Origin of the sequence: Pseudomonas sp. NyZ201, assembly GCF_049860765.1 — a bacterium.
Taxonomy (GTDB): Bacteria; Pseudomonadota; Gammaproteobacteria; order Pseudomonadales; family Pseudomonadaceae; genus Aquipseudomonas; species Aquipseudomonas bharatica.
Map to the genome: position 1 here is coordinate 2023886 of NZ_CP187557.1, position 114239 is coordinate 2138124.

Annotated in this window: 93 protein-coding genes (2 of these 93 running past the window's edge); 50 read left to right on the forward strand and 43 right to left on the reverse strand. The window is 64.9% G+C overall.

The window, feature by feature from the left end; genetic code table 11:
- The 4 genes from ACPFMA_RS09080 to ACPFMA_RS09095 form a co-directional block, all read right to left on the reverse strand.
- Positions 1–768, reverse strand: partial view of an OprD family porin gene (locus tag ACPFMA_RS09080; protein ID WP_425930017.1) — the 5' portion only. The gene continues 477 nt to the left of window position 1, outside the view; 768 of the gene's 1245 nt are visible here — the first part of the coding sequence; it begins with the start codon at positions 766–768; its stop codon lies beyond the left edge, outside the window.
- Between the two features lie 29 nt (positions 769–797).
- Positions 798–2456, reverse strand: a complete 1659-nt coding sequence (locus ACPFMA_RS09085) for a cation acetate symporter (protein WP_425930018.1) — start codon at positions 2454–2456, stop codon at positions 798–800.
- A complete protein-coding gene (locus ACPFMA_RS09090; protein ID WP_009405693.1) occupies positions 2453–2779 on the reverse strand; it encodes a DUF485 domain-containing protein in 327 nt (108 codons plus the stop codon). The genes ACPFMA_RS09085 and ACPFMA_RS09090 overlap by 4 nt, the downstream gene beginning before the upstream one ends.
- A gap of 490 nt (positions 2780–3269) precedes the next feature.
- On the reverse strand, positions 3270–4184 hold the full coding sequence (locus tag ACPFMA_RS09095; protein WP_425930019.1) for a LysR family transcriptional regulator: 915 nt from the start codon (positions 4182–4184) through the stop codon (positions 3270–3272).
- Between the two features lie 128 nt (positions 4185–4312).
- Here ACPFMA_RS09095 and lysA point away from each other — a divergent pair, with 128 nt between their 5' ends.
- Positions 4313–5530, forward strand: coding sequence for a diaminopimelate decarboxylase (gene lysA / locus ACPFMA_RS09100; RefSeq protein WP_425930020.1), 1218 nt, complete (start codon positions 4313–4315; stop codon positions 5528–5530).
- A gap of 113 nt (positions 5531–5643) precedes the next feature.
- Here lysA and ACPFMA_RS09105 read toward each other — a convergent pair whose 3' ends face one another.
- Positions 5644–6162, reverse strand: coding sequence for a cysteine hydrolase family protein (locus ACPFMA_RS09105; protein ID WP_425930021.1), 519 nt, complete (start codon positions 6160–6162; stop codon positions 5644–5646).
- A gap of 297 nt (positions 6163–6459) precedes the next feature.
- Between ACPFMA_RS09105 and ACPFMA_RS09110 the strand changes: the two genes are divergently transcribed.
- The gene (locus ACPFMA_RS09110) at positions 6460–6858 is read left to right on the forward strand and encodes a hypothetical protein (RefSeq protein ID WP_425930022.1); all 399 of its coding nucleotides are present in this window, start codon (positions 6460–6462) and stop codon (positions 6856–6858) included.
- 42 nt (positions 6859–6900) lie between these two features.
- Here the strand turns inward: ACPFMA_RS09110 and ACPFMA_RS09115 are convergent, their stop codons facing one another.
- Positions 6901–7767 carry a LysR substrate-binding domain-containing protein gene (locus ACPFMA_RS09115; protein ID WP_425930023.1) on the reverse strand — a complete coding sequence of 289 codons (867 nt, stop codon included), beginning with the start codon at positions 7765–7767 and terminating at the stop codon, positions 6901–6903.
- A 133-nt stretch (positions 7768–7900) separates the two neighbouring features.
- Here ACPFMA_RS09115 and ACPFMA_RS09120 point away from each other — a divergent pair, with 133 nt between their 5' ends.
- From ACPFMA_RS09120 to ACPFMA_RS09135, 4 genes are all read left to right on the forward strand, one after another.
- A complete protein-coding gene (locus ACPFMA_RS09120) occupies positions 7901–8515 on the forward strand; it encodes a DUF998 domain-containing protein (protein WP_425930024.1) in 615 nt (204 codons plus the stop codon).
- Between the two features lie 77 nt (positions 8516–8592).
- Positions 8593–9741, forward strand: coding sequence for a DUF1624 domain-containing protein (locus ACPFMA_RS09125; RefSeq protein ID WP_425930025.1), 1149 nt, complete (start codon positions 8593–8595; stop codon positions 9739–9741).
- A gap of 446 nt (positions 9742–10187) precedes the next feature.
- On the forward strand, positions 10188–10478 hold the full coding sequence (locus ACPFMA_RS09130; protein ID WP_425930026.1) for a hypothetical protein: 291 nt from the start codon (positions 10188–10190) through the stop codon (positions 10476–10478).
- Positions 10479–10737: 259 nt separating this feature from the next.
- The gene (locus tag ACPFMA_RS09135) at positions 10738–11583 is read left to right on the forward strand and encodes a hypothetical protein (protein WP_425930027.1); all 846 of its coding nucleotides are present in this window, start codon (positions 10738–10740) and stop codon (positions 11581–11583) included.
- Between the two features lie 308 nt (positions 11584–11891).
- On the opposite strand, the gene ACPFMA_RS09140 is transcribed toward ACPFMA_RS09135, so the two are convergent.
- The gene (locus ACPFMA_RS09140) at positions 11892–12677 is read right to left on the reverse strand and encodes a sulfite exporter TauE/SafE family protein (protein ID WP_425930028.1); all 786 of its coding nucleotides are present in this window, start codon (positions 12675–12677) and stop codon (positions 11892–11894) included.
- A gap of 390 nt (positions 12678–13067) precedes the next feature.
- On the opposite strand from ACPFMA_RS09140, the gene kdpF reads away from it, so the two are divergent.
- Genes kdpF through ACPFMA_RS09170 form a run of 6 tightly spaced genes read left to right on the forward strand, consistent with a single transcriptional unit; the run spans position 13068 to position 20863 of the window.
- Complete coding sequence (gene kdpF / locus ACPFMA_RS09145; RefSeq protein WP_037058438.1) at positions 13068–13157, forward strand: K(+)-transporting ATPase subunit F; 90 nt, start codon at positions 13068–13070, stop codon at positions 13155–13157.
- Positions 13158–13166: 9 nt separating this feature from the next.
- Positions 13167–14876, forward strand: a complete 1710-nt coding sequence (kdpA, locus tag ACPFMA_RS09150) for a potassium-transporting ATPase subunit KdpA (RefSeq protein ID WP_420059257.1) — start codon at positions 13167–13169, stop codon at positions 14874–14876.
- Positions 14873–16927 (forward strand): potassium-transporting ATPase subunit KdpB, encoded by a 2055-nt coding sequence (gene kdpB / locus ACPFMA_RS09155; protein WP_420059258.1) that lies wholly within the window; start codon positions 14873–14875, stop codon positions 16925–16927. The genes kdpA and kdpB overlap by 4 nt, the downstream gene beginning before the upstream one ends.
- Before the next feature lie 16 nt (positions 16928–16943).
- Complete coding sequence (gene kdpC, locus ACPFMA_RS09160; protein ID WP_425930029.1) at positions 16944–17504, forward strand: potassium-transporting ATPase subunit KdpC; 561 nt, start codon at positions 16944–16946, stop codon at positions 17502–17504.
- A 15-nt stretch (positions 17505–17519) separates the two neighbouring features.
- On the forward strand, positions 17520–20174 hold the full coding sequence (locus ACPFMA_RS09165; protein ID WP_425930030.1) for a DUF4118 domain-containing protein: 2655 nt from the start codon (positions 17520–17522) through the stop codon (positions 20172–20174).
- Complete coding sequence (locus ACPFMA_RS09170) at positions 20171–20863, forward strand: response regulator (RefSeq protein ID WP_425930031.1); 693 nt, start codon at positions 20171–20173, stop codon at positions 20861–20863. The genes ACPFMA_RS09165 and ACPFMA_RS09170 overlap by 4 nt, the downstream gene beginning before the upstream one ends.
- Positions 20864–20984: 121 nt before the next feature.
- On the opposite strand, the gene ACPFMA_RS09175 is transcribed toward ACPFMA_RS09170, so the two are convergent.
- Positions 20985–22037 (reverse strand): patatin-like phospholipase family protein, encoded by a 1053-nt coding sequence (locus ACPFMA_RS09175; RefSeq protein WP_425930032.1) that lies wholly within the window; start codon positions 22035–22037, stop codon positions 20985–20987.
- A gap of 154 nt (positions 22038–22191) precedes the next feature.
- Between ACPFMA_RS09175 and ACPFMA_RS09180 the strand changes: the two genes are divergently transcribed.
- From ACPFMA_RS09180 to ACPFMA_RS09190, 3 genes are all read left to right on the forward strand, one after another.
- On the forward strand, positions 22192–22470 hold the full coding sequence (locus tag ACPFMA_RS09180) for a hypothetical protein (protein ID WP_009394459.1): 279 nt from the start codon (positions 22192–22194) through the stop codon (positions 22468–22470).
- Between the two features lie 15 nt (positions 22471–22485).
- The gene (locus tag ACPFMA_RS09185) at positions 22486–23253 is read left to right on the forward strand and encodes a CHAD domain-containing protein (protein ID WP_425930033.1); all 768 of its coding nucleotides are present in this window, start codon (positions 22486–22488) and stop codon (positions 23251–23253) included.
- A gap of 85 nt (positions 23254–23338) precedes the next feature.
- The gene (locus tag ACPFMA_RS09190; RefSeq protein ID WP_425930034.1) at positions 23339–24136 is read left to right on the forward strand and encodes an acyl-CoA thioesterase; all 798 of its coding nucleotides are present in this window, start codon (positions 23339–23341) and stop codon (positions 24134–24136) included.
- Between the two features lie 3 nt (positions 24137–24139).
- Here ACPFMA_RS09190 and ACPFMA_RS09195 read toward each other — a convergent pair whose 3' ends face one another.
- From ACPFMA_RS09195 to ACPFMA_RS09205, 3 genes are all read right to left on the reverse strand, one after another.
- Complete coding sequence (locus tag ACPFMA_RS09195; RefSeq protein WP_420059263.1) at positions 24140–24343, reverse strand: hypothetical protein; 204 nt, start codon at positions 24341–24343, stop codon at positions 24140–24142.
- Between the two features lie 195 nt (positions 24344–24538).
- Positions 24539–26017 (reverse strand): methyl-accepting chemotaxis protein, encoded by a 1479-nt coding sequence (locus tag ACPFMA_RS09200; protein WP_425930035.1) that lies wholly within the window; start codon positions 26015–26017, stop codon positions 24539–24541.
- Between the two features lie 95 nt (positions 26018–26112).
- Positions 26113–26919 carry a TatD family hydrolase gene (locus ACPFMA_RS09205; protein ID WP_425930036.1) on the reverse strand — a complete coding sequence of 269 codons (807 nt, stop codon included), beginning with the start codon at positions 26917–26919 and terminating at the stop codon, positions 26113–26115.
- A gap of 164 nt (positions 26920–27083) precedes the next feature.
- Between ACPFMA_RS09205 and ACPFMA_RS09210 the strand changes: the two genes are divergently transcribed.
- The 3 genes from ACPFMA_RS09210 (at position 27084) to ACPFMA_RS09220 (ending at position 29577) form a co-directional block, all read left to right on the forward strand.
- The gene (locus tag ACPFMA_RS09210) at positions 27084–28511 is read left to right on the forward strand and encodes a transglycosylase SLT domain-containing protein (protein ID WP_425930037.1); all 1428 of its coding nucleotides are present in this window, start codon (positions 27084–27086) and stop codon (positions 28509–28511) included.
- A 106-nt stretch (positions 28512–28617) separates the two neighbouring features.
- Entirely contained in the window at positions 28618–29052 is a 435-nt protein-coding gene (locus tag ACPFMA_RS09215; protein WP_064303974.1) for a DoxX family protein, read from the forward strand.
- A gap of 216 nt (positions 29053–29268) precedes the next feature.
- The gene (locus ACPFMA_RS09220; protein ID WP_064303975.1) at positions 29269–29577 is read left to right on the forward strand and encodes a hypothetical protein; all 309 of its coding nucleotides are present in this window, start codon (positions 29269–29271) and stop codon (positions 29575–29577) included.
- Positions 29578–29687: 110 nt separating this feature from the next.
- Here ACPFMA_RS09220 and greB read toward each other — a convergent pair whose 3' ends face one another.
- From greB to ACPFMA_RS09235, 3 genes are all read right to left on the reverse strand, one after another.
- The gene (greB, locus tag ACPFMA_RS09225; RefSeq protein ID WP_009394475.1) at positions 29688–30161 is read right to left on the reverse strand and encodes a transcription elongation factor GreB; all 474 of its coding nucleotides are present in this window, start codon (positions 30159–30161) and stop codon (positions 29688–29690) included.
- Positions 30162–30244: 83 nt separating this feature from the next.
- Positions 30245–32752 (reverse strand): ABC transporter permease, encoded by a 2508-nt coding sequence (locus ACPFMA_RS09230; protein ID WP_425930038.1) that lies wholly within the window; start codon positions 32750–32752, stop codon positions 30245–30247.
- A complete protein-coding gene (locus ACPFMA_RS09235; protein WP_009394479.1) occupies positions 32753–33436 on the reverse strand; it encodes an ABC transporter ATP-binding protein in 684 nt (227 codons plus the stop codon).
- A 10-nt stretch (positions 33437–33446) separates the two neighbouring features.
- On the opposite strand from ACPFMA_RS09235, the gene ACPFMA_RS09240 reads away from it, so the two are divergent.
- From ACPFMA_RS09240 to ACPFMA_RS09250, 3 genes are all read left to right on the forward strand, one after another.
- Complete coding sequence (locus ACPFMA_RS09240) at positions 33447–34052, forward strand: arylesterase (RefSeq protein WP_425930587.1); 606 nt, start codon at positions 33447–33449, stop codon at positions 34050–34052.
- A gap of 56 nt (positions 34053–34108) precedes the next feature.
- On the forward strand, positions 34109–34390 hold the full coding sequence (locus ACPFMA_RS09245; RefSeq protein WP_064303979.1) for a hypothetical protein: 282 nt from the start codon (positions 34109–34111) through the stop codon (positions 34388–34390).
- A gap of 96 nt (positions 34391–34486) precedes the next feature.
- Positions 34487–35464 carry a L,D-transpeptidase family protein gene (locus ACPFMA_RS09250; RefSeq protein WP_064303980.1) on the forward strand — a complete coding sequence of 326 codons (978 nt, stop codon included), beginning with the start codon at positions 34487–34489 and terminating at the stop codon, positions 35462–35464.
- A 126-nt stretch (positions 35465–35590) separates the two neighbouring features.
- On the opposite strand, the gene oprI is transcribed toward ACPFMA_RS09250, so the two are convergent.
- Positions 35591–35842, reverse strand: coding sequence for an outer membrane lipoprotei OprI (gene oprI / locus ACPFMA_RS09255; protein WP_037058464.1), 252 nt, complete (start codon positions 35840–35842; stop codon positions 35591–35593).
- A 507-nt stretch (positions 35843–36349) separates the two neighbouring features.
- Here oprI and ACPFMA_RS09260 point away from each other — a divergent pair.
- Positions 36350–36631 (forward strand): GNAT family N-acetyltransferase, encoded by a 282-nt coding sequence (locus tag ACPFMA_RS09260; RefSeq protein WP_009394487.1) that lies wholly within the window; start codon positions 36350–36352, stop codon positions 36629–36631.
- Positions 36632–36692: 61 nt separating this feature from the next.
- On the opposite strand, the gene ACPFMA_RS09265 is transcribed toward ACPFMA_RS09260, so the two are convergent.
- Positions 36693–37766, reverse strand: a complete 1074-nt coding sequence (locus ACPFMA_RS09265; RefSeq protein ID WP_009394489.1) for a 3-deoxy-7-phosphoheptulonate synthase — start codon at positions 37764–37766, stop codon at positions 36693–36695.
- A 339-nt stretch (positions 37767–38105) separates the two neighbouring features.
- On the opposite strand from ACPFMA_RS09265, the gene ACPFMA_RS09270 reads away from it, so the two are divergent.
- The 3 genes from ACPFMA_RS09270 (at position 38106) to cysB (ending at position 40692) form a co-directional block, all read left to right on the forward strand.
- On the forward strand, positions 38106–39014 hold the full coding sequence (locus ACPFMA_RS09270) for a 5'-nucleotidase (protein WP_009394491.1): 909 nt from the start codon (positions 38106–38108) through the stop codon (positions 39012–39014).
- Between the two features lie 83 nt (positions 39015–39097).
- Positions 39098–39595 carry a universal stress protein gene (locus ACPFMA_RS09275; RefSeq protein WP_009394494.1) on the forward strand — a complete coding sequence of 166 codons (498 nt, stop codon included), beginning with the start codon at positions 39098–39100 and terminating at the stop codon, positions 39593–39595.
- Between the two features lie 122 nt (positions 39596–39717).
- On the forward strand, positions 39718–40692 hold the full coding sequence (gene cysB, locus ACPFMA_RS09280) for an HTH-type transcriptional regulator CysB (protein WP_009394496.1): 975 nt from the start codon (positions 39718–39720) through the stop codon (positions 40690–40692).
- A 67-nt stretch (positions 40693–40759) separates the two neighbouring features.
- Here cysB and ACPFMA_RS09285 read toward each other — a convergent pair whose 3' ends face one another.
- Entirely contained in the window at positions 40760–41494 is a 735-nt protein-coding gene (locus ACPFMA_RS09285) for a phosphoadenylyl-sulfate reductase (protein WP_425930039.1), read from the reverse strand.
- 136 nt (positions 41495–41630) lie between these two features.
- Between ACPFMA_RS09285 and thrH the strand changes: the two genes are divergently transcribed.
- Positions 41631–42248: a bifunctional phosphoserine phosphatase/homoserine phosphotransferase ThrH gene (thrH, locus tag ACPFMA_RS09290; RefSeq protein WP_064303981.1), complete on the forward strand. Its 618-nt coding sequence runs from the start codon at positions 41631–41633 to the stop codon at positions 42246–42248.
- A gap of 105 nt (positions 42249–42353) precedes the next feature.
- Here the strand turns inward: thrH and pabB are convergent, their stop codons facing one another.
- From pabB to ACPFMA_RS09310, 4 genes are all read right to left on the reverse strand, one after another.
- A complete protein-coding gene (gene pabB / locus ACPFMA_RS09295; protein WP_425930040.1) occupies positions 42354–43700 on the reverse strand; it encodes an aminodeoxychorismate synthase component I in 1347 nt (448 codons plus the stop codon).
- Between the two features lie 100 nt (positions 43701–43800).
- Positions 43801–44784 (reverse strand): alpha-L-glutamate ligase-like protein, encoded by a 984-nt coding sequence (locus ACPFMA_RS09300; protein WP_009394503.1) that lies wholly within the window; start codon positions 44782–44784, stop codon positions 43801–43803.
- Positions 44784–46316, reverse strand: a complete 1533-nt coding sequence (locus tag ACPFMA_RS09305; protein WP_064303984.1) for an inactive transglutaminase family protein — start codon at positions 46314–46316, stop codon at positions 44784–44786. The genes ACPFMA_RS09300 and ACPFMA_RS09305 overlap by 1 nt, the downstream gene beginning before the upstream one ends.
- Before the next feature lie 5 nt (positions 46317–46321).
- The gene (locus ACPFMA_RS09310) at positions 46322–46858 is read right to left on the reverse strand and encodes an ATP-dependent zinc protease family protein (RefSeq protein WP_009394507.1); all 537 of its coding nucleotides are present in this window, start codon (positions 46856–46858) and stop codon (positions 46322–46324) included.
- A 291-nt stretch (positions 46859–47149) separates the two neighbouring features.
- Between ACPFMA_RS09310 and ACPFMA_RS09315 the strand changes: the two genes are divergently transcribed.
- The 5 genes from ACPFMA_RS09315 to prpF all read left to right on the forward strand — a co-directional run bounded on the left by ACPFMA_RS09315 (position 47150) and on the right by prpF (position 54013).
- Positions 47150–47860, forward strand: coding sequence for a GntR family transcriptional regulator (locus tag ACPFMA_RS09315; protein ID WP_425930041.1), 711 nt, complete (start codon positions 47150–47152; stop codon positions 47858–47860).
- A complete protein-coding gene (prpB, locus tag ACPFMA_RS09320) occupies positions 47857–48747 on the forward strand; it encodes a methylisocitrate lyase (protein WP_009394514.1) in 891 nt (296 codons plus the stop codon). Before ACPFMA_RS09315 ends, prpB begins: the two co-directional genes overlap by 4 nt.
- Before the next feature lie 60 nt (positions 48748–48807).
- Entirely contained in the window at positions 48808–49935 is a 1128-nt protein-coding gene (gene prpC / locus ACPFMA_RS09325) for a bifunctional 2-methylcitrate synthase/citrate synthase (RefSeq protein WP_009394516.1), read from the forward strand.
- 150 nt (positions 49936–50085) lie between these two features.
- Positions 50086–52671: a Fe/S-dependent 2-methylisocitrate dehydratase AcnD gene (gene acnD, locus ACPFMA_RS09330; RefSeq protein ID WP_425930042.1), complete on the forward strand. Its 2586-nt coding sequence runs from the start codon at positions 50086–50088 to the stop codon at positions 52669–52671.
- Positions 52672–52822: 151 nt separating this feature from the next.
- Complete coding sequence (gene prpF, locus ACPFMA_RS09335; protein WP_425930043.1) at positions 52823–54013, forward strand: 2-methylaconitate cis-trans isomerase PrpF; 1191 nt, start codon at positions 52823–52825, stop codon at positions 54011–54013.
- 228 nt (positions 54014–54241) lie between these two features.
- Here the strand turns inward: prpF and acnB are convergent, their stop codons facing one another.
- Positions 54242–56842, reverse strand: a complete 2601-nt coding sequence (gene acnB, locus ACPFMA_RS09340; protein ID WP_009394520.1) for a bifunctional aconitate hydratase 2/2-methylisocitrate dehydratase — start codon at positions 56840–56842, stop codon at positions 54242–54244.
- Positions 56843–57246: 404 nt separating this feature from the next.
- Between acnB and ACPFMA_RS09345 the strand changes: the two genes are divergently transcribed.
- The gene (locus ACPFMA_RS09345) at positions 57247–57714 is read left to right on the forward strand and encodes a DUF1289 domain-containing protein (protein WP_009394521.1); all 468 of its coding nucleotides are present in this window, start codon (positions 57247–57249) and stop codon (positions 57712–57714) included.
- A gap of 129 nt (positions 57715–57843) precedes the next feature.
- Here ACPFMA_RS09345 and ACPFMA_RS09350 read toward each other — a convergent pair whose 3' ends face one another.
- A complete protein-coding gene (locus ACPFMA_RS09350; protein ID WP_064304324.1) occupies positions 57844–58707 on the reverse strand; it encodes a universal stress protein in 864 nt (287 codons plus the stop codon).
- Between the two features lie 154 nt (positions 58708–58861).
- Between ACPFMA_RS09350 and ACPFMA_RS09355 the strand changes: the two genes are divergently transcribed.
- From ACPFMA_RS09355 to ACPFMA_RS09375, 5 genes are all read left to right on the forward strand, one after another.
- A complete protein-coding gene (locus tag ACPFMA_RS09355) occupies positions 58862–59467 on the forward strand; it encodes a tRNA-(ms[2]io[6]A)-hydroxylase (protein WP_420059405.1) in 606 nt (201 codons plus the stop codon).
- Positions 59468–59720: 253 nt separating this feature from the next.
- Entirely contained in the window at positions 59721–60194 is a 474-nt protein-coding gene (locus ACPFMA_RS09360) for a MarR family winged helix-turn-helix transcriptional regulator (protein ID WP_420059404.1), read from the forward strand.
- Entirely contained in the window at positions 60191–61663 is a 1473-nt protein-coding gene (locus ACPFMA_RS09365) for an efflux transporter outer membrane subunit (RefSeq protein WP_425930044.1), read from the forward strand. Before ACPFMA_RS09360 ends, ACPFMA_RS09365 begins: the two co-directional genes overlap by 4 nt.
- A 10-nt stretch (positions 61664–61673) precedes the next feature.
- Positions 61674–62867 carry an HlyD family efflux transporter periplasmic adaptor subunit gene (locus ACPFMA_RS09370; RefSeq protein WP_009394541.1) on the forward strand — a complete coding sequence of 398 codons (1194 nt, stop codon included), beginning with the start codon at positions 61674–61676 and terminating at the stop codon, positions 62865–62867.
- The gene (locus ACPFMA_RS09375; protein WP_425930045.1) at positions 62864–64393 is read left to right on the forward strand and encodes a DHA2 family efflux MFS transporter permease subunit; all 1530 of its coding nucleotides are present in this window, start codon (positions 62864–62866) and stop codon (positions 64391–64393) included. Before ACPFMA_RS09370 ends, ACPFMA_RS09375 begins: the two co-directional genes overlap by 4 nt.
- Before the next feature lie 225 nt (positions 64394–64618).
- On the opposite strand, the gene ACPFMA_RS09380 is transcribed toward ACPFMA_RS09375, so the two are convergent.
- Both ACPFMA_RS09380 and ACPFMA_RS09385 read right to left on the reverse strand, forming a co-directional pair.
- The gene (locus tag ACPFMA_RS09380; RefSeq protein WP_064304321.1) at positions 64619–65344 is read right to left on the reverse strand and encodes a UDP-2,3-diacylglucosamine diphosphatase; all 726 of its coding nucleotides are present in this window, start codon (positions 65342–65344) and stop codon (positions 64619–64621) included.
- Complete coding sequence (locus tag ACPFMA_RS09385; protein ID WP_420059400.1) at positions 65341–65841, reverse strand: peptidylprolyl isomerase; 501 nt, start codon at positions 65839–65841, stop codon at positions 65341–65343. Before ACPFMA_RS09385 ends, ACPFMA_RS09380 begins: the two co-directional genes overlap by 4 nt.
- Positions 65842–66078: 237 nt before the next feature.
- Between ACPFMA_RS09385 and ACPFMA_RS09390 the strand changes: the two genes are divergently transcribed.
- Both ACPFMA_RS09390 and cysS read left to right on the forward strand, forming a co-directional pair.
- Positions 66079–67776 carry a glutamine--tRNA ligase/YqeY domain fusion protein gene (locus tag ACPFMA_RS09390; RefSeq protein WP_420059399.1) on the forward strand — a complete coding sequence of 566 codons (1698 nt, stop codon included), beginning with the start codon at positions 66079–66081 and terminating at the stop codon, positions 67774–67776.
- A gap of 9 nt (positions 67777–67785) precedes the next feature.
- Positions 67786–69168: a cysteine--tRNA ligase gene (gene cysS / locus ACPFMA_RS09395; protein WP_009394548.1), complete on the forward strand. Its 1383-nt coding sequence runs from the start codon at positions 67786–67788 to the stop codon at positions 69166–69168.
- Positions 69169–69280: 112 nt separating this feature from the next.
- Here cysS and ACPFMA_RS09400 read toward each other — a convergent pair whose 3' ends face one another.
- From ACPFMA_RS09400 to ACPFMA_RS09410, 3 genes are all read right to left on the reverse strand, one after another.
- Positions 69281–70663 carry a sensor histidine kinase gene (locus tag ACPFMA_RS09400; RefSeq protein WP_425930046.1) on the reverse strand — a complete coding sequence of 461 codons (1383 nt, stop codon included), beginning with the start codon at positions 70661–70663 and terminating at the stop codon, positions 69281–69283.
- The gene (locus ACPFMA_RS09405) at positions 70641–71321 is read right to left on the reverse strand and encodes a response regulator transcription factor (protein ID WP_009394551.1); all 681 of its coding nucleotides are present in this window, start codon (positions 71319–71321) and stop codon (positions 70641–70643) included. The genes ACPFMA_RS09400 and ACPFMA_RS09405 overlap by 23 nt, the downstream gene beginning before the upstream one ends.
- 152 nt (positions 71322–71473) lie before the next feature.
- Entirely contained in the window at positions 71474–72493 is a 1020-nt protein-coding gene (locus ACPFMA_RS09410) for a branched-chain amino acid aminotransferase (RefSeq protein WP_425930047.1), read from the reverse strand.
- 313 nt (positions 72494–72806) lie between these two features.
- Here ACPFMA_RS09410 and ACPFMA_RS09415 point away from each other — a divergent pair, with 313 nt between their 5' ends.
- The 4 genes from ACPFMA_RS09415 (at position 72807) to ACPFMA_RS09430 (ending at position 95012) form a co-directional block, all read left to right on the forward strand.
- Positions 72807–78233 carry a dermonecrotic toxin domain-containing protein gene (locus tag ACPFMA_RS09415; RefSeq protein ID WP_425930048.1) on the forward strand — a complete coding sequence of 1809 codons (5427 nt, stop codon included), beginning with the start codon at positions 72807–72809 and terminating at the stop codon, positions 78231–78233.
- Between the two features lie 156 nt (positions 78234–78389).
- The gene (locus tag ACPFMA_RS09420; protein WP_425930049.1) at positions 78390–83771 is read left to right on the forward strand and encodes a dermonecrotic toxin domain-containing protein; all 5382 of its coding nucleotides are present in this window, start codon (positions 78390–78392) and stop codon (positions 83769–83771) included.
- Between the two features lie 157 nt (positions 83772–83928).
- Positions 83929–89349 carry an NEL-type E3 ubiquitin ligase domain-containing protein gene (locus tag ACPFMA_RS09425; RefSeq protein WP_425930050.1) on the forward strand — a complete coding sequence of 1807 codons (5421 nt, stop codon included), beginning with the start codon at positions 83929–83931 and terminating at the stop codon, positions 89347–89349.
- A gap of 146 nt (positions 89350–89495) precedes the next feature.
- Entirely contained in the window at positions 89496–95012 is a 5517-nt protein-coding gene (locus tag ACPFMA_RS09430) for an NEL-type E3 ubiquitin ligase domain-containing protein (RefSeq protein WP_425930051.1), read from the forward strand.
- Positions 95013–95030: 18 nt separating this feature from the next.
- On the opposite strand, the gene ACPFMA_RS09435 is transcribed toward ACPFMA_RS09430, so the two are convergent.
- Entirely contained in the window at positions 95031–96035 is a 1005-nt protein-coding gene (locus ACPFMA_RS09435) for an ABC transporter substrate-binding protein (protein ID WP_425930052.1), read from the reverse strand.
- A 123-nt stretch (positions 96036–96158) separates the two neighbouring features.
- On the opposite strand from ACPFMA_RS09435, the gene ACPFMA_RS09440 reads away from it, so the two are divergent.
- Positions 96159–96710, forward strand: coding sequence for a hydrolase (locus ACPFMA_RS09440; protein ID WP_425930053.1), 552 nt, complete (start codon positions 96159–96161; stop codon positions 96708–96710).
- On the forward strand, positions 96707–97792 hold the full coding sequence (locus tag ACPFMA_RS09445; RefSeq protein ID WP_425930588.1) for a DUF1615 domain-containing protein: 1086 nt from the start codon (positions 96707–96709) through the stop codon (positions 97790–97792). Before ACPFMA_RS09440 ends, ACPFMA_RS09445 begins: the two co-directional genes overlap by 4 nt.
- 85 nt (positions 97793–97877) lie before the next feature.
- Here the strand turns inward: ACPFMA_RS09445 and ACPFMA_RS09450 are convergent, their stop codons facing one another.
- The 11 genes from ACPFMA_RS09450 to pvdM form a co-directional block, all read right to left on the reverse strand.
- Positions 97878–98813, reverse strand: coding sequence for a metal ABC transporter solute-binding protein, Zn/Mn family (locus ACPFMA_RS09450; protein ID WP_425930054.1), 936 nt, complete (start codon positions 98811–98813; stop codon positions 97878–97880).
- On the reverse strand, positions 98810–99709 hold the full coding sequence (locus tag ACPFMA_RS09455; protein WP_425930055.1) for a metal ABC transporter permease: 900 nt from the start codon (positions 99707–99709) through the stop codon (positions 98810–98812). The genes ACPFMA_RS09450 and ACPFMA_RS09455 overlap by 4 nt, the downstream gene beginning before the upstream one ends.
- On the reverse strand, positions 99709–100458 hold the full coding sequence (locus ACPFMA_RS09460; RefSeq protein ID WP_425930056.1) for a metal ABC transporter ATP-binding protein: 750 nt from the start codon (positions 100456–100458) through the stop codon (positions 99709–99711). The genes ACPFMA_RS09455 and ACPFMA_RS09460 overlap by 1 nt, the downstream gene beginning before the upstream one ends.
- Positions 100455–101369, reverse strand: a complete 915-nt coding sequence (locus ACPFMA_RS09465; protein ID WP_425930057.1) for a metal ABC transporter substrate-binding protein — start codon at positions 101367–101369, stop codon at positions 100455–100457. The genes ACPFMA_RS09460 and ACPFMA_RS09465 overlap by 4 nt, the downstream gene beginning before the upstream one ends.
- Positions 101370–101385: 16 nt before the next feature.
- On the reverse strand, positions 101386–101952 hold the full coding sequence (locus tag ACPFMA_RS09470) for a DUF6162 family protein (RefSeq protein ID WP_425930058.1): 567 nt from the start codon (positions 101950–101952) through the stop codon (positions 101386–101388).
- The gene (locus ACPFMA_RS09475; RefSeq protein ID WP_425930059.1) at positions 101949–102272 is read right to left on the reverse strand and encodes a hypothetical protein; all 324 of its coding nucleotides are present in this window, start codon (positions 102270–102272) and stop codon (positions 101949–101951) included. The genes ACPFMA_RS09470 and ACPFMA_RS09475 overlap by 4 nt, the downstream gene beginning before the upstream one ends.
- Positions 102269–102814 carry a thiamine pyrophosphate-binding protein gene (locus ACPFMA_RS09480; RefSeq protein WP_420058947.1) on the reverse strand — a complete coding sequence of 182 codons (546 nt, stop codon included), beginning with the start codon at positions 102812–102814 and terminating at the stop codon, positions 102269–102271. Before ACPFMA_RS09480 ends, ACPFMA_RS09475 begins: the two co-directional genes overlap by 4 nt.
- Positions 102811–104013 (reverse strand): PepSY-associated TM helix domain-containing protein, encoded by a 1203-nt coding sequence (locus ACPFMA_RS09485; protein ID WP_425930060.1) that lies wholly within the window; start codon positions 104011–104013, stop codon positions 102811–102813. The genes ACPFMA_RS09480 and ACPFMA_RS09485 overlap by 4 nt, the downstream gene beginning before the upstream one ends.
- 287 nt (positions 104014–104300) lie before the next feature.
- Positions 104301–105161, reverse strand: a complete 861-nt coding sequence (locus ACPFMA_RS09490; protein ID WP_064304840.1) for a formylglycine-generating enzyme family protein — start codon at positions 105159–105161, stop codon at positions 104301–104303.
- A gap of 14 nt (positions 105162–105175) precedes the next feature.
- Positions 105176–106462 carry an aminotransferase class V-fold PLP-dependent enzyme gene (locus tag ACPFMA_RS09495; protein ID WP_425930061.1) on the reverse strand — a complete coding sequence of 429 codons (1287 nt, stop codon included), beginning with the start codon at positions 106460–106462 and terminating at the stop codon, positions 105176–105178.
- Positions 106463–106479: 17 nt separating this feature from the next.
- Positions 106480–107832 carry a pyoverdine-tailoring dipeptidase-like protein PvdM gene (gene pvdM, locus ACPFMA_RS09500; RefSeq protein ID WP_064304842.1) on the reverse strand — a complete coding sequence of 451 codons (1353 nt, stop codon included), beginning with the start codon at positions 107830–107832 and terminating at the stop codon, positions 106480–106482.
- 139 nt (positions 107833–107971) lie between these two features.
- Between pvdM and ACPFMA_RS09505 the strand changes: the two genes are divergently transcribed.
- Complete coding sequence (locus tag ACPFMA_RS09505) at positions 107972–108421, forward strand: hypothetical protein (RefSeq protein WP_064304843.1); 450 nt, start codon at positions 107972–107974, stop codon at positions 108419–108421.
- A 117-nt stretch (positions 108422–108538) separates the two neighbouring features.
- Here the strand turns inward: ACPFMA_RS09505 and pbpG are convergent, their stop codons facing one another.
- A complete protein-coding gene (gene pbpG / locus ACPFMA_RS09510) occupies positions 108539–109465 on the reverse strand; it encodes a D-alanyl-D-alanine endopeptidase (protein WP_037058468.1) in 927 nt (308 codons plus the stop codon).
- Positions 109466–109733: 268 nt separating this feature from the next.
- On the opposite strand from pbpG, the gene ACPFMA_RS09515 reads away from it, so the two are divergent.
- From ACPFMA_RS09515 to ACPFMA_RS09525, 3 genes are read left to right on the forward strand one after another with little or no spacing between them, the layout of a single operon-like run.
- Complete coding sequence (locus ACPFMA_RS09515) at positions 109734–111065, forward strand: iron-containing redox enzyme family protein (protein WP_425930062.1); 1332 nt, start codon at positions 109734–109736, stop codon at positions 111063–111065.
- Positions 111049–112002 carry a class I SAM-dependent methyltransferase gene (locus tag ACPFMA_RS09520; protein WP_279898398.1) on the forward strand — a complete coding sequence of 318 codons (954 nt, stop codon included), beginning with the start codon at positions 111049–111051 and terminating at the stop codon, positions 112000–112002. The genes ACPFMA_RS09515 and ACPFMA_RS09520 overlap by 17 nt, the downstream gene beginning before the upstream one ends.
- A 3-nt stretch (positions 112003–112005) precedes the next feature.
- Positions 112006–113115 (forward strand): carboxylate-amine ligase, encoded by a 1110-nt coding sequence (locus tag ACPFMA_RS09525; RefSeq protein ID WP_425930063.1) that lies wholly within the window; start codon positions 112006–112008, stop codon positions 113113–113115.
- Positions 113116–113188: 73 nt separating this feature from the next.
- Here the strand turns inward: ACPFMA_RS09525 and ACPFMA_RS09530 are convergent, their stop codons facing one another.
- Together ACPFMA_RS09530 and ACPFMA_RS09535 are read right to left on the reverse strand one after the other, a co-directional pair.
- Entirely contained in the window at positions 113189–113371 is a 183-nt protein-coding gene (locus ACPFMA_RS09530) for a hypothetical protein (protein WP_064303857.1), read from the reverse strand.
- 95 nt (positions 113372–113466) lie between these two features.
- Positions 113467–113826: a hypothetical protein gene (locus ACPFMA_RS09535; protein WP_009394608.1), complete on the reverse strand. Its 360-nt coding sequence runs from the start codon at positions 113824–113826 to the stop codon at positions 113467–113469.
- A gap of 173 nt (positions 113827–113999) precedes the next feature.
- On the opposite strand from ACPFMA_RS09535, the gene ACPFMA_RS09540 reads away from it, so the two are divergent.
- Positions 114000–114239: the beginning of a shikimate 5-dehydrogenase gene (locus ACPFMA_RS09540; RefSeq protein WP_064303856.1), read on the forward strand. The gene runs 573 nt beyond the window's last position; the window shows 240 of its 813 coding nt (coding positions 1–240); its start codon is at positions 114000–114002; the stop codon falls past the right edge of the window.

Consider the following 114239-nt stretch of genomic DNA (forward strand, 5'->3'; position numbering starts at 1 on the left):
GGCAAAGCGCAGGTCGCTCTTCAACGTCTGCCCGCCGCCCAGCGCCCAGGTGTGGCCGAGGCCGAGCATGTGCTGGCGATACAGGTGCTCGAGTTCGCCGTAGCTGTAGCTGGTGCTCAGGCTGTCGGTCCACTTGTAGTTGAGGTGGCCGAAGTTGAAGCGGTCGCTGGCATTGGAGCCGGTAACGATGCCCTTCGCCGCTCCGGTGGTGAGGCTGATGTCCTCGTAGTCCTGGGAGTCGCGCTGGTTGACCTGGCGCAACTGGCCGAGGTCGAGGCTCAGGTTGCTGATTTCCTGAACCGTGAGCTGCCCACCTTCGAACACCTGTGGCAGCAGGCGCGAATCGTTGGGCATCAGTACCGGCAACTTGGGAATCAACGTACCGAGTTTGAGCACGCTGTTGGACGCGCGGACCTTGGCGGTCAGGCCGAGGTCGCCATAGCTGTCCTGGGCACGCCTGGGCGCTTCGCGGTCACGTTGCAGCAGGCCGCTGCCGGCGCGGTCCGGGCTGGAGTCGAGCTTGAGGCCGAGCAGGCCGATGGCATCGACGCCGAAACCCAGGGTGCCCTCGGTAAAGCCGGATTCGTAGCGCAGCAGGAAGCCCTGGGCCCATTCGTCGATCTTCGACTGCGCGGCGCCGTCCTGGCGGAAGTCGCGATTGAAGTAGAAGTTGCGCATTTCCAGGCTGGCCTTGCTGTCGTCGACAAAGGCGGCCTGGGCCTGGCAGCAGAGGAGGGCGAGGGCCAGCGGGGTAAGGGTGCGGTACATGCTTGGGATCTCTTGTTGTTGTTATGGAATCAATGACTGGACGCGGCAGCGGCACCGAGGCCGGTCTGGGCGCGGACGAACTGGTCGTCGAAGGCCTCGCGTTCACGGGCCGCGCGAGCGCTGTTGTCGAGCAGCGAGACGACTACGGTGACCAGGAACGCCAGCGGCATGGCGAACAGCGCCGGATGGTCGTAGGGGTAGATGGCCTGGGCGTTGCCCAGCACGGCGACCCACACCGCCGGCGACAGGATCACCAGCACCAGCGCGCTGACCAGCCCGGTAAAGCCACCGGCCAGGGCGCCGCGGGTGGTCAGGCCTTTCCAGTACATGGCCATGATCAGCACGGGAAAGTTGGTCGAGGCGGCGATGCCGAAGGTCAGGCCGACAAGGAAGGCGATGTTCTGGTTCTCGAACAGCAGGCCCAGGCAGATCGCGACCAGGCCAAGGCCTACGGTGGCGAAGCGGGTCACGCGCATTTCCTGTTGCTCGGTCGCGCGGCCTTTCTTCAGCACCGTGGCGTACAGGTCATGGGAAATCGCCGAGGCCCCGGCCAGGGCCAGTCCGGAGACCACCGCCAGGATGGTGGCGAACGCCACTGCCGAGAGGAAACCGAGGAACAGGTTGCCGCCCACCGCCTTGGCCAGGTGCATGGCGACCATGTTGCCGCCGCCGATCAGCGCCGCCTTCACATCGCCACCGACGAAGAACTGCGGGTCGGTGCCGACGATGACGATGGCGGCATAGCCGAGGACCATCACCACCAGGAAGAAGAAACCGATGAAACCGGTCGCGTAGAACACCGATTTGCGCGCTTCCTTGGCGTTGGGCACGGTGAAGAAGCGCATCAGGATATGCGGCAGCCCGGCGATGCCGAACACCAGGCCGAGGGACAGCGAGGCGGCGTTGATCGGATCAGCCAGCATCGAGCCGGGGCCCATGATGTTCCAGCCCGTGGCATGGGCCTGGACCGCGCGGGCAGCCAGGGTTTCGAAGCTGAAGCCGAATTCGGCCATCGCCAGCAGCGCCAGGGTGGTGCCGCCGACAAGCAGCAGCACGGCCTTGATGATCTGCACCCAGGTGGTGGCGATCATCCCGCCGAAGATCACGTAGACCAGCATCAGCACGCCCACCACCATCACCGCCGTGCGGTAGTCGAGGCCGAACAGCAGCTTGATCAATTGCCCCGCACCGACCATCTGCACCACCAGGTAGCAGCACACCACCGTCAGCGAGCCGAAGGCGGCGAAGGTGCGGATGCGGGTCTGGTCGAGGCGGTAGGAGACGATGTCGGCGAAGGTGAAGCGCCCGAGGTTGCGCAAGCGCTCGGCCATCAGGAAGGTGATGATCGGCCAGCCGACGAAGAATGCCACGGTGTAGATGAAACCGTCGTACCCCTTGGCGAAGACCAGGCTGGACAGGCCCAGCAGCGTGGCGGCGGACATATAGTCACCGGCAATCGCCAGGCCGTTCTGGAAACCGCTGATACCGCCGCCGGCGGTGTAGAAGTCCGAGGTCGACCGGGTTTGCCGCGCGGCCCACCAGGTGATCGCCAGGGTACCCAGGACGAAGACGAAGAACATGCCGATGGCATGCAGGTTGACCGGCTGTTTTTCCGCGACCATCGGCGCGGCGAGGGCGAGCGTCGGGGCCAGCAGGAGGGCGCCGAGGCAGAGCAGGTAGCGGCTCATTTCAGTTCCTCCAGCAGTTGGCTGCTCATGGCGTCGAAGCGGGTATTGGCGCTGCGCACGTACCAGCCGGTGAGCAGCCAGGACAGCACGATCAGCGCTGCCGCCAGCGGAATGCCGAGGGTCAGTTGGCGGCCCTCGGCCAAGGGTGCATGCAGCCAGTGCGGCTGGAAGGCCACCACCGCCATGAACAGGTAGTAGGCGCCCAGTACGGCGGCGCTGAGGGACCAGGACAGGCGCGAGCGCTCGCGTACCAGTCGCTGGAATTTCGGATTGGCGCGAATCCGCGCGCAGCGTTGGGCATGGGACAGATCGGTGCTGCTCATGGGTGGTGCTCCTTGGTTTTTCTTATGGTTGTGGTCCGGCACTTTTTTCGGCGTGCAGGTGGTCGTGGCGGCGGGCAGGGCCCGTCACCGGATTCGCGGATGAAATGCGGCTGGCGCGTCTAGGCGCCGGGGATAGGTGTTCGGAAGAGGGAGGGAGGACGGCTGGCGATGGAATGAGGAATCGACATGTGTGGCACCCGGCGGCTGATTGTTAGCTCTTGATGGTTGCTGCCTCCCTGTCGAGGGGAGGCTCCGGGGGAGTTATATAACAGCCCGGAGTTTTTATGGAAGTAATACCTGCTATATATAGTATTTACACTATATTTAATTTGGATTTTATTGGGGTTTTTAGCCAAAGTGAGGCTGCTTAATGGATTAGTTACCAGATGGTCGGTTGCTGCTGATGGCCCTATCGCTGGCAAGCCAGCTCCCACAGTGTCCGCGGCGCTGCCGAACCTTGTGGGAGCTGGCGATGAGGCCAACACGGCCCTCAGCCAACCTCCGCCAACCGCGCCATCACGATTCCAGCTTCTTCCCGCAACGCCGCGCAAAACGCCTCCACAAACCCCGAAGACGCCCGGAACTCCGGCCGCACCAGCATCACCCGATACGGGATCGACACCTCCAGCCGTCGCACCTGCAAGCCTCGTCCGGCCTCGCGCAGCGCGCTCAGCGGATTGATGATCGCCACCCCCAGCCCCTCGCGGACCATGGCGCACACCGACGCGGCATTGGTCGTCTCGATCACCGTATGCCGCTCGACCCCGGCCTGGCGGAACTGCTCGTCCAGTTGCTGACGATAGATATCCCGCCCGGCCAGGTTGATAAAGGCCACGCCCTGGAAGTCCGTCACTGCCAGGCGCTGGCGCTCCAGCAACCCATGGCCGTCGGGCAGCACGCAGAGCATATCGGCGCTGAACAGCAATTCACCCCGGGTTCCACGCGGCACCTGCTCACCCTCGGTCAACCCAAGGTCATGGCGCTGGGCGCTGAGGGATTCCTCCAGCAATGGCGACTCCTGGGCGCTGATGCACAGCCCGACGCCGGCATGTTCGCGCTGGAACTGCTTGCACACCCGGGGCAGCAGGGTCTGGGAAAACAGCGGCAGGCAGGTCAGGTCCAGTTGCCCGTGCTCGAAGCGACGCATCGACTCCACGATGCTGTTGATCCGCTCCAGCCCGACATAGGAGCGTTCCACTTCCTCCAGCAGCATCAGCGCCTGGGCGGTAGGCAGCAGGCGCCCGCCCTGGCGGTCGAACAACTTCAGGCCGCTGAGGTTCTCCAGCCGCGCCAGCTCTCGGCTAACGGTCGGCTGCGAGGTAAACAGCAGGCGCGCGGCTCCGGTGACACTGCCGGCCAGCATGATGGCGCGGAAGACTTCGATATGGCGGACGGAAAGGGGCATGGCGGTGAGTCTGTTCGAAGAAGAGGTGCATATCAGAACTGAATGCTATGACAAAGAATAGATATTTTTCTGAATGGCTGCCGTTCGGCATCATGGCGATCTTTCCAATCCGCAGGATGTTTCCCGCCATGACCACGCCATCCGCCCTGGCCGCCGCCGCCCAGCAATTCCCCACGCCGTTCTGGACCTACGACGCCGCCGTGATCCGCGAGCGCATCGCGCGCCTGGACTGCTTCGATGTGGTCCGCTTCGCCCAGAAGGCCTGCTCCAACCTGCATATCCTGCGCCTGATGCGCGAGCATGGCGTGCGCGTCGATGCGGTGTCCCTCGGCGAGCTGGAGCGTGCACTGTTGGCCGGCTACAGCCCGGAAGGCGACCCGGCGGGCGTGGTCCTGACCTGCGACCTGCTGGACCAGCCGACCCTGGCCCGTGTCGTCGAGCTCAAGGTCGAGGTCAACTGCGGTTCCATCGACATGCTCCGCCAGTTGGGCGAGCGCTCGCCGGGCCACCGCGTCTGGCTGCGCATCAACCCGGGCTTTGGCTATGGTCATAGCCGCAAGACCAACACTGGCGGGGAAAACAGCAAGCACGGTATCTGGCATGACGAAGTGGGTGACGCCCTGGCGGTGATCCGCCAATGCGGCCTGCACCTGGTCGGTATCCACATGCACATCGGTTCTGGCGTGGACTATGGCCACCTGGCCCAGGTCGGCGGGGCGATGGTCGCCACCATCAAGTCGCTGGACCACGATATCGAGGCGTTCTCCATCGGTGGTGGCCTGTCCACGCCGTACCGCGACGGCGATGTGGCGGTGGATGTGCAGCGCTACGCCAGCACCTGGCAGCAGGCGCGGGAAGAGATCGAGGCGTTCCTTGCTCATCCGGTGCGCATGGAGATCGAACCGGGGCGTTTCCTGGTGGCCGAGTCGGGTCGCCTGGTGACCGAGGTGCGGGCGGTGAAGCGGGCGGGCAGCCGCCAGTTCGTGTTGGTGGATGCCGGTTTCAACGACCTGATGCGTCCGGCCATGTATGGCGCTTACCACCATATGAGCGTGCTGGACGCCGCGGGCCGTGCCGAAGTGGAATGCGTGGTGGGTGGGCCGTTGTGCGAATCCGGCGATGTCTTCACCCAGGACGACCAGGGCCTGGTCCCGCGCCTGCTGCCGCAGCCGCAGGTGGGTGATCTGCTGGTGATGCATGACACCGGGGCCTATGGCGCGTCGATGTCGTCCAACTACAACAGCCGGCCGCTGCTGGCCGAGGTGCTGCTGGATGGCGCCGAGGTGAAGCTGATTCGCCGGGCGCAGCCGCTGGCTGATCTGCTGGCGCTGGAGCAGGGTTTGTAATTCAGGATCTTCATTGCTGCTGATGGCCCTATCGCTGGCAAGCCAGCTCCCACAGGTTCGCGGCGCGTGGGGCTTTCCTGCGATGAGGCCATCAGCTGCACGGCAAGGTCAGATCAGAACTCGATCTCCTGAGCGTTCATCACCCGACAAAACGCCCCCGCCAACGTCCCGTTGTGATGCGCCACGATCGCCTCGGCGCTCAACCCCGGCGTATCCGAACAGCTATGCCCATCCGCCACCAGCACTGCCGGGAACCCCAGGTCTCCCGCCGCACGGCAGGTGCTGTCCACGCAGTACTGCGTCTTCATCCCGGCGATCACCACGCCCGTGACGCCATATTCCCTGAGGGCTTCCACCAACCCGGTACCGACAAAGGCATTCGGCCGCCGCTTCTCGAATACCCGTTCGCTACCATTCAGCTGCAGCTCCGCAATCAACCGGGTCAGCGGCGCATCCGGCGTCAGCGGCGAGCCCTCCGGCCCCACATGCCGCGCCAGGAACACCGGCGCTCCGACGGCATGGGCCTTGTCCAGCAGTGTATTCACCGCCTCCAGCATGGCCTCGCCACGCCACGGCTTTTCCGCGCCGTGGAACAGGCCGACCTGCAGATCGAGAATCAAGAGTGCGTGCATGGGTGTCGCTCCTTGTGATGTGCCAGCGACACGGCGCCCCAACGAAAAAGGCCCCGTCCATCGCTGGCGGGGCCTTTCGGGTCTGGCTTCAGCAGCTCAGCGACACCCGCAGCCCCCGCCGGTGGCGGTGGTCGTGGTGGTGGTCGAGGTGCTGTGGAAGGCGTTCATGGCCCTGACAGTAGCGTTGTTGGCGGGGTAATGGCAACCGCTGGACCAGGCCCTACCTGATATTTCTGTCAGGTGTGGGGAAAATCTGCGGGTCATAGACGGGGCGCCCTGCAACCAGGAGCCAGGCCCATGCACCTCGAATTCCTTGCACGGCAGTCAGGTGTAGACGTTGCCAGCGTCCCCGAACACAAGCGGATCGGCAGGACGGATGTGCTGCGTATCGATCCGCACCGGGTGCCGGCACAGCGCCGCACCCTTCGGGCCAGGGCCGAGGGCATCTTCAAGGCCGCCATCACTGCCGATGACCTGTATCGGGATTTTCCCGTCAAGTTCATCGACGCCTTCATCACCGACAAGTTCGAAGACGACCTCGAGACGCCCGTCGACAATACCCGGCATCTGGCGGGCGTCTTCCGCGACGTGCATTTCGATGTGCCGAACCTGCACCTGTTCTTCCCGCAGGCGCCGAATCGTCCCTTCGTGGTCGATATCGCCAATGGTCACTATGGGATCACCGGTACCTGGTAGGCACGTGCCAGCGCAGCGATCCGGGTGGCAGCGCCCGGACCGCTAGCGATCGCTGATTTCGTCGAACAGCCACTCGCGGAAGTTCTCCAGCGCCGCCGATGTCTCCCCCGGCCGGCTGACCAGCACATACCGTTCGCTCAGCGGCGCCCCTTGCGGCCATGGCGCGGCGAGGCGGCCGTCGCGCAGGTCGTCCTCGACATAGAGCCGCGGCACCAGCGCCATGCCCATGCCGGCGCGGGCCGCGTCGATCAGCAGGGAGAAGCGGTCGTAGCGCGGGCCGCCGTCGATGTTCGGCAGGTCGATACCGCTCTGCCGCGCGTACTCGCTCCATTGCTCGCCACTCTCGTGCTTGTGCAGCAGCGGCACTTCGCCCGGTGTCCGTGCGGCCAGATCGGGGTGACAGACCGCCAGCAGCGGCGCCTGGAGCAACGGCTGCACGCGCAGGCCGCTCCATGTCGGGTGCTCGATATTGATCGCCGCCTGCAGCTCGCTGTCGGCCAGGGCGAAGGGTTCGGTGCGTTCGCGCAGGTTGACGCGGATCTGTGGATAGCGCTGCTGGAAACGCCCCATCCGCGGGATCAGCCAGCGGCTGGCGAAGGTCGGGATCACGCCGATTTCCAGGGTGGCGTCGTTGCGCGCTTCGGCGATCAGCTGGCGGGTCTTGCGCTCGATCAGGTTGAGGGCCTCGCGCATGTCGGCGGCGTAGCGCGCACCGGGTTCGCTCAGTTCGACCCGGTTGCCGACACGATGGAACAGGCGCACGCCGAGCTGGCTTTCCAGCTTGGCGATCTGTCGGCTGATGGCACCTTCGGTCAGCGCCAGTTCCTGCGCCGCGCGGGCGAAACTCTGGTGCCGGGCGGCGGCCTCGAGGGCGAGTAGAGCAGTGGTGCCGGGGAGACGTCGTGTCACGTGGAGCAATCCTTGCCACAAAAGGGGCGACAGGATGACGCAGTGGCAAGCTGCCTTGCAAAAAAATCGGTAACCCTTGCGGGACGCCGGTTACTAGCATGTCGGATCGAACAACAACGGAGTGACGAGACACATGAGGACGATCGATCGGGTGTTGCTGGGGGCCGGGTTGCTGATTCCGTTCTGGCTGTTTTTCGGAGTGCTGCTGACTGCCAGCCAGTTTCCGGGCTACAGCCATGTCGATCTGGCCATGAGTCAGTTGGGGGCGGTGGGTGCGCCGACTCATGATGTTTCGCCCTGGGTGAACAACCTGCCGCTGGGGGTGTTGTTCGTGCTATGCGGTGCCGGACTGTTCCGGCGCTTTCAGTATTCACGGCTGGCCTGGATCGCAGCGCTGCTGGTTGTGGTCCATGGCCTGGCCAGCATGAGTGCCGGCTATTTCCCCTGCGATCAAGGCTGTGTGCCGGCCGAGCCTTCGTTCTCCCAGCGCATGCATAACCTGTCCGGGCTGGTGATGTTCCTCTCTCTGACCTTGGCCAGTGCGTTGTGGATTTTCCTGGGCAGGCGCTTGCTTGGTTCGCCGGGTTTTTCCCGCTTCTCGTTGCTGTGCACCGTGATGGCTCTGGTCACTGTCGGGCTGATGGCCGCAGCGATGGAGAGCGGGTATGGCTTTGGCCTGTACCAGCGCCTCAACTATGGCATCGCGGTGATCTGGCTGGCGGTATTGGCGTGGGTGAGTTTGCGCTGACGTTGCGGCTGGCGAAACCGGAGGGCGACGTGCCATCATGTAATAACATTGCATCCGTCAACGAGTATCGATTACGCATGTCTGCCACACCTTCAACCCGTCTCCACTCGATCGACGCCCTGCGCGGCCTGGTCATTCTCTTCATGCTGCTGGATCACGTGCGCGAGACCTTCTACCTGCACCTGCAGGTCAGCGATCCAATGGACGTGAGCCAGACCGACCCGGCGCTATTCTTCAGCCGCACCCTGGCGCACCTGTGTGCGCCGGTGTTCATTCTGCTGACCGGCCTGTCGGCGTTTCTCTACGGCGAAAAACAGCAGGGCAAGGCGGCGGTGTCCAGCTTCCTGTTCAAACGCGGGCTGTTCTTGGTGGTGCTGGAGTTCACCCTGGTCAACTTCGCCTGGACCTTCCAGTTGCCGCCGAGCGTCATCTACCTCCAGGTGATCTGGGCCATCGGCCTGAGCATGCTGGCCCTCAGCGCGTTGATCTGGCTGCCGCGGGCGCTGCTGATCGGGTTGGGTGTGGTGCTGGTGGCGGGGCATAACCTGCTCGATGGCGTGCATTTCCCGGTCGGGTCGGCGATGCATGTGCCTTGGGCGGTGCTGCATGACCGGGGCTGGATCGAGGTATCCGAGGGGTTGCGCTTGCGTACTTCGTATCCGGTCCTGCCTTGGATTGGCGTGATCGCGCTGGGGTATGCCATGGGGCCGTGGTTCGGCAGGGGCAGCGATGCCGGGCACCGGCGCCGGGGGTTGCTGGTGACGGCGGGATCGGCGTTGGGCCTGTTCTTCGTGCTGCGCCTACTCAATGGCTACGGCGAGAAACCCTGGGCTGTCGGCGAGACGACGGTGCAGACGCTGATGAGCTTCTTCAACATCACCAAGTACCCGCCGTCGTTGCTGTTCCTGGCCTTGACCCTGGGGATCGGGCTGTTGCTGCTGGTGGCTTTCGAGCGGCGCAACGAGGGCCGGGCGGTGGGCTGGCTGGCGGTGTTCGGGGCGGCGCCGATGTTCTTCTATCTGTTGCACCTGTATGTGTTGAAGGTGCTGTATGTGCTGACTGTGGGCGTGTTCGGGACCAACCAGGGGCCGTATTTCGGCTTCGATTCCGTCGCAGCGGTGTGGCTCGGGGCGGTGCTGCTGGCGCTGGGGTTGTATCTGCCGGTGCGCTGGTTTGCCCGGTTGAAGGCGCGGCGGCGGGATATTGCTTGGTTGAAGTATTTGTAGTTGGCAACACGGACCCTGTGGGAGCGGGTTTACCCGCGATTGCGGTAGTGAAGTCACCATAGTAATCGCGGGTGAACCCGCTCCCACAGGGTTAGCGGTGCTCGTGAGGCCTGTATAGGTGTTGCATATCGCTACGAATTCCCTCGATTTCCGACTTTTCTGTAGGCAATTTCCCAATCATACTTCCGCGCCTCGTTTGACGTTGCACTCCTGGAAATGGCTGCCTAGTCTTCGCCGGTCGCTGCTGCTTGGCGATCAGGTTTGGTCACCTGCTTGGTAACTTATGAAGCGCGGCTGCTGTTCCGTTCGTTATGGCGGCTGTGTGCGGGGCGCCCTTGTGCGCGCCGGGTTTTCCTAAGTTCCCCGGTTGACCAACCTGCACACAGTCGCCACCCATCGTTTGGTCACGATGCTGGCGGTTCCGCCGAACTTTAGGATCATCGCCAATGAAAAAAGCCGTCCCCGATCCACCCCGCACCGCCCACACTCACTTCGCCACCTGCAACGGCACCCATCCGCCGCTGTTCAGCGTCTGCGAAGGCGCCAGCATGGAAGATGTCCTCGTGCACCTGACCATGTCCCTGTCCTCGGCCTATGAAACCAACTACCAGGTCTGCGAATCGGCGAGCAAGCCGATGCAGAGTCTGGCCTGGGCGACCCAGCATTCGCTGGAGATCTGCCAGGCGTTGGTGGAGTCGTTGCTCAAGACGGCAGAGCGGAAGCAGGAAGAGGCTTGAGCCTTTCGAGGCCATCTCACTTGATGGCCTCGTCACTCACTACTTGCTCAGAGACTTCTCACCTGACAGTCGGAGTCATCCGGCTGACTTACCCACTACATCCAGCAAGCATTTGCGTCCCTAGGAAATGAAGGACGCAGATACATGACAGTCGGAAACAAGGCGCTGTTCGTGGCACTCGCCGTGATCACTCGCATCTCTCCCGATCCCCGACATGTCGGGGGCGACAAACTACCCTGGTCGGGCAAGCGTGTTGGAGATGATTGATAGTGAAGACGATACGTTTGCAGTCGAGTGGCTTCTGGCGCTGGCGAAGGATGACGGCTTGTTCTTCAATCCCAGATCAGAGGATACGAACATCAAGGTGATCATGGAGCGCTTCATGCCAGGGTCAACCCTCGAGGGTATCTATGATCTTGACGACAGACCAGATACCCACCGATTTGACTTTGCTTACACGACTTCTCAACGAGACATATTTTTTAACGTCTATATGAATGCCATGGAGACCTGGCTTGATGTTTCGGAAAGCAGCCCAGGCCTCGGTGGATCTGCTATCTATGCGGGCGTAGCTACCTTTGCGTTCAATACGCGCCGCACCTTTGTCGGCGATCCTGGCGGACTGTCCGACCTGGCGCTGCGTCGACGACTTGACAGCATGCTATGCTCGGCAATCAAGCACGGCAGCACAGATCATATAGCTCCCCATCCTGATCAGATCAGCGGCAACGAGAGCTTAGGCGTTCCTCCTCTGACCTGGGTCAGGGGAAAGACGCCCGTCAATATCCAGCGCATGATTGAAACCGTAATCGTATCCCTAGAAAACGTTGTGCCGGAGGTGGCCCATGCCCATTACGACTTCCAAGCAAGAACCTTCTGCAATTCTGAAGGCAGACAGCTATTGGAGCCAGTTCTGGGAAGCTGGGGTCATAAGCTTGCAAGAGGCGGAAAGGCGAGCGCTGGGGTCACTACGTTTAAGAGATGCATACTGCTCCGATCCCTTATACGCCAGGAAAGCTGCACGCGATCCTTGCTTCTGGAGCAAGTTCTATGCGACTCGCGTCAATTCGTAGACCATGGCCAGCTCTTGGGCATCTTCTACTGATTGTGCAGTCACCCGTGTAGCTTGGAGATTGCCCAGCAGAATCCCGGGCCCTTCGTTGGTAAAGAGAAAGGTTACGGCTGATGGCGCGTGAGCGGTGCAGGTACAACGATCAATCGGAGGTTCCCGGATGGTTAAGGTTGTGCAAAAGCAGTTCGGGCGCCGATCTGATCCTTGAAAAGCCCCAAGCTCCTCCGCTCGCACGGAGACCATTTCCATAGCATGACGCGGACCCTGTAGGAGCTGGCAAGCCAGCTCCTACAGGGTCCGCGTCGCGCATTGGATTTACGTGTGCTCCACTGGCGTGTCGATCAGAACGCCAACTTGTAACCAATCAAGAACAACATCCCCGCCAGGCACGGTCGCAACACCGAGTCCGAAATCTTCCCGGTCAGATGGCTGCCGATATAGATCCCCGGCAGCGACCCCAGCAGCAGATACCCCAGCAGCGACCAGTCCATGTTGCCCATGCTCGCATGCCCCAACCCGGCGACCAGGGTCAGCGGTACGGCGTGGGCGATCTCGGTGCCGACCAGGCGACGGGTGACCAGGAACGGGTACAGCAGGAACAGCGCCACCGTCCCCAGGGCGCCGGCGCCGATGGAGGTCAGCGACACCATCACGCCCAGCACTACACCCGTGATCACGGTCAGGGTGTTGAGGCTGCGCCCGCTCAGGTGATAGCGGTCGCCGGCATGCTTGTTGGCAAAGGCCTGGAGCCGGGATTTGAAGAGGATCGCCAGCGCCGTGAGGATCAGCACCACCGCCAGGCCCTGCTTGATGATGGCGTTGAGCGCGGCGGTGTCGGTGTTCAAGGTGCTGAGGAACCACAGGGTCGCCGCTGCCGCAGGCACGCTGCCCAGGGCCAGCCAGCCGGTGATGGCCCAGTCGATGTTTTTCTGCTTGCCATGGACCCAGACGCCACTGGCCTTGGTGATGGCGGCGTAGAGCAGGTCGGTGCCGACCGCCGTAGCAGGGTTGATGCCGAACCAGAGGAGGATCGGGGTCATCAGCGAACCGCCGCCGACGCCGGTCATGCCGACGATGAAACCTACAACCAGACCTGCAATGGTGAAACCAAACGAACCAACATCCATACGTTACCTGACACGCTCTAGATCGACGGGGCGGGCGCAGCATAACGGATGTTTTTATGCCCAAATATATTTGTATCGAATTAGCTTATAACCGATATCGATTCGTTCTATGCAATCTAGGCTGGGTTGGTATGTGTCTGGTGCAAGCAAGGGCAAGTCAGCTCCAGGGCTTTTGATGGATATGCAGACCCTGTGGGAGCGGGTTCACCCGCGATTACGTCAGTGAGTCCACTACCGCAATCGCGGGTGAACCCGCTCCCACAGGGTCCGCGTAAACCGAACTTTTTTACGAAATCTTTATGCACTGCCCCCTACACCCGTCTCGTCCCTTTACGCCCCTGCGCCAGAGAATTTCCCTACGCGGCAGCCGCCGCCGAACGGAGATTTCTCATGAGCATTCTGGACGGGGTGTCACTGCTGCTGGCAGTGGCGTTGTTGGTGTACCTGATGGTCGCGCTGCTGCGCGCCGACCGCGGCTAGGGAGCGGCCATGCACAGTTACGATTACGCATTGCTCCTGGCCTTCTTCGCCCTGGTGCTGCTGCCGGCACCCTGGCTCGGGCGTTTCTACTACAAGGTGATGGAGGGCCAGCGCACCTGGCTGAGCCCGGTGCTCGGCCCGGTAGAGCGAGGCTGTTACCGGATCGCCGGGGTCGATGCCCGGCAGGAACAGAACTGGAAGCAGTACGCCCTGGCCTTGCTGGTCTTCAACCTGGCCGGCTTCCTGTTGCTCTTCGCCGTGCTGCGCCTGCAGGCCTACCTGCCGCTGAACCCGCAACACCTGCCCGGCCAGGAATGGTCGCTGGCGTTCAATACCGCGGTCAGCTTCATGACCAACACCAACTGGCAGTCCTATAGCGGCGAAGCCTCGCTCAGTTACCTGAGCCAGATGCTCGGCCTGACCGTGCAGAACTTCGTCAGCGCCGCCACCGGCCTGGCCGTGCTGGTCGCGCTGTGCCGCGGTATCGCCCGGCGCAGCGCCGGCACCCTGGGCAACTTCTGGGTGGACATGACCCGCGCCACCCTCTATGGCCTGCTGCCGCTGTGCCTGGTGCTGGCGCTGATCCTGGTGTGGCAGGGCGTGCCGCAGACCTTCAGCGATTACGTGCATGCCGTCACCCTGCAAGGCGCCGACCAGGTCATTCCCCTCGGCCCGGCCGCCAGCCAGATCGCCATCAAGCAACTGGGCACCAACGGCGGCGGTTTCTTCGGCGTCAACTCGGCCCATCCGTTCGAGAACCCGACGGCCTGGTCGAACCTGTTCGAAGTGGTGTCGATCATCCTGATCCCGGTGGCCCTGGTCTTCACCTTCGGCCATTACGTCAAGGACATGCGCCAAAGCCGGGCGATCATCGCCGGCATGCTCGCCCTGTTCCTGGTCGGCGGCGCCACTGCGCTGTGGGCCGAGTACCAGCCCAACCCGGCGCTGAGCAATCCGCAGGTCGAGCAAAGCGCGCCACTGGAAGGCAAGGAAAGCCGTTTTGGCACCACCGGCAGCGTGCTCTGGACGGTGACCACCACCGCCGCGTCCAACGGCTCGGTCAATGCCATGCACGACAGCCTCAACCCGCTGACCGGCATGGTCGCGCTGGTCAACATGATGGTCGGCGAGGTGATTTTCGGCGGCGTCGGTGCCGGGCTCTACGGCATGCTGCTGAACGTGCTGATCGCGGTGTTCCTCGCCGGCCTGATGATCGGCCGCACCCCCGAATACCTCGGCAAGAAGCTCCAGGCGCGGGAGGTGCAACTGCTGGTGGCAACCCTGCTGGTGATGCCGGTCGGCGTGCTGATCCTCGGCGCCCTGGCCACCGCGTTGCCCGGGCCGGCCGCGAGTATCAGCAACCCCGGCGCCCATGGGTTCAGCCAGTTGCTCTATGCCTACACCTCGGCCAGCGCCAACAACGGTTCGGCCTTCGCCGGCCTGGGCGCCAACACCACCTTCCATAACCTGATGATCGGCCTTGGCATGTTGATCGGGCGCTTCGGCTACATCCTCCCGGTCCTTGCCCTGGCCGGCAGCCTGGCGCTGAAGAAGACCGCACCGGTAGGGCAAGCCAGCTTCCCCACCCACGGTCCGCTGTTCGTCACCCTGCTGGTGGTCACCATCCTGCTGGTCGGTGGCCTGACCTTCCTCCCGGCGCTGGCCCTGGGCCCGATCGCCGAACACCTGAGCCTGGCCTTGCAAGGAGTCACCCCATGAACATGCCGCTTCGCGATGTGAAAACGGCACCAGCCAGCACCGCACAAACGTCCTTCGCCGCCCTGTGGCGGCCGGCGCTGGTGCAGGCGTTCGTCAAGCTCGATCCGCGTCAGCTCAAGCGCGCCCCGGTGATGCTGGTGGTGGAACTGACCGCGATCTTCACCACGCTGCTGTGCCTGCTGCCCGATAACCAGGTGCCGACCGGCGTGGCGCTGCAGATCGCCCTGTGGCTGTGGTTCACCGTGCTCTTCGCCAACTTCGCCGAAGCCCTGGCCGAGGGCCGTGGCAAGGCCCGTGCCGATAGCCTCAAGGCCGGCAGTCAAGGCCTGAGCGCACGCCGGCGCACGGCGGCGGGCAGCTTCGAAGTGGTTGCCGCTACCGCCCTGCGCAAGGGCGATGTGGTGCGGGTCGAAGCCGGCGAGATGATCCCCGGCGATGGCGAGGTGATCGAAGGTATCGCCGCGGTCAACGAGGCGGCGATTACCGGTGAATCCGCGCCGGTGATCCGCGAGTCCGGTGGCGATCGCTCGGCGGTGACCGGCAGCACGCGGCTGGTCTCCGACTGGCTGCTGGTACGCATCAGCAGCAACCCCGGCGAATCCACCCTGGACCGCATGATCGCCCTGGTGGAAGGCGCCAAGCGCCAGAAAACCCCCAACGAGATCGCCCTGGATATCCTGCTGATCGGCCTGACCCTGATCTTCCTGATCGTGGTGGTGACCCTGCAGCCGTTCGCCCATTTCGCGGGTGGTGCAATCCCTACGGTGTTCCTCGTGGCGCTGCTGGTGACGCTGATCCCCACCACCATCGGCGGCCTGCTCTCGGCCATCGGCATCGCCGGCATGGACCGCCTGGTGCGCCTCAACGTGATCGCTCGTTCCGGCCGCGCCGTGGAAGCGGCGGGCGATGTGCACGTGCTGATGCTCGACAAGACCGGCACCATCACCTTCGGCAACCGCCGTTGCAGCGCGGTGTTCGCCGCACCGGGCATTACCGCCAAGGAGCTGGGCGAGGGCGCCTTGTACGCTTCACTGGCCGACGACACCGCCGAAGGCAAGTCCATCGTCGAATACCTGCGCCAGTTGCATGACTTCGTCGAGCCGGTCGCCGGGCAGTTCCAGCCAGTGGCCTTCAGTGCCGAAACCCGCCTCTCGGGTATCGACCTCGGGCCTCGTCGTTACCGCAAGGGTGCGGTGGATTCGGTGCTGGCCTTCGTCGGCATGCAGCGCCTCGACCTGCCGCCGGCCCTGGCCCGGGAAGTGGACAAGATCGCCCAGAGCGGCGGCACGCCGTTGCTGGTCTGCGTGGACAAGCGCCTGCTCGGTGTGATCCATCTCAAGGACGTGGTCAAGCCGGGGATCCGCGAGCGCTTCGCCGAACTGCGCAAGCTGGGCATCCGCACCGTGATGGTCACAGGCGACAACCCGCTGACCGCCGCCGCCATCGCTGCCGAGGCCGGTGTGGATGATGTGCTTGCCGAAGCCACGCCAGAGAAGAAGCTGGCGCGGATCCGCCAGGAACAGGACGAAGGCCGCCTGGTCGCCATGTGCGGGGACGGTGCCAACGACGCTCCGGCCCTGGCCCAGGCGGACGTCGGCATGGCCATGAACGACGGCACCCAGGCGGCCCGCGAGGCGGCCAACATGGTCGACCTCGACAGCGACCCGACCAAGCTGCTGGACGTGGTGCAGGTGGGCAAGGAACTGCTGGTGACCCGCGGTGCGCTGACCACCTTTTCCATCGCCAACGACGTGGCCAAGTATTTCGCCATCCTGCCGGCGCTGTTCGCCGCGATCTATCCGCAGCTTGGCGTGCTCAACCTGATGCAACTGGCCAGCCCGCAGAGCGCCATTGTCTCGGCGATCGTGTTCAACGCGCTGATCATCGTCGTGCTGATTCCCCTGGCGCTGCGCGGGGTACGGGTCAAGGCCGCCAGCGCCGCCCACCTGCTGCGCCGCAACCTGCTGATCTACGGGCTGGGCGGGCTGCTGGTGCCCTTCGCCGGGATCAAGCTGATCGACCTGCTGCTCAACGCCCTGCAACTGGTGTGAATTCGAGGACATGAACATGACGACCCATCTTCGCCCGGCCCTGGGCCTGCTGTTGCTGATGACCCTGGTGACCGGCGTGGTCTATCCGCTGGCGGTCACCGGCATCGCCCAGGTGGCCTTCCCCGAACAGGCCAATGGCAGCCTGCTGCGCGACGACCAGGGCCAGGTGCGCGGTTCGCGCCTGCTGGCCCAGCCGTTCAGCGGCGAGGCCTGGTTCCAGGCGCGGCCGTCGGCGGCGGACTACGCCACCGTGTCCAGCGGCGCGAGCAACCTGGCGCCGAGCAACCCGGCCCTGGCCAAGCGTATCGGCGACAGCGCCGGCATGCTGTTCAGCGCGGCGCAGGGGCCGGTGCCGCAGGCCCTGCTGACCACGTCCGGCAGCGGCCTCGACCCGCATCTGCCGCCCGAGGCGGTGGCCTATCAACTGGCCCGCGTGGCAGCGGCCCGACAAATCCCGCAACAGGCATTGCAAGGACTGGTGGAGCAAGCCACCCTGCAACCTCTGGTCGGCCCGCCAGTGGTGAATATCCTCGCCCTGAACGCCGCCCTCGACCGCCTTGCGCCACTGCCGAAATAAGGACCTGATCCGACCATGAGTGATTCCCAGCGCGCCGATGCGTTGTTGGCCGAGCTGCCGCGCCAGGGGCGCGGCCGGCTCAAGGTGTTTCTCGGGGCGGCGCCGGGCGTGGGCAAGACCTACGCCATGCTCCAGGCCGCCCACGCCCGTCTGCGCCACGGCGTGCGGGTGCTGGCCGGGGTGGTGGAAACCCATGGGCGCAGCGAGACCGAGGCGTTGCTCGGGGGTATCGCCCAGCAGCCGTTGTTGCGCTCGGAGTACCGTGGCGTGACGCTCGAGGAAATGGACCTGGATGGCCTGCTCAAGGCTGCGCCCGAGCTGGCGCTGGTGGATGAACTGGCCCACAGCAATGCCCCCGGCAGCCGCCATGCCAAGCGCTGGCAGGACGTGCAGGAGCTGCTGGCGGCCGGGATCGACGTGTACACCACGGTCAACGTCCAGCATCTGGAAAGCCTCAACGACCATGTGCGCGGCATCACCGGCGTACAGGTACGCGAGACCCTGCCGGACTGGGTGTTGCAGGAAGCCTTCGAACTGGTGCTGATCGACTTGCCGCCGCGGGAGCTGCTGGAGCGCCTGCGCGACGGCAAGGTCTATGTGCCGGAGCAGGCCCGGGCGGCGATCGACGCCTTTTTCACCCAGACCAACCTCACCGCCCTGCGCGAGCTGGCGATGCAGACGGCGGCGGCCCAGGTGGATGCCGACCTGGCCCACGGCTATCGCCGTCTCGGCCAGGACGCCCCGGCCCTGCGCGGGCGCCTGCTGGTCGGCGTGGATGGCGATACCCAGGCCGAACGCCTGGTGCGCCATGCCAGCCGCGTGGCGCAGCGCCGCCATCTGCCGTGGAGCCTGGTGCATGTGGACAACGGCACGCTGCGCGACGAGACGGCCCGGCAGCGCCTGCAGGCGGCACAGCAACTGGCCGAGCGCCTGGGCGGCGAGGTGGTGCTGCTGCGTGCCGGGGAAGTGGCGCGCACGCTGATCCAGCATGCTGCCGAGCGCCGTGCCAGCCTGGTGCTGGTCGGGCAGTCGCGCGATCGCCTGCGCCGGCGCCTGTTCGGCGCCGGGGTCGCCACCCGCCTGCTGCGCGAATCCCATGGCCTGGAGATCAATGTCCTCGACCGTGACGAGCAGCCCGAGCCGGTGCGTGCGGTGCGTGCCGCTGACTGGGCCTGGCGCCACTACGCGCTGGCCGTGGCCGCGACCTTGCTTGCCAGCGGCCTGGCCTGGGCCGTAGCACGGGTCATGGACTTGCCGAACATCTCCCTGGTGTTCCTCGCCGCCGTGCTGCTGGTGGCGGTGCGCAGCAGCATCGGCCCGGCGCTGGCCTGCGCGGTGCTGTCGTTCCTCGCCTATGACTTTCTGTTCATTCCGCCGAACTTCTCCTTCGCCATCCAGCGTGAAGAGGATGTGCTGACCTCGCTGTTCTTCCTGTTGATGGCGGTGCTTACCGGCAATCTCGCCGCGCGGCAGCGTCGGCAATTGAAGGCCTTGCGCGAGACCCAGGAGCAGACCGGGCAACTGCTCGATCTGACCCGTCGGCTCACCGCCGCCACCGACCGCCAGGCGGTGTTCAGCGCCGCCGGCCAGCATCTGGAAAACTGGCCGCAGGTGCAGGCTTGTCTGCTTGAGCGCGATGCCGAAGGGCGCCTGCAGGTGGCCTTTGGTGGTGAACTGCAGTTCAGCGACAACGAACGTGCTGCCGCCGAATGGGCCTGGCAACACGAGCAGGAAGCGGGGCAGGGCAGCGACACCCTGCCCAACGGACGCTGGTGGTGGTGGCCGTTGTCGGTGGATGAAGGCCCGCTGGCCTTGCTGGGCGTGCGGGCCCGGGACGACGGGCAATTGCCGGCCCAGCGCCGGCGTTTGCTCAAGTCCCTGAGCCAGCCGCTGGCCCAGGCCCTGGCCCGGGCGAAACTGGCCGAGCAATTGGAGTCGGCGCGCCTGCACGGCGAAACCGAACAATTGCGCAGCGCCTTGCTCGCCTCGGTGTCCCACGACCTGCGCACCCCGCTCACCGCCATGCGCGGCAGCATCGACAGCCTGTTGGCCCTGGGCGATGCGATCCCGGCCGAGGATCGCCGTGAACTGTTGGAAGGCACCCGCGATGAAGCCGAGCGCCTGGACCGCTATATCCAGAACCTGCTGGACATGACCCGCCTTGGCCACGGCGGCCTCAAGCTGGCGCGGGACTGGGTGGCCCCGGCCGATATCGTCGGCAGCGCGCTGAACCGCTTGCGGGTGGTGCTGGCGCCCTTGCAGTTGCGCACCGAGGTGCCCGCCGAATTGCCGCTGCTGTATGTGCATGCCGCGCTGATCGAACAGGCGCTGATCAACGTGCTGGAGAACGCAGCGCGCTTCTCGCCGGCCGAGGGGCACCTGGAATTGCGCGTGACGGTCGAGGACGAGCAACTGTGCTTCGCCGTGGCGGACGAGGGGCCCGGCATCGCCGAGGCGGACCGCGAGCGCATCTTCGATATGTTCTACACCGCCGCCCGGGGTGATCGCGGCGGGCAGGGCACGGGGCTGGGCCTGGCGATCTGTCGCGGCATGGTTGGTGCCCATGGCGGGCATATTCGCGTCGAAGACGGCCTGGCTGGCCGCGGCACCTGCATCACTCTATGCTTGCCGCTTCCGGCCCAACCCCCACTGGACAGCGAAACCCCATGAGCCAGACCGCGACCGTGCTGGTCATCGACGACGAGCCGCAGATCCGCAAGTTCCTGCGCATCAGCCTGGCGTCCCAGGGCTACAAGGTGCTGGAGGCGGGCACCGGCGCCGAGGGCCTGCGCCATGCCGCCTTGTCGCGGCCGGACCTGATGGTGCTCGACCTGGGCCTGCCGGACATGGATGGCCAGCAGGTACTGCGCGAGCTGCGCGAATGGAGCGCGGTGCCGGTGATGGTCTTGTCGGTGCGCGCCAGCGAAGCGCAGAAGGTCCAGGCGCTGGATGGCGGGGCCAACGACTACGTGACCAAGCCGTTCGGCATCCAGGAGTTCCTGGCGCGGGTGCGCGCGTTGTTGCGCCAGGTGCCGCACGCCACTGCGCCAGAGGCCGCGTTGAGCCTCGGGCCGTTGACGGTGGACCTGGCCTACCGCCGGGTGACCCTGGACGGCGTGGAAGTGGCGCTGACCCGCAAGGAGTACGCGCTGCTGGCGCAACTGGCGCGGCATCCGGGGCGGGTGATCACCCAGCAGCAGTTGCTCAAGGACATCTGGGGGCCGACCCATGTGGAGGACAGTCACTACCTGCGCATCGTGGTGGCGCATGTGCGGCAGAAACTCGGCGACGACCCGACAGCGCCGAGGTTCATCATCACCGAGCCGGGGGTGGGGTATCGGTTGATCGGGCAGGACTGATCAAGGATCAAGAGCGTTACACGGCCCCTGTGGGAGCGGGTTCACCCGCGATGGCGGTAGTGAGCCCACCGACGCAATCGCGGGTGAACCCGCTCCCACAGGGGCCGCGTCGCTCAGGCACTTAGCGTTTTTCAGCCTCATGGTTATCCAGCGTATCCCGCGCAATCTCCCGGCCCAAGGCGATCAGTTCCGGCGCCTTGTAGAACTCGAAGAACCGGCACACCCGCTTCGGCACGTTGACCAGCACATCCGGCGGATACCCGGCGATCTTGTATTGCGCTAGCGACGTCTGCATCACCTCGAAACTCTGGTTGATCAAGTCCAGCAATGACGCCGGCCCCACGTTGTCGACGATGAACGAGCCGGTCGCCGACTTTGGCGCACCGTCGCTTTCCGGCGCCGCCGAAGGTTGCTGGGCCCTGTGGCTGGCAGCGTCGGCCAGCCACGGATTGGGCACCTCCACGGCCTCGGCTGCCAGTTCCTGTTCCAGTTCCTTCTCCAGCCCCAGCAACGCCTCCGCCTGCTTGCGCCGGAACGGCAGGTGCGAGCCCAGCGAGCTGATCAGGCTGTCGAAACGCAGCTTGAACGCCGCCGGCCGTTCTATCACCGGCAAGGTGTACTGCTTCTGGTTGGTGGCGTTGAGGTTGACGGCGATGATCAGGTCGCAATGGCTGGACACCACCGGGATGATCGGCAGCGGATTGAGAATGCCGCCATCGACCAGCGTGCGGTTGCCCTGGACCACCGGGGTGAACAGGCTGGGGATCGCCGCCGAGGCGCGCATGGCCTGGTGCAGGCAGCCTTCCTGGAACCAGATTTCCTGCTGGTTGGTGAGGTCGGTGGCCACCGCCGTGTAGGGAATGCGCAACTGCTCGATGTTGATCTCGCCGACGATCTTGCGGATCTGCCCGAAGACCTTTTCCCCGCGGATCGCGCCAAGGCGGAAACTCACATCCACCAGGCGCAGGACATCCAGGTAATCGAGGCTTTCGATCCAGTTGCGGTATTCCTCCAGCTTGCCGGCGGCGTAGATCCCGCCGATCACCGCGCCCATGGAGCAGCCGGCGATGCAGGCGATCTCGTAGCCGCGCCGTTCGAGTTCTTCGATCACGCCGATATGCGCATACCCCCGGGCACCGCCCGAGCCCAATACCAATGCCACGCGCTTCTTCATGCTGCGTCCCCCGTCATGTACGGTAACAATGCGCCTGTTCAACGCTTCGCTTCAATCACCGGCAGCGCTGGTCTACGCTGGTGATGGCACTTTTCCGTGGCAAAGCCGTCGAACAGGCCAACCTGATTGATCATTTCCCTTGAGGTAACACCCGATGAAAGCCTGGATAACCCTGCCCCTGATCGTTCTGGCCCTGGCTGGCTGCGCGGGCAAGACGGCCTATCGCGACAGTTGCGGCTCCCAGCTCGACGCCGCCTGGAAGGAACTGGACCTGGCCAAGGCCGAAGGCTTCGCCGGCACCGTCAGCTATTCCAAGGCCCTGTCGCTGCTGACCGGGGCCAAGACCCAGCAACAGTTCGAAGCCTTCGAGGGGTGCACCAAAAAGGCGGAAAAGGCTCGTTTCTATATTCGTGAGTCCCGTGCAGGACGCTGAGTCGTGAGGCAGGTCATGTCGAAGATGTTCGATCACGTTGTTGCCGAGGTCCTGGGCTTGCAGGTGCGCTTGATGGCGTGTCAGGCGCGTCTTGCCGAGAATACCGACAGCGAGGCGCTCCATGACCTGCGCACCACGGTGCGGCGCTTGCGCAGCCTGCTGCGGCCCCTGCGCGGGCTGCCCGGGGTCGATCATCTGGAAAACGCGGCCAAGGCCATCGGCGATATGACCACGCCGCTGCGCGACCGCGAGGTGCTGGCCGAACAGCTGTTCCAGCTCTACATGGGTGCGGCTGCGCAGCGCCGGCTCGCCGGGGAGGGCGAGGTGTTCGCCTCGGTGGCAGCCAGCCCGCAGATGTACAAGCTGCTGGCCGTGCTCGACGCTTTCCCCGGTTTCCTGCGGGCGATCGAGCGGCAGAGACTGGTGCCGGACCTTGGCAAGCGCATCGAGAAGCGCCTGGACAAGCAATGGAAGAAAATCGTCGAAGCCGTGCACGAGCCGGACCATGACCGGCATCGCCTGCGCCTGCTGATCAAGCGTGCGCGCTACGGCGCCGAGGCGTATCCGAAGCTGAGCCGGATCGGCAAGGCGATGCGCAGCGAACTCAAGAACGCCCAGGACGACCTCGGCCATTGGCACGACCTCCTGCAGTGGCTGACCCAGGCCGAGAAGCAGGCCGACCTGGCGCCCCTGGTTGCGCAGTGGCAGGAACAACGACTGGAGGCCGAGCGCAAGGCCGACAAGACCGTGGCGCGCCTGCTCAAGCATATCGACGAGCGATAGGCCGCTGATTTGGCAGTTATGTGGCCTGCTCGGCGTCCCGTTCTGCTCTTAAGATCGTAGGACTTTTCCGCAGGACGAGGTCCGCATGAATTTTTCCCAACTGCTCACCGCCGTCCGCCAGCGTCCGCAAGCGGTGGTGATTCCCGCCGAGTGGGCCCAGGGGCGTGCCTGTTTCGGTGGCCTGATGGCGGCGCTGGTGTACGAGGCCATGCACGCCCGGGTCTCGCCTGAGCGTCCGGTGCGTTCCCTGGCGATCACCTTCGTCGGTCCGGCCGAACCCAATGTACCCATCAGCTTCGAGGTGGAGCCGCTGCGCGAAGGCAAGGCGGTCAGTTCGCTGTTGGGGCGTGCGGTCCAGAATGGCCAGACGGTGACCATCGTCCAGGGCAGCTTCGGCGCCGGGCGCAGTTCGGTGATCGACATTCCGGCGCTGCCGGCAGTGCAGATGAAGAGCCTGGCCGAGTCCAGCCCGGAAATGCCCTACATTCCAGGTGTGACCCCGGAATACATCCGCTTCCTGGCCATGCGCTGGGGAATCGGCAACATGCCGTTTACCAACAAGCCGGGGCGGCAGATGGGCGGCTGGGTGCGCTTGCGTGACGCGGTGGAGGAACCGGTGACCGAGGCCCACCTGCTGGCCCTTTGCGATGCCTGGCCGCCAGCGACACTGCCGTACCTGAACAAGCCGGCGGCGGGCAGCACCCTGACCTGGACCATCGAATTCGTCCAGCCGGTGGCCAGCCTGAGTACCCTGGACTGGTGCCAGTACTGCGCCGATGTCGAGCATTCCCGTGATGGTTACGGACATACCGCAGCGGCCATGTGGAACGCGGCGGGCGAGTTGCTGGCGCTCAGCCGGCAGACGGTGACGGTGTTCGCCTGACGCTCAATGATGGCGGTGGCTGAACGGCTTGGACTGTCCAGCCTCGGGGTAATGGCCTTTGCGGTAAAGGCCAACGCCCGCCATCACGAAGATCGCACCCACGGCGATCTGCCCCGGATCCAGGCTGAACAACCCCGAGAGCACCAGCAGCGCGCCAATGATGAACAGCGGGGCGGCAATAAGGTCGTGCGGCAGGTGGGTGTTCATGGGGTGACTCCTCTGACTTTTCGCTGGGGCATGTCAGAAGAGTAGTTGCGGGTTGTGGGCAGGGCCAATTGAGGGGATTTATAGAAGAGATAGGCTGGTGTACGCGACCCCTGTGGGAGCGGGTTCACCCGCGATTGCGGTAGTGAATTCACCGACGCAATCGCGGGTGAACCCGCTCCCACAAGGGCCGCGATCTTACAGTTTCAGTTGCCCGATCACCTTGTTCAGCTCCCCGGCCAGGGTCGCCAGCTCACTGCTGGTGGTCGCCGACGACACCGTCTGCTGCACCGTATCCTCGGTCACATCGCGAATGCTCACCACCGCGCGGTTCATCTCTTCCGCCACCTGGCTTTGCTGCTCCGCCGCCACGGCAATCTGCGTATTGCTTTCGCGCATCTGCGCCACCGCGGCGGTGATTTCCGCCAGGGCCTCGCCGGCTTCCTGGGCCTGCTTGACGCAGTCGTCGGCCTTGAACGAACTCTCGGTCATGAACTCCACCGCGTCGCGGGTGCCGGCCTGCAGGGCCGATACCATCTCGGTGATCTCGTCGGTGGACGACTGCACGCGCTTGGCCAGGTTGCGTACTTCATCGGCGACCACGGCGAAACCACGCCCCAGGTCGCCGGCCCGCGCCGCTTCGATGGCAGCGTTAAGGGCGAGCAGGTTGGTTTGCTCGGCGATGCTGTGGATCACGTTGACCACGCCATTGATCTTCTGGCTGTCTTCGGCCAGTTGACGAATCATCTCGGCGGTCTGCTGCACGCCGCTGGACAGCCCGGCAATGGAAGTCTGGACCCGGCTGACCACGTCCTTGCCGCTGCCGGCGAGGGTGTCGGCGGTCTGCGACAGGTCGCGGGTGGCGCCGGCATGCTGGGCGATGTGGTAGACGGTGGCGGACATCTCGTTGATCGCCGTGGCGGCCTGGTCGGTCTCGCTCTGCTGGCCGAGCATGCCGTGGCGCACGTCGCTCATGCTCGCTGCCAGGCGCGCGGCGCCGGAGTCCAATTGCGCGGCGGTCACCGCGACCGTATTGACCACGCGGTGGTAGGTCGTCTGCATGGCGTTGAAGGCACTGGCCATCTGGCCGACTTCGTCACCGCAGGACAGCGGCACCCGCGCCGACAGGTCGCCGGTTTTCTCGACGTGCAGGATCACATCCTTGAGGGTGTTGAGCTGGGCCAGCAGGAAGCGGATCAGCAGCTGCGAGGCGCAGAGCATCGCCAGCATCAGGATCAACACGCAGACCGCGTAGTTGCCGAAGCGGTCGCTGTAGACTTGCATGAAGCTCGGTGCCGGTGCCATTACGGCGACCCGCTGGCCGTCGCGGCTGATCACCTGGGCCCCAGCCAGCGGCGCTTCGCCGAACACGGCGTAGGGTTCGAGGCTGACCCAGCCGCTGGCGTTGGCCAGGGCCGCGACAGGCTGCCCCTGGTAGCTGGGCGTCTGGCCGGGGGCAAAGGCCAGGATATGCGGCGCCTGGGGCAGGGCCTGCCCGGCGGGCCAGGCGGCGAGCAACCTGGCTTCGGCTACCGCACGGTCGCGGGCTTCATCGACCCGGGCCTGCTGTTCGAGGAATACCGCGTACAACACCAGGAACAGGGTGGTGACGAAGGCGACCGCGTTGACAGCCCAGAACTTGTATTTCAGGGAGATGTTGCTAAGCCAGGCACCCATGGTAGGTCTTCTCTGAGTTAAGCGTTTGAGCGGAAAGTTTTTTGGCAAGGTGCCAGCATTCTGGGCGACTAATCAGCAATAGATCTTGATATGTGTCAAGCCAGCTCCGGGAGGTTGAAGAAGCGTCGGGCACACAGGGTTGTATGGGCGGCCAGGCGGGTTTCGCTCTCGCCGCGGTGCCGCGCCACTTCGCGCAGTACCTCCGGCAGGTATGCCGGCTCGTTGCGACCGTTCTTCGGTTTTGGTCGCAGGCTGCGCGGCAGCAGGTAGGGCGCGTCGCTTTCCAGCATCAGCCGGCCTTCGGGGATGTTGCCGACCAGGGCGTGCAGGTGGGTGCCGCGGCGCTCGTCGCAGATCCAGCCGGTGATGCCGATGTGCAGGTCAAGGTCCAGATAGGCGAACAGCGCCTCGCGCTCGCCGGTGAAACAATGCACCACGGCGGCGACCAGGTGGTCCCGGTAGTCCTTGAGGATCTGCAACAGGCGCTCGCTGGCGTCGCGCTCGTGGAGGAACACCGGCATCTGCAACTCCACGGCCAGGGCCAGCTGATCTTCCAGGGCCTTTTCCTGTTGCGGGCGAGGCGAGAAATCGCGATTGAAGTCCAGCCCGCATTCACCCACCGCCTGTACCCGTGGCTGCTCCAGCAACTGGCGCAACCGGCGCGGGCTTTCGGCGTTCCACTGGCTGGCGTCGTGCGGGTGCACGCCGGCGGTGGAGAACAGGCGCTGGCCGCTGGCGTCGAGGCGCTGGCACAGCTCCAGCGCCTCGCTGCTGCCGGCCAGGCTGGTACCGGTCAGCAGCATCTGCCGCACCCCGGCCGCCTCGGCGCGCTCCAGTACATCCTGGTGAATCCCGGCAAAACTGGCGTTGGTGAGATTGACGCCGATGTCGATGAGTTGCATGGTGCTACCTCGAATTTCGCGGCTGATACGCGCTGAAAGGCTCGAAAATAACAACAAACACAAGAACTTCAACAGGTTGTCGTGGTCATTTGCGGTCAATTGTAATGAGCCCGCTGCATAGTGTGCCGCCACGCATGCCATCACGGCCTGTTCCTGGAGTCCGGATGTCCCGAGCTTTGCTGATGATCCTGCTGTTCGCCGGGCTGCTCGTTGCAGGGCCGGCAAGCGCGCGGGTGGCCGGTCCGCCCCAGGTAGTTGGCACTGGCAACAAGGATCGCGACCTGGCGCAGATCCGCGCCAGCCGCGAACTGCGGGTGCTGGTCAACCAGAGCCGCAACAGCTCCGGCGAGGTCAAGGGCCAGCCGTACGGCATCGAGTACTACCGCCTGCGTGCTTTCGAGCACTACCTCAACGCCCGCGCCCGTGATGGCCAGGAAATTCGCCTGAAGCTGATCCCCAAGGCCAAGGAGCAACTGGTCCCTGCCTTGCAGCGTGGCGAGGGCGACCTGGTAGCGCCGGGCGAACTGCTCGATCCGGTTTCCACGCGGGGCGTGAGTGCCAGCGACCCGGTGCTGGCCCAGGTGCCACTGGTGCTGGTAGGGCGCAGGGGCGAGCGCAGCTACAGCCGGATCGAGCAGCTATCCGGACATACCCTGGCCTTGCCGGCCGGCAGTGCCGCCGGCGATACCCTGCATGAGATCAACCAGCGCCTGGCCTTGCGCAAGCACGCGCCGATCAGGATCGAGTGGATCGACCCGAGCCTGGCGACGGAGGACGTACTGGAGATGGTGCAGGGTGGCATCCTGCCGCTGACGGTGGTCGAGCAGCCTATCGCCGAGCGCTGGCGCAAGGTCATGCCCAAGCTGCAGATCAACAGCAGGATCAGCCTGGCCGCGCCGGAGTCGACCCACTGGTTCATGCGCCGCGAGGCGGTGATGCTGCATGCCAGCGTCGACCGTTTTCTCCAGGACTACCGCGCGCCGGCCGACCAGGATGTGAACTTCGAGCGCATCTACCGGCGCCTGTACAAGGTGCATTACCCGCTGGCCAAGGCCAATCGCCAGCGCCTCGACAAATTGCGCCCGGTGCTGCAAAAGCACGCCGAGGCGCAGAACCTCGACTGGCTCAACCTTGCCGCCGTGGCCTTCAAGGAGTCCTCGCTCAATCCCGGCGCTCGTGGTGCCGGCGGTGCCCACGGCCTGATGCAGATCACCCCGAGCGCAGCGCAGCGCGTGGGGGTCAGCGATATCAGCAGCGTGGAGGGCAATGTCCAGGCCAGTGCGCGCTACATGTCGCTGATCCGCCGCAAGTTCTTCTCCAGCAACCAGCTTAACGAGCGCGAGCGCATGGCCTTCGTCCTGGCCGCCTATAACCTCGGGCCGGAGCGGGTCCAGGCGATGCGCGCCGAGGCCCGGCGGCGCGGCCTGAACCAGAACCAATGGTTCTTCCAGGTCGAGCGGGTTGCACTGGAGCAGGTGGGAATGGGGCCGGTCAGCTATGTTAATAGCGTCAACAAGTACTTCCTGGCCTTCGACCGGGAGCGGGAGGCGCTGGAGTCCTCCCGGAACGACAAGGTGAAAGGTCGCAAATAATCTATTTGTTCGATCTTTATGATGGATTAATTGCGATTTTCATATTAAATAATATGATTATTATGGCGCCATCCAAACACAACGCACCTTGCTAAGGAACACCGCAATGAACGCCATCCTCTCCGTAATGACCACCCGCGCTGGCTGGGGCATGACCATCCTGCGCATCATCGTCGGCATCATCTTCATGGCCCACGGCTCGCAGAAACTCTTCGGCCTGTTCGGCGGGGGCGGCCTGGCGGGTACTGCGCAGTTCATGGAAAGCCTGGGCCTGACGCCGGCGATGCCGATGGCGGTGCTCTCCGGTGGCGCGGAATTCTTCGGCGGCCTGGCGCTGGTCATCGGTTTGCTGGCACGGCCGGCGGCGGTGGCACTGATCGGTCTGCTGGTGGTGGCGATCCTGTCGGTGCACATCAACAACGGGCTGTTCATGTCCAACAACGGCTACGAATTCGCCCTGGCCCTGCTGGGCGGCGCGATTGCGGTGCTGTTCGAGGGGGCTGGCCGGGCCTCGCTGGACGCGGCGATTGCAAAAAGCTGAAGTCAACGAAAAGGGCCTGCCATGCAGGCCCTTTGTCATTGCTTGAGTTGACAGTCCGCTGGCGGCTTCTCTAGGATGCCCACCTGCGCCGATTTAAACAGCTACTTGCGGGGCGCGGGAGAGCCCCCAAGGTGATCCGAATACCGCTAAAACGCTGGTTCGGTGATGCCTCCCACCGCAGCCCAGCGGGATCTGCGAGGCGGAGAATATGACTCCATGAGTTGCCCACGTTCCAGTGTCTGCCTGACCCCTCTTTCTTCCAGCCAGTCAGCGCGTACCCCACGGGTGCTGCTGAGTGGCCCGCACCAACCGACCCTGGTTCGCTTCCTCGATGGCTGGCCGCGCCGCAAGGGCCGCGCTACGGCCTTGCTGATTCAGTTCGTCGACCTGGAAACGTCGCTGACGGAATTCGCCGATGACCGCTTCGACCTGGCCGTGGTCCAGGCGCCGAGCAAGGAGCGGGCGGCAGAGGTGATCGGGCAGTTGACCCGGATTGCGCGGCAGGGGTTGATTACCCGGGGCTGAAATTTGTGGTGGTTTCGCCGGCCTCATCGCCGGCAACGCCGGCTCCCACAGGTTGTGTGGACACCGCCGACCTGTGGGAGCCGGCGTTGCCGGCGATGAGGCCCGAAAGATCACCGCGGATAACTGATGCTGTTCACATACCACACCGCCTCACCCCCCGGCGTCTGCACCACCACCTCGTCATCCTTCTCTTTCTTCAGCAGCGCCCGGGCCATGGGCGAGTCCACCGAGATGTAGTCGTTGCGCCCGTAGATCTCGTCATAGCCGACGATGCGGAACTTCATCACCTCGCCATCCTCGTTCTCGATCTCCACCCAGGCGCCGAAGAATACCCGGCCTTCCTGTTCGGGGCCGTAGTCCACCACCTTCACGTCTTCCAGGCGCTTGCGCAGGTAACGCACGCGGCGGTCGATCTCGCGCAGGAGCTTCTTGTTGTACTGGTAGTCGGCGTTTTCGCTGCGGTCGCCCAGGGAGGCGGCCCAGGCGACTTTCTGGGTGATTTCCGGGCGGTATACGCGCCACAGGTGATCCAGCTCGGCCTTGAGCGCTTCGTGACCTTCGCGGGTGATGATGTTGGTAGCCAATGCCGTCTCCTGGGCGGGCGTTACGTCAGGGGCGAAGAGTACCCGGCGAGCCGGCGGCGGTACAGATCGCCGGCTCGCCGTGTTCAGCCTTCGCGCAGCACCGTCAGCGGGCTGGCGTTGAGGGCGCGGCGGGTACCGACCACGCCGGCCCCGCCCACCAGCAGCGCACCCACCAGCGGCAACAGCAGCAGCGACGGATGCGGGTTCCATTGCAGGTCGAAGGCGTAGCGGTAAAGCACCCAGGTAATCATCTCGCAACCGATGGCGGCGAGCAGGCCGCTGGCGGCGCCGAGCAGGCCGAACTCGATGCGCCGCGCCTTGACCAGCAACGCCCGCCCGGCCCCCAGGGCGCGGAGCAGGGCGCCCTGGCGGATACGTTCGTCGAGGGTCGCCTGCAAGCCGGCGAACAGTACCGCTAGCCCTGCCGCCAGGACGAACAGCAGCACGTACTGCACCGCCAGGGTGACCTGGGCGAGGATGCTGCGCAGCTGTTCGAGGAGGGCGTCCACCGGAAGGATGGTCGCTGCCGGGAAGGCCCGCGACAGTGCGACGATCTGCTGGTCGTTGCCCGGCGCCAGGTAGAAGCTGGTCAGCCAGGTGGCCGGCAAGCCCTGCAGGGTGCCGGGCTGGAAGATCATGTAGAAGTTGGGCCGGAAGGTATCCCAGTTCACCTCGCGCAGGCTGCTGACCACGGCCTCGCGTGTTTCCCCGCCGATGACGAAGGTCAGGCGGTCGCCCAGCTTGAGCTTGAGGCTTTCCGCCAGTTTGGCTTCCACCGAGACCCCGGGAACGACGTCCGCTTGCGGCTGGCCTTGCCACCACTGGCCGGCGCTGAGGGTGTTGTCGTCCGGCAGTTCGGCGGCCCAGGTCAGGCTGAGGTCGCGTTGCACGGCGCGGTCGCCGGCGGAGTCCTTGCTGACGATCTGCTGCACCGCTTCGCCGTTGATCTGGGTCAGGCGCCCCGGCACTACCGGATACAGCGGCGCGGCATGGCTGGAGAAGCCGGCCAGTTCCTTGCTGAAGGCAGCCTTGTCGTCTTCGAGGATGTTCAGCGCGAAATAGTTGGGCGCATCGGCCGGCAGCTGGTTGTGCCAGGTATCCAGCAACTCGACGCGCAACAGGGTGATCAGGCCCATCGCCAGGAGGATCAGGCCAAAGGCCAGGGACTGCCCGGCGGCGGCCAGCGGATGGCGCAACAGTTGGCCAAGGCCCAGGCGCCATGCCAGTGGTGCCCCGGCCAGCATACGCCGCAGGCTGCGCAGGCCGAGCAGCAGCAGGCCGCCCAGCAGCAGCGCGGCGATCAGGCCGCCGCCGAGCAGGGCGAAGGTCAGCAGCAGGTCGAGGCTCAGGCGCCACATGATCAGGCCGAGGGCCAGGATTGCCGCGCCGTACACCAGCCAACTGCTGGGCGGCACCGGCAGCAGGTCGCGGCGCAGCACCCGCAGGGGCGGTACCCGACCCAGCGCAGCCAGCGGTGGCAGGGCGAAACCGGCCAGGGCTACCAGGCCGGTGGCGATGCCGGCCAGCGCCGGGACCACGCCACCCTCGGGAATGTCCGCCGGCAGCAGGCCGTCGAGCAGGGCGAACAGGCCCAATTGCGCCAGCCAGCCCAGCAGGGCGCCGGCCAGTGCGGCAAGGCTGCCGAGAATCGCCAGTTGCAGGCAGAACAGGGTCAGCGCCTGGCGCCGTGACAGGCCCAGGCAGCGCAGCAGGGCGCTGGCGTCGAAGCGGCGCACGGCAAAGCGGCTTGCCGACAATGCCACTGCTACGCCGGCCAGCAGCACCGCTACCAGGCTGGCCATGTTGAGGTAGCGCTCGGCCTTGCCCAGGGCGCCGCCGATCTGCTGGTTGCCGTCGCGGGCATCACGGATGCGCTGGTTGGGCGCGAGGTTGCCGTCGAGGAACTGGCGATAGTCGGCCAGCACCAGGGCGTCGCCGCGCCACAGCTCGCGGTAGGTCACCCGGCTGCCGGGCTGGACCACGCCGGTGGCGTCGAGGTCGGCGAGGTTGATCATCACCCGCGGGGTGAGGCTGTAGAAATTGCCGGCGCGGTCCGGCTCGTAGGTCAGCACCCGGCTCAGGCGTAGGGTCTTCATGCCGACGTCGATGCTGTCGCCGATCTTCAGGTCGAGCGCGGCCAGCAGGCGCGGTTCGACCCAGGCTTCGCCCGGCGCCGGGCCGCCACCCGCGGTTTCCGTGCCAAAGGGCTCTGGCGCGCTGCGCAGTTCGCCGCGCAGCGGATAGGCCTCGTTGGCCGCTTTGACACTGGAGAGCTGGATGCCGTTATCGGTGGCGATCACGCTGGAGAATTCGACCACGGTCGCGTGGGCCAGGCCAAGGCGGGTACCGCGCTCGATCTGCCCGGCACTGGCCGGGGAACTGCCCTGCAGGACCAGGTCGGCGCCGAGGAACTCGGTGGCGCGCAGGAGCATGGCGCCGTTCAGGCGCGCACCGAAGTAGCCGATGGCGGTGCTTGCCGCCACGGCGATCAGCAGGCCGAAGAACAGCACCCGCAGCTCGCCGGCACGGGTATCGCGAAGCAACTGGCGCACGGCCAGGGCGAACAGGCGAAACAGGGACAGGTGTGCCATCTAGGGCTCCATCGGGCTGACCATATGGCCCGCCTCCAGGCGGATCTGCCGATGGCAACGGCGGGCCAGGCGTTCGTCATGGGTGACCAGGACCAGGGTAGTGCCGCGTTCCTTGTTCAACTCGAACAGCAGGTCGCTGATGCGCTCGCCGGTATGGCTGTCCAGGTTGCCGGTGGGTTCGTCGGCGAACAGCACATCCGGTTCGGCGGCGAAGGCGCGGGCGATGGCCACCCGCTGTTGCTCGCCACCGGACAACTGGCGTGGCGAATGGCTCAGGCGCTTGCCCAGGCCGACCCGCTCCAGCAGGGTCCGTGCGTGTTCGCGGGCGTCGCGGCGGCCGTCCAGTTCCAGTGGCAGCATGACGTTTTCCAGGGCGTTGAGGCTGTCGAGCAACTGGAACGACTGGAAAACGAAGCCCACATGTTCGGCGCGCACCCGGGCGCGCTGGTCTTCGTCCAGTGGCCCGAGGTCGTGGCCGGCCAGGGTTACCGAGCCGGCACTGGGCTGGTCGAGACCGGCGAGCAGGCCGAGCAGGGTGGATTTGCCGGAACCGGAGGCGCCGACGATGGCCAAACTATCGCCTTGCGTCAGTTCCAGGGACAGTTCCTGGAGGATGGTGAGGTTGCCTTCCGCGCTGGGAACCACTTTGCTAAGGTTCCGCGCAATGAGAATGCTGGGGCCCATGGAGAATCCGATGCGAGTGTGGTTATTGAGTGCTGGTCTGGCCTTGCTGTGCATGGCGCAGAGCGCAGCGGCGGGTACGGTATTGATCGTTGGCGATAGTATCAGCGCCGCTTTTGGCCTGGATACCCGTCAGGGGTGGGTCGCGCTGCTGGAAAAGCGGCTCAAGGACGAGGGTTTTGACGACAAGGTGGTCAATGCCTCTATCAGCGGTGATACCAGTGCGGGCGGCCAGGCGCGGCTGCCCGCGCTGCTTTCGGCGCACAAGCCGAGCCTGGTGGTGCTGGAACTGGGCGGTAATGATGGGCTGCGTGGGCAGCTTCCTGCGCAATTGCAACAAAATCTTGCCTCGATGATCGACAAGTCCCGGGCGGCCGGGGCCAAGGTGCTCCTGCTCGGCATGCAACTGCCACCGAACTATGGCGCGCGCTATACCAAAGCCTTCGCTCAGGTCTATTCCGATCTCGCCGTACAGAAAAACGTTCCATTGGTGCCGTTTTTCCTCGAAGGAGTGGGCGGACATCCCGAGCTGATGCAGGCCGACGGCATCCATCCGGCGCAAGGGGGGCAGGGGCGTCTGCTGGAAAATGCCTGGCCAGCGATCAAACCGCTGCTGTGACGCTTTTATAGTGACCGGCTTTCGGCTAATGTTGCGCCCCCGATTTGGAGCCCCCGATGCCGCGTCCCGCCTGGTCCCTGTATGCCTATCAATTGATCGAGCCCGACGAACAGCTTGACCTGTTCGCCTGCCAGGAGATCCGCGTGCACCTGGTGGCCCGTCAACTGGAGCTGGGCGGTTCGGCGGACCGTACCTTGTGCGGCACCTTGCTGCCGGCGCAGCCGCGCTGGTCCGGTGTGCCCAGCACGGTCTACCGTGACCGCCGCCTCTGCCCGCTGTGCAAGGCGATCCTGGAAGCCCAGCGTAAAGGCACGCGGCCGGTCTGGCCGGAGCTCTGAAGGACGCTACCCACCCGGCGCCCCCATATGCCGAAAAATCCTGCAGCGGTGTACAATCGCGTCCTTGACTCCCGAATTGTTCGAAGGATTTCCCGGATGTTGCCGCGCTTTCCCGCCGTCACCCGTTGCCTGTCCCTGGCTGCCTTGCTGGCGGCCGGTCCCGTTTCCGCGCTGGAGTTTCCCCTGCCACCGCCAGGCGAAGACATCATCGGTCAGGTCCAGGTGATCAAGGCCAAGTACGAAGACACCTTTGCCGATATCGGTACCGCCGGTGACCTCGGCTACCTGGAAATGGTCGCGGCCAACCCGGGTGTCGACCCGTGGCTGCCGGGTGCCGGTACCGAGATCATCCTGCCGACCCGTTTCATCCTGCCGCCGGGTCCGCGCGAAGGCATCGTCATCAACCTCGCCGAGTACCGAATGTACTACTATCCGAAAGGCGAGAACGTGGTGCATACCTACCCGCTGGGTATCGGCCGTGAAGGCTGGGGGTCGCCGATCGCCCAGACCAAGGTCACCGCCAAGACGCCGAATCCGACCTGGACCCCGCCGGCCTCGATCAAGGCCGAGCACGCCGCCGACGGTGATCCGCTGCCGAACGTGGTTCCGGCTGGGCCGGACAACCCGCTGGGGCCGTTCAAGTTCACCCTGGGGGTACCGGGTTACCTGATCCACGGTTCGAACAAGAAGTTCGGTATCGGCATGCGCACCAGCCACGGCTGCTTCCGCATGTTCAACAACAACGTGCTGGAACTGGCCAAGATGGCGCCCGTTGGCACGCCGGTGCGGATCATCAACGAGCCGTACAAGTTCGGCATGAGTGGTGGCAAGGTCTATCTCGAAGCGCACACTCCGCTGGACGACAAGGGTGATCCGTCGGTGGTGGACAAGCACACGGCAGTGATCAACGCGTTGCTCAAGCGTGAAGACCTGGCGAAGAACGTGCAGATGAACTGGGACATGGTGCGTGACGTCGTGGCTGCCGAAGATGGCATGCCGGTCGAGATCGCGGTACCGACCGCGCCGGATGGCACCATGCCAATCATTTCGAGCAATCCATACCAGCAGCAGTAGTTGTGAAGAGGATGTAAACGAGGGGCCGCATCGCGGTCCCTTTTTGTTTGTCCCGGCCCTTTCTGCGGGCAATAAAAAAGCCGGCCCACAAGTGGGCCGGCTTCAAATAACAATCCCGAGGGATTATTACTTGCGGCTGGCTTTTTCCAGCATACGCAGAGCGCGCTCGTTAGCTTCGTCAGCGGTTTGCTGAGCTTTCTGAGCGGCAGCCAGAGCGTCGTCGGCTTTGCGATACGCTTCGTCAGCACGAGCTTGTGCACGAGCTGCTGCGTCTTCGGTAGCAGTCAGACGAGCTTCGGTTTCTTTGGATACGCTGCTGCAACCGGTAGCCAGAACTGCGGCCAGAGCCAGAGCAGAGAATTTCAGAACGTTGTTCATCGTGTTCCCCTTCAAGGACTTTCTATTAAATAGCCATCTCTCAACGAAGAGAAACTGGCCGGCGTACATAGTACCCATTACTTGTAGTAAGTAAACTGACAGAGCGCAAGAATTGGAAAAAAATTGTCTTGCCAAAGGGCTTGAAGCCGAGGCTGCGCGAAAATCGTGCAGTTTCCTTGTTGGCCAGTGTAAGACGTTCTTGTAAAAGTAGTTTTTTTGAACTAACAGTGACTTTTAGTGTCATCTTGCGTCATAACAAACGGATCATCCGGTTTGCAGTTCAGGACGCTGTCGCCGCGCTTTGCGCGGGCTGTGCCGCGTGGAAAATTTTCCGACCTGTACCTTGAGCATCCGGGCAGCGGGCGCCTACTATTTGTAGGGTGCCCGGGCCTGCACAACGAGCAGGCCCTTGTGCTGTCCAAGGGGCATGGGGTGGCGTAGAGGTTCCTTCGCCGGACAAACATCGGTTAAGGTCGGGTTCTATTGCAAGACCCGCGAGGAGTAGTGATGAGCGAGGCGTTGACCATCCACCATGACCAGGCCGGTCATCAATTCGAGACCAATGTGGACGGTCATCGTGCCTACCTGACCTACATGGACCTGGGCAAGCAGACCCTGGACATCTACCGCACGTTCGTGCCCAACGCCCTGCGCGGCCGTGGCATTGCGGCAGCACTCACCGAGCGGGCGCTGGCCTATGCCGAAGAGCGCGGTTATACCGTGATCCCTTCCTGCTCCTATGTCGAGCGCTACATGGAGCGGCACCAGAAATATTCGTCGAAGGCCTGACGGCCTCCCTATTCCGCATACGAAAACGCCGGGCATTGCCCGGCGTTTTCGTTCATGCCCTTCAGGCGCGGCGTTTCGGCAGCACGTCCTTGAGCTTGGTGCGCATGTTGCGCAGGGTAGTGGCGGTGGCGTCCCAGTCGATGCAGGCATCGGTGATCGACACGCCATACTGCAACTGCTCCAGATCCTTCGGAATCGCCTGGCAGCCCCAGTTCAGGTGACTTTCCACCATCAGGCCGATGATCGACTGGTTGCCCTCGAGGATCTGGTTGGCGACGTTTTCCATGACCAGCGGCTGCAGGGCCGGATCCTTGTTGGAGTTGGCGTGGCTGCAATCGACCATGATGTTCGGCTTGATCCCGGCCTTGTTCAGCGCCTGTTCGCACAGGGCGACGCTGACCGAGTCGTAGTTGGGCTTGCCGTTGCCGCCGCGCAGGACGACATGGCCATAGGGGTTGCCCTTGGTGGTGACGATGGACACGCCGCCTTCCTGGTTGATGCCGAGGAAGCGATGCGGGCTGGAAACCGATTGCAGGGCGTTGATCGCCACGGTCAGGCCGCCGTCGGTACCGTTCTTGAACCCGACCGCGGAGGACAGGCCCGAGGCCATTTCGCGGTGGGTCTGGGATTCGGTGGTGCGCGCGCCGATGGCCGACCAGCTGATCAGGTCCTGCAGGTATTGCGGAGAGATCGGGTCGAGGGCTTCGGTGGCTGTCGGCAGGCCCATCTCGGCGAGGTCGAGCAGCAGCTTGCGACCGATGTGCAGGCCGTCCTGGATCTTGAACGAGTCATCCAGGTACGGATCGTTGATCAGGCCTTTCCAGCCGACGGTGGTGCGTGGCTTCTCGAAGTAGACGCGCATTACCAGGTAAAGGGTGTCGGACACTTCCGCGGCGAGGGCCTTGAGGCGCTCGGCGTATTCATGCGCCGCCTTGACATCATGGATGGAGCAGGGGCCGACCACGACGAACAGGCGGTGGTCCTTGCCGTCGAGGATATTGCGTACCACTTCACGGCCGGCAGTGACGGTCTGAAGCGCGCTGGCGCTGAGTGGGATCTCCTTCTTGAGCTGATCGGGAGTGATCAGGGTCTCGTTGGAGGCAACGTTAAGGTCGTCGATCGGTAAATCAGCCATCGTGTTACTCGTCAGGTCACGGATGCCGGCCGCCAGCCCCGTGCGGCGGAGCAGCATGATTGAGCTCAGCGGGGAGCGGAACCTTAGCGCGTAATCCCTTGCCTCGACAATGGGCAAGTGCCTGATAACGGCGCGGTTCGGGGCTTTGAAACGGGGTTTTTGCGACTAAAGTGGCTGGGGTGGCCTCAATACCGGTAGAAATCCCTAATATCGAGAAGCACTCGGACCCTGTGGGAGCGGGTTCACCCGCGATTGCTATGGTGGATTCACTGCCGTAATCGCGGGTGAACCCGCTCCCACAGGGACCGCGTTGCCCTTACAACCTGAGGCGGAGATGTAATGAACAAAGGCCTGAACGACAAACTGGTAGTGGCAATTTCATCACGGGCCTTGTTCGACCTGAGCGAGAGCCATCGGCTGTTCCTTGCCGAGGGGGTGGAGGCCTATCGCCAATACCAGATCGAGCACGAGGACGAGCCCCTGCAACCCGGCGACGCCTTCCTGCTGGTGCAGAAGCTGCTTGGCCTCAATACCCTCCTCGGACAGCCCCGGGTCGAGGTGGTGCTGGTCTCGCGTAATAGCGCCGATACCGGCCTGCGTGCGTTCAATTCCATCGAGCATTACGGCCTGGGCATTTCCCGCGCGGCATTCGTCGGTGGACGCAGCCCTTATCCTTATCTGGCTGCGTTCGGCTGCCACCTGTTCCTCTCCACCGATGCCGAGGATGTGCGCAGCGCCTTGAATGCCGGTTTCGCCGCCGCCACCATCCTTTCCGGCGGCGTTCACCGTGAGGCCACCGAAGAGCTGCGCATCGCCTTCGATGGTGATGCCGTGCTGTTTTCCGACGAGTCCGAGCGGGTCTACCAGATGGGCGGCCTCGAAGCCTTCCAGGCCAACGAGCGCCAGGCTGCGCGCCAGGCCCTGCGGGGTGGGCCGTTCAAGCCTTTCCTGGCGGCGCTCAATCTGTTGCAGAGCGAGTTTCCCAGCACTGCCTGCCCGATCCGCACCGCGCTGGTCACCGCGCGTTCCGCACCGGCCCACGAGCGGGTGATCCGCACCCTGCGCGAGTGGGACATCCGCCTGGATGAATCGCTGTTCCTCGGCGGCCTGGACAAATCGGCGTTCCTCGAAGCCTTCGCCGCCGACGTGTTCTTCGACGACCAGGCCGGCCACTGCGAACGGGCGGGCAGGGTGGTCGCCACGGGGCATGTGCCCCATGGCATCAGTAACCAATCGGACCCGGCCTGAACCCCGCCGGACGGGGCCTGCGCATCGGTTCGGCGCTGCTAAGCTGAACCTTGCCCTGCCGTTCCGGCAGTCGAGGAGGTCAAATGATCCGTTCGATGTTGTACGCCACGGACCTCGGTGTTTATGCGCCTTATGTCATGCAGCACGCGTTGGCCCTGGCGCGCAATTTCAAGGCGGAGCTCTACGTGATCCATGCCGTGGAGCCCATGGGGCAGTTCGCCGAATCGCTGCTGCAGAGTTACCTGGACGAGCAGACCCTGGACCAGTTGCACAGCCAGGGCGTCAACACCGTGATGGCCAATATCGAACAGCGCGTACTCGAGAGTTTTCGCGATGAATTGGGGGATCAGCAGGACCTCGCGCTGATTCGTGCCGTACGGGTGCGCCAGGGGGATCCGGCGCAGGTGATCCTCCAGCAGGCCGAACGCCTGAATGTCGACCTGCTGATCGTTGGCAGCCATAGCCAGGGGGCCGGTGCAGAGATCCCGATCGGTCGTACGGCGGTGCGCATTCTGCAACTGTCACCGGTGCCGGTGTACATGGTGCCGCTCGCACAGCACCTCGGTCGTCGCAAGGCTTGAGGGATTTTTCCGAGTCGGCAGTAAGAAAGCTGGTGAAATTGTTCTAGATTTATTCTCCTGACCGCTAATATAGTTATAACTCGTCGCTGTTGCCGGTGACGCCCAGCCTCTGAGGGATACCTATGAAGCTTCAACAATTGCGCTACATCTGGGAAGTGGCGCACCACGACCTCAACGTTTCCGCGACAGCGCAGAGCCTGTATACGTCCCAGCCGGGGATCAGCAAGCAGATTCGCCTGTTGGAAGACGAGCTGGGCGTGGAAGTGTTTGCCCGCAGCGGCAAGCACCTGACCCGCGTCACCCCGGCCGGTGAGCGGATCATCAACACCGCCGGGGAAATCCTGCGCAAGGTCGAAAGCATCAAGCAGATTGCCCAGGAATTCTCCAACGAGAAGAAGGGCACGCTGTCCATCGCCACCACCCATACCCAGGCACGTTATGCGCTGCCGCCGGTGATCAGCTCGTTCATCAAGCAGTACCCGGAAGTGGCCTTGCACATGCACCAGGGCTCGCCGATGCAGATCGCCGAGATGGCCGCCGATGGCACCGTCGACTTCGCCATCGCCACCGAGGCCCTGGAACTGTTCGGCGATCTGGTGATGATGCCGTGCTACCGCTGGAATCGCTGCGTGGTCGTACCCCAGGGCCACCCGCTGACCAAGCTGCCGAAGCTGACCCTTGAAGTGCTGGCCGAGTACCCGATCGTCACCTACGTGTTCGGTTTCACCGGGCGTTCCAAGCTGGACGAAGCCTTCAGCCACCGCGGCCTGACCCCGAAAGTGGTGTTTACCGCCGCTGACGCCGACGTGATCAAGACCTACGTGCGCCTTGGCCTGGGCGTCGGCATCGTCGCCAAGATGGCGGTGGATCCGAAGCTGGACAGCGACCTGGTGGTGCTCGATGCCAGCGAGCTGTTCGAGTCCAGCATCACCAAGATCGGTTTCCGTCGTGGCACCTTCCTGCGTGGCTTCATGTGCGACTTCATCGAGAAGTTCGCCCCGCACCTGACCCGCGAAGTGATGGCCAAGGCGATCCAGTGCCATAACAAGCAGGAACTGGAAGAGCTGTTCGAAGGTGTCGAGTTGCCTGTGCACTGAGTTTCGGGCAACCATGAAAAAACCGGCCTTGGCCGGTTTTTTCGTTTCTGTCGATCACATTTGGCGATCAGCTTTTGGCGATCAGGTTGCCGGCATGCAGCCCGCATTCCTTCTGGGTCGCTTCTTCCCACCACCAGCGGCCTTCGCGCTCGTGCTGGTTCGGCAGTACCGGGCGGGTGCATGGCTCGCAGCCGATGCTGATGAAGCCGCGTTCGTGCAGGCTGTTGTAGGGCAACTCGAGCATGCGGATGTAGCCCCAGACTTCCTCGCTGCTCATCTGTGCCAGCGGGTTGAATTTGTACAGGGTGCGCTCCGGGGTGGAAAACGCGCTGTCGATTTCCAGCGCTGCCACCTGGCTGCGCGTGCCCGGGCTCTGGTCGCGGCGCTGGCCGGTGGCCCACGCGCTGACGGTGCCCAGCTTGCGCCGCAGCGGTTCGATCTTGCGGATCCCGCAGCATTCGCCGTGGCCGTCCTTGTAGAAGCTGAACAGGCCCTTCTGCTTGACGAAGGGGTCGAGCTTGTCGCGATCCGGCGACAGGATCTCGATCGGCAGCTTGTAGTGTTCGCGCACCTGGTCGATGAAGCGGTAGGTTTCCGGATGCAGGCGGCCGGTGTCGAGGCTGAATACCTTGACCTGCTTGTTCAGCTTCCAGGCCATGTCCACCAGCACCACGTCTTCGGCGCCGCTGAAGGAAATCCACAGGTCGTCGCCGAAATGCTCGAAGGCGAGCTTGAGGATGTCCTGCGGGGATTTGTTGGCGTAGGTCGCGGCCAGGGCGGCGACGTCGAAGGGTTGGCTCATCAGGCGGCTTCCGGTCATTGAATGGCGCTTGGCGCTCGTAGTGGGGCAGATGTTACCAAAAAATGCCGGGTAGACGGGCTGGATTGCGGGTCGTAGAGTGCGCCTTCCATTTTTGGCGTTGTTCGAGGAGTGAGCTGTGGAAATTGCCTGTCTCGACCTGGAAGGTGTGCTGGTTCCGGAAATCTGGATCGCCTTCGCGGAAAAAACCGGAATCGAATCGCTGCGGGCCACCACCCGCGACATTCCGGACTACGACGTACTGATGAAACAGCGCCTGCGCATCCTCGACGAACACGGCCTGAAGCTGGCCGATATCCAGGAAGTCATCGCCACGCTCAAGCCGCTGGATGGCGCCATCGACTTCGTCGACTGGCTGCGCGAGCGCTTCCAGGTGGTGATCCTGTCCGACACCTTCTACGAGTTCTCCCAGCCATTGATGCGCCAACTGGGCTTCCCCACCTTGCTCTGCCATCGCCTGATCACCGATGAGAACGACCGGGTGGTGGGTTATCAGTTGCGTCAGAAGGATCCCAAGCGCCAGTCGGTGCTGGCGTTCAAGAGCTTGTACTACCGGGTGATCGCCGCAGGCGATTCGTACAACGACACCACCATGCTTGGTGAAGCGGATGCCGGGATCCTGTTCCATGCGCCGGAGAATGTGATCCGCGAGTTCCCGCAGTTCCCGGCGGTGCATGAGTTCGAGGCGTTGAAGAAGGAATTCATCAAGGCTTCGAACCGTACCCTGAGCCTGTAAGTAATGCAGGGCCTGTGAGGGCCCTATCGCTGGCAACGCCAGCTCCCACAGGGACGGTGTACACCACTGAACCTGTGGGAGCCGGCGTTGCCGGCGATGAGGTCCTCATAACCCCTGCAAGGTTTCCAGAAGCACCCGCACCTTGGTAATCGACTCCTGGTACTCGGCCTGCCACTCCGAGTCCGCCACCACGGCGCCGCCGCCCCAGCAGCACACCTGGCCATCCTTGACCAGCAGGCTGCGGATGGCGATGGAGCTGTCCATTTCCCCGCGTACGTCCAGGTACAGCAGCGACCCGCAGTACAGCGCCCGCCGGCTCGGCTCCAGCTCGTCGATAATCTCCATCGCCCGTATCTTCGGCGCTCCGGTGATCGACCCGCCAGGGAAACTCCCGGCAATCAGGTCCAGGGCGTCCTTGCCTGGTGCCAGGCGCCCGGTCACGCTGCTGACCATATGGTGGACGTTGGGATAACTCTCCAGGCTGAACAGTTCCGGTACCCGCACCGAGCCGATCTCGCAGGTGCGCCCCAGGTCGTTGCGCAATAGGTCGACGATCATCAGGTTCTCGGCCCGATCCTTGGTGCTGGCCAGCAGTTCTTCGCCGTTGGCGCGGTCCTGCACGGGATCGGTGCTGCGCGGCCGGGTGCCCTTGATCGGGCGGGTTTCCACCTGGCCCTGGCTGACCCGGATAAAGCGCTCCGGCGACAGGCTGAGCAGGGCGCTGCCGTCGTCCAGCACCTGGAAACCGGAGAATGGTGTCGGGCAGGCCGCCCGCAGCGCCTGGTAAGCGCTCCACGGATCACCCTGGCACGGCGCGCGGAAGCGCTGGGTCAGGTTGATCTGGTAGCAGTCGCCGGCCTGGATGTACTGCTGCACCCGTTCGAATGCCTGGCGATAGTCCTCGGGTTCGAGGTCGCCGCGCATCGGGGCGTCGAGGCAGAAACCGGCGCCAGGGTCCGCTTCGGCCGGCTGGCTGAACAGATCGATCAGGCGCTGGCGTTCGTCGCCAGGCAGGGCGGGGTGGAAGAGCAACTGGCTGGTCATCAGTTGGTGATCGCTGATCACTGCCCAGGCATAGAGGCCGAGGGTTGCGTCGGGCAGGCCAAGGTCATCCCGGGCCAGCTCAGGCAATTGTTCAAGACGCCGACCGAAGTCATAGCTCAGGTAGCCGATCAGGCCGCCGGCAAAGGGCAGTTCCACGCCATCGGGCAGTTGCGCTTCGCCCAATCCGGCAAGGCTGTCACGCAGCCGCTGCAGATACGCCGTGCCGCTTTCGCCATCCTCCGCCACCAGGCTGCGCAGCGGCCAGGCACTGAGCAGATCGAAGCGGCCGCGCTCGGCACCGGGGCGGGCGCTGTCCAGCAGCACCGCGCCGGGCGCATGGCGCACGCGCGCGAACAAAACCGCCGGATCGGCTTGATAGGGCAGGGGAAACAGGGTGCAGGTCGGCATGCGTCTGAACGGTTGGCGAGGCGGGGCAGGCATTGTAGACCCCCGAACGCGTAGCTCATAGGGGTTTGAGCGACCGCCCCGTGTCCGGGGCGGACGTCATTCACTGCTGGGACGGAACGTGCCCGAACAGCTGCTGGGCGAAGCGCACGCGCTCCTCGGCGGTTTCCTGCCTGCCGTCCTTCGCCAGTTCCTCGAGGTGCGCCTCGATGGCGTGGGTGCGCTGGGTCAGGCCGCAGTCGTTGGCGATCTGGATGTTCAGGCCGGGGCGGGCGTTGAGTTCGAGGATCAACGGGCCCTTGTCCTGGTCCAGGACCATGTCCACGCCGATGTAGCCCAGGCCGCACAGCTCGTAGCAGCCGGCGGCGAGCTTCATGAAACCGTCCCAGTTCGGCAGTTGCACGCCGTCCACCGCGTTGGTGGTGTCCGGGTGCTTGCTGATGATGTTGTTCAGCCAGGTGCCGCGCAGGGTCACGCCGGTCGCCAGGTCCACGCCGACGCCGATGGCGCCCTGGTGCAGGTTGGCCTTGCCACCGGACTGGCGGGTCGGCAAGCGCAGCATGGCCATCACCGGGTAGCCCATCAGCACGATGATGCGGATGTCCGGCACGCCTTCGTAGCTGATGCTCTTGAAAATCTGGTCAGGGGTCACCCGGTACTCGATCAGCGCGCGGTCACGGTGCCCGCCAAGGGAGTAGAGGCCGGTGAGGATGCTGGAGATCTGGTGCTCGATTTCCTCGTGGCTGATGATCTTGCCCGACACCGTGCGAAAGCGGTCCTCGAAGCGGTCGGCGATGACCATGATGCCGTCGCCGCCTGCGCCCTGGGCCGGCTTGATGACGAAGTCGCTGCGCCCGCCGATGATCTCGTCGAGTTTCTCGATCTCTTTTTCGGTCGAGATGATCCCGTACATCTCCGGCACATGGATGCCGGCCTGGATCGCCCGTTCCTTGGTGATGATCTTGTCATCGACGATAGGGTACAGATGGCGCTTGTTGTACTTCAGGACATAGTCCGCGTTGCGCCGGTTGATCCCCATGATGCCCCGGGCTTCCAGGGCCTTCCAGGTTTTCCAGAGTCCGAACATCAAGCGTCAGCCTTTACGAATGCCTTGAAGCGAACCAGCTCCGTCAGGCGATAGCCGCGGTAGCGACCCATTGCCAGCATGAAGCCCACCAGGATCAGCAGCACCGCGGGGAAGGTGAAGACGAAGTACACCAGCTCCGGCACGCTCATCAGCAGGTGCGCCAGGGACGCGGCGAACAGGGTGCCGATGGCGACCTTCATCGCATGGCCACCGCCGCGCTCCTCCCAGGTGATCGACAGGCGTTCGATGGTCATGGTCAGGATCACCATCGGGAACAGCGCTACCGACAGCCCGCGCTCCAGGCCCAGCTTGTGGCTGAACAGGCTGATGGCGGCGATCAGCACCACGACGAAGGTCAATACGACCGACAGCCGCGGCAACATCTGCAGCTTCAGGTGTTCCAGGTACGAGCGCAGCGACAGGCCGAGCGCGGTGATCACCGTGAACAGGATGATGCCGAAGCCCAGTTGGGTTTCGCGGAAGGCCAGGGCGATCAGCACCGGGGTAAAGGTGCCGAGGGTCTGCAGGCCGATCAGGTTGCGCAGGATCAGGATCACCAGCACGCCGATCGGGATCATCACCATGATCATGAAGGTCTGCTGGGTCTGCAGCGGCAGGCCATAGAGGGAGTACTCGAGGAAGTCGGCGTCGGTGTTCTCGTCGGTCAGCTTGGCCAGGCGGATGGCGTTCATCTCGCTGTTGTTCAGGCTGAAGCTGACGTTGACCTTCTTGCCGCCATCGACGGTGACCAGGTTGTCGTCACCGGTCCACCACAGCAGGCGGTCGCTGGGCAGGCCCTGCTCGCCGGTCTCCGGGTTGAAGTACAGCCAGTCGTTGCCGTTGAAACTGCGCAGCCAGAGTTCCGGGGTCTGCGGCTGGTCGGCCACCAGGCGGATGGTCTGCACGCGCTCGAGCGGCACATGGGCGATGGACAGCAGCAGGTCGATGACCTTGGCCTTCTTCTGCACCGAGGTATCGCCGGCCAGCAGCAGCTTGACGTTGTCGTCGTTGAGATTGTTGACACGCTTGATGGTTTCGCTGACGAAGGTCTCGACGTCGGCGGAATGCTGGCGGATCGGCGCCATCAGGGCTTCGGCGGCGATCTTCTCCGGCCCTTCGACCGGCAGGCTGTCGCGGAAGGTCGGGCCCTTGATCTTGGGCTTCTCGCTGCTGTAGCGCTTGGTCAGCACCAGGCGGTAATAGAGGGTCTGGTTGCCGCTGGCGCGACGGGCCGACCAGGTCACCTTGCGGTTGCCGTCGACACGGTTGACGCTGACCCCGTAGTTGTTGGAGATGAAGCTCTCGTTGAGGCTGACGTAGTCGCGGCTCAGGGGCGGCACGTACATCTGTACCTTGACCGGATCTTTCGGGTTGGCGACGAACTCGACCTTGGCGTCGATGTTCCACAGGTCGTCGGTCTCGTCCTCGGTCACCGGGATGCCGAGGAAGAAGATCTGATAGGCCGTGATCAGCACGCCCAGCAGCACCAGGACGGTGATCAGGACTTTCAGATGAAGGGTAAGAGAGCGCATCGGAATTACTCTGCGATGTGAGCGTCGGTGGCGCAGGCAGGTTTGCCGGCCGCGTATTTAAGGCTTGGGTCAACCAGCGCGTCGAAGTGCTTGAGGGCTTCGGAGCCGATCAGCAGCGGGTACTGGAAAGCACTGCGGTCGGTCAGGTTGACTTCGATTTCGCGCAGGGCACTGCCCATGCAAATGTTGAGGGCGATCACCGGGCGGGCGGTGTAGGCCTTGCCTTCCTCGGGATCATAGTCGCCGGCGCGGCGCTTGATCTTGCTGACCCGCGCCAGCGGACGTTCGATCGGGTGGCTGTGGGCCGCATCGATGGCCAGGTAGAAGCGCACCCAGGATTCACCGTTGCGCTTGAAGCGCTTGATGTCGCGGGCACTGAGGGAGGCGGTCTTGGCGCCGGTGTCGAGCTTGGCGGCGACTTCCAGGTCAAGGTCGCCAAGCCGGGCATATTCGTTGAGGCCGTACACGGTCTTGCCGGTCGCCTGGGCCGTGAGCGGCAAGCAACAAAGGCCGAGCAACAGTGGAAGTGGCGAAAGTCTCATAGATCCTGGCGCAATGCTGTGGGGTATTCGGGTCAAGGCCACTGGCAAATTCTGCGCTAGCTCCTCGTTCGTCTGGCACAAAAAGATGACAGACACAGTATCCATGCCACAAAAAACAGGGCGGCGGCATTCTATCACGCGGATGGTGGCACGCCAGCAGCGCCAATGAGACAACGTTCACCGAAGTGAAGTTCGTTCTTAGACGATTGTCGACAATATTGAATTTGTCTTTGACTGCATTGATGTATTTGGCTAGTTTTGGCGCATTGATTACAAGAGGTGTCGACAATAATGCTGGACACAGCCCACGCATCCGGTGTCGGTGCGGAAGAGTCGGAAACCCTGTCGGAAAATGTCTTCCGGCGTATCCAGGCTGCCATCGTCAAGGGCGAGATCGCCCCGGGCAGCAAGATCTCCGAGCCCGAACTGGCACGCACCTACGGCATCAGCCGCGGCCCGCTGCGCGAGGCGATCCACCGCCTGGAGGGCCAGCGCCTGCTGGTGCGGGTGCCGCATGTCGGCGCGCGGGTGGTGTCGTTGTCCCATGCCGAACTGATCGAACTCTACGAAATCCGCGAGTCCCTCGAAGGCATGGCCTGTCGCCTGGCCGCCGAGCGTATGAGCGTAGCCGAGATCGACGAGTTGCGGCGGGTGCTCGATACCCACGAGCGCGATGCCGCCTTCCAGGCCGGCCTCGGCTACTACCAGCAGGAAGGCGACTACGACTTCCACTACCGGATTCTCCAGGGCAGCGGAAACAAGACCCTGGTCAAGATGCTCTGCGACGACCTCTATCAACTGGTGCGCATGTACCGCATCCAGTTCTCGGCCACGCCCAACCGGCCGCGCCAGGCCTTCGCCGAGCACCACAGGATTCTCGATGCCATCGCCGACCGTGACGGCGAACTGGCGGAACTCCTGATGCGCCGCCATATCGGTGCATCCAAGCGCAATATCGAGCGTCACTACCTGGACGCCACCAACCCACGAGGTGAGTCATGAGTCTGAAAAGCAGTCCCGGCCAGCGCTTTCGCGATGCGGTAGCCGCCGAGCACCCGCTGCAGGTCGTCGGTACCATCAATGCCAACCACGCCCTGCTGGCCAAGCGTGCCGGGTTCAAGGCCATCTACCTGTCCGGCGGTGGTGTCGCCGCCGGTTCCCTCGGCCTGCCTGACCTGGGCATCACCGGCCTGGACGACGTGCTCACCGATGTGCGCCGCATCACCGACGTCTGCGACCTGCCGCTGCTGGTGGATGTCGACACCGGCTTCGGTGCCTCGGCCTTCAACGTCGCTCGCACCGTGAAATCCATGATCAAGTTCGGCGCTGCTGCCATCCATATCGAAGACCAGGTCGGCGCCAAGCGCTGCGGCCATCGCCCGAACAAGGAAATCGTTTCCCAGCAGGAAATGGTCGACCGCATCAAGGCTGCCGTCGATGCCCGTACCGATGACAGCTTCGTGATCATGGCGCGCACCGACGCCCTGGCCGTGGAAGGCCTGGAAGCGGCCCTGGATCGTGCCGCCGCGTGCATCGAAGCCGGCGCCGACATGATCTTCCCGGAAGCCATAACCGAGTTGTCGATGTACAAGACCTTTGCCGAGCGCGTGCGCGCGCCGATCCTGGCCAACATCACCGAGTTCGGCGCCACGCCGCTGTACACCACCGAGGAACTGGCGTCGGCCGACGTATCCCTGGCGCTGTACCCGCTGTCGGCGTTCCGCGCCATGAACAAGGCCGCGGAGAACGTCTACGCAGCCCTGCGTCGCGACGGCACCCAGAAAAACGTGATCGACACCATGCAGACCCGCATGGAGCTGTACGACGCCATCAACTACCACGCGTTCGAGCAAAGCCTCGATGCGCTGTTCGCGCAGAAAAAGGCCTGAGCCCAAAGGCCTCCGACCAGCCAACAGCTTCCATAACAAGTTCAAGAAAGGAGAGATCCCATGGCCGAAGCAAAAGTACTCAGCGGAGCCGGCCTGCGTGGCCAGGTGGCCGGGCAGACCGCCCTGTCGACGGTAGGCCAGGCCGGCGCCGGGCTGACCTACCGCGGCTATGACGTTCGCGACCTGGCGGCCAACGCCCTGTTCGAGGAAGTCGCCTACCTGCTGCTCTACGGAGAGCTGCCGAACAAGGCGCAACTGGCCGAATACCAGGCCCGCCTGAAAACCCTGCGCGACCTGCCGCAAGCCCTGAAGGAAGTGCTCGAGCGCATCCCGGCCAACGCCCATCCGATGGACGTCATGCGTACCGGTTGCTCGGTGCTTGGCACCCTGGAGCCGGAGCTGAACTTCGACCAGCAGCGCGACAGGACCGACCGCCTGCTCGCCCTGTTCCCGGCGGTGATGTGCTACTGGTACCGCTTCAGCCACCACGGCGTGCGCATCGACTGCACCAGCGACGAAGACACCATTGGCGGTCACTTCCTGTATCTGCTGCACGGCAAGAAGCCGAGCGATCTGCATGTCAAGGTGATGAACGTCTCGCTGATCCTCTACGCCGAGCACGAGTTCAACGCTTCGACCTTCACCGCCCGGGTCTGCGCCTCGACCCTATCCGACCTGTACTCCTGCGTCACTGCCGCCATCGGCTCGCTGCGCGGCCCGCTGCATGGCGGTGCCAACGAAGCGGCGATGGAGTTGATCGAGCGCTTCCAGAGCCCGCAGGAGGCGGTGGCCGAGTTGCTCAGGATGCTCGAGCGCAAGGACAAGATCATGGGCTTCGGCCATGCCATCTACAAAGAGTCCGATCCGCGCAACGAGGTGATCAAGGGCTGGTCGAAGAAGCTGGCCGACGAGGTCGGTGACAAGGTCCTGTACCCGGTATCGGAAGCCATCGACAAGACCATGTGGGAACAGAAGAAGCTGTTCCCCAACGCCGACTTCTACCATGCCTCGGCGTACCACTTCATGGGCATCCCGACCAAGCTGTTCACCCCGATCTTCGTCTGCTCGCGCCTGACCGGCTGGGCTGCGCACGTCTTCGAACAGCGCGCCAATAACCGCATCATCCGCCCGAGCGCCGAGTACACCGGCGTCGAGCAGCGTGCCTACGTGCCGATCGAGCAGCGCTGAATCTATAAAAGGACTCCACCGAACCCTGTGGGAGCGGGTTTACCCGCGATGACGGTAGTGGATTCACCGACGCAATCGCGGGTGAACCCGCTCCCACAGGGCAGAGGTGGTGCTCTTGAGAAACCGAACCCGTGACCGAGCCGACCTGAAATGAACACCGAATTCCGCAAGTCCCTGCCAGGCACCGGCCTGGACTATTTCGATGCCCGCGCGGCGGTCGATGCGATCGCGCCAGGCGCCTACGACCGCCTGCCGTATACCTCCCGCGTCCTGGCCGAGAACCTGGTGCGGCGCTGCGATCCGGCGACCCTCAATGCGTCCCTCGGCCAACTGATCGAGCGCAAGCGCGACCTCGATTTCCCCTGGTTCCCGGCCCGTGTGGTCTGCCATGACATCCTTGGCCAGACCGCCCTGGTCGACCTCGCCGGCCTGCGCGACGCCATCGCCGACAAGGGCGGCGACCCGGCCCAGGTCAACCCGGTGGTACCGGTCCAGTTGATCGTCGACCATTCCCTGGCCGTGGAATGCGGTGGCTACGACCCGCAGGCGTTCGAGAAGAACCGCGCCATCGAGGACCGTCGCAACGAAGACCGTTTCCACTTCATCAACTGGACCAAGAAAGCCTTCAAGAACGTCGATGTGATCCAGCCGGGCAACGGCATCATGCACCAGATCAACCTGGAGAAGATGTCCCCGGTGATCCATGCCGAGCGCGGCGTGGCCTATCCCGACACCTGCGTCGGCACCGACAGCCACACCCCGCATGTCGATGCCCTGGGCGTGATCGCCATCGGTGTTGGTGGCCTGGAAGCCGAGAACGTCATGCTTGGCCGCGCCTCCTGGATGCGCCTGCCGGAAATCGTCGGCGTCGAGCTGTCCGGCAAGCCGCAGCCGGGCATCACCGCCACCGACGTGGTGCTGGCCCTGACCGAATTCCTGCGCAAGGAAAAAGTGGTCGGCGCCTACCTGGAATTCCACGGTGAAGGCGCTCGCGCCCTGACCCTCGGCGACCGCGCCACCATCTCCAACATGGCCCCGGAGTACGGGGCCACCGCCGCGATGTTCGCCATCGACGGGCAGACCATCGACTACCTGCGCTTGACCGGTCGCGACGAGCAGCAGGTCAAGCTGGTGGAAACCTACGCGAAAGAAGCAGGCCTGTGGGCCGACAGCCTGGTCAATGCCGAGTACGAGCGCGTGCTGCGTTTCGACCTGTCCAGCGTCGTGCGCAACATGGCCGGCCCGTCCAACCCGCATGCCCGGGTGGCCACCAGCGACCTGGCGGCCAAGGGCATTGCCGGCGCCTGGGAAGAGGTCCCCGGGCAGATGCCGGACGGTGCGGTGATCATCGCCGCCATTACCAGTTGCACCAACACCAGCAACCCGCGCAACGTGATCGCCGCCGGCCTGCTGGCGCGCAATGCCAACAGGCTGGGCCTGGCGCGCAAGCCGTGGGTCAAGTCGTCGCTGGCACCGGGCTCGAAAACCGTCGCCCTGTACCTCGACGAGGCCGGCCTGACCGACGAGCTGGAGCAACTGGGCTTTGGCGTGGTGGCTTTCGCCTGTACCACCTGCAACGGTATGTCCGGCGCTCTGGATCCACAGATCCAGCAGGAAATCATCGACCGCGACCTGTATGCCACTGCCGTGCTGTCCGGCAACCGCAACTTCGACGGGCGCATCCACCCCTACGCCAAGCAGGCGTTCCTCGCTTCGCCGCCGCTGGTGGTGGCCTATGCCATCGCCGGGACCATTCGCTTCGACATCGAGAAGGATGTGCTGGGCGTGGTCGACGGCAAGGAAATCCGCCTCAAGGACATCTGGCCGAGCGACGAGGAAATCGACGCCGTGGTCCGCGCTTCGGTGAAGCCGGAGCAATTCCGCCAGGTCTATATCCCGATGTTCGCCATCGAGGAAGACAAGGGCCCGAAAGTCGCGCCGCTGTACGAATGGCGCCCGATGAGCACCTATATCCGCCGTCCGCCTTACTGGGAAGGCGCGCTGGCAGGCGAGCGTACCCTCAAGGGCATGCGTGCGCTGGCGGTGCTGCCGGACAACATCACCACCGACCACCTGTCGCCGTCCAACGCCATCATGCTCGACAGTGCCGCCGGTGAGTACCTGGCGAAAATGGGCCTGCCGGAAGAGGACTTCAACTCCTACGCCACCCACCGTGGCGACCACCTGACCGCCCAGCGCGCGACCTTCGCCAACCCGAAACTGTTCAACGAGATGGTCCAGGAAAACGGCAAGGTCAAGCAGGGTTCGCTGGCGCGGATCGAGCCGGAAGGCAAGGTCACCCGCATGTGGGAAGCCATCGAAACCTACATGGAGCGCAAGCAGCCGTTGATCATCGTCGCCGGTGCCGACTACGGCCAGGGCTCGTCGCGGGACTGGGCGGCCAAGGGCGTGCGCCTGGCGGGTGTCGAAGCGATCGTCGCCGAGGGCTTCGAGCGTATTCACCGCACCAACCTGGTGGGCATGGGCGTGTTGCCGCTGGAGTTCAAGCCGGGCGTGAACCGCAAGACCCTCGAGCTGGATGGCAGCGAGCTTTACGACGTGGTTGGCCAGCGCACGCCGCGGGCGACCCTGACGCTGCTCATCACCCGCCGTAATGGCGAGCGCCTTGAGGTGCCGGTGACCTGCCGCCTGGACACTGCGGAAGAGGTATCGATCTACGAGGCGGGCGGGGTGTTGCAGCGGTTTGCCCAGGATTTCCTGGAAGGCACTGCCTGATATCGGCGAGGCCTGGGCAGTGATGTTGGCTGCTCGGGCCTCATCGCTGGCAACGCCAGCTCCCACGAGGTTCGGCGTGCGCCGCTAATCCTGTGGGAGCTGGCGTTGCCAGCGATTGGGGTTTCACCTATTCAACTGAAAGGACCTGTTCATGCCCCATATTCCACAAATCAAGATCCCCGCCACCTACATCCGCGGCGGCACCAGCAAGGGTGTGTTCTTCAATCTCGAGGACCTGCCCGAAGCCGCACAACTCCCCGGCGCCGCCCGCGATGCCCTGTTGCTGCGGGTGATCGGCAGCCCCGATCCCTACGGCAAGCAGATCGACGGCATGGGCGGGGCCACCTCCAGCACCAGCAAGACGGTGATCCTGTCCCGCAGCATCAAGCCTGGGCACGATGTGGATTACCTGTTCGGCCAGGTCTCCATCGACAAGGCTTTCGTCGACTGGAGCGGCAACTGCGGCAACCTCTCGGCCGCGGTGGGTTCCTTCGCCATCAGCAGCGGTCTGGTGGACGCCAGCCGCATTCCCGACAACGGCATCGCCACCGTGCGCATCTGGCAGGCCAATATCGGCAAGACCATCATCGCCCATGTGCCGATCACCAACGGCGAAGTCCAGGAAACCGGTGATTTCGAGCTGGATGGCGTGACCTTCCCGGCGGCCGAGGTACAGCTGGAGTTCCTCGATCCGGCCGCTGACGAGGACGGTGCGGGCGGTTCCATGTTCCCCACCGGTAACCTGGTGGATCAGCTTGAGGTGCCGGGTGTCGGTACCCTCGACGTGACCCTGATCAATGCTGGCATTCCGACCATCTTCGTCAACGCCCGGGCCATCGGCTACACCGGCACCGAACTGCAGGACGCGATCAACGGTGATGCTGCGGCGCTGGCCCGTTTCGAGGCCATCCGTGCCCATGGCGCAGTACGCATGGGGCTGATCAAGCACATCGATGAAGCGGCAGGGCGCCAGCACACGCCGAAGGTAGCCTTCGTGGCGCCAGCGGCGGATTACCTGTCGTCCAGTGGCAAGCAGGTGCTGGCCAGCGAGATCGACCTGCTGGTGCGGGCGTTGTCCATGGGCAAGCTGCACCACGCGATGATGGGTACGGCAGCGGTGGCCATCGGCACGGCGGCGGCGATTCCGGGAACCCTGGTAAACCTGGCGGCCGGTGGTGGCGAGCGCGAGGCGGTACGTTTCGGACACCCGTCCGGGACCCTCCGGGTCGGCGCCCAGGCGCAGCAGGTGAACGGCGAATGGAGCGTGACCAAGGCGATCATGAGCCGCAGTGCGCGGGTGTTGATGGAAGGGTGGGTGAGGGTGCCGGGGGATTCGTTCTAAGGCGCTTTCTTCTGCTGGAGAAGCGGTGGTCGTCGTGAGGCGGGCACCGCTTTTTTGTTTCTGGTCTGCAGGTGATCTTCAGGGCCTCATCGCCGGCAACGCCGGCTCCCACAAGGTTCAGCGTGCGCCGCAAAACCTGTGGGAGCCGGCGTTGCCGGCGATAGGACCCTCAAAAACGAAAAAGCCCCGTCAGACTGACGGGGCTTTTTCATTCACACGGGACCTGCTTTAGACCTGAACAGCCGGGATCTTGGCGTTCGCAGCCGCGTCGCGGAACTCGGCGATCTGGTCGAAGCTCAGGTAGCGGTAGACGTCGGCAGCCATGCTGTCGATGTTCTTCGCGTACTCCATGTACTCCTCGACGGTCGGCAGCTTGCCGAGGATCGAAGCGACCGCGGCCAGCTCGGCCGAAGCCAGGTACACGTTGGTAGCGTCGCCCAGGCGGTTCGGGAAGTTACGGGTCGAGGTGGAAACCACGGTCGAACCGGTCTGTACGCGAGCCTGGTTACCCATGCACAGCGAGCAGCCCGGCATTTCCATGCGCGCGCCAGCCTTGCCGTAGATGCCGTAGTAGCCTTCCTCGGTCAGCTGGTGGGCGTCCATCTTGGTTGGCGGAGCCAGCCACAGACGGGTCGGAATGCCACCCTTGACCTTTTCCAGCAGCTTGCCGGCAGCGCGGAAGTGACCGATGTTGGTCATGCACGAACCGATGAACACTTCGTCGATCTTCTCGCCCTGTACGGTCGAGAGCAGACGGGCGTCGTCCGGGTCGTTCGGCGCGCAGAGCACAGGCTCCTTGACGTCGGCCAGGTCGATTTCGATGATCTCGGCGTATTCGGCGTCGGCATCGGCGGACAGCAGCTCCGGGTTGGCCAGCCAGGCTTCCATCGCCTGGGCGCGGCGCTCCAGGGTACGGGCATCGCCGTAGCCTTCGCCGATCATCCAGCGCAGCAGGGTGATGTTGGACTGCAGGTACTCGGCGATGGCCTTTTCCGGCAGCTTGATGGTGCAACCTGCAGCGGAGCGCTCGGCCGAGGCGTCGGACAGTTCGAACGCTTGCTCGACGGTCAGGTCGTTCAGGCCTTCGATCTCCAGGATGCGACCGGAGAAGGCGTTCTTCTTGCCTTTCTTCTCGACGGTCAGCAGGCCTTGCTTGATCGCGTAGTAAGGGATGGCATGGACCAGGTCACGCAGGGTGATGCCAGGTTGCAGCTTGCCCTTGAAGCGAACCAGGATCGACTCCGGCATGTCCAGCGGCATGACACCGGTGGCGGCGGCGAAGGCCACCAGGCCGGAACCGGCCGGGAACGAGATGCCGATCGGGAAGCGGGTGTGCGAGTCGCCACCGGTGCCGACGGTGTCAGGCATCAGCATGCGGTTCAGCCAGCTGTGGATGATGCCGTCGCCCGGACGCAGGGACACGCCGCCGCGGGTGCGGATGAAGTCCGGCAGGGTGTGGTGGGTGGTGACGTCGATCGGCTTCGGATAGGCCGCGGTGTGGCAGAACGACTGCATGACCAGGTCGGCGGAGAAGCCCAGGCAGGCCAGGTCCTTCAGTTCGTCGCGGGTCATCGGGCCAGTGGTGTCCTGGGAGCCGACGGTGGTCATCTTCGGTTCGCAGTAGGTGCCCGGACGCACGCCGGCTACGCCGCATGCCCGGCCGACCATCTTCTGTGCCAGGGTGTAGCCCTTGCCGGTGTCGGCAGGCTGCTCGGGCTTCTTGAACAGGTCGGAAGCGCCCAGGCCCAGTTCGGCACGGGCCTTCTCGGTCAGGCCGCGGCCGACGATCAGCGGGATACGGCCGCCAGCGCGGACTTCGTCCAGCAGGACCTCGGTCTTCAGCTCGAAGGTGGTGACCAGCTCGTCGCTGCCGTGGCGGCGGACTTCGCCCTTGAACGGATAGACGTCGATGACGTCGCCCATGGCCAGGTTGGTGCAGTCGAATTCGATCGGCAGGGCGCCGGCGTCTTCCATGGTGTTGTAGAAGATCGGGGCGATCTTGGTGCCGAAGCAGAAACCACCGGCGCGCTTGTTCGGCACGTACGGGATGTCGTCGCCGAAGAACCACAGCACCGAGTTGGTTGCGGATTTACGGGAAGAACCGGTACCGACCACGTCACCGACGTAGGCGACCGGGAAGCCCTTGGCCTTGACCGCTTCGATCTGGGCCAGCGGGCCGACCGAACCTGGCTGCGAAGGCTCGATGCCGTCGCGGGCCATCTTCAGCATGGCCAGGGCGTGCAGCGGGATGTCAGGGCGCGACCAGGCGTCCGGGGCAGGGGACAGGTCGTCGGTGTTGGTTTCGCCGGGCACCTTGAACACGGTCAGGGTGTACTTCTCGGCGATGGCCGGACGCGAGGTGAACCACTCGCCGGCAGCCCAGGACTCGAGGACGGCCTTGGCGTGGACGTTGCCCGACTTGGCTTTTTCAGCCACGTCGTGGAAGGCGTCGAACATCAGCAGGGTGTTTTTCAGCTGTTCGGCGGCGACGGCGCCCAGTTCGGCGTCGTCCAGCAGCTCGACCAGGGTGGCGATGTTGTAGCCGCCCTGCATGGTGCCCAGCAGCTCGGTGGCACGCTTGCGGTCGATCAGGGGGGATTTGGCTTCGCTCTTGGCGAGGGCGGAGAGGAAAGCGGCCTTGACGTAGGCGGCTTCGTCAACTCCTGGCGGAACGCGGTGGGTAATCAGGTCTACGAGGAAGGCTTCTTCGCCGGCCGGCGGGTTTTTCAGCAGCTCGACCAGGCCTGCGGTTTGTTCGGCGTTAAGCGGCTGGGGAACGATACCCAGAGCTGCGCGCTCTTCGATATGTTTGCGGTAGGCTTCAAGCACAGTTATTACCCTCATCAGTGGTCCCAAATGGGTGTCCGGGACGCTCATCCAGAAAATCCGCACTCATGCGCAAATACGGCGTTTTGAGCCGCGTAGCCAGAGTTGCAGGAAATCCTTACAGAAGCTGCTTTCAAAGTTTTACGCCTGTAGAACGGAAGGCTGATGAGGGCTGGCCCGGAACATTCAGTGGTGAATCTTCCGAACCAACGCCGTTCTACCGGATGACTGTGCTCGTGACGCTTTGAAAACAGCTTCTAACGGACATTGGTGCCTAAAAAGGCGGTGTGATTCTACGGCAATTTGCGGATAAAGGTAAGGCGAGGGCGAAGACTTTAACGAGTGACCCTCGTTAGACAAAGGGCTAACATGGCCGCCTGTTTCACTGCCATGCTGTCGATCCGCCCATGTCCAATCAGTCCATCAAGACGCCTTGCGTCGGCCTCTGCTCCACGGTTTACGGGGATACGGTGTGCCGTGGCTGCAAGCGTTTCCACCATGAAGTGATCCACTGGAACGGCTACAACGACGACGAAAAGCGCGCCGTCTGGCTGCGCCTGGAGCAACTGCTGGTGCAGGTGATGACCGCCAAGCTGGAAGTGTTCGACGTCGAGCGCCTGCGCCAGCAACTGGAGCAGCGCAAGATCCGCTACGTGGCCCACCAGTCGGAATACTGCTGGGCCTACCAGCTGATCGCCCGCGGTGCGCGGGTGATCCGCGAGCTGGAAGCCTACGGCCTGGTGCTGCTGCCGGAGTTCCGCGACTGGGAACTGCCGGAACTGCGCGATGCCATCGATACCGAGTTCTTTTTGCTGTCCGAAGCCCATTACCAGCGTTATATCGCGCCGGGGTTTCTCAAGGATGCCCTGGGTTGATGGTAATGAAGTTCTGCTGCGCCACGGGTACTCTGTGGGAGCGGGTTCACCCGCGATGAGGGCAGTGAATTCACTATCGTCATCGCGGGTGAACCCGCTCCCACAGAGTACGTGTAGCGCTTAAATGCGTCAGCCCTGCGCCAGCTCGTTCAAATGCGCCGCTACCTCGGCCGTCTTCAGCACCAGCACATCGCTCTCCAGCGAATCCAGCACCACCTCCGCGGTATTGCCGATCAGCGCCCCGGTGATCCCGGTGCGTGCCACGGTGCCGATCACCGTCACCACGGCATCCAGCTTGTGCGCGGTATGGGGAATCAGCACATCCGCCGGCCCTTCGGCCACATGCAGGCGCTCGTCGGCAATATCGAATTCGGCCTGGAACGCCGCGCATTCCTCGCGATAGCGCTGCTCGATGGTTTCCTTCAACTGGTACACCGGATCGGCCGCCGACAGCATCGGCGACGGATGGGCGGCGATCACGTGCAGTTCGCCCTTTGCCAGCCCGGCGATGGCGTAGCCGTGGTCGATGATGTCGCCGTGCAGGACGCGGTGCTCCTGGTCATGATTGCCGACATCTACGGCCGCCAGGATCACCCCGCCGGTCCATGGCCGCTCGGTCTTGACCATCAGCACCGCCGCCGGGCACAGGCGCAGCAGTTTCCAGTCCGAGGGGGTGAGCAGGGCCTTCTTCAGCGGGTTGTCCGGGCGATGTTCCTTGATCACCAGTTCGCAGCCCTCGGCCTGCTGCACATCGATGATCGATTCGTGCAGGGTGTCGTGCCAGGCCTGCTCGAAGGTGACGTTGTCATAGCCGTCGTCATGCAATTGGCTGCACAGCAGGCTGAGCAGGGCGCTGTGGTCGTGCTTGCGGTCGCACATCAGCAGGTGCAGGCGGGCGCCGGTGGCCGTGGCGATGAGTTTGGCCCGGGTCAGGGCGCGGCTATGGGCGTGCTCGGGGTCGAGGACTACCAGGATGCTGCGGACGGCTTGCATGAGCGGGAACTCCCAGGGAAGTGACAACCAATGCCTGACTATAGTCGGCGTTCGCCGCAGCGCAGCTTGATGCATATCAACCGCGGATCACTGGTGTCCGCTGGCGGTGCCGGTATAATCGCCGGCCCTGCTGTCTACCTGCCGCCTGTGAATCATGGAACCCATCCCCGAAATCGAAGCCTTCCTCGGTTGCCGCACCCCTGACGCCTGGGTGCAAGCGGCGCTGGCCGACCAGGAAACCATGCTGATCGACCACAAGAACTGCGAGTTCAAGGCCGCCAGCACCGCCCTCAGCCTGATCGCCAAGTACAACGCGCATATCGACCTGATCAACATGATGTCGCGCCTGGCCCGCGAGGAACTGGTCCATCACGAGCAGGTGCTGCGCTTGATGAAGCGCCGTGGGGTTCCCCTGCGCCCGGTCTCTGCCGGCCGCTACGCCTCGGGGTTGCGCCGTGTGGCCCGGGCCCACGAACCGGCCAAGCTGGTGGACACGCTGGTGATCGGCGCCTTTATCGAAGCGCGCAGCTGCGAGCGCTTCGCCGCACTGGTGCCGCACCTGGACGAGGAATTGGGCAAGTTCTACCACGGGTTGCTCAAGAGCGAGGCGCGGCACTACCAGGGGTATCTGAAGCTGGCGCTGCACTATGGCGATGCCGAGGATATCCAGCGCACCGTAGACAAGGTGCGCGAGGTGGAAATGGAGCTGATTCTCTCGCCGGACGAGGAATTCCGTTTCCATAGCGGCGTACCGGCCTGAACTGAATCCACGCGGCCCCTGTGGGAGCGGGTTCACCCGCGATGACAATAGTGAATTCACTGCCCTCATCGTGGGTGAACCCGCTCCCACAGGGGCCGCGTCGCTTTCCTGATCTCTACTCTCCCGCCTGATCCTGACCTTTCCAGTCAACCTTTCATCGACAAAATACAAAGCAAGCTAATAAATGCCTGGACAATGATTGCCTGAGCAGACATATTTGCTTACATCACTGCCTAAGCAGGGTTCTCCCCACATGCAGCATTTCACCCCCGAAAACTTCCAGACCTGCACCATCGGCCTGCTCCTCGGCCGCGCTGCGCTGGTCAAGGACCGTATCCTCGATACCCACCTGCAGGACCACGACGTTACCGCCGCGCAGTTCAAGGTGTTGATCATCATCGCCCAGTTCGCCGTGGATACCCCGGCCGACCTGTGCCGTTACCTCGGCCTGGACAGCGGCGCCATGACCCGCATGCTCGACCGCCTCGAACAGAAGCACCTGATCGCGCGCAGCCGTTGCCCCGAAGACCGTCGCCAGGTCCGCGTCGGCCTGACCGATGAAGGGCGTACCCTGGCCGATCGCCTGCCGCATATCGGTGCGGCGGCGATGAACGAGCTGGTCGGCGTGCTCGACCCGGAAGAACTGGCGACACTCACCTCGATCCTGACCAAGGTCCTGGTCTGCGCAGGCGATACGCTGACCCTGATGCGGGTGAGCCATAAATGAACACGAATGCCTTGCGCACCAGCCTGAGCCTGCTGGCGCTTGCCCTGAGCCTGGCCGGTTGCGCCAGTTACCAAGGCCTGACGACCACTGGCCAGCGCCTGTCTGCCAGCGAATTGAAAGCCGGCAAGACCCTCGAAGGCGTCACCCTGTCGCCGGCCGCCTGGCCGAAGAGCGACTGGTGGCGCGACCTTGGCGATCCACAGTTGGACGGCCTGATCACTGAGGCCCTGCGCGACAGCCCGGACATGCAGATCGCCAGCGCCCGTGCCCACCAGGCCAGCGCCGCCGCCCTGGCCGCCGATGCCGAACGCATGCCGACCCTGGACGCCAACGCCAGCGTCAGCCGCTCGCGCCTGGCCCGTGACCAGGATCCGGCGGGGCAGGGCGGTCGCTATTCGACCCTGCGCAGCCTCAGCCTCGACTTCAACTACAACTTCGACCTCTGGGGCGGCCAGCGCGACGCTTGGGAAGCTGCCCTCGGCCAGGCCCGCGCCGCCGAGGTGGACCGCCAGGCCGCCAGGCTGACCCTGGCCGCTGACGTGGCTCGGGCCTACAGCCAGCTTGGCCAGGCCTATATCGTCAACGACCTGACCCAGGAAGACCTCAAGCGCACCCGGCAGATGCTCGACCTGGGCCAGCGCCGCCTGAGCGCCGGGATCGACAGCGACTACCAGTTGCAACAGACCGAAAGCCTTGCTGCCAGCTCGGAAGAACAGGCGATCAATGCCGCCAAGCAATTGCGCAGCGCCCAGGTGGCGCTGGCCGTGCTGCTTGGCAAGGGGCCGGACCGGGCGCGCGAGATTGCCCGTCCGGCGGTGCTCAAGCCCGGCGCGGTAGCCCTGCCATCGGTGCTGCCGGCCGAACTGCTGGGGCGTCGTCCTGACCTGGTGGCGGCGCGCTGGCGCGTGGAGGCGGCGAGCAAGTCCATCGACGCCGGCAAGACCCGCTTCTACCCCAACCTCAACCTGAGCGCCGCCGCCGGCACCCAGGCCCTGCTGGGGGACGCGATCTTCGGTGCGCCGAGCCGCTTCTTCACTATCGCCCCGACCGTATCCCTGCCGATCTTCGACGGCGGCCGCCTGCGCGCCGACCTCGATGCCCGCGACGCCGACTACGACCTGGCGGTTGCCCAGTACAACAAAAGCCTGGTCAACGCCCTCGGGGAAGTCAGCGACAGCATCGACCAGTTGCACGCCCTCGGCGAGCAGGTCGCGGCCAAGCAGCGTGCCGCCGATATCGCCCAGCAGTCCTACGACACGGTGATGCAGCGCTATGGCTCGGGCATCGGCAACTTCCTCGATGTGCTGAGCATCGAGCAGCAATTGCTGCAGGCGCAGCGCCAACTGGCCGAACTCAACGCCGAGCGTATCGATCGCTCGATCCTGTTGATGCAGGCCCTCGGCGGCGGCTTCCAGGATCAACCGCAACAACAGGCGGCGAGCGCATCGCCGGCTCCCCGACACCCATAAGGTATTCGTCATGGCTAACCCAACGGACACTGCCGTCAACGAGCAGGACGTCAACAACCAGCGCAAGCGCAAGACCTGGCTGATCGCTCTGGCGCTCATCGTCGTCGCCCTGGGCGCCGGCACCTGGGCCTGGCACGAGCTGTACGGGCGCTGGAGCGAAAGTACCGACGACGCCTATGTCAACGGCAACGTGGTGGAAATCACCCCGCTGATCTCCGGGACCGTGGTCAGCATCGGCGCCGACGACGGCGACCTGGTGCAGGCCGGCCAGGAGCTGATCCGCTTCGACCCGAGCGACGCCGAGGTCGGCCTGCAGGCCGCCGAGGCCAAGCTGGCCCGGGCCGTGCGCCAGGTGCGCGGGCTGTACAGCAATGTCGACGGGCAGAAGGCCCAGGTCGCGGCGCGCAAGGCCGAATTGCAGAAGGCCCAGGAAAACTACAACCGACGCAAGACCCTCGCCGCCGGCGGGGCGATTTCCCAGGAAGAACTGTCCCACGCCCGTGACGACCTGGCCTCGGCCCAGAGCGCCCTGAGCAATGCCCAGCAGCAGCTCAACACCACCACGGCGCTGGTGGACGACACCGTGGTGTCCTCCCATCCGGAAGTCCAGGCCGCCGCCGCCGAGCTGCGCCAGGCCTACCTGAGCAATGCCCGCACCACCCTGGTGGCGCCGGTCACTGGTTATGTGGCCAAGCGTACCGTGCAACTCGGCCAGCGCCTGGAGCCGGGCACCGCGACCATGGCGGTGATTCCGCTTGACCAGCTGTGGATCGACGCCAACTTCAAGGAAACCCAGCTGCGCAACATGCGTATCGGCCAGCCGGTGGAAATCACTGCCGACCTGTACGGCAGCGACGTGAAATACAACGGTACCATCGACAGCCTCGGCGCCGGGACCGGCAGTGCCTTCGCGCTGCTGCCGGCGCAGAACGCCACCGGCAACTGGATCAAGATCGTCCAGCGCGTGCCGGTGAGGGTACACATCAACCCCGAGCAACTGGCCCGGCATCCGCTGCGCATCGGTTTGTCGACCCTGGTCGATGTCGACCTGCACGACCAGAGCGGCCCGGTCCTGGCCCAGCAGCCGCCGCAGAAGGCCAGCTTCGCCACCCAGGTGTATGATCGCCAGTTGGCCGAAGCCGATACCCTGATTGCCAGGCTGATCCATGACAACAGCGCCAGCGACAAGACGGCCCAGCGATGAGCAACCAGGCTTCGTTCACCCCGCCGAGCCTGCTGCTGACCACCATCGGCCTGTCCTTGGCGACCTTCATGCAGGTGCTCGACACCACCATCGCCAACGTGGCGCTGCCGACCATTTCCGGCAACCTCGGGGTGAGTTCGGAGCAAGGCACCTGGGTCATCACCTCGTTCGCGGTGAGCAATGCCATCGCCCTGCCGCTGACCGGCTGGCTGAGCAGGCGCTTCGGCGAGGTCAAGCTGTTCATCTGGGCAACCCTGCTGTTCGTGCTGGCCTCGTTCCTCTGCGGGATCTCCCAGTCGATGCCGGAACTGGTGGGGTTTCGCGTGCTGCAAGGGGTGGTCGCCGGGCCGTTGTACCCGATGACCCAGACCTTGCTGATCGCGGTCTATCCACCGGCGAAGCGCGGCATGGCCCTGGCGCTGTTGGCCATGGTCACGGTGGTGGCGCCGATTGCCGGGCCGATTCTCGGCGGCTGGATCACCGACAGCTACAGCTGGCCCTGGATCTTCTTCATCAACGTGCCCATCGGCCTGTTCGCTGCCGCCGTGGTGCGCCAGCAGATGCGCACGCGGCCGGTGCAGACCAGCCGCCAGCCGATGGACTACGTCGGTCTGCTGAGCCTGATCGTCGGTGTCGGAGCGTTGCAGATCGTCCTCGACAAAGGCAACGACCTGGACTGGTTCGAGTCGAACTTCATCATCGTCGGCAGCCTGATATCCGTGGTGTTCATCGCCGTGTTCATCATCTGGGAACTGACCGACAAGCACCCGGTGGTCAACCTCAGGCTGTTCGCGTATCGCAACTTCCGCATCGGCACCATCGTGCTGGTGGGCGGCTATGCCGGCTTCTTCGGCATCAACCTGATCCTGCCGCAATGGCTGCAGACGCAGATGGGCTATACCGCGACCTGGGCCGGGCTGGCGGTAGCGCCGATCGGCCTGCTGCCGGTATTGATGTCGCCGTTCGTGGGCAAGTACGCGCACCGCTTCGACCTGCGCCTGCTGGCCGGGCTGGCGTTCCTGGCGATCGGCCTGAGCTGCTTCATGCGTGCTGAATTCACCCATGAAGTGGACTTCCAGCACGTCGCGCTGGTGCAGTTGTTCATGGGTATCGGCGTGGCGCTGTTCTTCATGCCGACCCTGAGCATCCTGCTCTCGGACCTGCCGCCGCAGCAGATCGCCGACGGTTCGGGCCTGGCGACCTTCCTGCGCACCCTCGGTGGCAGCTTCGCGGCGTCGCTGACCACTTGGATCTGGATCCGTCGCGCGGACCAGCATCATGCCTACCTCAGCGAAAGCATCAGCACCTACGATCCGGCGACCCGTGATGCCCTGCATCAACTGGGCGGGGCAGGGGGCACGGCGTATCGGCAACTGGAGCAGATGCTCAGCAGCCAGGCCTACATGATGTCGACGGTGGATTACTTCACCCTGATGGGCTGGATATTCGCGGGGTTGATCCTGCTGGTGTGGCTGGCGAAACCGCCGTTCGCGGCGAAGGCGGGGCCGGCCTCGAGCGGGCATTGAGTGAAGGGTGGAAAACCCGGATGCCGCCCAACCCTCTGCAGGAGCTGGCTTGCCTGCGATGGACCGCGCAGCGGCCCCGGAACCTGCCACACCGAGCATCTGTCTGCATGCACGAATGTGCAGGCTCACCTGCCTGCTGCTCGTGCTGGATGGGTTTAGGGCCGCTGCGCGGCCCATCGCAGGCAAGCCAGCGCCTACAGGGATGGCGTGATGTTCAGGAAGGGATCAGGCGAAGTCGAACGGGCTCAGCTGGAAGCCTTGTTCATCCACTTGCAGCGCCCAACCTTGCCTGTCCCAGTCGCCCAGCACGATGCGCCGCCCGGCGCTGCCGTCTTCGAGGGTGAGCTTGTGGATGGCCGGCCGGTGGGTGTGGCCATGGATCAGGGTGCGCACGCCGTGGCGTTGCATCAAGCGCGGTACTTCCTCTGCGGTGACATCGATGATGTCGTTGGCTTTCATGCGCGTCTGCGCCTTGCTTTCGCTGCGCAGCTTGCGCGCCAGCTTGCGCCGGGTGGACAGCGGCAGGTGGCGCAGGATCCACAGGCTCAGCGGGTTGCGCAGGTAGCGGCGCAGCTTCATGTAGGCTTCGTCGCGGGTGCACAGGCTGTCGCCATGCATCAGCAGTACCGGCTCGCCGCCCATCTCGACCACGCTGGGGTCCTTGAGCAGGGTGCAACCGGCAGCCTTGCAGAAGGCCTGGCCGATCAGGAAATCGCGGTTGCCGTGCATCAGGAACACCCGGGTGCCGCTGTCGCTCAGCGCGCGCAGGGCCTGGCAGATCGACTGCTGGAACGGCGTCATGCCGTCGTCGCCGATCCAGGCCTCGAAGAAGTCGCCGAGGATGTACAGGGCCTGTGCATCCCGGGCGCGGGTCGCCAGCAGATCAAGAAACGCCCGGGTAATGTCCGGGCGTTCTTCTTGCAGATGCAGGTCGGAGACCAGCAGGATCACTCAATGATCTCGGCTTTCTCGATGATCACGTCTTCCTTCGGTACGTCCTGGTGGCCAGCCTTGGAGCCGGTGGCGACCTTCTCGATGGCATCCACGACTTCACGGCCTTCGATCACTTCACCGAATACTGCGTAGCCCCAGCCCTGCACGTTCTTGCCGCTGTGGTTGAGGAAATCGTTGTCGGTGCCGTTGATGAAGAACTGTGCCGAAGCCGAATGCGGCTCCATGGTGCGGGCCATGGCGATCGAGTACTGCTTGTTCGGCAGGCCGTTGTCGGCTTCGTTCTGGATGCTGGCGCGGGTTTTCTTCTGGGTCATGCTGGTGTCGAAACCGCCGCCCTGGATCATGAAGCCCTTGATCACGCGGTGGAAGATGGTGCCGTCGTAGTGGCCGTCTTGCACGTACTGGACGAAGTTTTCCACGGTTTTCGGGGCTTTTTCGCTGTCCAGTTTCAGGACGATGTCGCCATGGTTGGTGCTCAGTTTGACTTTGGCCATGCTGGAATTCGCTCTCTCAAGGCATGTGGTAAGAAGAGATGTGCATCGCACATATATGACCCTGACGCCCGCTTCGCCAGCGGCGATACGTTCCTGCCAGGGATTTTTTTCGTACGCCGTGCATATTAGCGCCGGTTTGTCGGCGTGGTGCTGTCGGCGGCGCGACGGCTTCGGCTATGATACGGGCTTTGTTTCACGCGGCCTACCCGCGCCGCAGACCGGACTTCCAAGGATCCTATGAGCAAGCCCACCGACACCGCTCCCAATGCCGCCAAAGGCGCGCCCGCCGTTCCCGTGAATTTCCTGCGCCCGATCGTGCAGGCCGACCTGGATTCGGGCAAGCACAGCAGCATCGTCACCCGTTTCCCGCCAGAGCCCAACGGTTACCTGCATATCGGCCATGCCAAGTCGATCTGCGTGAACTTCGGCCTGGCCAAGGAATTCGGCGGTGCCTGCCACCTGCGTTTCGATGACACCAACCCGGCCAAGGAAGACCAGGAGTACATCGACGCCATCCAGGAAGACGTCAAGTGGTTGGGCTTCGAGTGGACCGGTCCGGTGCGCTACGCCTCGGAATACTTCGACCAGCTGCACGCCTGGGCCGTCGACCTGATCAAGTCGGGCAACGCCTACGTCTGCGACCTGACCCCGGAGCAGGCCAAGGAATACCGCGGCAACCTGACCGAGCCAGGCAGGAACAGCCCGTTCCGCGAGCGCAGCGTCGAAGAGAACCTCGACCTGTTCGCGCGCATGAAGGCCGGCGAGTTCAAGGACGGCGAGCGCGTCCTGCGGGCGAAGATCGACATGGCTTCGCCGAACATGAACCTGCGCGACCCGATCCTCTACCGCATCCGCCATGCCCATCACCACCAGACCGGTGACAAGTGGTGCATCTACCCGAACTACGACTTCACCCACGGCCAGTCGGATGCCATCGAAGGCATCACCCACTCCATCTGCACCCTGGAGTTCGAAGGCCATCGCCCGCTGTACGAGTGGTTCCTGGACCACCTGCCGGTGCCGTGCAAGCCGCGCCAGTACGAATTCAGCCGCCTCAACCTGAACTACACCATCACCAGCAAGCGCAAGCTCAAGCAACTGGTGGACGAGCAGCATGTGAATGGTTGGGACGACCCGCGCATGTCGACCCTGTCCGGTTTCCGCCGCCGGGGCTACACCCCGGCGTCGATCCGCAACTTCTGCGAAATGATCGGCACCAACCGTTCCGACGGCGTGGTCGACATGTCCATGCTCGAGTTCAGCATCCGTGACGACCTCGACCGCAATGCACCGCGTGCCATGTGCGTGTTGCGTCCGCTGAAGGTGGTGATCACCAACTACCCGGAAGGCCAGGTCGAGCAGCTCGAACTGTCGCGCCATCCGAAGGAAGACATGGGCGTGCGCGTCCTGCCGTTCGCCCGCGAGCTGTACATCGACCGCGACGACTTCATGGAAGAGCCGCCCAAGGGCTACAAGCGCCTGGAACCTGCCGGTGAAGTGCGCCTGCGCGGCAGCTACGTGATCCGCGCCGACGAGGCGATCAAGGATGCCGAGGGCACTATCGTTGAACTGCGCTGCTCCTACGATCCGGACACCCTGGGCAAGAACCCGGAAGGCCGCAAGGTCAAGGGCGTCATCCATTGGGTCCCGGCCGAAGGCAGCGTCGAGTGCGAAGTGCGTCTGTACGATCGCCTGTTCCGTGCTGCGAACCCGGAGAAGGCCGAAGAGGGCGGCAGCTTCCTCGACAACATCAACCCTGATTCGCTGCAGGTGCTGCGTGGTTGTCGTGCCGAGCCATCGCTGGGTAGCGCCCAGCCAGAGGACCGCTTCCAGTTCGAGCGCGAAGGCTACTTCTGCGCCGACCTGAAAGATTCCCGTCCAGGCCAACCGGTATTCAACCGCACCGTGTCCCTGCGTGACTCCTGGGGCAGCTGAGGAAATTTCGTGCTTACCATCTACAACACCCTGAGCAAGACCAAGGAAGTATTCAAACCGCTGGAAGGCAACAAGGTGCGGATGTACGTCTGCGGCATGACCGTGTACGACTTCTGCCACCTGGGCCACGGCCGCAGCATGGTCGCCTTCGACCTGGTCACCCGCTGGCTGCGCTATAGCGGCTACGACCTGACCTACGTGCGCAACATCACCGACATCGATGACAAGATCATCAACCGCGCCAACGAGAACGGCGAGTCGTTCGACGCCCTGACCGCGCGCATGATCGATGCGATGCACGAGGACGAGCGCCGCCTGAACATCCTCAAGCCGGACCTGGAACCCCGTGCCACCGACCATATCCCGGGCATGCACGCGATGATCCAGACCCTGATCGACAAGGGTTATGCCTACGCCCCGGGCAACGGCGACGTGTACTACCGGGTCGGCAAGTTCGTCGGCTACGGCAAGCTGTCGCGCAAGAAGATCGAAGACCTGCGCATCGGCGCGCGGATCGAGGTGGACGAGGCCAAGCAGGACCCGCTGGACTTCGTCCTGTGGAAAGGCGTCAAGCCGGGCGAGCCGAGCTGGGAATCACCATGGGGGCCGGGACGTCCGGGCTGGCACATTGAGTGCTCGGTGATGTCCACCTGCTGCCTGGGCGAGAGCTTCGACATCCATGGTGGCGGCAGCGACCTGGAGTTCCCGCACCACGAGAACGAGATCGCCCAGAGCGAAGCGGCCACCGGCAAGCCTTACGCTGCGTCGTGGATGCACTGCGGGATGATCCGGATCAATGGCGAGAAGATGTCGAAGTCGCTGAACAACTTCTTCACCATCCGCGATGTGCTCGACAAATATCATCCGGAGGTGGTCCGCTACCTGCTGGTGTCCAGCCACTACCGCAGCGCGATCAACTACTCCGAGGACAGCCTGCGCGACGCCAAGGGTGCCCTGGAACGCTTCTACCACGCGCTGCGCGGCCTGCCGCTGGTGGCGCCGCAGGGTGGCGAGGAATTCGTCGAGCGTTTCGCCGCGGCGATGAACGACGACTTCGGCACCCCTGAAGCCTGCGCCGTGCTGTTCGACCTGGTGCGCGAGATCAACCGTCTGCGCGACAGCGACGCACAGGCTGCGGCTGGCCTGGCAGGGCGTCTGCGCGAGCTGGGTGGTTTGCTGGGCGTGCTGCAGCTGGATGCCGACGAGTTCCTGCGTGCGGGGGCCGAGGGCAAGGTCGATGCGGCTGAAGTCGAGGCGCTGATCCAGGCCCGCCTGCAGGCTCGGGCCGACAAGAACTGGGCCGAATCCGACCGCATCCGCGACCAGATCACAGCCATGGGTGTGGTGCTGGAAGACGGCAAGGGCGGGACCACCTGGCGTCTGGCTGACTGAAGCCCTGTGTTGCCAGCGATGGCCTCATCGCCGGCAACGCCGGCTCCCACAGGATCGCGCACACCGCCGAACTTGTGTGGGCCGGCGTTGCCGCGATGAGGCCATCAGCCTTTCACACCTGCCCCCGGCAATGCATCACCAGCCGGGCCCCGCCGAGGTCGCTTTCCCCTACCTCCAGCCCGAACCCATGCAGATCGACGATCGCCGCGACGATCGACAGTCCCAGCCCGAACCCCGCATGCTTGTGGCCTTCCTCGCTGCGATAGAAGCGCTTCAGCACCGTCTCCCGCTCCTCCGCCGGAATCCCTGGCCCGCTGTCTTCCACCGCGATATGCACGCCGTCGTCATCGCTGCTGGCGCTGATCCGCACTTGGCCGCCGGCGGGGGTGAACTTCATCGCGTTGCCCACCAGGTTGGCCAGCGCCTCGAACAGCAACTCGTGGTCGCCGAACAGCGGCGGCAGTGCCTCCGGCATCTTCAGTGCAAGGGCAATTTCGCCGTCTTCGGCAAGCGGCAGGTAGAAGTCATGCAGTTCTGCCAGTAACGCCCCGGTCTCCAGTTCGACGAAGCCTGCGCGGCGCTGGCGGTCTTCCAGCTCGCTGATGCGCAGCAAGCCGCGAAAGCGTGCCATCAGGGTGTCGGTCTCGGCGATCGCCTGCTCCATGGCTTCGGCCCGGGGCGCATCATCCCCGGCCTGCTGGCGGATCCTGTACAACTGGGCCCGCAGGCGGGTCAGCGGCGTGCGCAGGTCGTGGGCGATGTTGTCGCAGACGCCCTTGACCTCGTGCATCAGGCGCTCGATGCGGTCGAGCATGGCGTTGACGATGGCTGCCAGCATGTCCAGCTCGTCACGCCGTTGCGACAGCGGCAGGCGCCGGGTCAGGTCGCCGGCGACGATCTGCTCGGCGGTGGCCTGGATCGCGCGGATGCGCTTGAGCGGCCGACGCCGCAGCCAGTACCAGCCGGCGATGCCGGGAATGATGGTCAGCGAGAGTCCCCAGAGCAGGGCATGCAGGATGATCCGGGTGACCACGAACAGCGAGCCGTTGTCGCGCACCAGGACCAGCCAGCGCCCGTCCGGTACCTTCAGCGCCACGCCGTCGCAACTGTCGGCCGGCAGGCGCGGGTCGTCGGCATCGAGACAGCGCTTGAGCTCATGGATCCGCCCGTCGAGGCCGAGCCCCGCTGGCATCTGGCGGATCTGGCCGCCAAGCGGGTTGAATTGCGCGTCGAACAGACCGTAGGCGTCGAAACTGCGTTCCTCGAAGGCCTGGCTGGCGATCAGCGCATCGTCCAGTTGCTTGCCGCTCATATGGGCGAACAGGTGCTGGCGCTGGGTCAGGGAATGCCGGGTCAGCTTGTTCAAGTAGCTGGACACTTCGAAGTACAGCACCCCCATGAGGATGCTGCTCCAGGCCACGAACAGGAAACTGTACAGCGCCAGCAAACGGCTGGTGGACGAACTCCAGCCCTTATGCGGGTTCGGCAATGGCATAGCCGGAGCCTCGCACGGTGCGAATCAGCGGCGTCTGGCCGGGCGCGTCGATCTTCTTGCGCAGGCGGCCGATATGCACATCGATCAGGTTGGTCCCGGGGTCGAAGTGATACCCCCAGACTTCCTCGAAGATCATCATCCGGGTAATCACCTGCCCGGCATGACGCATGAGAAATTCCAGCAGCTTGTACTCGGTGGGCAGCAGGTTCAGGGCCTGCTCGCCGCGCCGGGCCTCATGGCTGATCAGGTCCAGCTCGAGGTCGGCGACCTGCAGGCGGGTCTGGGTCATGGGTACGCTGTTGCGCCGCAGCAGCACCTCGACCCGGGCAGCCATTTCGTCGGAGGCGAAGGGCTTGGTCAGGTAGTCGTCGCCGCCGGCGCGCAGGCCGCGCACCCGTTCGTCCACGTCGGAGAGGGCACTGATCATCAGGATCGGCGTGGTGATCTTGAGGTTGCGCAGGGTGGTGACGATGGTCAGGCCGTCGACTTCCGGCAGCATGCGGTCGACCGTGATCAGGTCGTAGCCGCCGGCGATGGCGCGGGCCAGGCCTTCGCGGCCGTTGTCGACCCACTCGACCTCGAGGCCATGGCTGGAAAGTTCGGCGACGATCTCCTGGCCGGTGACGGCATCGTCTTCGATAGTCAGTACGCGGGGCATGCTTTTACCTGGGCGGCATTTGGAAACTGGATTGTGCCAAAGAATAGGCAAGGCCCGGGTTAAAGGAAATTCATGTTGCGAAAAGTCGCTGAGCGATTTTTTGACATACGGAGGGTTGTCGCGGGACGGGTGTCCCGCGACGGAGGGAAAGATCAAGCGACCTTGACGATCCAGCCAGCCGGGCCTTCCACGTCACCGCTCTGGATGCCGGTCAGTTCGGCATACAGCTTCTTGGTGATCGGGCCGACTTCGGTCTCGCTGTGGAACACATGCAGCTTGCCGTTGTACTGGATGCCGCCGATCGGGGTGATCACCGCAGCAGTACCGCAGGCGCCGGCTTCCTTGAACTTGCCGATCTCGTCGATCAGCACGTCGCCTTCGATCACTTTCAGGCCCAGGCGCGAGGCGGCCAGTTCCATCAACGACAGGCGGGTGATGCCCGGCAGCACGGACGCGGACTTCGGGGTGATGAATTCGTTGTCGGCGGTGATGCCGAAGAAGTTGGCCGAACCCACTTCCTCGATCTTGCTGTGGGTCAGCGGGTCGAGGTAGATGGCGTCGGCGAAGCCTTGTTTCTTGGCTTCGGCGCCTGGCATCAGGCTGGCCGCGTAGTTGCCGCCGACCTTGGCCGCGCCGGTGCCTTGCGGGGCGGCACGGTCATAGCCGGAGATGATGAAGTTGTGCGGGGTCATGCCGCCCTTGAAGTAGGAACCGACCGGGATGGCGAACACCGAGAAGATGAACTCCGGCGCGGTGCGCACGCCAACGTTGTCACCCACGCCGATCACGAACGGACGCAGGTACAGGGCACCCTTGCCGTACGGCGGGACGAAGCGCTCGTTGGCCTTGACCACCTGCTTGCAGGCCTCGATGAACACGTCGGTCGGCACTTGCGGCATCAGCAGGCGGGCGCAGCTGCGGGCCATGCGCGCGGCGTTCTGGTCTGGGCGGAACAGGTTGATCGAACCGTCCTGGCAACGGTAGGCCTTGAGGCCTTCGAAGCATTGCTGGCCGTAGTGCAGGGCAGTGGAGCCTTCGCTGATGTGCAGGACGTTGTCTTCGGTCAGGGTGCCCGCGTCCCACGCGCCGTCGCGCCATACGGAGAGGTAGCGCTTGTCGGTCTTGATGTAGTCGAAGCCCAGCTTGTCCCAGTTAATGCTTTCGTTGCTCATGGCACCCTCGATCTGTTTGGCAATCGCCTGCCAGTCTTGATCCGTGGTCAGGCCGCGCTTTGCGCGCAAGGCGGTCAAGATAATACATCCCGTGCAGATCGGAAACGCCTGTCGGCAGATTCGCGGGGACAATTCGTCGTCCGTTCGCCGCAACCGACCTGCGGTCGGTTTTGCCTCTCCGGGTGGTAGATAGCGCTTTTTCAGGTTCGAAGTCCTGATCGGAGTCGGGCCTTTTCCATAAGGAATTTGCCATTTTTTAAAGCCGATGCGGCCTTTAGCCTGAACCTCCATTCAAGGATGCAAGGGCTACACCATGGACGATATTCACTACCAGACAGTCAGCAGCCGGGTGCCGCCGTATCTGCTCGACAGCAGCGCCGCCGAACGCCAGGCCCTGCGGGCCAGGCCGCCACAGCCGATGCCCTGGCTGGCGGACGCCGGCGCCACCCACCCGGACATATTGCAGACGCTGCGCGAGGAGCATCGGCGCCACAGGCGCCTGGCCGGCACTATCAACGGCTTTCTCAAGGACCTGCCCGATGCCGGGACCTTCGCCGAACCGCTGCTGCGCCAGGCGCTCAAGGATTCCTTCGGCATGGACCTGGACGTGCGCCATACCTTCCTGTTCAACGCGGCCCGCAGTCGGATCGCCGAGGAACACCTGTCCAACAGCGATCCGGTGGTCAGGGCCTTCCAGGCGGTCAAGGCCGCGACCGGCTCGCTGCTGACGGCGGCCCTGCAGAATTTCGAGGCATTCGAGGCCGAGGCGGGGGGCATGCAGGACGAGCGTCGTCCTTCAAGTATCTTCAGCAGCGCCAGCGGCCAGGTACTGGATCCCGGGACGCCCGTCGACCTGGTGCCCGAGCGCTTTGCGGCGCTGTGTCGCCGCCTTGATCTTGGCGGGCAATACCAGCGTCTGATCGATCGCACCTTCGCTCCGCCGCCGACCGGGGAGGAAACCGCCGAAGCGGCGATGCTCAGGCGTCGGGCCACGTTCAGGGCCTTCGAGCAATCCAGTTTTCGCCTCGAACTGCACATGGCCTACCTGCGCTCCTGGATCGGCCTGGGCCAATACCAGGAGTTGCTGGAGGTGGCCAACAATACCCGGGCCAGCGCCACGCTCTGCCGCGCCATGCTGAAACTGTGGTCGGTGGAACTGAACGGCGTGGTGGTATTTTTCCGGCCGAGGCCGGAGGAACAGCCGGTGCGCGATGTGCTGCTGTACATGCCCGACGAGCCCGAACAGCCGTTCCGCCAGTTCCGCTCCCTGCCGGCGCTCAACCGCTGGCTGTGCGAACGCCTGGGCGATGCGGCGTGGCGCAAGTATTTCCTGCGCTTCGTCCCGGCCAGGGAGCGTGCCCGGTTGATGCAGAAGATCCAGCGCACCCTTAACCCGAGAGTATGGAACCCGGGGGGCTGGTACGAGGAACGTCCCGATCCCCAGGCCGTGCTGCACCTGGGCAGGCGAGAGTTTTCCACGCGCCTGTTCGACGCCTTGCTGGAACGCAAGATCGCCGTGCTCAAGGACGACGGCCTGTTCCATGCGGTGCCCACGGCGGTCGAGGACCACAAATCTTCCCAGGACAAGATCGACCATGCCCTGGCGGTGGCCTTCAACGTGCTCAACGTTGCGGCATTCGTGGTGCCCGGGCTGGGCGAGCTGATGCTGGTGGTCAATACGGCGATGCTCGGCTACGAGGTCTACGAAGGCATCGACAGCCTGGCCAAGGGCGAGCGCGAGCAGGCCTGGGGCTATTTCCTCGACGTTGCGGAAAACCTGGTGCTGATGGCCGGCATGAGTGCCGCTGCGGCCGCCTCCCATCGCTTTACCGGCAACCTGCCGCTGGCAGTGCGCAGCATGCGCCCGGTGACCCTGGCCGATGGTAGCGTGCGCCTGTGGAAGCCGGACCTTGCGCCATTCGCCTATGACATCAGGCTGCCGGCGGACCTCCAGCCTGCGGAAAACGGCCTGTACAGCTACCAGGGCCGCGAATGGCTGGCGCTGGAAGGGCGCTATTATTCGGTGCGTACCTTGCATGGCAACGAGCCGGCCTATCGCCTGGAGCATCCCGAGCGACCCTGGGCCTACGAACCGCCCTTGCGGCACAACGGCAACGGTGGCTGGCTGCATGAACTGGACACGCCGGAGCAGTGGCGCGGCATGGAACTGTTCGGCCGCCAGGGACACCGCGAGGCGATCGTCACCGAGGCCATGGCCCAGCGCGCCTTGCGCATCAGTGGCATTTCCGAAGGGCAATTGCGCCACACCTTGGTCAACAGTCATCGACCGCCTGCCTTGCTGACCGACACCTTGCGTCGCTTGTCCCTGGCCGAGACGCTCGGCGAATCCGGCCCGCTGGATGCCCAGGCCTTCGCGGCGGCGGATGCCGGGCAGCAACCCTCCTTGTCGGCCCAGGGCCAGTTGCTGCAGCGTCAGTTCGACAGCCTGCCCAATCGAGTGGTCGAGGAAATCATCGGTCATGCCGACGGCCATGAACTCAGCGAGATGGCCACTGCCGGGCGTGTGCCGCTGCGTCTGGCCGAGGAGGCGCGGGTCTACCAGCAGCAGGTGCGGATTGCCCGGGCCTGCGAGGGCCTGTATCTCGACGGCGCGCCCAGCCTCGATAACGCCCGGCTGACCCTGCACCTGCTGGAAAAGCTCCCGGACTGGCCGGAGCAGGTACGCATCGTCCTGCATGACGCCGCCGGGCGCCGCCTGGATGCTGTGGGCAGTGGTGATGCCGAGGAGATCGCCCTGGCCTGGAACGAGCAGCGGCCCAGCGCGTTCACCCGTGCGCTGTTCGATGTGCTGCCGCAGTCGTGCCGCACCGCGCTTGGTGTGCAGGACGCCGACAGCCTGCGCACGTTGCTGCAGGCCCGGCCCCTGCCGCCGCGCCAGGATCTGCGCCGCTGGCTGGGCATGCAGGCGGTGCGTCCAGGCTTTCGCTCGCCGATGCGCCTGGCCGACGGGCGTATTGGCTATCCGCTCAGCGGTCGCGGCGAGCCGTTCTTCACCGAAGATGAACTGCTCGACAAGCTGCGCATGCTGGGACTGGACGACCTTTACCCCGAGGACGCGCTGTTCGCCCTTTACCGCAACGGCCTGGACCGTGTTGCGATCACCCAGTGCCTGAACCGCGCCCTCGACGAGATGCAGGCGTTGCGCGAGCATCTGGATCGCTGGACCCTGGATTCGGCCCGGGAAGTCCTGAGCCCGGGGCGCCAGCGTAGCCGCGAGCGGATCGGCAACGGGCTGTGGGACCATTGGCGGCGCAGCACCGTGCCCGAGCTGGGGCGCCCGGTGGCGCCACTGGTGCTGTGGCAGGTGCAGCTGGCGGACCTGCCGGTCGGCTTGCCACGGTTCTTCACCGAACGGGTGCGCGCCTTGCTGCTGGACGAGGTGATGCTGCGTGAAGGCGAAGGCTTCCAGCAGGTCATCGGCGAAGCCCCGCTGCTGGCCTTTGCCGAAGAGTTTCCCAACCTGCGTTCATTGGATATCCGTGCCGGTCAATGGGAGCCTGGCCTGGCCGAGACGCTGGCGCGGGCCTGGCCGGAACTCGCCGAGGTGGGCCTGCGCGAGATGGGCCACCTGCTCAGGGTCCAGGATTTCCGTGCCCTTGCCAGCCTGCCACGCCTGCGCTGGCTGGAACTGCGCGGCAGCCGCGTGTTCGAGTTGCCGGCCAGTGCGCTCAATGGCATGAACCTCGATTACCTCGGCCTCGACTGGCTCGGCCTGCGCGCCTGGCCGCACTGGCTGGATGCCTTCGCGCTGGAGCGCATCGGCTCGCTGTCGCTGGTGGGCAACCAGCTCAGCGAAGTCCCGCGGCTGCTCCTCGAAGATCCCGAGCCGGCCACCCGCACCCTGCGCATTGCCGTACGCGGCAATCAATTCGGTTACCAGGCCTGTTTCGACATGGTCATGGCCGAGCGCTTCCGCGGGCGCTTCAGCTTCGACCTGGACCTGTCGCCAGCCATGGCCGACGAGCTCAACCAGCGCGTGCAGGAGCGGGTCCAGTTGCAGGAGCTGCTGGACGCCTGGGTCAATCCCGATTCCACCGACGAGCCGCTGACGCCACTGCACCGCGCTTACCGGCAGCGGATTTCCTCGGTGTTGCTCGACTACTGGCGCGACACCCTGCGCGGCCTCGGCGCGGCGCGGCTGAATCTGTTGGACGCGGTGCTGGCCGACTTCCCCGAGGCGCTGCCGCCCTTTCTCACGGCGCGGGTCGATCGCCTCGACCTGACCCGTTTCGATGCCGAGCCGCCGGTGCTCGAACGCTTCGTCAGGCAATTCCCCAACCTGATCGAGCTGTCACTGGCCGGTGGTCTGCCGGCATTGCAGGCAGTGCCCGAGTTCCTCACCACCTTCCCCAACCTGCGCGAACTGAACCTGGTGCGCATGGGCATGACCATCGACCAGGCGGCCATGGAGGTTTTCGCCCGCATGCCGATGCTGTCGTCGCTGCAGCTCGACGGCAATCGCCTCGGCCAGATCAATGATGTGTCAATGTTCAACCAGCGCTTCTTTGGCTTCCTGGGCCTGGCGCAGATGGAGATTTCGGTGTGGCCGGCCTGGCTCGACAACCTGCTGCCGCAAGGCATCGAACTGCTCGGCCTGGACGACAACCTGCTCACCGAACTGCCTGCCCGGCTCCTGGAAAACCGCCGTACCGAGGCCGGGGTGGTTGAGATCTCGCTGCTCAACAACCCGCTGACCCGGGAAACCATGATCGCCGCGCACACCTCGCAGCATTTCAACCGGCCCTACAACTTCACCATGACCCTGCCGGAGGACATCGAGGCCATGCCAAGGGAGCCGCACGAATCCGATTCGGACTCTGGCAGCGCATCTCCGGGCACCGAGCCTACCTGGATGTCGGATGACGATCCGGCCGCCACCTGGGAAACCGGCAACGCCACGGTGGATGCCCGGCACGACACGCTCTGGGCCGGACTCAGCGCCGGAGGCGACGCCGACTCGCTGCTGACCCTGGTCTCGCGGTTGCGCTTCAGTGCCGACTACCGTACCGCCACGACCCGCATGGAATTGGTGGAAAGGGTCTGGAGCGTGCTGGAGGCGGCAGGGGAGGACGACGAACTGCGCGCCACCCTCAACGGCATGGCCCAGGAGCCGGTAGAGCAGGTGCACAACCACGAGACCTGCCCCGACGGCATTCGCATGGAGTTCAACCAGATGGAGCTGCTGGTGCACACCCGCCAGGCCTTGCGTCGTATTCCCCAGGAGAACCGGGGGCCGGCGCTGTTTCGCCTGATGCGCGGCACCTTCCGTGCGCAACGCCTGGACCAGATAGCCCGGCAGCGGGCCAATGGGCGCGACGAAGCCGAGGTGCGCCTGGCCTACCGCCTGCGCTGGGCCGAGCAACTGGAGCTGCCGTTGCCGCCGCGGGGCATGCTGTACCGGCGGGTCGCCGATATCGCCCCGGGCGAGCTGGACCAGGCCTTGATCCAGTTGCGCATGGAAGAAGCCGGGTCGGGTTTGCAGGCCTTCGCCGCGGACTGCGATTTCTGGGTGGCCTGGTTGCGCGAGGCCTACGCCGAACGCTTCAAGGCGCTCAAGGATGGCTACGAAGCGGCGGTACTCGGCACCATCGACGTCTACCCGAATGACACGGCGGAACAGTCGGCGGCGCGGATTCGTGCGCTGGAGGACAAGTTCAAGCGCGATGAGCGGGAACTGCTGGAGCGATTGACGCTGGAGCAGGCGCTGGCCGGGAATTGAGTCGTTCTTTCGGGCCTCATCATCCCTGTGGGGAGCTGGCTTGCCAGCGATGAGGCCCGAAAGGGCAACCAGTCCTCCGGGAACCCCGACCCTTTTTAAAACCTGTCAGCCTCTCTTTAGCCTGAACGCCCCATTCACGGACGAGAAGGCTTCACCATGGACGATATCCACTACCAGACCGTCAGCCAGCGCGTGCCCCAGCGCCTGGTCGACAGCTCCGCCGAACAGCGCCAGGCCCTGCGCAACAAGGTTCCGCCAGCGATGCCCTGGCTGGAGGAGGCCAGCGGCAACCTGCCCCAGGTGATTGCCGCGCTGGACGAGGAGTACGCGCGCCACCGACGGCACGCCCAGACCGTGGCTACGGTGCTGGAGCAGTTGCCCAGTGCCGAGGCGTTCGCCGAGCCCTTGCTGCGCGAAGCCTTGAAAAATACCTTCGGCCTCGACCTCGATGTCCACCGCACCTTTCTGTTCAATGCTGCCCGTGCGCGTATCGCCGAGTCCCACCTGAGCACTGCCGACCCGGTGGTGCGGGCCTTCCAGGCGGTGAAAGCGGCAACCCAGTCGCTGCTGCGCAGCGCGCTGCAGAATTTCGAGGCCTTCGAGGCGGAGGAGGGTGGCATGCAGGCCAACCGCCGGCCCGCGAAGATCTTCGTCAGTGACAGCGGCCAGCCTGGCGAGCCAGGGCAAGAGGTACAGTTGGCGCCAGAGCGCTTCGCCGCGTTGTGCCGCAGCCTGGACCTGGGCGCGCGCTATCAGCGCCTGATCGACCGGGCGTTCAGTCCCGAGCCGGTCGGGGACGAAAGCGCCGAGGCCGCGGCCAGCAATCGCCAGGCCCGCTTCAAGCTGCTGGAGCAGTCGAGCCTGCGCCTTGAGCTGCACCTGGCGCGCCTGCGCGGGCACATCGACCAGGCCTGCTACGACGAGCTGCTGGAGGTAGCCAGGAACGGCAAGGCCCAGGGCGATCTCGAGCGCAGCATCCTGCGCCTGTGGGACGTGGAGCTGTCGGGCATCGTCCTGTTCTTCCGCCCGGGGCGCCTGGTGGTCTACATGCCCGACGAACCGCAACAGCCGCTGCAAACCTTCCCCCACCTGAAGGCATTCCATGCCTCGTTGCGCGAGCGCCTGAAGGACCCTGCCTGGCGCAACTACTTCCTGCGCTTCATCCCCGCCCGCCAGCGCGACCCGCTGCTCGCGAAGATCCAGCGCACCCTGTTTCCCAAGGTGTGGAATGCCGGTGGCTGGTACGAGGAACACTTCGACCCCGACGCGGTGCTGGCCCTGGAAAAACAGGCGTTCAGCGCGCCGCTGCTCAACGTCCTGCTGCAACGCAAGATGCTCGCCCTGCGCGATGACGGGCTGTTCCACGCGGTGCCCACGGCAGAGGAGGATCACAAGTCGACCCAGGACAAGATCGACTGGTTCCTCGCGGCCGGCTTCAATGTCCTCAACGTAGCGGCCTTCGTCGTGCCGGTGCTGGGCGAGGTGATGCTGGCGGTCAACGCGGCGCTGCTCGGCTACGAGGTCTACGAGGGCTTCGACAGCCTGGCCAAGGGTGACCGCGAGGCGGCGTGGAACTACTTCATGGATGTCGGCGAGAACCTGGCGATCATCGCTGCGCTGGGCGCAGTGGGAGCGGCGGCCCATCGCTTCAAGGGCAACCTGCCGCTGGCGGTACGGCGCATGCGCCCGGTGACCCTGGCCGATGGCAGCGTGCGCCTGTGGCAGCCCGACCTTGCGCCTTTCGCCTACGAAGTCCGCCTGCCGGCCGGCCTGCAGGCCGATGCCAACGGCCTGTACAGCTTCCAGGGACGCCAGTGGCTGCAGCTCGACGGGCGTTATTATTCGGTGCGCGTGCTGCTGGGCGAGGAGGGTTATTGCCTGGAGCACCCGCGCCGCGCCGGGGCCTACGCACCAAGGGTGCAGCACAACGGCAATGGTGGCTGGCTGAGCGAGCTGGATGCTCCGGAGCAATGGCGCGGTATGCAACTGTTCCGCCGTCAGGGGCCGCTGGAGGCCAGTGTTTCCGAGGATATGGCGGGCAACGCCCTGCGCATCAGCGGGGTCAGCGAAGCGGAACTGCGCCAGACCCTGGTCGATCGTCATCGCCCGCCGGCGTTGCTCACCGATACCCTGCGCCGCCTGGCCCTGGCCGAAACCTCCGGGGCCGCTACCTTCGCCGCGGATTACAAGGCGTCGCAAGCGCCCCTGTCGGTGCCGGCCATGGCCTTGCAACGGCAGTTCCGTAGCTTGCCCCATGTCATCCTGGAAGAGATCGTCGGCGCCGCGAGCGCAGACGAAACTGCGCAGATGACCAGTTCCGGGCGCGTGCCTGTGCGCCTGGCGGACGAGGCGCGGATCTACCAGCAGCAGGTGCGCATCGCCCGCGCTTGCGAGGCGCTGTACCTGGACCGGGAAATCAGCCTGGATAGCGCGCGGCTGATGCTGCACGCCCTGGAAACCCTGCCGGGCTGGCCGGCGAAGCTGCGCATCGGCCTCTACGACGGCTGGATCGAAGGACCACGCCTGGACGGTATCGGCGAGGGTCAGGAACCGGAGCTGGGGGTGATCTGGAATCGTCAGTTACCGGGGGATTTCTGCCGCGTGCTGTTCGACAACATTCCCGGCGTGTACCGCGAGCGCCTCGGCCTGGCCGATGCCGGCACGCTGTGGCGCACGTTGCGCGAGCAGCGCCTGCCGCGCCGGCGCCTGCGCCAGTGGCTGGGCCTGGAACAGATCAAGCCGGCGTTCCGTTCGCCGATGCGCCTGGCGGACGGGCGCATCGGCCATCCGCTCAGCGGCAATGGCCAGGCGTTCTTTACCGAGGACGAACTGCTCGACAAGTTGCGCATGCTGGAGCTGGACGATGTGTATGTCGAGGATGCCCTGCAGGCGCTGTACCGCAGCGGGCTCGACCGGGCGGCGATCAATACCCGGTTGAACGCGCTGCTGGGCGAAATGCTGGAGATGCGCCTGGCCCTGGACCGTTGGGCCTACGACTCCGCCAGGGAGAACATGTCCCTGCGTCGCCAGCGCGCTCGCGAGCGCATCGGCCTGGCGTTGTGGGAGCATTGGCGCCGCGGCATCCTGCCGGAACTTGGCCAGCCGGCCTCGCGCCTGATCCTGTTCCAGATCCACTTGGCGGACTTCCCGAGCAACCTGCCGGAATTCTTCCTGCGGCGGGTGCGCTCGATGCTGCTCGATGAGGTGATCCATACCGATGGCGCGCCTCACGAACAGATCATCGGCGAGAGCCAGTTGCAGGCCTTCGCGGCCCACTTCCCGGAGCTGACCGCCCTGGACGTGCGTCGTGGCCACTGGAACATGGGCCTGCCGCAGATGCTCACCCGGGCCTGGCCGCGGCTTGCCGCGCTGGGGATGCGCGAGGTCTTCATTTTCATCGGCGAACAGGATTTCAGGGCCCTGGCCACCCTGCCGCAATTGCGCTGGCTCGATCTGCGCGGCATGCAACTGGCCGATATGCCGGAGACTGCCCTCGATGGCTTGAAGCTGGACTACCTGGGCCTTGACTGGATGGGCCTGCGCACCTGGCCGCGGTGGCTGCACAACGGTGCCCTGGCGCGGATCGGCGAGCTGTCGCTGCTGGGCAATCACCTGAGCGAGCTGCCGACGGCGATCCTGCGCAACGCCGAAACGGTGGAGCATCCCACGCGCATGATCCTGCTGGGCAACCGCTTCGCCTTCCAGGCCCTGCTGGACATGCGCCTGGCCCAGCGCTTCCTGCAACGCTTCACCTTCGAGCTGGGCCTGAACATGACCATGGAATACGAGCTGAACCGGCGAATCCAGGAGCGCACGCAACTCTGCGACGCGCTGGAGGCGTGGGTCGATGCACCGGCCGAAGACAGCAGTGCGCAGCCAAGCGAGCGGCTTACCTATCGCAACCGCATCAGCCGCGAGTTGCTCGACTACTGGCGCGACAGCCTGCGCAGCGATGGCGTGGCCTTGCTGGTCCTGCAGGACGTCGCCCTCGACCATTTCCCCGATAACCTGCCGGCGTTTTTCTACGAGCGGGTGCGGCGCCTGGACCTGACCCGGTTCACCGCCCCGGAGCCGGTGCTCGAACGCTTCGTCCGGCAGTTCCCGCAGCTGGTGGAGCTGTCGCTGATCGCCGGCGAGCCGACCCTGGCCCGGGTACCCGAAGGCCTCACCGGCCTGGCCAACCTGCGCGAACTGGCCCTGGTACGCATGGGCCTGACCGTCGACCAGGCGGCCATGAACACCTTCGCCCGCATGCCGGCGCTCGCCTCGCTGCAACTCGACGGCAACCGCCTGGGCGAGATCACCGACATGTCCATGTTCACCCACCGGTACCTGAGCTTCCTGAGTCTGGCGCAGATGCGGATCCCGACCTGGCCGGAGTGGCTCAACGACATGCTGCCCCACGGGGTCGAGCAGGTGAATCTGGACGACAACCAACTGACCGAACTGCCGGAACAGTTGCTGGCGAACCAACATGTCGATGACGGCGCTGCCGAGATTGTCCTGCACAACAACCCGCTGACCCGCGAAACCATGATCCGCGCCCATACTTCGCAGCGTTACAACCGTCCCTACACCTTTACCATGGACCTGCCCGAAGACATCGCGGCGATGGAGCCGGACGTGCACTCGTCGGACTCCGAGGCGGTGGTGTCCCCGGAAGGCTCCAACCCGGCCGAAGAAACCCCGGCGGAGATCTGGCAGACCCGCGACGCGGAGCAGGATGAACGCAACCAGGCGATCTGGAGCAGCCTGGAGGCCGGAGGCGATGCCGAGTCGTTGCTGGGCCTGATCATGCGCCTGCGCCACAGTGCCGACTATCGCACCAGCAACACCCGCGCGGAGCTGGTGGGACGGGTATGGACAGTGCTGGCGGCAGCACAGGCCGACACCGAACTGCGCCTGACCCTGAATGGCATGGCCGAGGAACCGCTGCGGCTGGTGCGGCGTCATGACACCTGCCCCGACGGTATCCGCCTGGAGTTCAACCAGATGGAATTGCAGGTCTACACGCACCAGGCGCTGCGCCAGATTTCCGAGGCCCATCGCGGCCCGGCGCTGTTCCGCCTGATGCGCAGCCTGTTCCGCTCGCAGACCCTGGACCGCCTGGCGCGGGAACGTTCCGGCGGGCGTGACGAAGCGGAGGTGCGCCTGGCCTATCGCCTGCGCTGGGCGGAACAGCTGGAGCTGCCGCTGCCACCGCGCGGCATGCTGTACCGCGGCGACGCCGAGATCGCCCCGGGCGAGCTGAACCAGGTGCTGGTACGCCTGCAGGCGGAGGAGGCCGGGCCGGGTTTCCTGCAGTTCGGCGCGCAATGCGATTTCTGGGCTGCTTACCTGCGCGAAGCGTTCGCCGACCGTTTCAAGGTGCTCAAGGACGACTACGAGGCGGCGGTGCTGGCAGTGACCGATACCTCGGCGGATGAGTCGGCCGAGCATTCGGCGGCGCGGATCAGGATCCTTGAGGAAAAGTTCAAGGCCGACGAAAAAGCCTTGCTGGAAAACCTGACCCTCGAGCAGGCCCTGGCGCAGCAGTGAGCGGCTGTTCCTGCGGTTGAGGCAGAGGCCCGTCGCCGGTGATCCACTGGCCGGCGACGAGGCCCTGGAACAGCCCCCGGGAACCCCGACCCTTTTCACAACCGCTCACCCGCTCATTAGCCTGAACGCCCGATTTCACGGACGAGAGGGCTTCACCATGAGCGATACCGCCACACCTGACATCCACTACCAGACCGTTAGCCGACGTGTTCCCCAACACTTGGTCCAGGGCCCGGCGCAGCAACGCAAGGCGCTGCGAAGCAGCCTGCCCGGGCCCTTGCCCTGGCTGCTGGCGGCCAGGGTCGGCCTGCCCGGGGTCCTGGCCGCCCTGCAGGACGAGCAACAGCGTCATCAGGCACTGGCTGCCGAGGTCGAGGGTTTCCTCGCCCAGGTGCCGGATGCGGCGGCCTTCGCCGAACCACTGCTGCGCGAGGCGCTGAAAAGCAGTCTTGGCCTGGACCTCGATGTGCGTCGCACCTTCCTGTTCAACGCCGTGCGTGCGCGGGCCGACGAGTCGCGCCTGAGCGGCAGCGATCCGGTGGTCAGGGCGTTCCAGGTGGTGAAAGTGGCGACCCAGCCCTTACTGCTGGCGGCGCTGCAGAATTTCGAGGCTTTCGAGGCCGAGCCGGACGGGCTGCGCGATGACCGCCGGCCGTCGCTGATCTTCGCCAGCGACAGCGGCGAGGTGCTGGCGCCAAGCCAGCCGATCGACCTGTTGCCGGAGCGTTTTGCCGGTTTGTGTCGCACCCTTGACCTGGGCGCCCGTTATCAGCGGGTGATCGAGGGCGTCTTCCGGCCGCTGCCCAAGGAGGGTGAGACCGTGGAAGGTGCGGCCCGCGACCGCCGCGAGGTGTTCCGGCGGTTCGAGCGCTCCACGCTGCTGCTGACCCTGCATCTGGCGCGCCTGCGTTCGTGGATCGACCAGGCCCTCTACGAGAACCTGTTGGGCAGGGTGAACGACGGTTCGCCGGCCAGCTCCCTGGCCCTCTGGGAAGTCGAGCTCAATGGCATGGTGCTGTTTCCCTGTGCCGATGCCCTGGTGGTCTTCATGCCCGACGAGCCCAGGCAGCCGCTCCAGGTGTTCAAGACCCTGGACGAGTTGCAGGCATCGTTGCGCGAGCGCCTGAAGGACCCGGCCTGGCGCAACTACTTCCTGCGCTTCGTCCCCGCCCGTGAGCGCACCGGGCTGTTGCGGCGAATCCAGGCGCACCTGTACCCGAAGGTGTGGAACCCCGGTGGCTGGTACGAGGAGCAATTCGACCCCAGCGCATCCATTGGCCTGGGCAGCAAGGCCATGGACTCGCCTCTGTTCGACGTCCTGCTGCAGCGCAAGATCGCCGTGCTCAAGGACGACGGGCTGTTCCATGCCGTGCCCACCGCTGTCGAGGACCACAAGTCGCTGGAAGACAAGGTCAGCTACTTTCTCGGGGTCGGCCTCAACGTTCTGAATGTCGCGGCCTTCGTGGTGCCGGGGCTGGGCCTGGTGATGCTGGGGGTCAATGCGGCGCTGCTCGGCTACGAGGTCTACGAAGGCTTCGACAGCCTGTCCAGGGGCGAGCGCGAAGAGGCCTGGGGCTACTTCATGGATGTCGCGGAGAACCTCGCGATCATCGCCGCCCTGGGGGCCGCCGGCGCGGTTGCCGGGCGTTTCGAAGGCAACCTGCCGCTGGCGGTGCGCAGCATGCGCCCGGTGACCCTGGCCGATGGCAGCGTGCGCCTGTGGAAACCGGACCTGCGCCCGTTCGCCTACGACGTGGAATTGCCGGCCGGCCTGCAGCCCGGCGACAACGGCCTGTACCACTGGGGCGGGCGCCAGTGGCTGCAACTGGACGGGCGCTATTACTCGGTGCGCACGCTGCTCGGCAGCGAAACCGGGTATGTGCTGGAACACCCGACCCAGGCCGACGCCTGGCAGTTGCCGGTGCGGCACAACGACAATGGCGGCTGGTTGCATGAACTGGATACGCCGCAGCACTGGCGTGGCGAGGAACTGTTCCGGCGTGCCGGGGTGCTGGAAGCGCAGGTCAGCGTCGCGATGGCCCAGCGCGCGCTGCGGATCAGTGGTGTCAGCGAGGCGCAGTTGCGCCGCAGCCTGATGGACAGCCACCGCCCTCCGGCCTTGCTCAGCTATAGCCTGTTGCGCCTGGCCGTGGCCGATGCCCTCGGCGAGTTCCCCCTGGGCGATGTCGCCAGCCTGCCCGACTCGCTGCAAAGCGAGCTGTTCGCCCATGCCTATGGCGAGCGGCAGGTCGAGCTTGCGCCGGCGGGCACCGTGCTCAAGCAGCAGTTCGACAGCCTGCCGCGGCGGGTCATCGAGGAAATCCTCGGCGCCGCCACGGAGGCGGAAATCCATGAGATCAACGCAAGCGCTCGCCTGCCCCTGCGCATCGCCGAGGAGGCGCGGCTGTATCAGCAGCAAGTGCGGATCGCCCGGGCCTGCGAAGCCCTGTACATGGATGTGGAGGCCAATCCCGACGGCGCCAGCCTGTTGCTGCATGGCCTGGCGCAACTTGCGGACTGGCCGGCGCACCTGTGCATGGCCGTCCATGAGGACGCATTGGACGGCCGGCTTCTTGCGCAGATCGGCGCGGGTGACGCCACGGAGATTGCCGTGGTCTGGCGGCGCCAGTTGCCCAGGGACTTCTGCCGCACCCTGTTCGAGGCCATACCGCAAGCTACCCGTGACAATCTCGGACTTTCCGACGCTGGCGCCCTGCGCGCCAGGCTGCAGGAACAACCCCTGCCGCCGCGCCAGCGCCTGCGCCAGTGGCTGGGCATGCAGCCGGTCAAACCGGGTTTCCGCTCGCCACTACGCCTGGCCGACGGGCGCATCGGCTACCCGCTCAGCGGCCGGGGCGACCCGTTCTTCACCGAGGACGAACTGCTGGACAAGCTGCGCCTGCTGGAACTGGACGATATCTATCCCGAGGACGCCCTGCAGGCGCTGTATCGCGCCGGCCTGGACCGCGCAGCGATCGCCGCGCGCCTGCACCAGGTACTGGACGAGATGCAGGCGTTGCGCGAATACCTCGACCGCTGGGCCCTGGATTCCGCCCACCAGACCTTCAGCGAGGCACGCCAACGCAGCCGCGCGCGCATCGGCGAGGCGCTGTGGGCGCACTGGCGCGGCAATGTTCTTCCGGAACTCGGCCGCCAGCCGGCAGCCCTGGCGTTGTACCGGGTACAACTGGCTGACCTGCCCGCGCAACTGCCGTCGTTCATCCACCAGCGGGTCGCGGCGCTGCTGCTGAGCGAGGTGATGCTGCAGGAGGGCAGCGCGCAGGAGCGGGTCATCGGCGAACGCACCGTGCAGCGGCTGGCCCGGCAATTCCCGGCAGTGACCCGCCTGGATATCCGCGGTGGCGTCTGGGATACGGGTATGGTCCAGCAGGTCGCCCGGGCCTGGCCCGAGCTGGTTTCCCTGGGCTTGCGCGAACTCGTGGCGACGCTGGGCTACACCGACCTGCTGACCCTTAGGCGTATGCCCCGGCTGCGCTGGCTCGAATTGCGTGGCAGCCGGGTGGCCGAGATGTCCTTGCCGGTGATGGAAGGGGTGAGCCTGGAGTACCTGGGCATGGACTGGATGGACCTGCGCTTATGGCCGCGCTGGTTGAACAGCGCCACCCTGTCAGGGATCGGCAACGTTTCGCTGACGGGCAACCGCTTGACTGCGTTGCCCGTGGAAATCCTCGAGGAAATCGGCTCGGTCTCGGGGCGCCTGACACGCGTGGTGCTGCGCGACAACCCCCTTGGTTGCCAGGCGCTGCTGGACCTGAGGGTGGCCGAGTATTTCCGCAGTCGTTTCGCCTTCGACCTGGGCGTGCCGCCAGCGCTGATGGACGAGTTGAACCTGCGGGTCAACGAGCGCGCGCAGTTGCAGATGTTGCTGCAAACCTGGAGCGACAATCCGGCGCCAAGCACGGTGGCCGGCTATCGGTCACGCATTGCGCGGCTACTGATTGGCTATTGGCGGGAGAGCCTGTATTCGCCGACTGCAGCCTTGCTGTACCTGGAAGATGTGAACCTGGCCGATTTCCCCGACAACCTGCCGGCGTTCTTCGTGGGGCGGGTGCGCCGGCTCGAGCTGGTCCGCTTCGACGCCAGCGGGCGCAGCCTGGAACATTTCCTCGCGCCGTTGCGCAACCTTACCGAACTGTCGTTGGTCGGCGGCCAGCCAGCGTTGCCTGCGGTGCCCGGATTCCTCGGCAACCATCCGCAACTTCACACACTGGCCCTGGTGCGCATGGGCCTGACCATCGACCAGGAGGCGATGGACGCCTTTGGCCGCCTGCCTCGCCTGAGTTCGCTGCAACTGGATGGCAACCGCCTGGGGGCGATCCAGGACGTGTCGATGTTCCATGAGCGCTTCTTCGACTACCTCGGCATGGCGAACATGGGCATCGCCGTGTGGCCGCAGTGGCTCAACGAATTGCTGCCGCGCAACATCGAGCTGCTCGGGCTGGACGACAACCAGCTTGTCGAGCTGCCGATCCAGCTATTGGAAAACCGTTATGTCGCCGATGGTGCGGTGGACATTTCCCTGCGCAACAACCCGCTGAGCCGGGCAACCCTGATCCAGGCCTACAGGTCCCAGCACGCCAACCGTCCCTACAGCCTGACCATGGACGTTCCGGAAGATATCGCGGCGATGGATGCGCGGCGGCATTCTTCCGATTCGGAGATTTCCGACCCGCTGTCCGACGAAACCGGTTCCCTCGAAGATGAACCGACCAGCGCCTGGCTGACCGGCGATGCAAGGGCTGACGCGCACAACCAGCAGACCTGGGCCGGCCTGGCTTCCCAGGGCGATGCCGAAGCGCTGCTGCGCCTGGTCATGCGCTTGCAGCACAGTGCCGACTACCGTGCGCCCGGCACCCGGGCCGAGCTGGTCGCGCGGGTCTGGACGGTGCTGGCGGCGGCCAGCCAGGATGCCCAGTTGCGCCAGACCCTCAACGGCATGGCCGAGGAACCGTTGCAGCAGTTGCACAACCACGACACCTGTCCGGACGGCATTCGCCTGGAGTTCAACCAGATGGAACTGCTGGTGCATACCCGCCAGGCGCTGCGCGATATGCCCGAGGCAAACCGCGGGCCGGCATTGTTCCGCTTGATGCGCGGGGCCTTCCGTGCCCAGACGCTGGATCGCATCGCGCGCGAACGGGCGCGCGGGCGTGACGAAGCGGAGGTGCGCCTGGCCTATCGGCTGCGCTGGGGCGAGCAACTGGAGTTGCCATTGCCGCCTCGGGCCATGCTCTATCGCAGCGAGGCCGACCTTGCCCCGGGTGAGCTGGAGCAGGCATTGAACCAGGTGCTGCTGGAAGAGCGCGGGGCGGGGCTGACCGCTTTTGCCGCCGACTGCGACTTCTGGGTCGCCTACCTGCGCGAAGCGTTCGCCGAGCGTTTCAGGCTGCTCAAGGATGCCTATGAACAGTCGGTGCTCGAGGTCACCGACCTGTATCCGGATGACAACCCCGACCAGGTGGCGGAGCGTATCCGGGCCCTGGAGGACAGGTTCAAGCGTGACGAACGGGCCCTTCTGGAAAGCCTGACCCTGGAGCAGGCGATGCTTGCACGCTGAGGTGCCCAAGCCGGTTCCCACTCCTGTGGGAGCTGGCTTGCAGCGATGAGGACCACAAGAGCACCACAGGTGTTATCTATATGCCCCGAACCCGACCTCCTTGCTGGCTAGGCTGGAGCGCCCAATCAGCAAGGAAGGTGGTTCATATGTCCCCATTGGAACAATCCCGGCACCAGCAGGCCTACACCGCGATCGAACGCAGGACCCCGCCGTGGCTGTTGTCCGCCGAGGCCCGGGAGGCCGGGCGCCGGCAAGGCCTGGCGGCGATCCCCTGGTTCACCCGTGCACTCGATGAAATGCCCGAGGTGGTTGCCCGGCTGCAGGACGATTATCGTGAGCACAGTGCCCTGGCGACGCAGGTCGGGCAATGGCTGGTGTGCCTGGGCGACCCCGAGGCCTTTGCCGAACCCTTGCTGGCTTACGCGCTGCGCGAGGCGTTCGGTGTCGACCTGGACGTGCGCAACACCTGGCTGTTCCACCCACGGCGCATGCAGCACGATGATTCCTTCCTGACCGCGTCGCGAGACTGGGCGGTGGAGAACTTCAAGGCCTACCGCCTGGCCTGCCGGCCGCTGCTCAGTGTCGCCCTGCAGAATTTCGAAGCCTGGGAATGCGAGCCCGGCGGCATGGACCTGCCGGTGACCAAGGCGCGGATCTTCACCATCAACCCCGGCCAGGCCCTCTGGGAAGGCCAGACCCTGGACATTGCTCCCGAGCGTTTCGCTGCGGTGTGCCGCGAGCTGGACCTGGGCAGCCTGTTCCAGAGCCATATCGCCGAGATCTTCGATCCGCACCTGGCCGGCGAGGCGGACCCGGCGGCCCGGGTGGTTCGCCAGGAGGCGTTCAAGCGCCACGAGCAGTCGGGCCTGCTGCTGCAGCTGCACCTGGCACGCCTGCGCGGGGCGGTCGAGCCGACGCTGTACCGGGCGGTGACGCGGGTGCTGCACAACCGTGAAGCGGCCATCGACGGCGTGGCCCTGACCTGTACCTGCCTGAGCCTGTGGAACGTGGAATTCAATGGCATTTTGCTGTTTGGCGCGGACCGCAGCCGCCGGGACGGACCGGACCGGATCCTCGTGCATATCCCCGACGACCCGCAGGATCCGCTGCGCCAGTATGAGTCTTTCCTGGATTTCGCCAGGGACCTGCGCGACCGCTTGCTGGAGCCGCACTACCTGCAGTTTTTCCAGCGCTTCATTCCCTTGCGGCATCGCGCGGCGTTACTGGCGAAGCTGCGCCAGGCTTTCAATCCCAAAGTGTGGAACCCGGGCGGCTGGTACGAGGAACGCCTCGACCGCCAGGTCGAGCTGCCGTTTCGCGAACGCACCCTCGACGGCTTGCTGATGCCGACCCTGTTGCGCCGCCGCATCGCTGCACTCAAGGCGGACGGCCTGTTCCTGGTGGTGCCCACGGCAGTGGAGAATCACAAGAGCCTGGAAGAAAAGCTCCGCTACTTTGCCGATGCCGGCCTGGCCACCCTGAATGTCCTGGCCTTCGCAGTGCCGGTGGTGGGGGCGGCGATGATGGTCTTCAGTGCCGTGCAACTGGCCCACGAGGTCTATGACGGCATCGGCGAGTGGAGTCGTGACGACCAGGAACAGGCCTGGGCCTACCTGTTCGATGTGCTGGAAAACCTGGCGCTGGTTGCTGCCCTGGCCGGCACCGGCCATGCCGGGCCTGGACTCGCCGCGCGCGAGCTGCCACCCCTGCCCGATGGCCTGCACCCGGTGCGCCTGGCCGATGGCGGCACGCGCCTGTGGAACCGCGATCTTGCGCCCTTCGCCCACGACGTGATCTTGCCCGCCGACCTGGCCCCCGATTCGCGCGGGCTCTACCAATACCAGGGCAAACAATGGCTGGCCCTGGGCGGGCGCAATTATTCGGTGCAGCTGCGCGAGGACGAGACCGGGTTCATCGAGCATCCCCGGCGTGTCGATGCCTGTCAGCCGAGCGTTTTCCGTCACCCTGACGGCGGCTGGCTGCATGAGGCGGATCAGCCGCGCCAGTGGTCGGGCCTGGCCCTGTTCGAGCGCCTCGGCCCGGCTGCCCTGGCGCTGGACGAAACCCAGGCCGCCGAATCGCTGTTGATCAGCGGGTGCCATGAATCCGAACTGCGCCGGGCGCTGGTCGAGCGCCAGCCGGCGCCTGCCTTGCTGATCGATACCCTCGAACGCCGGCGCATCTATCGCGGCCTGGCGTCGGAAAACACCACGCAGGACCGTGAACATCTCGCGTGGTTGTTCGACAGCCAGTACCAGGCTTCCCTGCCGCCCCCGGGCCTGGCGCAGAACGTTGTCCTGCGCGACTTCGGCGGCCTGCCGCAGCGCCTGGTGGACGAGCTGCTGGAGCACGCCACGGCGCAGGAAATGCAATTGCTCGTCGAACAGCAACGGGTGCCGTCGCGGTTGGCCGAGGAGGCCCGGCTCCTGTTGCAGAACGTACGCCTGGCGCGGGCTTACGAAGGGCTGTTCCTGCCTGCGCTGGAAAACGACGACAGTACCCGGCTGATGTTGCATGGCCTGGCCGGGTTGCCGGGCTGGCCCGAGGCCTATCGCCTGGAGATCCGCAGCTTGCGCGCGGATGGCGCGCTGCTCGACGGCATAGGCCCATCGACGGCGCCGCAGCGGCAGGTCCTGGTGAAGACCGCCGCGGGCTACGGCACCGCACAGGCGCCGGACCTGGCGCCCGACGATCTGTTCGCCGTGGTGTTGCGCAGTCTCACTGCGTCGCAACGCCAGGCCCTTGGTTTGACTGCCGAGGATTCGCCGCAGGTGTTACGCGACAAACTCATGCAGCGCCCGTTGCCGCGTGCGGAGTTGCGCAGGCTCCTGCACATGCAGCCGATCCGTCCTGCCGTGCGCTCGCCGATGCGCCTGGCCAACGGTCGGCCGGGCTATCCCCTTAGCGGGCACCCACGACTGGCCCCGCCGGTCAGCGAAAACACCCTGCTGGATCGCATCCGCCTGCTGGAGCTGCCGGACATCTTCGCGAACGACCTGCTCCAGCAACTGCGTGATATTGGCCTGGCCGACGTGGCCATCGATGCGCGCTTGCTCGAGCTGCTCGAAGAGCGCGAGCAGATGCAGCAATTGCTGCCGCAGGGCGAGGCGCCACGCCAGGGAACCGACGGCGAGCCGCCCCTGAACGATCGCCAACTGATCGAACTGGCGCTGTGGCAACACTGGCGCGACAACCTGCTGCCCGAGATCGGTCGCGATGGTGTGCCGCTGCGCCTGTTCGCGGTATCGCTCGAGTCGTTCCCTGAACGGTTGCCGGCCTTCTTTCAAACCCGGGTACGGGCGCTGGAGCTGTCGCAGGTGAGGATCCCGCCGGCGGTGATGACGCCGGGGCCGGATGGCGTGCTTGGCTTCGAAGACCGCCTGCAACGTCTGCTGCGTGGTTTCCCGCGGGTCAACCGGCTGGAGATCGATGGTGGCGAGGGCCGCTCTCCCTACGATCTGCCACGCACCATTGCCGCTGCCTACCCGCAACTGAGGGAATTGCGCTTGCTCAACCTGCACCTGCCGCTTGGCCAGGAGTTGATGAACGAACTCAGCCGCCTCGGTGACCTGCGTTATCTCGATCTCAGCGGCAACCGTCCCAGTCACCTGCCGGTGCGCTTGGCCAACGGGCTGCAACTGGACTATCTCGGCCTGGACCGCCTGGGGCTGGAGGACTGGCCGGATTGGCTGGACAACGACCAGCTCGACGGTATCGAGCGGGTGTCCCTGCGCGACAACCGCCTGACCAGCCTGCCTGCGCAACTGCGCCACAACCCTGCGCAAGCCGAGCGCTCCACCTGGATATCCCTGCATGGCAACCTGTTTTCCCACCGGGCCCTGATCGAGATCCGCAGCAGCGACTGGAACGGTCGGCGTTTTCGGTTCGACCTGCCGGTGCCGCAAGCCGTGGAAAACATCGTTGCCAACCGCATGTTCGAGCGGGCGCAGCTCTCCAGTGCCATCGACCGGTGGCTGGAGGTCTCGCGACAGGATGCCGCGCTGGACGGCACGCGCATCATCGCCAGGCGCTCCTTCGGTGATGCCCTGCTGGCCGACTGGGAAACCTATGTCGAGCACTCGGTACGTCGCTCGCTGGTGCTGGAGGAGGTTCGCCTGGATGATTTTCCCGACCCACTGCCGGCGTTCTACCTGGAACGGATCAGCCGCCTGGAACTGATTCGTCCGCTTGGCGGGGTGGAGCAGATCGAGAGGCTGGTGCGCCGCTTTGCCAACCTCCAGCACCTGGTCATCGGTAACGTCGCCCTGCAAGGCGTGCCCACTGCCATCACCGAGCTTGCCCAACTGCATCACCTGGCGCTGACCGATGCCAGCCTGGTGGTCGACCAGGCCTTGCTTGACAGCCTGGCCCGAATGCCCGGCCTGACCTCGCTGGACCTGAGCGGCAACCGCTTGGGCGAGGTCGGCGATGCGTCTGCCTTCGCCCGGCTGTCCTTCAGCCTGCTGGCCCTGGAGCGCATGGAAATCGGCCAATGGCCCGCCTGGCTCGACAGCTTGCTGCCGGAGCGCGTCCAGTGGCTGAGCCTGAACAACAACCGCCTGACCGGTTTGCCTGCCTATCTGCTGGAAAACCGCGAAACCGCCCTCGGCAGCACGGAAATTTCCCTGGAGGGCAATCCACTCAGCGAGGACACCATGTACTCGGCCCACCTCTCCGAAGGCCTGACCCGTCCCTATACCTTCCGCATGGACCTGCCCGAGCATATCCGCCGCCTGGATGGCAGCTGGCGCAGTTCCAGTTCCGGCGGGGGCAGTTCCGGCGCTGCCTCGCAACTGGAACTGGCTACCCCGGATGTCTGGCTGGATCGCGCCGACGCTGTCAGCGAGAGCCGTCGGCAGCTGTGGCAGCAACTGGAAAGCGGCGACGATGCCGATGACCTGCTGCAACTGATCGGCCGCCTGCGCCACACCGCCGAATACCGTAATGCCACGACCCGGCCTGACCTGGTGGAGCGGGTCTGGCAGGTGCTGACCATCTGTGCCCAGGACACCGGTTTGCGCCTGACCCTCAATGGAATGGCCGAGGAACCGCTGCGTCAGTTGCGCGAGTACGACACCTGCCCGGACGGCATCCGCCTGGAGTTCAACCAGATGGAAACCCTTGTCTATACGGCCCAGGCCCTGCGTTCGGTCAGCGCTGCCCAGCGTGGTCCGGCGCTATACCGGTTGATGCGGCGCCTGTATCGCCTGCACGACCTCGATGGTATTGCCCGGCTCGAGGCAGGTACCCGCGACGAGGCGGAGGTGCGCCTGGCCTATCGGCTGAACCTGGCCAACCAGTTGGACCTGCCGGTGGCCCCGCAACAGATGCTCTATGCAGGTTCCGCCAACCTGCATCCCGGCGAACTCGAGCGGGTGGCCGAACGGGTTCGCCAGGGCGAGAACGGCCAGCGTCTGCTGGATTACGCGGCACAGCGGGACTTCTGGCTGAGTTACCTGCAGGAAGCCTACGCCGCGCGTTTCACCGCCTTGCGCGAGGATTTCGAGGATCGGGTGCTGATGCTGGACGACCAGTATCCCGACGACACTCCGGCGCAATCCAGCGCCCGCATCGAGCAATTGATCGAACAACGCAAGCTGGACGAGGCGGCGCTGGTCGGCGAGCTGACCCACCGTGAGGAGATGGAGGCCGGGCCCGTGTAGTGCGGGCTCCGGGCCCGCTCAATGGTTGGCCAGCCAGGCGTCGACCTTGTTGCGTTGTTCGTCCGGCAGCCATGGGTGCCAGACCTGCGGGTTGTCCTTGAGGAAGGCCCGGGCCGCCACGGCCGGGTCCTGGCGCTGTTCGCTCATGCGTGCGAGCACGGCGTTGAGGGTATCGATGGGCAGGTCGACCTTGCTGAACAAGGCCACCAGGTCCGGGTATTGCTCATGGAAGGTTCTGGACACGCCGATGGACAATTTGGCCGGCAGCGAGCGGCTGCCCTTCGGCGCCTTGTTGCCGGCATCAGTGAGGGTCGCCCAGGCCTGTTCATCGAAGGGCGGTTCTTCCAGGCGCACCAGTTTGAAACGGCCCATCAGCGGAGTGGGCGACCAGTAGTAGAAGAGCACCGGCTTGCCGCGCCGGATGGCCGAGGTGACCTCGGCATCCAGCGCAGCGCCGGAGCCGCTGCGGAAGTTGGTATACAGGCCATCCAGGCCGTAGGCCTTGAGCTTCTGGCTGTTCACGGTTTCCGAGGTCCAGCCGCTGGGGCTGTTGAGGAAACGGCCCTTGCCTGGTGCTTCCGGGTCGGCGAATAGCGTGGCGTGGCGCTGCAGGTCGGTGACCGAGCGCAGATCCGGGGCCAATGGCTCGATACCCTTGGCCGGGTCGCCCTTGATCACGAATTCCGGGACGTACCAGCCTTCGTCGGCATTCTTTACCGTGTCGCCCAGAGCGAACACCTGGCCGGCCTGCTCGGCCTTGACCCAGGCCGGGCTGCGGCCGGCCCATTCTTCGCCGATCACCTGGATATCGTTGCGCGCCAGGGCCACCTCCATGCTCACCGTGCTGCCGGGCAGGGTATCGGTGGGGTAGCCGTAGCCGTGCTCGACGATCAGGCGCAGCACCTCGGTGGTAAAGCTGCCGCTTTCCCAGGCGATCTCGCCGAAGTGGATCGGCGTCTTCGGCGCGGCCAGCGCGCCAAGGGAGAGCAGGGCGGAGCAGAACAGCAAGGCCAGGCGTTTCATCGGCGTGGTGCTCGAATAAGGGTGGGTTGAGTGTAGACAGCGGCGCGGGCGCTGCCGTTGCATTGCCATTGGCGGCTTAGCCCCGCATAGTCGAACCCATATCCCCTGCAAGGAACCGCACACATGTTGATCGACGCTTCCCGGGCCGCGCTGCTGGTCATCGATGTCCAGGAGAAACTTATCGGCGCGGTCAGCGACCCCGCCGGAACCCTGGCGCGGACCCGCTGGCTGCTCGCCGCCACCGCCGAACTGGGCCTGCCCACGGTGATCTCCGAACAGTATCCGAAGGGCCTCGGCCCGACCGTGGCCAGCCTGCTGGAAGCGGCACCGCAGGCGCAGGTGGTGGAAAAGCTGCACTTCTCCTGCGTCGCCGGCGAGTGCCTGCCGGCCTCGCTGCTGGCCCGCGAGCAGGTGATCGTCTGTGGCATGGAGACCCATGTCTGCGTGCTGCAGACCGTGTTCGAGCTGCTGGAAAGCGGCAAGCAGGTGTTCGTCGTCGCCGATGCCTGCGACAGCCGTAGCGTTGAAAGCAAGGTCGCAGGCCTGGAACGCATGCGCGGGGCCGGGGCGCAGATCGTCACCCGCGAGATGGTGCTGTTCGAGCTGATGCGCAGCTCCAGCCACGAGAAATTCCGCATCCTCAGCAAGACCTTCCTGGTCGGGGAGCAACCCTGAAACGCCCGGCGCGCTGGCTGCCGTTCGCCCTCCTGGCGCTGCTGGCCGGTTGCGTCGGCACGCGCACCAGCCAGGAGCCCAGGCTGTCGGACGCGCAGGTTCGCGACAAGGTTGCCGCGCTCCTGCCGGCCAATGTCACTGACCGCCAGGGCTGGGCGCGGGATATCCAGGTCGCCCTGACCAGCCAGAAGCTCGATCCCAGCCAGTCGAATATCTGTGCCGTTCTGGCCGTGACCGAACAGGAGTCCACCTTCAGCGCCGATCCGCAGGTGCCCAACCTCGGCCGTATCGCCCGCGAGGAAATCGATCGTCGTGCGGCCAAGGCATTCGTTCCAAAGGCTTTGGTCAATGCCGCCCTGGATACCCGCTCGGCCAACGGCAAGACCTGGAACCAGCGGCTTGCCGCCGTGCGCAGCGAGCGTGAACTGAGCGGCCTGTACGACGAACTGACCGGCTCGCTACCCCTGGGCCGCACCCTGCTCGGCGGTTTCAACCCGGTGCGTACCGGCGGGCCGATGCAGGTCAGCATCGACTTCGCCGAGCGCCATGCCCGCGACTACCCCTACGACCATGACGGCAGTGTCCGCCAGGAAGTCTTTACCCGGCGCGGCGGCATGTACTTCGGTACCGCCCATTTGCTTGGCTATCCGGCCAATTACCCGCGGCCGCTATACCGCTTCGCCGACTTCAACGCGGGCTGGTATGCGAGCCGCAACGCGGCGTTCCAGGCGGCGCTGAGCCGGGTGACCGGGGTGAAGCTGGCGCTGGATGGCGACCTGATCGCCCACGGCTCGCTGCTGCCGGGGAGCACCGAGAAGGCGGCGCGCACGCTGGGCGAGCGCTTCGGCATGCGCAACCCGACCATTCGCGCGCAACTGGAAAAGGGCGATAGCCAGGACTTCGAGGCAACCCGCCTGTACCAGCAGGTGTTCGCCCTGGCGGACAAGGCAGCGGGCAAGCGGGTCGCCCGGGAGGTGTTGCCGGGGATCAGGCTGGAAAGCCCGAAGATCACCCGGCAACTGACCACGGCGTGGTTCGCCAATCGGGTGGATGAGCGGTATCAGCGCTGCATGAAGCGGTGATCTCTCGGGCCCTATCACTGGCAAGCCAGCTCCCTCTGACCCTGTGGGAGCTGGCTTGCCAGCGATGAGGCCCTTAAGGCCCTACTCAGGATTTGCCCGCAGCCAAGGCCCCCACCACCTGATCCACCCCGGCCTTCAACCCGGCCACGCTGTCGGGCGCATCGGTATCCACCACCACCAGCTTCGCTCCCGATGCGGCAACTACCTCCACCACCGCCTGCACCGGCTGCTTGTGATGCAGCACCAGCGCCACATCCTGCCCTTTCAACTCGTCACCCAGTTGCTTCAGCTGCTCCGCCGTCCATTGGTCATCGGCCACCTGCGGGTGATCGATCAGGTCAAGGTTCAAGCCACCCACCAGATACCCCAGTCGATCCGACAGGTTGACCACGCTCAGGTTGTCCGCCTCGGCCAGCTTCGCCTCGCTGGCGGCAGTGAGGTCGAGCAACTGGCGCTTGAGCCCGGCCAGGTTGGCCTGGATCTTCTCGTGGTCGGCCGGTGACAGGCGCCCGAGATCGTTGGCCAGCACATCGGCCATGCGCCCCAGGTTGGTCGGGTTCAGCCAGGGGTAGCCGGCAAACACGTTGTCGCCCTGCACCGCGATGCCTGGCAGGGCGCCGTCCACCGGGCGCGCGGCGTCGATCTCGACGATGCGAATATTGCTGCGGCGTGCCACCGGGTACAGCGGATCGTCGCTCCATATCGAGCGCAGGCCGATCACCGCATCGGCCTGGGTCGCTGCCTTTTGCAGGCTGGTCGCGCCACGACCACTGAAGTACGACGGCTGGCGCGTGGCCGGGAGGTTTTCCGGCGCGGCGCGCACCAGCTTCACCGAGGTGCCATCGAGCAGCAGGCTGCCGAGGCCGTAGGTCACCGGCAGCGAGGCCAGCACGGTGACGGCGGCCTGTTGCTGCACGGCAGGTTTCGCCGTGTCCCGGGCCTGGACGTCGAGGGGAAGGGCGGTGAAGGGCAGGCCGGCCAGCAGCAGGGCCAGGCTCAGGTGCTTGAGGTTTGCAGTCATGCCGGGTTTCCTTGCAGGCGTGGAACCAGGCCGCGCGCCAGCGCGGCGAGGGCGAAGAAGCTGCCGGCGACCAGGATGATCGCTGCGCCCGAAGGCACCGGCAGGTCGAAGACGATAGGCAGGAGAATGCCGATCAGGGTGCTGAAGGTGGCGATCAGTACCGAGGCGAAGAAGAAGCCCTTGAGCGACTGGCTGACCAGCCGCGCCGCTGCCGCCGGAATCACCAGCAGGGCACCGACCAGGATGGCGCCGATGACTTTCACCGCCGCCACCGTGACCAGGGTCACCAGCACCACGAACAGGTAGTCCAGGCGCTTCACCGCCACTCCGCGTACTGCCGCCAGTTGCGGGTTGAAGCTGGCCAGCATGATGCGGTTGTACAGCGGCAGGGCCAGGGCCAGCACCAGGCCGGCGACGATGCCGAGCACCACCAGGTCCTGCCCGCTGACCGTGAGCACCGAGCCGAACAGCACGTTCTCCAGGATGTGCACGTTGATCTTGCCCGCCAGCATCAGCAGCAGGCTCGCCCCCAGGGCCAGGGATACCGAGAGGAATACGCCGATCAGGGTGTCCGGCGACAGCCCGGTACGGTTGCGCAGGTAGTTGAGCAGGATGCCGAACAGCAGGCAGTAGCCGAACAGGCTGCCATAGGGGCCGGTGTAGGGCTCGCCGAGCAGGATGCCGATGGCCACGCCTGTCAGCGCGGCATGGCCTACGGCCTCGGAGAAGAAGGCGAAGCGCTTGACCACCACCAGGGTGCCGAGGCCGCCCAGCACCGGGCCGATCATCAGCCCGGCGAGCAGGGCATTGACCACGAAGCCATAGGCCAGGGCTTCGGGCAGGTAGCCGGCGCTGGCCCAGCCCTGGATCATCAGGCGGAATTCTTCGTAGTTCATCAGCTGATGCTCTCGCTGCGCGGGTGGATGGAGAACAGGCCGAGCAGGCGCTCGGGGGTCAGGGCTTCCCTGGGCGGTGCGTCGAACAGCACCCGGCGGCTCAGGCCGGTGACGCGGTCGGCCAGGCGGGACACGGCTTGCAGGTCGTGCTCGATCCACAGCACCGTGGTCCCGGCCTGGCGCCATTCGCCGAGCAGGCGCTCGAACACCTGGATGCCGGCTTCGTCCAGCGCCGACATGGGTTCATCCAGTACCAGCAATTGCGGCGCCGGGATCAGGCCCTGGGCCAGCAGCACGCGTTGGCGCTCGCCGCCGGACAGGGCGCCCATGCGCCGCTTGCGCTTGTCCTGCATGCCGACCCGGGCCAGGGCCGCGTCGATGGCCGGCGACACGCGTCTGGACAGGCCGAGGAACGCCGGGGTGCGCTGGCACATCGCGGCCATGAAGTCATCCACGGTCATCGGCAGGCCGCGGTCGAACTCCAGGGCCTGGGGCACATAGCCGATCACCCGGGCGGCGTCCGGCCAGGTCAGGGCCAGGCGGCCCTGGTGCGGCATCTGCCCGAGCAGGGTCTTGATCAGCGAGCTCTTGCCGCCGCCGTTGGGGCCGACGATAGCGTGCACGCTGCCGGCCGCGACCTGGAAACGCACCTGGTCGAGGATCCGCGTGCGGCCAAGGGTCAGGTCGATGCCGTCGAACTCGATGGACGGCCCGCAGGGTGCAGCGAGCACGGCTTCGGCCACGGTCATGCCTGGTTCTCCTTGATTGCGCGGACCACGGTGTCGAGGTTGCGCTTCATTTCCACCTCGTATTTTTCCTTGGTGTATTCGCCGTAGGAGATATGGGTCAACGGGTAGAGCTTGACCCCGGCTTCGCGCTGGATGGTCTCGACATAGGCGGACGGGAAATCCATCTCGGAGAAGATCACCTTGACGTCCAGGGCCTGCAGCTGGTCGATGGTCTTCTTCAGCTGCGCCGGGCTCGGCTCGATACCGTGGGCGGGTTCCACCACCGCAGTGACTTCCAGGCCGAACTCGCGCACCAGGTAGTCGTAGGCGGCATGGATGGTGGCGACGCGGAACGACGGGTTCGGCGCTTCGGTCAGTTGCGCCAGGGCATCGGCGCGCAGCCTGCGCAGGCGCTTGGCGTAGTCGCGGGCGTTCTGGCTGTAGAACCTGGCGTTGTCCGGGTCCAGCTTGCCCAGCTCGCGGGCGATGTTGTTGACCTGGGCGATGCTGGCGCTGATCGACAGGAAGGTGTGCGGGTTGACCACCTTGCCGGCGCCCCGGGCGGCGATGCCGGTGGCGGCCAGCAGTGGCACGTTGGCGTTGGATTCGATGGTCGCGATGCCGGGCTTTTCGCTGGCGGCGATCATGCGGTCGGCGAAGTCGTCGTGGCCGACACCGTTGAGCACGATCACATCGAGCGTGCCGATGCGCTTGATATCGTCGGCCCGCGGTTCGTAGGCATGGGGATTGAAACCGGCCGGAATCAGCGGCACCACTTCGGCGCGGTCGCCAACGATATTGCTGACGTAGCTGTAGTAGGGATGCAGGGTGATGCCGATGCGCAGCGGCTTGCCGTTTTCGGCGAAGGCCAGGGCGGGCAGGGCCACGGCGACGAACAGGCTGAGGACTCGGAGGACAACGGAACGGAGCATGGGCATTCCTTGCGGGTCAGTGCTGATGCTGGCGGGTGACACCGGCGTCGTAGTGGGTGGCGATCTGTTTCCAGCCGGCGGCCTGCAGGGCGCTGGCGGTCAGTTCGGCGGGCAGGGTGGGCGCGGCCTCGCGGCTCAGCCAGACATCGGCTGCGCCGTCGTGGGCCTCGGGCACCAGCAGGACGAAGCTGCCGGCGGTGTCCGGTTTCGCGCTCAGGCCGACATAGGCGGCGTTGACCTGGCGCCACTGGTGCGCACCGCGGGTAACGCTGCTGGCATCGGCGACAAAGGGCGCGAAGCCTTCCTCGGCCAGCAGCTCGACGCTGGCCAGGCCTGGTTCTTCATCGCGGCGTGCCTGGACTTCGTCGAAGGCCACCCGCAAGTCGGTGTAGATACCTTGCTCGGCAGCATTGAGATCAAGCCGGGCATCCAGTTGGTGGTCCTCGACCCGGGTCTCGTCCTCACGCTCGCCGCGCAGGCCGACCACGGCGGCGGCCAGCACCAGGATCAGCAGGGCGACCAGCGCCACATACAGGGTTTCATGTCCGGCACCGGCCGGTCGTACCACCTGGACCTGGCTCATGGTTCACCGATGTCGGCATGGTCGATTTCCACCACATGGCCGGGGCCGGCATCGAACAGCACGTAGAATTCGCCGTCCGGGCGCTTGAAGGTCAGGGTCGAGTCGTCGCCGAGCTTGCCGGGTACCAGCACCGTCTCGTCGTAGCCGATCACATCCAGGGTCACCCCCGGCGCGCCGCTGCCGTCGGAGAAGCCGCCGGTGCATTTGATCCGTTCGCCATCGATCGGCTCGCACTGGCACATCGGGTTGTGCGCCAGGGCAGGGCCGGCGCAGGCCAGCAGCAACAGGGGCAGGACGAGCCTGCCGGCTTTGAAGATCATGGTTTGCCTCCTTGTTTTTTCAGCCAGGCGAGGGTGGCAGGGGATGCCTTGGCCAGGGGGACCGAGGCCTGGTGCAGGCTGCCGTCCCAGCCTTCGAGGGTGATCCACAGTTCGGCGTCGGCGCGGGTGCGCTCCGGCACCGGCAGGCTGGTGCTCATGCGGTGCGGGTTGCCGAAGAAGATGGTGCCGGCGGCGCGCAGGCTGCGTGGCTTGCCGATGCGCAGGTAGGCGGCCTTGACCTCGCTGCCGCAGGTGCTGCACAGCGCGGCGTTGAAGGTTTTGAAGTAACCGGCCGGGCCGTCCTGGCGCGGCGCGTCGGCGAGCAGTTCGGAAAGGCTGATGCTCCACGGGCCGACGGCGATGTTCTCGATCGGGTTGGCGCCGAGGCCGCTTTCGCCGCGGAACATTTTCGCGTCGGCGAAGTACTTGGGCATGAAGCCGAGGGGAATCAGCAACAGCAGGATGTTCAGGTGGAAGCGCCATTTCAGCCACCACTGTTTCAGCGGGCTCGGTGCAGTGACAGCGTCGCGGGCCTGGCTCATGGCTGCATCTCCGTGGCGGCTTCGCCGGTGACCTGGGTTGCCCTCGGCGCCCTGTCGGCACGCTTGAGGGCGGCGGCGGTGGCCTGGGCGGTGCGCTTGGTCCAGATCAGCAGGCCGCTGAGCACCATCATCGACAGCAGCAGGCCGAAGAAGGCCCAGATCAGCTTTATGGCGAGCCCGCCGAAGTCACCGGTATGCAGCGGGCGCATGGATTCGGTGACGAACTCCAGGGCCGAGCGGTCGCCGACCAGGAACGAGGCGTCGACCTTGCGTGTGTAGGGGTTGACGCTGGCGGTCTGGAACATCAGCGGATACCAACCGCGGCCGCCCAGGTAGATGTGGCCGTAGGCATTGGCCGGCAGTTGCGCGAAGGTCACGTCCAGGCCGGGGACCTGCGTGGTGGCGATGCGCGTGGCTTCGTCGAGATCGATGCGCGGTACCGGGGCCTTGCTGTCCGACAGCGGCACGTCTTCGCGAGCGATCACCGGCGTGATCGGCTCGGTGGAAAGGGTGATGTGGTTGTCGGCGAGGATTGCCTGGATCAGGAACCAGGTGCCGGTGATGGAAATCACCGCGATGAACCAGATCGACCAGATGCCGCTCAAGCGATGGAAGTCGCCCCAGAAGATCCGCGCGCCTTGGTTGAAACGCAGGGTCGGTTTGAAAAAGCCCTTCCAGAAACGCTTGTAGACCACCAGCCCGGTGACCAGTGACGCCAGCATCGGCAGGCCAAGCAGCGACACCAGGTACCAGCCCCAGCTGTAGCCATTGGTGAAGGGCACCAGCCACCAGCCGTGCAGGGCGCGGGTAAAGCCTTCGAAGTTGAAGTCCGGGCTCTTGCCCTGGATCGCCCCGGTATAGGGGTTCACATAGAGGATCGGCGCGGTGCCGTCGGGGAAGGTCACGGCGGCGTTCAGGGCGAAGTGCGAACCGTCCGGCTGGCTGATGTAGCGCACGGCCATGTCCGGCTCGGCCTGCTTCAAGGCATCGAGGATCTGCTGGAAGCTCAGGCGCTCGGCATCGTCGTTCGGTTTGCTGGCGCGCACATCGGGGTTGGCCAGCCAGACGATTTCCTGGCTGACCACGGCCAGGGTGCCGGTGACGCAGACGATCAGCACGAAGAACCAGATGGGCAGGGCAAGCCAGCTGTGGACCAGGAACCACAACCTGGATTTGGACTTTTTCGATTGTTGGGCCATTGCATCAGTCTTGTTCGTAAAAAGTGGGGTCGAGCCGATGCTCAACCGAGGGCTGCACTTGTAAGGACGAATGAGAATCGAAAACCTGCGCAGGAATATGTAAGTAAATAATTCATGGGCAGGTTTCGGGCAGCTCCCGATGGACTGATGTGCTGACTGCAAGCCTCCTGATTTTGGGGTGGTGCTGAGGGCCTCATCGCCGGCAACGCCGGCTCCCACAGGTATTGTGTGCACCGCAGAATCTGTGGGAGCCGGCGTTGCCGGCGATGAGGCCGGGACAGACGACATCAAAGTTCGCGGATCACCCGGAACCCGAGCCAGTCCCCACGGGTAGTGATGTACACGTTGTTGCGGTTCCCCGAGCGCGAGAAGATCGGCGCTTCGCCCCAGTCATTGCCACGGATCTGCACCACCTTGCAGCCCGGCTCCTTCCACGCGCTGCCATCGCTCGGCGCGCCGACGTAGCTGTCGTGATGGCAGTCGGCAACGAATTCGTAGACGTTGCCGTGCATGTCGTACACGCCGAAATCGTTGGGCGGATAGCTGCCTGCCGGCGATGTGTAGCTGTAGCCGTCCTTCGGCCCGTACACATTGGCGTGCTGGCTGATCTCGTACTCGGCGTCCGGGTCCAGCGGGAACGGGAAGGGCCCGGTGCTGCCACCGCGCGCGGCATATTCGCGCTCGGCTTCGCTGACCATGCGGTAGTGCTTGCCGGTCTTCTTCGACAGCCAGGCCACATAGGCTTCGATATCGTGATAGTCCATGCACACCGCTGGCTGTTTCGGGCCTTGCTTGTAGCGCGGCTTGCTGGCCTTGCACTCGCGACCCGGGCGGGTGTCGCCATCGGCGATCTTCACCCCGGACTCACGGACATACGCATCCCATTCCCCGGCCGTGACCTGGAAACGGCTGATGGCGAAGGGCCTGGCGAAGGTCACCTGGTGCAGCGGGCCTTCATCCGGCTGGCGTCCCAGCTCGTCGTCCGGGGTGCCCATCATGTAGCTGCCGGCGGGCAGCACGACCATTTCCGGGCAAGCGGTCTTGCAGTCGCGAAACACCGTACCGGGCTGGTCGCCGGCCGCCAGGGCGGGCAGGCTGGCGGAGCCGAGCAGGGCGGTCAGGGTGAGGCGGAACAGGACAGGAGTCATCGCAAGGCTTTCCTTCAGAGTTTCTTGATCAGCAGGGCCATGGCCCGGTCGATTTCCTGCTCGTCGTTGAGCAGGCCCGGGGCCAGGCGGATCACCGGGCCGACATCGCGGTTCACCGCGTCGGACATCACCTTGTTGTCCGCCAGGTACGCAGCGATGGCATCCGGGTCGCGGTCCTTGATGCGGAAGAAGGTGAAACCGGCGGAGAACTCGCTGCTGCGCGGGGTTACCAGCTGGATCTGGCGGTGTTCCAGCAAACGCGCCTTGAGGCGGTCGTTGAGCTGGTGGATGCGCGCCTGGACGTCGGCCTTGCCCAGTTGCAGGTGCAGTTCGAAGGCCTTGCCCATGGCCCAGCGATGTTCGAAGGCGTGGTAGCCGCCCGGGGTCATGGTGGTGGCGAAGTCCTCGTCCTGGGAGAAGGTGGCGAAGGTCGGCACCAACGGCCCCATCTGTTCCGAGGCGGCGCAGATCAGCCCGGTGCCGCGCGGGCCGAACATCCATTTATGCACGCCGGAGATGAAGTAGTCGCAGTTGAAGTCGGCGAAGCGCTGGTTGTCCACGCCGAAGCCGTGCACACCGTCCACCACGTAGATGATCCGGTCGTGTTCGTCACGGTCGCGGTTGTGCCGGCGGACGATCTCGCCGATTTCGCCCACCGGCAGCTTCACGCCGCTGCCGGAATGCACCCAGGTCATGCCGAGCACGCGGGTTTGCGGGCGGATGGCCTGGTCGATGGTGGTCAGCACCTGGTCCTTGGATATCTCCCACGGGTGCTTGAACAGGCGCAGCTTGCGTACCTGGGTGCCCTGGCGGCGGGCGCGAAAGGCCAGGGTCCTGTGGGTGGAATAGTGCTCGTGCTCGGTGGTTAGGATTTCCTGGTCGGCGCCCACCTGCAGGCCGCCGTAGATCATGCCCAGGCCCTCGGTGGTGCTGCCGGTCAGGGCGATCTGCCGCGGCCGCACTTCCAGGTAGCGCGCGGCCCAGTCACGGACCTCGCCCTCGCGCTGCCATTCGTACTGGCTCTCCCAGTCCATCAGCGCCGCCGGGTTGCGGTCGATCTCGCGGCGGTAATGGTCGATGGCCTCCTGCACCGGGCGCGGATGGGCGGTGATCAGGAAGTTGGCGAAGTGTGCGGTGTCCGGGTCCAGGGGAAACAGCTCGCGCAGGCGCCGCCATTTGTCCGGCCCCTGCAACAGCGGCATGCCGGCAGGTTTTTCGGCAGCCTTGGCCAGCGAACTGGCCAGCGGCAGGCCGGCACCCAGGATGGCGGCCTGCTTGAGAAAGGTGCGGCGATCGTTCATGTCGGGGGCGGTCCGGTTCAAGGGGTAACGGCGGCCACGGGGCGGGCGCTTTTCTGCACCTGCTCCCAGACCCGCAGGAAGTTGCCGCCCCATAGCTTGGCGATGTCCGCCTCGCTGTAGCCGCGGGTCAGCAGCTCGGCGGTGATGTTGCGGATCTCGCTGACGTCCTTCCAGCCGTCCAGGCCGCCGCCGTCGTTGAAGTCGGAGGCGATGCCGACATGGTCGATGCCGATCTTCTTCACCGCATAGTCGATGGCGTCGCCGAACGCCTTCAGCCCGGCCTTGGGTTCCTTGTCGACGATGCCGTAAAGGTTGCTGGCGTAGTCGCCGAAGCGCGCCTCGGGCCAGATGGCAATCACCGCGTCGCCGGGCATCAGCGCGTTGGCCAGGCCGTCGAGCGGCTGCAGGTCGAAGCGCGCGCGCAATGCCTCGAGCTTGTCCAGGGTGGGTTTGCTCAGGGGCTTGAGGTAGGTCGGGAAGCCGACGATCTGCACCACGCCGCCGCTGTCCTTGATCAGTTGCAGTTCCTTGTCGCTGAGGTTGCGCGGGATATCCACCAGCGCCCGCGGTGCCGAATGCGAGGCCACCAGCGGCGCGCGGCTGAGGCGGGCGACCTGTTCCAGTGCGAGGGTGGACATCTGCGACACGTCGATGATGACCCCGAGGTCGTTGAGCCGGGTCACCGCCTGCTTGCCGATAGGCGCCAGGCCGCCGAGGGCGTCGGCGGTGTCGTTGAAGAACGGCAGTGGCCGCGACGAGTCGGACCAGTCGTTGTTGCCCACGTAGTTGAAGCCGAACATGCGCATGCCGCGGGCGGTCCACAGGTCCAGCTGGTCCAGGTCATCGCCCAGCGGGTAGGCGTTGAGCATGCTGATGAAAATGGCGAACTTGCCTTCGCCGTGCAGGCGGCGGAAGTCGTCGGGGGTATAGGCGATGCCGACCTGGTTGGGGAAATCGCGGACCATGCCGGTGATGATCCTGTAGCGCACTTCCTGCTGGTGCCGGGCCTCGTCGACGAAGCCCGGGGTCGGCCGGTGCGGAGCATTGGGGCCGTTCCACAGTTCCGGCCAGCCGAAGATGGTCAGCGCCGCGCCGGACAGCCGCCCGCGCCCGGCCTTGACCAGGTCGAACTGGCCCGGTCCGTCCTTGTCCGCTTCGCGCCCGGCGCTGCCGAAGTCCAGGGGCACGGTGATATGGCTGTCGAAGGAAATCATGTGCTCGTGCAGGGCGTTGGCCTGCTCGACGATCTTGCGCGGGTAGCCGGCGTCGTTCTTCCAGTACAGCCAGCCGGCGGCAGCGGCGCCGAGGCCGAGCGCCAGGACCAGCGGCAGGCCGATGAACAGGGCTTTGCGGGAGCGGGGTTTGGTCATTGCCATCTCGGTCGCGATTGAGGTGTCAGGGGAAGAACGAAGAAGCGGCGAGGAAATTTACGCAGGGAGAACGGGTTAAAGGTTTATGTGCAACGGCCGATGCCCTGTTCGGATCTCTTATTTCAGGACGTTAATTTTCATGGCCGATTACCTCAAAGCCCTGGCATCGAACCTGTCGATCAACGGCAACCTCAGCAGCGTGACCAACAAGACCAATGTCGCTTCCGATCCATCGGCGGTGCCGGAGGGCAGTGTGCGAGGCGATCTGTCGGCAGTACGCAGCGGCGGCGCGGCAGCGCCCACGGCGTCGGAAAAGACGGCGCAGACCGCCAGCGAGTCAAATGAAGTCAAGCTGCTGCGCGAACGGGTGAAGGAATTGCAGAAGCAACTGGCCCAGCAGCAGAAAGAACTGCAGGAAGCCATGGCCAGCGATCAGGAAGACACCATCAAGCAGACCCGCATCGCCTCAGCCCAGGCGGCGGTGGCGGCGACTACCGGCCAGTTGTTGCAGGCCAATGCCGCACTGCTGGCGGCGCTGACCGAGTCGGGGAGCAGTACTTCGGGGAATAGCGTCGATACCACTGCCTGAACGGGGTTTGCTGGTGTTGCTACTGGCCTCATCGCCGGCAACGCCGGCTCCCACAGGTATTGCGTTCACCGCAGAACCTTGTGGGAGCCGGCGTTGCCGGCGATGAGGCCCTCCAGGTCAGTCCACCTGCGGCCGATTCTGGCTGCGCTCTGCCTTGTAGCGCACCGCTACCGCCGGTGCCGGCTTGGTCGCGCCGGTTTCCAGCCATTGGCGCATGCGGCTGGCATCGGCGAAGTGGGTGTACTTGCCGAAGGCATCGAGGATCACCATCGCCACCGGACGGTTGTCCATCTTCGTCAGCAGCACCAGGCAGTGGCCGGCATCGTTGGTGAAACCGGTCTTGGTCAGCTTGATATCCCAGTTCGGCTTGTTCACCAGATGATCGGTATTGCGGAAGCCCAGGGTGTAGTTGGGCTTGCGGAAGGCCACGGTTTTCTCGCGGGTGGTGCTCAGTTCGCTCAGCAGCGGGTAGTTGCGCGCGGCCATGAGCAGCTTGGTCAGGTCGCGGGCAGTGGAGACGTTGCTCGGCGACAGGCCGGTCGGCTCGACATAACGGGTACTGGTCATGCCCAGGGCCTTGGCCTTGGCGTTCATCGCCTTGATGAAGGCGCCATAGCCGCCCGGGTAATGGTGGGCCAGGGTCGCCGCAGCGCGGTTTTCCGAAGACATCAAGGTGATCAGCAGGGTCTCGCGGCGGCTCAGTTCGCTACCCAGGCGAACCCGTGAGTAGACACCCTTCATTTCCTTGGTCTGGGCGATGGTCATGGTCAGCATCTCGTCCATCGGCTGCTTGGCATCGAGTACGACCATGGCGGTCATCAGCTTGGTCACCGAAGCGATCGGGCGCACCATGTCGGGATGGCTGGAATACAGCACCTTGTTGGTCTGCAGGTCGACCAGCATGGCGCTGCCGGAAGCCAGGTGCAGCTTGGACGGATCGCGCTGTTCGAGGGCGGAAGCGGGTTGGGCGACGGCGTTGGCGGTGACGCCGACGGTACCAGTGAGCATTAGCAGCAGACTGAAGATCGAGAGAGAGGTTTTCACGTAGGTGCTCACTAAAAGAAGGTATGTCGTTGGCAAGGCAAGGTTTTTTATTTTTCTAAGCGTGACATTGTGGAGTATGGCTTGGAGCCTGTCGATTGCCGCCCGGTGCTTAGTCCGAATATGAATAAACTTTAATCAGCTGGTACCAACTGGCAGCTAAAAGCCCCGTGCAACTCGCCCTGCCCTGGCGCAAAGAATCTGAACTAGTCAGCGCCCGGGATCCTCCCTTGCATAGATAGCCAACAGAGTTTGCGCAGGGGATTCAATCATGGGACGCATGCCCGAGCTGGACGACGTGAAGGCCAGCCCCGCGGTGCACGGGGGTGGTGTTGAAAACCTGTATTTTGAGCTGTTGCGCGGTGGCGTGACGGGCAGTGAGGAATGGCTGGCGGCCCAACTGCGCCGTGCCGATGCCCTGGGCGACGACCTGCCGGTGTCTGCCGGGCAGCTGGGCGCCTGGATCGAGCAGCGCAATGCGCAGGTCGCCCAGCGCTATGCCGATTACCTTGAGCAGCGCCGCGCTGGAGCACCGCGCCGCATGTTCAGCAACCGGGCCCACGCCTTGTATTTCCTTCAGCAGGTCACCCCGACCAAGGCCGTCGATGGTGCCTGGTTGCATGGGGTGCTGGCCCATTGGGACGACCCGCGTTACCACGGGCTCATTCGCATCTACCTTGAGGAACTGGGCGACGGCGACCCGGCCTGCAACCACGTAGTGATCTGGCGCCGCCTGCTCACCGAGCAAGGCTGCCACGAGCCGGTGCCGCTGGCCGATGAGCGTTATCTGCAAGGCGCGCTGCAACTGGCCCTGGGCTGCAACAGCGAAGCATTCTTCCCGGAGGTGCTTGGCTACAACCTGGGCTACGAGCAACTGCCGTTGCACCTGCTGATCAGCAGTCATGAACTGGACGAACTGGGCATCGACCCGCATTATTTCCGCCTGCACGTGACCATCGACAATGCCAGCACCGGCCACGCCAACAAGGCCCTGGAGGCGGTGCGGCAGTTCTGGCCGGAGCAGGGCGGCGATGAATTCTACAGGCGCCTGGCCCGGGGCTATCGCCTGAACGACCTGGGCGCAGGCTCGATGGACGTGGCTGCGGGCTTCGACCTGGAAAGCGAGCTGTTGGCCGCCCTTGAGCGCAAACGGGTTTTCGCCCAGCACCTGCATTCGGACCGCTGCCGGTTCGACGGGCGCACGGTCAACGAATGGCTCTCCGCGCCCGGCAGCTTTCCGGCCTTTCTCGATGCGTTGCAGCGCCAGCGCTGGATCCTGCGTGATCGCGATCCCGCCGAGAGCCGTTTCTGGCAATTGGTGGAAGGCCCGCAGGCAGCGATGTTCGGGGTGTTCAGCCCTTATGAAAAGCAGTTGCTGCATGACTGGATCGCCGGTGACTGGCAGGCGCCGAAGACCCGTTCGGTGCCGGTGCTGTTCCCGGAGGTCGAGCTGCCTCGGCCGGAGCGGGAGCTGTCGATTGCCGAACTGATCGAGCAGATGGCCGGTGACCGCCATGCCACGCCGCTGGGCCTGGTCGCCACCCGTCGCTACATTCAACTGACCGGCCTCAAGGGAGGGCATTGCCATGCAATTGACCGATGAGCAACGCCTGAGCGACGAGGCCCTGTTGCACCTGGGGCGACGCCTGCATGCCGATGGCTACCGCTTCACCTGCGTTACCCCGCTGACCCAGCAGCGCTACCAGCAGCAGAACGCGTCGCGACCGGCGCTGACCTTGCGCGATGTATTCGGCTGGAACCTGGGGTTCGATGAGTCGTTGTTGTCGCCGGACGAATTGCAGCACATGCGCCAGGCCGGCATCGTCCGGCCACACGACGGGCTGCTGCGTAGCCAGGTGCGCTGGTCCAGCGTGCATGACCTGTTGCTGGTGCATTCGGGCTTCCCCACCGACACGGCGGATGCGGTGTTCTTCGGGCCGGACAGTTATCGCTTCGCACGGGTGATCGAGGCGCACTTGCAACATGCAACGGCGCCGATCGAGCATGCCGTCGAGATCGGCTGCGGCACCGGGATCGGCGCGCTGCTGATCGCCCGGGCGCGGCCCCATGCCCAGGTCAGCGCGCTGGATATCAATCCCCTGGCGCTGCGCTATTCGGCGGTGAACGTGGCGCTGGCCGAACTGGCCAATGTCACGGTGGAGTACAGCGATGTGCTCGAAGGCATCACGGGCCGGTTCGACCTGATCGTCGCCAATCCGCCGTACATGCTCGATGCCCGGCAGCGCACCTACCGGCACGGCGGCGGCCGGCTTGGTGAAGGGCTGTCGCTGCGCATGGTCCGTGAGTCGCTGGAGCGCCTGGCCCCGGGCGGCAGCCTGCTGCTGTACACCGGCGTGGCCATGATCGACGGGCAGGACCCGTTCCTCGAGGCCCTGCGCGACGTGCTCGACCAGCCGCAGTGGGCCTGGTTCTACGAGGAACTGGACCCGGACGTGTTCGGCGAACAATTGCTCGAGCCGGGTTATGAACGGGTGGAGCGCATCGCCGCCGTGGCGCTGACCGTGACGCGACGGAGCTGAGCCATGGGCTGCACCTTCGGCATCGAGGAGGAATACCTGCTGGTAGACCTGGACAGCGGACGCCTGCTCTACGACCCACCGCCGCAGGTGCTGGCAGCCTGTCGCGAGGTCTTCGGGGAGCATTTCGCGCCCGAGATGTTCCGCAGCCAGGTCGAGCTGGTATCTCCGGTCTTCGACAGCATGGCCCAGGCGCGGGATTTCCTGGCTTCACGCCGGGAGCGGCTGGCGCTGCAGCTATCGGCGGACGGCGTCGGGCTGCTCAGCGCCGGCAGTCATCCCTTGGGTGGCTGGAGCCAGCAGCGACCGACGGCAGAGGCGCACTACCGCCAGTTGTTCGAGGATTATCGCCAGGTGGCCCGGCGCAGTGTGGTATGTGGGCTGCATGTGCATGTCGGCGTACCCGCCGGGGTCGACCGGATTGCCGTGAGCAACCGGGTGCGGCGCTGGCTGCCGCTGTTGCTGCTGCTCAGCGCGTCGTCACCCTTCTGGGAGGGGCAGGACAGCGGTTATTGCAGCTATCGGCGGGTGCTGTGCGGGGAATGGCCGCGCATGGGCCTGCCGGAACCGCTGGACGACTGGGCGCATTACCAGGATCACCTGACGTGGTTGCGCAGTACGGGTTCGTTGCGTACGGGTGGCGACTGCTGGTGGGCGCTGCGGCCGTCGTCACGTTTCCCGACCCTGGAATTGCGCATCAGCGATGCCTGTCCGCGCCTGGAAGACGGTTTGTGCATCGCCGGGTTGTTCCGGCAGATGGTCGAATGGGCCATCAGGCAACCGGTACCAGGCAGGGCGCCTGACCAGCAGACCCTTTGGCGCGAGCAGGAAAACTATTGGCGAGCCATGCGCCTCGGACGGCGCGGGCAATTCATTGGCGAGGACGGCAGCTCGCTGACCGCGCAGCAGTGGCTGACCGAGACCATGGATATCCTCCAGCCTGGCTGCGCTGAAGCGCGGGACGCTTTCAGCCGGGCCGGTTCCATCCTGTTGTTCGGCAGCAGTGCCGATCATCAGCTCACTGCCTTCGCCCTGGCCCGGCAAAGCGGGGCCAGCGAGGCGCAGGCGCTGCGCCTGGTGGTGGAAGGGTTGCTGGACGAAACCGCAGGGCAATAAAAAGCCCCGCCATGAAGGCGGGGCAAGGGGAGGTGTGCGGAGCAACGCACAAGGGAAAGACGGTTTCGTTGAGCTATGCCTCGAAGGACCTGGCTGCTATATCACGGGCCCTTGCTTCGGCGTCGGGCAGCGAGAGGATCGGGCCGCCGATCTTCTCGCCGTCACGGACCAGGTACCAGCAGACCAGCAATCCGACATCCCTCAGTGGAGAGGGGACGGCGCTGCCGACGACGGACATGATGCTGATGGTGGCCATGGCGAGTACTCCCTCTGGGTCATGCCGTCAACCTTACGTGTCACGCGGGCTGTGGTGAAATCAGTGTTCTCAATAGTGTTCATTGATGAAATCCACTACCAGCGCGGCGGGCCGTAATAGACCGGCGGCGGGCCATAGTAGCGGTGATAGTGCGGTGGTGGCGCCGGCACATAGCGCTCCACGACCGGGTAGGGCTGGTAGTACACCACCGGTGGCGGCGGGGGTGGTGGCTGGTAATAGACCGGCGCAGGCGGTGGCGGCGGGTAATACGCCGGGGCCCGTTCGACGACCACGGTACGTTCCGGGCCGCCGGACACGGCAGCACCGACCACGGCACCCACTACGGCAGCACCGATGACCGGACCTGCACCCCAGCCGCCGCCATGGGCGGAGGCTTGTCCAGACAGGGCCAGGGCACCGATCAGCAAGGCAATACCGGGTATATGACGCTTCATGATGATTCCTCGCAGGGCATAACTCCGCCCGATACAGCGGGTCGGGTCATTACTATGACCGCTATTTCGCAAGCTTTCGCCGGTGCGCTTGGTAAAGGTTTTGTAAGGGGCGATCAGCGGTAGGGCGCGGGCTTGGGCATACTGTCGGCTTTCGTGGTTTTCCGGAGTTCGTCATGACCCCCAGCAAAGACACCGTCCTGTGCATGTCCCTGGCCGGCCGCCCCGGCACCTTCGGCGTACGCTTCCACAACCACCTGTACGCGCAACTGGGGCTGGATTACTACTACAAGGCAATGACCACGCGCGACCTGCCGGGGGCGATCGCCGGGATCCGTGCCCTGGGGATCCGTGGCTGCGGGGTTTCGATGCCTTACAAGGAGGCCAGCATCGCCTTGGTGGACGAGCTGGATCCG

Coding starts and splice junctions, on each gene's coding strand:
- ACPFMA_RS09230 (WP_425930038.1), bottom strand. CDS start 32,752: ATGGCACACCTGTCCCTGTTTCGCCTGTTCGCCCTGGCCGTGCGCCAG.
- ACPFMA_RS09250 (WP_064303980.1), top strand. CDS start 34,487: ATGTTGCCGCGCTTTCCCGCCGTCACCCGTTGCCTGTCCCTGGCTGCC.
- ACPFMA_RS09435 (WP_425930052.1), bottom strand. CDS start 96,035: ATGAAACGCCTGGCCTTGCTGTTCTGCTCCGCCCTGCTCTCCCTTGGC.
- ACPFMA_RS09460 (WP_425930056.1), bottom strand. CDS start 100,458: ATGACCGTGGCCGAAGCCGTGCTCGCTGCACCCTGCGGGCCGTCCATC.
- ACPFMA_RS09375 (WP_425930045.1), top strand. CDS start 62,864: ATGAGCAACCAGGCTTCGTTCACCCCGCCGAGCCTGCTGCTGACCACC.
- oprI (WP_037058464.1), bottom strand. CDS start 35,842: ATGAACAACGTTCTGAAATTCTCTGCTCTGGCTCTGGCCGCAGTTCTG.
- ACPFMA_RS09525 (WP_425930063.1), top strand. CDS start 112,006: ATGGGCTGCACCTTCGGCATCGAGGAGGAATACCTGCTGGTAGACCTG.
- cysB (WP_009394496.1), top strand. CDS start 39,718: ATGAAGCTTCAACAATTGCGCTACATCTGGGAAGTGGCGCACCACGAC.
- ACPFMA_RS09300 (WP_009394503.1), bottom strand. CDS start 44,784: ATGTTCGGACTCTGGAAAACCTGGAAGGCCCTGGAAGCCCGGGGCATC.
- ACPFMA_RS09185 (WP_425930033.1), top strand. CDS start 22,486: ATGTCGAAGATGTTCGATCACGTTGTTGCCGAGGTCCTGGGCTTGCAG.
- prpB (WP_009394514.1), top strand. CDS start 47,857: ATGAGTCTGAAAAGCAGTCCCGGCCAGCGCTTTCGCGATGCGGTAGCC.
- ACPFMA_RS09190 (WP_425930034.1), top strand. CDS start 23,339: ATGAATTTTTCCCAACTGCTCACCGCCGTCCGCCAGCGTCCGCAAGCG.
- lysA (WP_425930020.1), top strand. CDS start 4,313: ATGACCACGCCATCCGCCCTGGCCGCCGCCGCCCAGCAATTCCCCACG.
- ACPFMA_RS09385 (WP_420059400.1), bottom strand. CDS start 65,841: ATGGCCAAAGTCAAACTGAGCACCAACCATGGCGACATCGTCCTGAAA.
- ACPFMA_RS09275 (WP_009394494.1), top strand. CDS start 39,098: ATGATCCGTTCGATGTTGTACGCCACGGACCTCGGTGTTTATGCGCCT.
- ACPFMA_RS09355 (WP_420059405.1), top strand. CDS start 58,862: ATGGAACCCATCCCCGAAATCGAAGCCTTCCTCGGTTGCCGCACCCCT.
- ACPFMA_RS09360 (WP_420059404.1), top strand. CDS start 59,721: ATGCAGCATTTCACCCCCGAAAACTTCCAGACCTGCACCATCGGCCTG.
- ACPFMA_RS09350 (WP_064304324.1), bottom strand. CDS start 58,707: ATGCAAGCCGTCCGCAGCATCCTGGTAGTCCTCGACCCCGAGCACGCC.
- ACPFMA_RS09105 (WP_425930021.1), bottom strand. CDS start 6,162: ATGCACGCACTCTTGATTCTCGATCTGCAGGTCGGCCTGTTCCACGGC.
- ACPFMA_RS09165 (WP_425930030.1), top strand. CDS start 17,520: ATGAGTGATTCCCAGCGCGCCGATGCGTTGTTGGCCGAGCTGCCGCGC.
- ACPFMA_RS09450 (WP_425930054.1), bottom strand. CDS start 98,813: ATGACTGCAAACCTCAAGCACCTGAGCCTGGCCCTGCTGCTGGCCGGC.
- ACPFMA_RS09240 (WP_425930587.1), top strand. CDS start 33,447: ATGCGAGTGTGGTTATTGAGTGCTGGTCTGGCCTTGCTGTGCATGGCG.
- ACPFMA_RS09090 (WP_009405693.1), bottom strand. CDS start 2,779: ATGAGCAGCACCGATCTGTCCCATGCCCAACGCTGCGCGCGGATTCGC.
- ACPFMA_RS09125 (WP_425930025.1), top strand. CDS start 8,593: ATGTCTGCCACACCTTCAACCCGTCTCCACTCGATCGACGCCCTGCGC.
- pabB (WP_425930040.1), bottom strand. CDS start 43,700: ATGCCGACCTGCACCCTGTTTCCCCTGCCCTATCAAGCCGATCCGGCG.
- ACPFMA_RS09465 (WP_425930057.1), bottom strand. CDS start 101,369: ATGCTCCGTTCCGTTGTCCTCCGAGTCCTCAGCCTGTTCGTCGCCGTG.
- ACPFMA_RS09210 (WP_425930037.1), top strand. CDS start 27,084: ATGTCCCGAGCTTTGCTGATGATCCTGCTGTTCGCCGGGCTGCTCGTT.
- ACPFMA_RS09265 (WP_009394489.1), bottom strand. CDS start 37,766: ATGGCTGATTTACCGATCGACGACCTTAACGTTGCCTCCAACGAGACC.
- ACPFMA_RS09495 (WP_425930061.1), bottom strand. CDS start 106,462: ATGAACGATCGCCGCACCTTTCTCAAGCAGGCCGCCATCCTGGGTGCC.
- ACPFMA_RS09345 (WP_009394521.1), top strand. CDS start 57,247: ATGTCCAATCAGTCCATCAAGACGCCTTGCGTCGGCCTCTGCTCCACG.
- ACPFMA_RS09175 (WP_425930032.1), bottom strand. CDS start 22,037: ATGAAGAAGCGCGTGGCATTGGTATTGGGCTCGGGCGGTGCCCGGGGG.
- kdpB (WP_420059258.1), top strand. CDS start 14,873: ATGAACATGCCGCTTCGCGATGTGAAAACGGCACCAGCCAGCACCGCA.
- ACPFMA_RS09425 (WP_425930050.1), top strand. CDS start 83,929: ATGAGCGATACCGCCACACCTGACATCCACTACCAGACCGTTAGCCGA.
- acnD (WP_425930042.1), top strand. CDS start 50,086: ATGAACACCGAATTCCGCAAGTCCCTGCCAGGCACCGGCCTGGACTAT.
- ACPFMA_RS09470 (WP_425930058.1), bottom strand. CDS start 101,952: ATGAGCCAGGTCCAGGTGGTACGACCGGCCGGTGCCGGACATGAAACC.
- ACPFMA_RS09530 (WP_064303857.1), bottom strand. CDS start 113,371: ATGGCCACCATCAGCATCATGTCCGTCGTCGGCAGCGCCGTCCCCTCT.
- ACPFMA_RS09455 (WP_425930055.1), bottom strand. CDS start 99,709: ATGAACTACGAAGAATTCCGCCTGATGATCCAGGGCTGGGCCAGCGCC.
- ACPFMA_RS09370 (WP_009394541.1), top strand. CDS start 61,674: ATGGCTAACCCAACGGACACTGCCGTCAACGAGCAGGACGTCAACAAC.
- ACPFMA_RS09515 (WP_425930062.1), top strand. CDS start 109,734: ATGGGACGCATGCCCGAGCTGGACGACGTGAAGGCCAGCCCCGCGGTG.
- ACPFMA_RS09475 (WP_425930059.1), bottom strand. CDS start 102,272: ATGATCTTCAAAGCCGGCAGGCTCGTCCTGCCCCTGTTGCTGCTGGCC.
- ACPFMA_RS09095 (WP_425930019.1), bottom strand. CDS start 4,184: ATGCCCCTTTCCGTCCGCCATATCGAAGTCTTCCGCGCCATCATGCTG.
- ACPFMA_RS09405 (WP_009394551.1), bottom strand. CDS start 71,321: ATGCCCCGCGTACTGACTATCGAAGACGATGCCGTCACCGGCCAGGAG.
- prpC (WP_009394516.1), top strand. CDS start 48,808: ATGGCCGAAGCAAAAGTACTCAGCGGAGCCGGCCTGCGTGGCCAGGTG.
- ACPFMA_RS09440 (WP_425930053.1), top strand. CDS start 96,159: ATGTTGATCGACGCTTCCCGGGCCGCGCTGCTGGTCATCGATGTCCAG.
- ACPFMA_RS09400 (WP_425930046.1), bottom strand. CDS start 70,663: ATGCCATTGCCGAACCCGCATAAGGGCTGGAGTTCGTCCACCAGCCGT.
- ACPFMA_RS09365 (WP_425930044.1), top strand. CDS start 60,191: ATGAACACGAATGCCTTGCGCACCAGCCTGAGCCTGCTGGCGCTTGCC.
- ACPFMA_RS09245 (WP_064303979.1), top strand. CDS start 34,109: ATGCCGCGTCCCGCCTGGTCCCTGTATGCCTATCAATTGATCGAGCCC.
- ACPFMA_RS09420 (WP_425930049.1), top strand. CDS start 78,390: ATGGACGATATCCACTACCAGACCGTCAGCCAGCGCGTGCCCCAGCGC.
- kdpF (WP_037058438.1), top strand. CDS start 13,068: ATGAGCATTCTGGACGGGGTGTCACTGCTGCTGGCAGTGGCGTTGTTG.
- ACPFMA_RS09305 (WP_064303984.1), bottom strand. CDS start 46,316: ATGCGCTCTCTTACCCTTCATCTGAAAGTCCTGATCACCGTCCTGGTG.
- ACPFMA_RS09410 (WP_425930047.1), bottom strand. CDS start 72,493: ATGAGCAACGAAAGCATTAACTGGGACAAGCTGGGCTTCGACTACATC.
- ACPFMA_RS09140 (WP_425930028.1), bottom strand. CDS start 12,677: ATGGATGTTGGTTCGTTTGGTTTCACCATTGCAGGTCTGGTTGTAGGT.
- kdpC (WP_425930029.1), top strand. CDS start 16,944: ATGACGACCCATCTTCGCCCGGCCCTGGGCCTGCTGTTGCTGATGACC.
- ACPFMA_RS09110 (WP_425930022.1), top strand. CDS start 6,460: ATGCACCTCGAATTCCTTGCACGGCAGTCAGGTGTAGACGTTGCCAGC.
- ACPFMA_RS09490 (WP_064304840.1), bottom strand. CDS start 105,161: ATGACTCCTGTCCTGTTCCGCCTCACCCTGACCGCCCTGCTCGGCTCC.
- ACPFMA_RS09130 (WP_425930026.1), top strand. CDS start 10,188: ATGAAAAAAGCCGTCCCCGATCCACCCCGCACCGCCCACACTCACTTC.
- ACPFMA_RS09485 (WP_425930060.1), bottom strand. CDS start 104,013: ATGGCCCAACAATCGAAAAAGTCCAAATCCAGGTTGTGGTTCCTGGTC.
- prpF (WP_425930043.1), top strand. CDS start 52,823: ATGCCCCATATTCCACAAATCAAGATCCCCGCCACCTACATCCGCGGC.
- ACPFMA_RS09415 (WP_425930048.1), top strand. CDS start 72,807: ATGGACGATATTCACTACCAGACAGTCAGCAGCCGGGTGCCGCCGTAT.
- ACPFMA_RS09270 (WP_009394491.1), top strand. CDS start 38,106: ATGAACAAAGGCCTGAACGACAAACTGGTAGTGGCAATTTCATCACGG.
- ACPFMA_RS09310 (WP_009394507.1), bottom strand. CDS start 46,858: ATGAGACTTTCGCCACTTCCACTGTTGCTCGGCCTTTGTTGCTTGCCG.
- ACPFMA_RS09260 (WP_009394487.1), top strand. CDS start 36,350: ATGAGCGAGGCGTTGACCATCCACCATGACCAGGCCGGTCATCAATTC.
- ACPFMA_RS09430 (WP_425930051.1), top strand. CDS start 89,496: ATGTCCCCATTGGAACAATCCCGGCACCAGCAGGCCTACACCGCGATC.
- ACPFMA_RS09220 (WP_064303975.1), top strand. CDS start 29,269: ATGAGTTGCCCACGTTCCAGTGTCTGCCTGACCCCTCTTTCTTCCAGC.
- ACPFMA_RS09480 (WP_420058947.1), bottom strand. CDS start 102,814: ATGAGCCAGGCCCGCGACGCTGTCACTGCACCGAGCCCGCTGAAACAG.
- ACPFMA_RS09535 (WP_009394608.1), bottom strand. CDS start 113,826: ATGAAGCGTCATATACCCGGTATTGCCTTGCTGATCGGTGCCCTGGCC.
- ACPFMA_RS09215 (WP_064303974.1), top strand. CDS start 28,618: ATGAACGCCATCCTCTCCGTAATGACCACCCGCGCTGGCTGGGGCATG.
- ACPFMA_RS09205 (WP_425930036.1), bottom strand. CDS start 26,919: ATGCAACTCATCGACATCGGCGTCAATCTCACCAACGCCAGTTTTGCC.
- ACPFMA_RS09200 (WP_425930035.1), bottom strand. CDS start 26,017: ATGGGTGCCTGGCTTAGCAACATCTCCCTGAAATACAAGTTCTGGGCT.
- ACPFMA_RS09195 (WP_420059263.1), bottom strand. CDS start 24,343: ATGAACACCCACCTGCCGCACGACCTTATTGCCGCCCCGCTGTTCATC.
- pvdM (WP_064304842.1), bottom strand. CDS start 107,832: ATGACCAAACCCCGCTCCCGCAAAGCCCTGTTCATCGGCCTGCCGCTG.
- ACPFMA_RS09315 (WP_425930041.1), top strand. CDS start 47,150: ATGCTGGACACAGCCCACGCATCCGGTGTCGGTGCGGAAGAGTCGGAA.
- ACPFMA_RS09180 (WP_009394459.1), top strand. CDS start 22,192: ATGAAAGCCTGGATAACCCTGCCCCTGATCGTTCTGGCCCTGGCTGGC.
- ACPFMA_RS09520 (WP_279898398.1), top strand. CDS start 111,049: ATGCAATTGACCGATGAGCAACGCCTGAGCGACGAGGCCCTGTTGCAC.
- ACPFMA_RS09285 (WP_425930039.1), bottom strand. CDS start 41,494: ATGAGCCAACCCTTCGACGTCGCCGCCCTGGCCGCGACCTACGCCAAC.
- ACPFMA_RS09390 (WP_420059399.1), top strand. CDS start 66,079: ATGAGCAAGCCCACCGACACCGCTCCCAATGCCGCCAAAGGCGCGCCC.
- kdpA (WP_420059257.1), top strand. CDS start 13,167: ATGCACAGTTACGATTACGCATTGCTCCTGGCCTTCTTCGCCCTGGTG.
- ACPFMA_RS09235 (WP_009394479.1), bottom strand. CDS start 33,436: ATGGGCCCCAGCATTCTCATTGCGCGGAACCTTAGCAAAGTGGTTCCC.
- ACPFMA_RS09120 (WP_425930024.1), top strand. CDS start 7,901: ATGAGGACGATCGATCGGGTGTTGCTGGGGGCCGGGTTGCTGATTCCG.
- ACPFMA_RS09135 (WP_425930027.1), top strand. CDS start 10,738: ATGATTGATAGTGAAGACGATACGTTTGCAGTCGAGTGGCTTCTGGCG.
- ACPFMA_RS09505 (WP_064304843.1), top strand. CDS start 107,972: ATGGCCGATTACCTCAAAGCCCTGGCATCGAACCTGTCGATCAACGGC.
- ACPFMA_RS09085 (WP_425930018.1), bottom strand. CDS start 2,456: ATGAGCCGCTACCTGCTCTGCCTCGGCGCCCTCCTGCTGGCCCCGACG.
- ACPFMA_RS09170 (WP_425930031.1), top strand. CDS start 20,171: ATGAGCCAGACCGCGACCGTGCTGGTCATCGACGACGAGCCGCAGATC.